The 115,343-nt window shown below is 61.8% G+C and carries 108 protein-coding genes and 1 pseudogene (1 of these 109 running past the window's edge); 57 read left to right on the top strand and 52 right to left on the bottom strand.

Annotated features, from left to right (window positions below; all coding sequences use genetic code 11):
- Positions 1–1,230, top strand: partial view of a TrpB-like pyridoxal phosphate-dependent enzyme gene (locus tag RG2_RS15735; RefSeq protein WP_033232418.1) — the 3' portion only. It extends 72 nt beyond the left edge of the window; 1,230 of the gene's 1,302 nt are visible here — the last part of the coding sequence; its start codon lies off the left edge, out of view; its stop codon occupies positions 1,228–1,230.
- Between the two features lie 68 nt (positions 1,231–1,298).
- Here the strand turns inward: RG2_RS15735 and RG2_RS15730 are convergent, their stop codons facing one another.
- From RG2_RS15730 to recC, 4 genes are all read right to left on the bottom strand, one after another.
- Complete coding sequence (locus RG2_RS15730; protein ID WP_051730360.1) at positions 1,299–2,603, bottom strand: hypothetical protein; 1,305 nt, start codon at positions 2,601–2,603, stop codon at positions 1,299–1,301.
- A 125-nt stretch (positions 2,604–2,728) separates the two neighbouring features.
- Positions 2,729–4,594: an exodeoxyribonuclease V subunit alpha gene (gene recD / locus RG2_RS15725; protein WP_033232420.1), complete on the bottom strand. Its 1,866-nt coding sequence runs from the start codon at positions 4,592–4,594 to the stop codon at positions 2,729–2,731.
- The gene (locus tag RG2_RS15720; RefSeq protein WP_033232422.1) at positions 4,591–7,899 is read right to left on the bottom strand and encodes a UvrD-helicase domain-containing protein; all 3,309 of its coding nucleotides are present in this window, start codon (positions 7,897–7,899) and stop codon (positions 4,591–4,593) included. The genes recD and RG2_RS15720 overlap by 4 nt, the downstream gene beginning before the upstream one ends.
- A gap of 2 nt (positions 7,900–7,901) precedes the next feature.
- Entirely contained in the window at positions 7,902–11,180 is a 3,279-nt protein-coding gene (gene recC / locus RG2_RS15715) for an exodeoxyribonuclease V subunit gamma (protein ID WP_033232424.1), read from the bottom strand.
- Between the two features lie 122 nt (positions 11,181–11,302).
- Here recC and RG2_RS15710 point away from each other — a divergent pair, with 122 nt between their 5' ends.
- From RG2_RS15710 to RG2_RS15695, 4 genes are all read left to right on the top strand, one after another.
- A complete protein-coding gene (locus RG2_RS15710) occupies positions 11,303–12,136 on the top strand; it encodes an ABC transporter ATP-binding protein (RefSeq protein ID WP_080711649.1) in 834 nt (277 codons plus the stop codon).
- A complete protein-coding gene (locus tag RG2_RS15705) occupies positions 12,133–12,963 on the top strand; it encodes an ABC transporter permease (protein WP_033232426.1) in 831 nt (276 codons plus the stop codon). The genes RG2_RS15710 and RG2_RS15705 overlap by 4 nt, the downstream gene beginning before the upstream one ends.
- Complete coding sequence (locus RG2_RS15700) at positions 12,960–13,757, top strand: ABC transporter permease (protein ID WP_033232428.1); 798 nt, start codon at positions 12,960–12,962, stop codon at positions 13,755–13,757. The genes RG2_RS15705 and RG2_RS15700 overlap by 4 nt, the downstream gene beginning before the upstream one ends.
- Positions 13,758–13,835: 78 nt before the next feature.
- Positions 13,836–14,918, top strand: a complete 1,083-nt coding sequence (locus tag RG2_RS15695; protein WP_033232660.1) for an ABC transporter substrate-binding protein — start codon at positions 13,836–13,838, stop codon at positions 14,916–14,918.
- A gap of 2 nt (positions 14,919–14,920) precedes the next feature.
- Here the strand turns inward: RG2_RS15695 and RG2_RS15690 are convergent, their stop codons facing one another.
- Both RG2_RS15690 and RG2_RS15685 read right to left on the bottom strand, forming a co-directional pair.
- Positions 14,921–15,277, bottom strand: a complete 357-nt coding sequence (locus RG2_RS15690) for an SRPBCC family protein (protein WP_033232429.1) — start codon at positions 15,275–15,277, stop codon at positions 14,921–14,923.
- 138 nt (positions 15,278–15,415) lie between these two features.
- Positions 15,416–16,312 (bottom strand): helix-turn-helix transcriptional regulator, encoded by an 897-nt coding sequence (locus tag RG2_RS15685; protein WP_033232431.1) that lies wholly within the window; start codon positions 16,310–16,312, stop codon positions 15,416–15,418.
- 163 nt (positions 16,313–16,475) lie between these two features.
- On the opposite strand from RG2_RS15685, the gene RG2_RS15680 reads away from it, so the two are divergent.
- From RG2_RS15680 to RG2_RS15665, 4 genes are all read left to right on the top strand, one after another.
- Positions 16,476–17,747, top strand: a complete 1,272-nt coding sequence (locus RG2_RS15680) for an MFS transporter (RefSeq protein WP_218020268.1) — start codon at positions 16,476–16,478, stop codon at positions 17,745–17,747.
- Between the two features lie 46 nt (positions 17,748–17,793).
- Complete coding sequence (locus RG2_RS15675) at positions 17,794–18,837, top strand: NAD(P)-dependent alcohol dehydrogenase (RefSeq protein WP_033232433.1); 1,044 nt, start codon at positions 17,794–17,796, stop codon at positions 18,835–18,837.
- Positions 18,838–18,946: 109 nt separating this feature from the next.
- The gene (locus RG2_RS15670; RefSeq protein ID WP_033232434.1) at positions 18,947–19,459 is read left to right on the top strand and encodes a cyclophilin-like fold protein; all 513 of its coding nucleotides are present in this window, start codon (positions 18,947–18,949) and stop codon (positions 19,457–19,459) included.
- 205 nt (positions 19,460–19,664) lie between these two features.
- Positions 19,665–20,765: a PQQ-dependent sugar dehydrogenase gene (locus RG2_RS15665; protein WP_033232436.1), complete on the top strand. Its 1,101-nt coding sequence runs from the start codon at positions 19,665–19,667 to the stop codon at positions 20,763–20,765.
- Between the two features lie 334 nt (positions 20,766–21,099).
- Here the strand turns inward: RG2_RS15665 and RG2_RS15660 are convergent, their stop codons facing one another.
- The 3 genes from RG2_RS15660 to RG2_RS15650 all read right to left on the bottom strand — a co-directional run bounded on the left by RG2_RS15660 (position 21,100) and on the right by RG2_RS15650 (position 22,674).
- A complete protein-coding gene (locus RG2_RS15660; protein WP_080711651.1) occupies positions 21,100–21,603 on the bottom strand; it encodes a TspO/MBR family protein in 504 nt (167 codons plus the stop codon).
- A gap of 45 nt (positions 21,604–21,648) precedes the next feature.
- Positions 21,649–21,918, bottom strand: a complete 270-nt coding sequence (locus RG2_RS15655; protein ID WP_033232437.1) for a DUF4235 domain-containing protein — start codon at positions 21,916–21,918, stop codon at positions 21,649–21,651.
- Between the two features lie 129 nt (positions 21,919–22,047).
- Positions 22,048–22,674: a hypothetical protein gene (locus RG2_RS15650; protein WP_051730361.1), complete on the bottom strand. Its 627-nt coding sequence runs from the start codon at positions 22,672–22,674 to the stop codon at positions 22,048–22,050.
- A 273-nt stretch (positions 22,675–22,947) separates the two neighbouring features.
- Here RG2_RS15650 and RG2_RS15645 point away from each other — a divergent pair, with 273 nt between their 5' ends.
- Positions 22,948–23,472 carry a hypothetical protein gene (locus RG2_RS15645; protein WP_033232439.1) on the top strand — a complete coding sequence of 175 codons (525 nt, stop codon included), beginning with the start codon at positions 22,948–22,950 and terminating at the stop codon, positions 23,470–23,472.
- A 186-nt stretch (positions 23,473–23,658) separates the two neighbouring features.
- Entirely contained in the window at positions 23,659–24,093 is a 435-nt protein-coding gene (locus tag RG2_RS15640; RefSeq protein ID WP_033232441.1) for a cupin domain-containing protein, read from the top strand.
- On the opposite strand, the gene RG2_RS15635 is transcribed toward RG2_RS15640, so the two are convergent.
- A complete protein-coding gene (locus RG2_RS15635; protein WP_033232444.1) occupies positions 24,082–25,287 on the bottom strand; it encodes a cytochrome P450 in 1,206 nt (401 codons plus the stop codon). The genes RG2_RS15640 and RG2_RS15635 overlap by 12 nt on opposite strands.
- Positions 25,288–25,422: 135 nt before the next feature.
- On the opposite strand from RG2_RS15635, the gene RG2_RS15630 reads away from it, so the two are divergent.
- Complete coding sequence (locus RG2_RS15630) at positions 25,423–26,262, top strand: SDR family oxidoreductase (protein WP_080711657.1); 840 nt, start codon at positions 25,423–25,425, stop codon at positions 26,260–26,262.
- Positions 26,259–26,987, top strand: coding sequence for an acetoacetate decarboxylase family protein (locus tag RG2_RS15625; RefSeq protein WP_033232447.1), 729 nt, complete (start codon positions 26,259–26,261; stop codon positions 26,985–26,987). Before RG2_RS15630 ends, RG2_RS15625 begins: the two co-directional genes overlap by 4 nt.
- 476 nt (positions 26,988–27,463) lie before the next feature.
- Here RG2_RS15625 and RG2_RS31825 read toward each other — a convergent pair whose 3' ends face one another.
- A complete protein-coding gene (locus RG2_RS31825; protein WP_155276679.1) occupies positions 27,464–27,604 on the bottom strand; it encodes a hypothetical protein in 141 nt (46 codons plus the stop codon).
- Positions 27,605–28,004: 400 nt separating this feature from the next.
- On the opposite strand from RG2_RS31825, the gene RG2_RS32615 reads away from it, so the two are divergent.
- The gene (locus RG2_RS32615) at positions 28,005–29,051 is read left to right on the top strand and encodes a transglycosylase family protein (RefSeq protein WP_072782585.1); all 1,047 of its coding nucleotides are present in this window, start codon (positions 28,005–28,007) and stop codon (positions 29,049–29,051) included.
- 123 nt (positions 29,052–29,174) lie between these two features.
- Here the strand turns inward: RG2_RS32615 and RG2_RS15610 are convergent, their stop codons facing one another.
- Complete coding sequence (locus RG2_RS15610; RefSeq protein WP_033232449.1) at positions 29,175–30,356, bottom strand: MFS transporter; 1,182 nt, start codon at positions 30,354–30,356, stop codon at positions 29,175–29,177.
- Positions 30,357–30,499: 143 nt separating this feature from the next.
- On the opposite strand from RG2_RS15610, the gene RG2_RS15605 reads away from it, so the two are divergent.
- Positions 30,500–30,946: a MarR family winged helix-turn-helix transcriptional regulator gene (locus RG2_RS15605; protein WP_003945852.1), complete on the top strand. Its 447-nt coding sequence runs from the start codon at positions 30,500–30,502 to the stop codon at positions 30,944–30,946.
- Here the strand turns inward: RG2_RS15605 and thrS are convergent.
- Positions 30,943–32,178 carry a threonine--tRNA ligase gene (gene thrS, locus RG2_RS15600; protein ID WP_033232451.1) on the bottom strand — a complete coding sequence of 412 codons (1,236 nt, stop codon included), beginning with the start codon at positions 32,176–32,178 and terminating at the stop codon, positions 30,943–30,945. The genes RG2_RS15605 and thrS overlap by 4 nt on opposite strands.
- A 331-nt stretch (positions 32,179–32,509) precedes the next feature.
- Between thrS and RG2_RS15595 the strand changes: the two genes are divergently transcribed.
- Both RG2_RS15595 and RG2_RS32310 read left to right on the top strand, forming a co-directional pair.
- Positions 32,510–33,784 (top strand): hypothetical protein, encoded by a 1,275-nt coding sequence (locus tag RG2_RS15595; RefSeq protein WP_033232453.1) that lies wholly within the window; start codon positions 32,510–32,512, stop codon positions 33,782–33,784.
- Between the two features lie 2 nt (positions 33,785–33,786).
- Positions 33,787–34,593, top strand: coding sequence for an Abi-alpha family protein (locus RG2_RS32310; RefSeq protein WP_033232455.1), 807 nt, complete (start codon positions 33,787–33,789; stop codon positions 34,591–34,593).
- A 69-nt stretch (positions 34,594–34,662) separates the two neighbouring features.
- On the opposite strand, the gene hsaB is transcribed toward RG2_RS32310, so the two are convergent.
- Genes hsaB through hsaA form a run of 4 tightly spaced genes read right to left on the bottom strand, consistent with a single transcriptional unit; the run spans position 34,663 to position 38,187 of the window.
- On the bottom strand, positions 34,663–35,223 hold the full coding sequence (hsaB, locus tag RG2_RS15585; RefSeq protein WP_033232457.1) for a 3-hydroxy-9,10-secoandrosta-1,3,5(10)-triene-9,17-dione monooxygenase reductase subunit: 561 nt from the start codon (positions 35,221–35,223) through the stop codon (positions 34,663–34,665).
- On the bottom strand, positions 35,220–36,122 hold the full coding sequence (hsaC, locus tag RG2_RS15580; protein ID WP_033232459.1) for an iron-dependent extradiol dioxygenase HsaC: 903 nt from the start codon (positions 36,120–36,122) through the stop codon (positions 35,220–35,222). Before hsaC ends, hsaB begins: the two co-directional genes overlap by 4 nt.
- Positions 36,122–37,000, bottom strand: coding sequence for a 4,5:9,10-diseco-3-hydroxy-5,9,17-trioxoandrosta-1(10),2-diene-4-oate hydrolase (hsaD, locus tag RG2_RS15575; RefSeq protein WP_033232461.1), 879 nt, complete (start codon positions 36,998–37,000; stop codon positions 36,122–36,124). Before hsaD ends, hsaC begins: the two co-directional genes overlap by 1 nt.
- A gap of 11 nt (positions 37,001–37,011) precedes the next feature.
- Positions 37,012–38,187 carry a 3-hydroxy-9,10-secoandrosta-1,3,5(10)-triene-9,17-dione monooxygenase oxygenase subunit gene (gene hsaA, locus RG2_RS15570; RefSeq protein WP_033232672.1) on the bottom strand — a complete coding sequence of 392 codons (1,176 nt, stop codon included), beginning with the start codon at positions 38,185–38,187 and terminating at the stop codon, positions 37,012–37,014.
- 195 nt (positions 38,188–38,382) lie between these two features.
- Between hsaA and RG2_RS15565 the strand changes: the two genes are divergently transcribed.
- Both RG2_RS15565 and RG2_RS15560 read left to right on the top strand, forming a co-directional pair.
- Entirely contained in the window at positions 38,383–39,534 is a 1,152-nt protein-coding gene (locus RG2_RS15565; protein ID WP_033232463.1) for a 3-ketosteroid-9-alpha-monooxygenase, oxygenase component, read from the top strand.
- Between the two features lie 2 nt (positions 39,535–39,536).
- Complete coding sequence (locus RG2_RS15560) at positions 39,537–39,896, top strand: hypothetical protein (protein WP_033232465.1); 360 nt, start codon at positions 39,537–39,539, stop codon at positions 39,894–39,896.
- Positions 39,897–39,979: 83 nt separating this feature from the next.
- Here the strand turns inward: RG2_RS15560 and RG2_RS15555 are convergent, their stop codons facing one another.
- A complete protein-coding gene (locus RG2_RS15555) occupies positions 39,980–41,185 on the bottom strand; it encodes a CaiB/BaiF CoA transferase family protein (protein ID WP_033232467.1) in 1,206 nt (401 codons plus the stop codon).
- Positions 41,182–42,672: an aldehyde dehydrogenase family protein gene (locus RG2_RS15550; protein WP_033232468.1), complete on the bottom strand. Its 1,491-nt coding sequence runs from the start codon at positions 42,670–42,672 to the stop codon at positions 41,182–41,184. Before RG2_RS15550 ends, RG2_RS15555 begins: the two co-directional genes overlap by 4 nt.
- 447 nt (positions 42,673–43,119) lie before the next feature.
- Between RG2_RS15550 and RG2_RS15545 the strand changes: the two are divergent.
- The 11 genes and pseudogenes from RG2_RS15545 to RG2_RS15495 form a co-directional block, all read left to right on the top strand.
- Positions 43,120–43,305: pseudogene (locus RG2_RS15545) on the top strand (ferredoxin); the annotation flags it as partial.
- A 59-nt stretch (positions 43,306–43,364) separates the two neighbouring features.
- Positions 43,365–44,711 (top strand): cytochrome P450, encoded by a 1,347-nt coding sequence (locus tag RG2_RS15540; RefSeq protein ID WP_033232470.1) that lies wholly within the window; start codon positions 43,365–43,367, stop codon positions 44,709–44,711.
- Positions 44,712–44,725: 14 nt separating this feature from the next.
- Complete coding sequence (locus RG2_RS15535) at positions 44,726–46,429, top strand: thiolase C-terminal domain-containing protein (protein WP_051730363.1); 1,704 nt, start codon at positions 44,726–44,728, stop codon at positions 46,427–46,429.
- 13 nt (positions 46,430–46,442) lie between these two features.
- On the top strand, positions 46,443–47,999 hold the full coding sequence (locus tag RG2_RS15530; RefSeq protein WP_080711652.1) for an acyl-CoA synthetase: 1,557 nt from the start codon (positions 46,443–46,445) through the stop codon (positions 47,997–47,999).
- Positions 48,000–48,019: 20 nt separating this feature from the next.
- Positions 48,020–48,781, top strand: coding sequence for an SDR family NAD(P)-dependent oxidoreductase (locus tag RG2_RS15525; protein WP_033232472.1), 762 nt, complete (start codon positions 48,020–48,022; stop codon positions 48,779–48,781).
- A gap of 125 nt (positions 48,782–48,906) precedes the next feature.
- Entirely contained in the window at positions 48,907–50,178 is a 1,272-nt protein-coding gene (locus RG2_RS15520) for an amidohydrolase family protein (RefSeq protein WP_033232474.1), read from the top strand.
- A 216-nt stretch (positions 50,179–50,394) separates the two neighbouring features.
- Positions 50,395–51,696, top strand: a complete 1,302-nt coding sequence (locus RG2_RS15515; RefSeq protein WP_033232476.1) for an acyl-CoA dehydrogenase family protein — start codon at positions 50,395–50,397, stop codon at positions 51,694–51,696.
- Positions 51,693–52,709 carry a phosphotransferase family protein gene (locus RG2_RS15510; protein WP_033232478.1) on the top strand — a complete coding sequence of 339 codons (1,017 nt, stop codon included), beginning with the start codon at positions 51,693–51,695 and terminating at the stop codon, positions 52,707–52,709. Before RG2_RS15515 ends, RG2_RS15510 begins: the two co-directional genes overlap by 4 nt.
- Positions 52,706–53,476 carry an enoyl-CoA hydratase-related protein gene (locus tag RG2_RS15505; RefSeq protein ID WP_033232480.1) on the top strand — a complete coding sequence of 257 codons (771 nt, stop codon included), beginning with the start codon at positions 52,706–52,708 and terminating at the stop codon, positions 53,474–53,476. Before RG2_RS15510 ends, RG2_RS15505 begins: the two co-directional genes overlap by 4 nt.
- A gap of 6 nt (positions 53,477–53,482) precedes the next feature.
- Positions 53,483–54,457, top strand: a complete 975-nt coding sequence (locus RG2_RS15500; protein WP_033232482.1) for an NADPH:quinone oxidoreductase family protein — start codon at positions 53,483–53,485, stop codon at positions 54,455–54,457.
- A 103-nt stretch (positions 54,458–54,560) separates the two neighbouring features.
- Entirely contained in the window at positions 54,561–55,343 is a 783-nt protein-coding gene (locus tag RG2_RS15495) for an enoyl-CoA hydratase/isomerase family protein (RefSeq protein WP_033232680.1), read from the top strand.
- Positions 55,344–55,414: 71 nt separating this feature from the next.
- Here RG2_RS15495 and RG2_RS15490 read toward each other — a convergent pair whose 3' ends face one another.
- From RG2_RS15490 to RG2_RS15480, 3 genes are read right to left on the bottom strand one after another with little or no spacing between them, the layout of a single operon-like run.
- Complete coding sequence (locus tag RG2_RS15490) at positions 55,415–55,738, bottom strand: hypothetical protein (protein ID WP_033232484.1); 324 nt, start codon at positions 55,736–55,738, stop codon at positions 55,415–55,417.
- Positions 55,739–55,779: 41 nt separating this feature from the next.
- Positions 55,780–56,541 (bottom strand): SDR family oxidoreductase, encoded by a 762-nt coding sequence (locus tag RG2_RS15485; protein ID WP_033232486.1) that lies wholly within the window; start codon positions 56,539–56,541, stop codon positions 55,780–55,782.
- 12 nt (positions 56,542–56,553) lie between these two features.
- The gene (locus tag RG2_RS15480; RefSeq protein ID WP_033232487.1) at positions 56,554–57,321 is read right to left on the bottom strand and encodes an SDR family NAD(P)-dependent oxidoreductase; all 768 of its coding nucleotides are present in this window, start codon (positions 57,319–57,321) and stop codon (positions 56,554–56,556) included.
- Positions 57,322–57,673: 352 nt separating this feature from the next.
- Between RG2_RS15480 and RG2_RS15475 the strand changes: the two genes are divergently transcribed.
- The 4 genes from RG2_RS15475 to RG2_RS15460 all read left to right on the top strand — a co-directional run bounded on the left by RG2_RS15475 (position 57,674) and on the right by RG2_RS15460 (position 61,490).
- Positions 57,674–58,105: a nuclear transport factor 2 family protein gene (locus RG2_RS15475; protein ID WP_033232488.1), complete on the top strand. Its 432-nt coding sequence runs from the start codon at positions 57,674–57,676 to the stop codon at positions 58,103–58,105.
- Positions 58,106–58,116: 11 nt separating this feature from the next.
- Positions 58,117–58,947, top strand: coding sequence for a mycofactocin-coupled SDR family oxidoreductase (locus tag RG2_RS15470; protein ID WP_033232489.1), 831 nt, complete (start codon positions 58,117–58,119; stop codon positions 58,945–58,947).
- Between the two features lie 27 nt (positions 58,948–58,974).
- The gene (locus tag RG2_RS15465; protein ID WP_033232490.1) at positions 58,975–59,769 is read left to right on the top strand and encodes an SDR family NAD(P)-dependent oxidoreductase; all 795 of its coding nucleotides are present in this window, start codon (positions 58,975–58,977) and stop codon (positions 59,767–59,769) included.
- A 119-nt stretch (positions 59,770–59,888) separates the two neighbouring features.
- Positions 59,889–61,490 carry an FAD-dependent monooxygenase gene (locus RG2_RS15460; RefSeq protein WP_033232491.1) on the top strand — a complete coding sequence of 534 codons (1,602 nt, stop codon included), beginning with the start codon at positions 59,889–59,891 and terminating at the stop codon, positions 61,488–61,490.
- On the opposite strand, the gene RG2_RS15455 is transcribed toward RG2_RS15460, so the two are convergent.
- Genes RG2_RS15455 through RG2_RS15435 form a run of 5 tightly spaced genes read right to left on the bottom strand, consistent with a single transcriptional unit; the run spans position 61,480 to position 66,303 of the window.
- Positions 61,480–61,968 carry a VOC family protein gene (locus RG2_RS15455; protein WP_033232493.1) on the bottom strand — a complete coding sequence of 163 codons (489 nt, stop codon included), beginning with the start codon at positions 61,966–61,968 and terminating at the stop codon, positions 61,480–61,482. The two genes, RG2_RS15460 and RG2_RS15455, sit on opposite strands and share 11 nt — an antisense overlap.
- Complete coding sequence (locus tag RG2_RS15450) at positions 61,965–62,717, bottom strand: SDR family NAD(P)-dependent oxidoreductase (protein WP_033232495.1); 753 nt, start codon at positions 62,715–62,717, stop codon at positions 61,965–61,967. The genes RG2_RS15455 and RG2_RS15450 overlap by 4 nt, the downstream gene beginning before the upstream one ends.
- A gap of 9 nt (positions 62,718–62,726) precedes the next feature.
- Complete coding sequence (gene dmpG / locus RG2_RS15445; RefSeq protein WP_033232497.1) at positions 62,727–63,770, bottom strand: 4-hydroxy-2-oxovalerate aldolase; 1,044 nt, start codon at positions 63,768–63,770, stop codon at positions 62,727–62,729.
- Complete coding sequence (locus RG2_RS15440; protein ID WP_033232499.1) at positions 63,767–64,669, bottom strand: acetaldehyde dehydrogenase (acetylating); 903 nt, start codon at positions 64,667–64,669, stop codon at positions 63,767–63,769. Before RG2_RS15440 ends, dmpG begins: the two co-directional genes overlap by 4 nt.
- A gap of 2 nt (positions 64,670–64,671) precedes the next feature.
- Entirely contained in the window at positions 64,672–66,303 is a 1,632-nt protein-coding gene (locus RG2_RS15435; RefSeq protein WP_051730364.1) for an FAD-binding protein, read from the bottom strand.
- A gap of 115 nt (positions 66,304–66,418) precedes the next feature.
- On the opposite strand from RG2_RS15435, the gene kstD reads away from it, so the two are divergent.
- The 5 genes from kstD to RG2_RS15410 all read left to right on the top strand — a co-directional run bounded on the left by kstD (position 66,419) and on the right by RG2_RS15410 (position 73,183).
- The gene (gene kstD, locus RG2_RS15430; RefSeq protein WP_174557369.1) at positions 66,419–68,179 is read left to right on the top strand and encodes a 3-oxosteroid 1-dehydrogenase; all 1,761 of its coding nucleotides are present in this window, start codon (positions 66,419–66,421) and stop codon (positions 68,177–68,179) included.
- Entirely contained in the window at positions 68,169–69,026 is an 858-nt protein-coding gene (gene chsH3 / locus RG2_RS15425) for an enoyl-CoA hydratase ChsH3 (RefSeq protein WP_033232501.1), read from the top strand. The genes kstD and chsH3 overlap by 11 nt, the downstream gene beginning before the upstream one ends.
- A 54-nt stretch (positions 69,027–69,080) precedes the next feature.
- On the top strand, positions 69,081–70,838 hold the full coding sequence (locus RG2_RS15420; RefSeq protein WP_033232503.1) for a cholesterol oxidase substrate-binding domain-containing protein: 1,758 nt from the start codon (positions 69,081–69,083) through the stop codon (positions 70,836–70,838).
- A gap of 170 nt (positions 70,839–71,008) precedes the next feature.
- A complete protein-coding gene (locus RG2_RS15415) occupies positions 71,009–72,184 on the top strand; it encodes a serine hydrolase domain-containing protein (RefSeq protein ID WP_033232505.1) in 1,176 nt (391 codons plus the stop codon).
- 174 nt (positions 72,185–72,358) lie between these two features.
- Positions 72,359–73,183 carry a PE-PPE domain-containing protein gene (locus RG2_RS15410; RefSeq protein WP_230590048.1) on the top strand — a complete coding sequence of 275 codons (825 nt, stop codon included), beginning with the start codon at positions 72,359–72,361 and terminating at the stop codon, positions 73,181–73,183.
- Here the strand turns inward: RG2_RS15410 and zapE are convergent.
- A complete protein-coding gene (gene zapE / locus RG2_RS15405; protein ID WP_033232507.1) occupies positions 73,161–74,108 on the bottom strand; it encodes a cell division protein ZapE in 948 nt (315 codons plus the stop codon). The genes RG2_RS15410 and zapE overlap by 23 nt on opposite strands.
- Positions 74,109–74,195: 87 nt before the next feature.
- Between zapE and RG2_RS15400 the strand changes: the two genes are divergently transcribed.
- Positions 74,196–74,765, top strand: coding sequence for a TetR/AcrR family transcriptional regulator (locus tag RG2_RS15400; protein ID WP_033232509.1), 570 nt, complete (start codon positions 74,196–74,198; stop codon positions 74,763–74,765).
- An 11-nt stretch (positions 74,766–74,776) separates the two neighbouring features.
- Here RG2_RS15400 and RG2_RS15395 read toward each other — a convergent pair whose 3' ends face one another.
- Complete coding sequence (locus tag RG2_RS15395; protein ID WP_033232688.1) at positions 74,777–75,361, bottom strand: TetR/AcrR family transcriptional regulator; 585 nt, start codon at positions 75,359–75,361, stop codon at positions 74,777–74,779.
- A gap of 152 nt (positions 75,362–75,513) precedes the next feature.
- On the opposite strand from RG2_RS15395, the gene RG2_RS15390 reads away from it, so the two are divergent.
- From RG2_RS15390 to RG2_RS15370, 5 genes are all read left to right on the top strand, one after another.
- Positions 75,514–76,578, top strand: coding sequence for a zinc-binding dehydrogenase (locus RG2_RS15390; protein ID WP_033232511.1), 1,065 nt, complete (start codon positions 75,514–75,516; stop codon positions 76,576–76,578).
- A 2-nt stretch (positions 76,579–76,580) separates the two neighbouring features.
- Positions 76,581–77,075: a nuclear transport factor 2 family protein gene (locus RG2_RS15385; RefSeq protein WP_033232513.1), complete on the top strand. Its 495-nt coding sequence runs from the start codon at positions 76,581–76,583 to the stop codon at positions 77,073–77,075.
- A gap of 74 nt (positions 77,076–77,149) precedes the next feature.
- Positions 77,150–77,962, top strand: a complete 813-nt coding sequence (locus RG2_RS15380; RefSeq protein ID WP_033232515.1) for an SDR family NAD(P)-dependent oxidoreductase — start codon at positions 77,150–77,152, stop codon at positions 77,960–77,962.
- 169 nt (positions 77,963–78,131) lie between these two features.
- Positions 78,132–79,583, top strand: a complete 1,452-nt coding sequence (gene iri, locus RG2_RS15375; RefSeq protein ID WP_033232517.1) for a rifampin monooxygenase Iri — start codon at positions 78,132–78,134, stop codon at positions 79,581–79,583.
- A 208-nt stretch (positions 79,584–79,791) separates the two neighbouring features.
- Positions 79,792–80,598, top strand: coding sequence for a putative protein N(5)-glutamine methyltransferase (locus RG2_RS15370; RefSeq protein ID WP_033232519.1), 807 nt, complete (start codon positions 79,792–79,794; stop codon positions 80,596–80,598).
- Here the strand turns inward: RG2_RS15370 and RG2_RS15365 are convergent.
- The 13 genes from RG2_RS15365 to RG2_RS15305 form a co-directional block, all read right to left on the bottom strand.
- Positions 80,588–81,388, bottom strand: a complete 801-nt coding sequence (locus RG2_RS15365; RefSeq protein ID WP_033232521.1) for an ABC transporter permease — start codon at positions 81,386–81,388, stop codon at positions 80,588–80,590. The genes RG2_RS15370 and RG2_RS15365 overlap by 11 nt on opposite strands.
- The gene (locus RG2_RS15360; protein ID WP_033232523.1) at positions 81,385–82,341 is read right to left on the bottom strand and encodes a daunorubicin resistance protein DrrA family ABC transporter ATP-binding protein; all 957 of its coding nucleotides are present in this window, start codon (positions 82,339–82,341) and stop codon (positions 81,385–81,387) included. The genes RG2_RS15365 and RG2_RS15360 overlap by 4 nt, the downstream gene beginning before the upstream one ends.
- Positions 82,342–82,415: 74 nt before the next feature.
- On the bottom strand, positions 82,416–83,864 hold the full coding sequence (locus RG2_RS15355) for an MFS transporter (RefSeq protein ID WP_230590049.1): 1,449 nt from the start codon (positions 83,862–83,864) through the stop codon (positions 82,416–82,418).
- Between the two features lie 5 nt (positions 83,865–83,869).
- Positions 83,870–84,718: a mycofactocin-coupled SDR family oxidoreductase gene (locus RG2_RS15350; protein WP_033232524.1), complete on the bottom strand. Its 849-nt coding sequence runs from the start codon at positions 84,716–84,718 to the stop codon at positions 83,870–83,872.
- A gap of 97 nt (positions 84,719–84,815) precedes the next feature.
- Positions 84,816–86,009 (bottom strand): methyl acetate hydrolase AcmB, encoded by a 1,194-nt coding sequence (gene acmB / locus RG2_RS15345; RefSeq protein ID WP_051730367.1) that lies wholly within the window; start codon positions 86,007–86,009, stop codon positions 84,816–84,818.
- A gap of 122 nt (positions 86,010–86,131) precedes the next feature.
- Positions 86,132–86,542, bottom strand: a complete 411-nt coding sequence (locus RG2_RS15340; protein ID WP_033232525.1) for a VOC family protein — start codon at positions 86,540–86,542, stop codon at positions 86,132–86,134.
- Positions 86,543–86,696: 154 nt separating this feature from the next.
- Positions 86,697–87,698 (bottom strand): AraC family transcriptional regulator, encoded by a 1,002-nt coding sequence (locus RG2_RS15335; RefSeq protein ID WP_033232526.1) that lies wholly within the window; start codon positions 87,696–87,698, stop codon positions 86,697–86,699.
- Between the two features lie 73 nt (positions 87,699–87,771).
- A complete protein-coding gene (locus RG2_RS15330; RefSeq protein WP_033232528.1) occupies positions 87,772–88,941 on the bottom strand; it encodes a lipid-transfer protein in 1,170 nt (389 codons plus the stop codon).
- The gene (locus tag RG2_RS15325) at positions 88,938–89,369 is read right to left on the bottom strand and encodes a MaoC family dehydratase (RefSeq protein WP_033232530.1); all 432 of its coding nucleotides are present in this window, start codon (positions 89,367–89,369) and stop codon (positions 88,938–88,940) included. The genes RG2_RS15330 and RG2_RS15325 overlap by 4 nt, the downstream gene beginning before the upstream one ends.
- Positions 89,366–90,346 carry a bifunctional MaoC family dehydratase N-terminal/OB-fold nucleic acid binding domain-containing protein gene (locus tag RG2_RS15320; protein WP_033232532.1) on the bottom strand — a complete coding sequence of 327 codons (981 nt, stop codon included), beginning with the start codon at positions 90,344–90,346 and terminating at the stop codon, positions 89,366–89,368. The genes RG2_RS15325 and RG2_RS15320 overlap by 4 nt, the downstream gene beginning before the upstream one ends.
- A 9-nt stretch (positions 90,347–90,355) precedes the next feature.
- Entirely contained in the window at positions 90,356–91,507 is a 1,152-nt protein-coding gene (locus RG2_RS15315; RefSeq protein ID WP_033232533.1) for an acyl-CoA dehydrogenase family protein, read from the bottom strand.
- Positions 91,492–92,544: an acyl-CoA dehydrogenase family protein gene (locus RG2_RS15310; protein WP_033232534.1), complete on the bottom strand. Its 1,053-nt coding sequence runs from the start codon at positions 92,542–92,544 to the stop codon at positions 91,492–91,494. Before RG2_RS15310 ends, RG2_RS15315 begins: the two co-directional genes overlap by 16 nt.
- A gap of 73 nt (positions 92,545–92,617) precedes the next feature.
- On the bottom strand, positions 92,618–94,765 hold the full coding sequence (locus RG2_RS15305) for an acyl-CoA dehydrogenase family protein (protein WP_033232535.1): 2,148 nt from the start codon (positions 94,763–94,765) through the stop codon (positions 92,618–92,620).
- A 94-nt stretch (positions 94,766–94,859) separates the two neighbouring features.
- Here RG2_RS15305 and kstR point away from each other — a divergent pair, with 94 nt between their 5' ends.
- Together kstR and otsB are read left to right on the top strand one after the other, a co-directional pair.
- Positions 94,860–95,498 (top strand): cholesterol catabolism transcriptional regulator KstR, encoded by a 639-nt coding sequence (gene kstR / locus RG2_RS15300; protein ID WP_033232537.1) that lies wholly within the window; start codon positions 94,860–94,862, stop codon positions 95,496–95,498.
- Between the two features lie 87 nt (positions 95,499–95,585).
- Positions 95,586–98,147: a trehalose-phosphatase gene (gene otsB, locus RG2_RS15295; RefSeq protein WP_033232539.1), complete on the top strand. Its 2,562-nt coding sequence runs from the start codon at positions 95,586–95,588 to the stop codon at positions 98,145–98,147.
- On the opposite strand, the gene RG2_RS15290 is transcribed toward otsB, so the two are convergent.
- Positions 98,132–99,220: a LacI family DNA-binding transcriptional regulator gene (locus tag RG2_RS15290; protein WP_033232541.1), complete on the bottom strand. Its 1,089-nt coding sequence runs from the start codon at positions 99,218–99,220 to the stop codon at positions 98,132–98,134. The genes otsB and RG2_RS15290 overlap by 16 nt on opposite strands.
- A 138-nt stretch (positions 99,221–99,358) precedes the next feature.
- Here RG2_RS15290 and RG2_RS15285 point away from each other — a divergent pair, with 138 nt between their 5' ends.
- The 6 genes from RG2_RS15285 (at position 99,359) to RG2_RS15260 (ending at position 104,511) form a co-directional block, all read left to right on the top strand.
- Positions 99,359–100,306 carry a metal ABC transporter solute-binding protein, Zn/Mn family gene (locus RG2_RS15285; protein ID WP_033232543.1) on the top strand — a complete coding sequence of 316 codons (948 nt, stop codon included), beginning with the start codon at positions 99,359–99,361 and terminating at the stop codon, positions 100,304–100,306.
- Between the two features lie 39 nt (positions 100,307–100,345).
- Complete coding sequence (locus tag RG2_RS15280; protein ID WP_045068409.1) at positions 100,346–101,230, top strand: metal ABC transporter ATP-binding protein; 885 nt, start codon at positions 100,346–100,348, stop codon at positions 101,228–101,230.
- On the top strand, positions 101,227–102,108 hold the full coding sequence (locus tag RG2_RS15275; RefSeq protein ID WP_033232545.1) for a metal ABC transporter permease: 882 nt from the start codon (positions 101,227–101,229) through the stop codon (positions 102,106–102,108). The genes RG2_RS15280 and RG2_RS15275 overlap by 4 nt, the downstream gene beginning before the upstream one ends.
- Positions 102,105–102,866 (top strand): LamB/YcsF family protein, encoded by a 762-nt coding sequence (locus RG2_RS15270; RefSeq protein WP_033232547.1) that lies wholly within the window; start codon positions 102,105–102,107, stop codon positions 102,864–102,866. The genes RG2_RS15275 and RG2_RS15270 overlap by 4 nt, the downstream gene beginning before the upstream one ends.
- 39 nt (positions 102,867–102,905) lie before the next feature.
- Positions 102,906–103,766 carry a 5-oxoprolinase subunit C family protein gene (locus tag RG2_RS15265; RefSeq protein WP_033232549.1) on the top strand — a complete coding sequence of 287 codons (861 nt, stop codon included), beginning with the start codon at positions 102,906–102,908 and terminating at the stop codon, positions 103,764–103,766.
- A 73-nt stretch (positions 103,767–103,839) separates the two neighbouring features.
- Complete coding sequence (locus tag RG2_RS15260; RefSeq protein ID WP_033232551.1) at positions 103,840–104,511, top strand: LpqN/LpqT family lipoprotein; 672 nt, start codon at positions 103,840–103,842, stop codon at positions 104,509–104,511.
- A 60-nt stretch (positions 104,512–104,571) separates the two neighbouring features.
- Here RG2_RS15260 and rlmB read toward each other — a convergent pair whose 3' ends face one another.
- From rlmB to RG2_RS15235, 5 genes are read right to left on the bottom strand one after another with little or no spacing between them, the layout of a single operon-like run.
- Positions 104,572–105,543: a 23S rRNA (guanosine(2251)-2'-O)-methyltransferase RlmB gene (rlmB, locus tag RG2_RS15255; protein ID WP_033232555.1), complete on the bottom strand. Its 972-nt coding sequence runs from the start codon at positions 105,541–105,543 to the stop codon at positions 104,572–104,574.
- A gap of 2 nt (positions 105,544–105,545) precedes the next feature.
- Positions 105,546–106,940, bottom strand: coding sequence for a cysteine--tRNA ligase (cysS, locus tag RG2_RS15250; RefSeq protein WP_033232556.1), 1,395 nt, complete (start codon positions 106,938–106,940; stop codon positions 105,546–105,548).
- Between the two features lie 11 nt (positions 106,941–106,951).
- A complete protein-coding gene (ispF, locus tag RG2_RS15245) occupies positions 106,952–107,428 on the bottom strand; it encodes a 2-C-methyl-D-erythritol 2,4-cyclodiphosphate synthase (RefSeq protein WP_033232559.1) in 477 nt (158 codons plus the stop codon).
- A 13-nt stretch (positions 107,429–107,441) separates the two neighbouring features.
- On the bottom strand, positions 107,442–108,110 hold the full coding sequence (ispD, locus tag RG2_RS15240) for a 2-C-methyl-D-erythritol 4-phosphate cytidylyltransferase (protein WP_033232560.1): 669 nt from the start codon (positions 108,108–108,110) through the stop codon (positions 107,442–107,444).
- A gap of 24 nt (positions 108,111–108,134) precedes the next feature.
- Entirely contained in the window at positions 108,135–108,623 is a 489-nt protein-coding gene (locus tag RG2_RS15235) for a CarD family transcriptional regulator (protein ID WP_033232561.1), read from the bottom strand.
- A 264-nt stretch (positions 108,624–108,887) separates the two neighbouring features.
- On the opposite strand from RG2_RS15235, the gene RG2_RS15230 reads away from it, so the two are divergent.
- Both RG2_RS15230 and radA read left to right on the top strand, forming a co-directional pair.
- Positions 108,888–109,520 (top strand): copper chaperone PCu(A)C domain-containing protein, encoded by a 633-nt coding sequence (locus tag RG2_RS15230; protein ID WP_033232562.1) that lies wholly within the window; start codon positions 108,888–108,890, stop codon positions 109,518–109,520.
- A 97-nt stretch (positions 109,521–109,617) separates the two neighbouring features.
- Entirely contained in the window at positions 109,618–111,051 is a 1,434-nt protein-coding gene (radA, locus tag RG2_RS15225; RefSeq protein ID WP_033232563.1) for a DNA repair protein RadA, read from the top strand.
- 23 nt (positions 111,052–111,074) lie between these two features.
- On the opposite strand, the gene RG2_RS15220 is transcribed toward radA, so the two are convergent.
- Complete coding sequence (locus RG2_RS15220; RefSeq protein ID WP_033232699.1) at positions 111,075–111,635, bottom strand: PaaI family thioesterase; 561 nt, start codon at positions 111,633–111,635, stop codon at positions 111,075–111,077.
- A gap of 97 nt (positions 111,636–111,732) precedes the next feature.
- Here RG2_RS15220 and disA point away from each other — a divergent pair, with 97 nt between their 5' ends.
- Positions 111,733–112,818, top strand: a complete 1,086-nt coding sequence (gene disA / locus RG2_RS15215) for a DNA integrity scanning diadenylate cyclase DisA (protein ID WP_033232701.1) — start codon at positions 111,733–111,735, stop codon at positions 112,816–112,818.
- A 27-nt stretch (positions 112,819–112,845) separates the two neighbouring features.
- Here disA and RG2_RS15210 read toward each other — a convergent pair whose 3' ends face one another.
- Together RG2_RS15210 and RG2_RS15205 are read right to left on the bottom strand one after the other, a co-directional pair.
- Positions 112,846–113,577: a DUF4232 domain-containing protein gene (locus tag RG2_RS15210; RefSeq protein WP_033232568.1), complete on the bottom strand. Its 732-nt coding sequence runs from the start codon at positions 113,575–113,577 to the stop codon at positions 112,846–112,848.
- A 93-nt stretch (positions 113,578–113,670) separates the two neighbouring features.
- A complete protein-coding gene (locus RG2_RS15205; protein WP_033232570.1) occupies positions 113,671–114,288 on the bottom strand; it encodes a carbonic anhydrase in 618 nt (205 codons plus the stop codon).
- Between the two features lie 158 nt (positions 114,289–114,446).
- Here RG2_RS15205 and RG2_RS15200 point away from each other — a divergent pair, with 158 nt between their 5' ends.
- Positions 114,447–115,094 carry a TetR/AcrR family transcriptional regulator gene (locus RG2_RS15200; protein WP_033232572.1) on the top strand — a complete coding sequence of 216 codons (648 nt, stop codon included), beginning with the start codon at positions 114,447–114,449 and terminating at the stop codon, positions 115,092–115,094.
- A 3-nt stretch (positions 115,095–115,097) separates the two neighbouring features.
- On the opposite strand, the gene RG2_RS15195 is transcribed toward RG2_RS15200, so the two are convergent.
- A partial coding sequence (locus RG2_RS15195) for an AMP-binding enzyme (protein WP_443096519.1) occupies positions 115,098–115,343 on the bottom strand: 246 nt, incomplete at its 5' end.

Genomic DNA, 115,343 nt, shown 5'->3' with positions numbered 1-115,343 from the left:
TGGTACAACCTGGCGGCCGACCTCCCCGAACCCGTTCCCCCGCACCTGCACCCGGGCACCCGCGAGCCACTCGGTCCTGAGGACCTGGCACCGCTGTTTCCGATGAATCTCATCGCGCAGGAAGTGTCGACAGAACGGTACATCGAGATCCCCGAGACCGTCCGCGAGATCTACGGCATGTGGAGGCCCTCCCCGCTCTTCCGCGCACACCGCCTCGAGCGAGCACTGGGAACGCCTGCCCGCATCTACTACAAGTACGAAGGCGTAAGCCCCGTCGGTTCACACAAGCCGAATACCGCTGTGGCTCAGGCGTACTACAACGCCATCGAGGGAACTACCAAGCTCACCACCGAAACCGGTGCCGGCCAGTGGGGCGCGTCGCTGTCCTTCGCCGGCGCGCTGCTCGGACTCGACGTCGAGGTGTGGCAGGTCCGTTCGTCCTTCGACTCCAAGCCGTACCGCCGCATCCAGATGGAGGCGTACGGCGGAATCTGCCACCCGTCGCCGTCGGATCTGACGGAAGCCGGTCGCGCACTGCTGAAATCGCACCCTGACACCACGGGCTCCCTGGGCATGGCGATCAGCGAAGCAGTCGAGGTTGCCGCGCAGGATCCGAACACGCACTACTCACTCGGTAGCGTCCTGAACCACGTCATGCTGCACCAGACCGTCATCGGCCAGGAAGCCATGGTTCAGCTCGAAGAAGCCGGCGACGCCATCCCTGACACCGTATTCGGTTGCGCCGGCGGCGGTTCCAACCTCGCCGGCCTGACCTTCCCGTTCCTGGGACGGAATCTGCGTGAGGGCACCAAGACTCGTCTGGTTGCCTGCGAGCCGTCGGCCTGCCCGTCCCTCACCGAGGGCGAGTACCGCTACGACTTCGGTGACGTTGCCGGCCTGACCCCACTGCTCAAGATGCACACCCTGGGCAAGGACTTCGTTCCCCCGGCCATCCACGCCGGCGGACTGCGCTACCACGGTATGTCGCCGATGGTCTCCCATGCTGTCAATCTGGGACTGATGGATGCCATCGCCATCGATCAGGACGATGCACTGAACGCCGGTCTGATCTTCGCCCGCGCCGAGGGCATCATCCCGGCTCCGGAATCCACCCACGCAGTTGCGGGTGCGATCGCTCACGCGCGTTCCGTCACCGAACCTGAGGTGATCGTGATCGGCCTGTCCGGCAACGGTCAGCTGGATCTGCCCGCGTACTCGCCGTACGTCTGAGGCCCTGCGGGCCCTGTGCGCCTTTCTGGTAGTTCCGACTACCAAAAAGGCGCACGGGGCCGAAGGCCCTAATGCACCCGAGCCGGCCGCGCAATCACCTCTAGCGCAACCAACGCGAGCACTGTCACAAGCACCGTCACCGCTACGACAACACCCGACGGGTAGCGCCAGAAGACAAGTACAGCCACGGCGATGACAACGACCAAAACGCGAAGCGCCACAATATATTTTGCGCATATCGTCTCGATGGCACGTGGTTCACGATCCGTACTCGGTGATCTGACAGAGTCGACTGCCTTGCTGAATCCGCGGCGCACGGCAAGCGCCGACGACGATCCACCCGTCAGATAGCCGACGATCGCAATCACAACGCCGAGAACGAAGACGGCCCGCAGGCTGGTCTTGAGCGGCAGGAGAAGGGTGTCGACGATAACCCCGGCTGACGCGGGCGACAACACGTCTGCAGGAATGTCGTCCAGGTACACCGCGCGCCCGATGCTGAGTGCGACCGCGAGGAGCGCCATCGCCACGGCAACGGTGATTCCGACCAGCGACAAAGTCCGCAGACGCGATCCCTTGGGCGCGCACCAGATTGCCCCGGCTGCGAGAATGATGATCACCCACGGAAGAACCGAGGACGCTTTGTCCAGCGCAGACACAAGACGCTGAGCCTTGACCAACTTCGGGGATTCGAAGATCACGAAGGACTTGTCGACATCGGGAATCTTGTCGGCAAAAGCAAACCCACGATCGACGAGTGCGCTGCGCGCCTTCTCGATCAGCGGGGCCAGCGAGATGCTGACCTCACCCTTGTCACTGATGTCGACCGCAGCTCGCGTGTCGCCGGTCAATACCGCCGTCAAGGATTGGTGGGCTTCACGATTCGCCTCGACCCACAGATTCTCGAATGCGTCCGAGGACACCACGGAGCCGACTGTCTGGTGGATGAACGATTTTGCCTGATCAGCAATGACCGGCGCGAGACCGACCACTACCTGCGGCACCCGCTCCGCATTCTCGGTCAGCGCTGCCAACGCGTCCGCTGTCACCTTCTCGATGTCCAACTGTGAATCGATCTCATCCGTGATCCGGTTGGTGATCTCACCCTGGATGACGGGATTCGACCCCAGCGGCGCCACCGTCTGCACGTAGCGTTCGGAATCGAGCAATTCGCTGCGTGCATAACGCGCGAGAACACCGGCGAACGACAGCACAAGAATCAAGATGAGCAAGATCCAGACGCCGATCCACCGAAGCCCCGAATGCTCAGCCCGTTGCCTCTCAGTCGGCTTGGTAGCCGCAAATTGGGCGCGTAACTTCTCGAGTTCGGCGCGTTCCGACTTACTGAGGGGTTCAGCATCAGCAGAGTCCATCTAGTGTCTCGTATCTCTCGATGAAGCATCGACAGCGGAGCATGCACAGAAGTACATACCCAGATACAAACGCACTCAATCTCACCTGAAGGTCGAGGGCTTCCAGAGGAACTTATGCAGCCATTTCAACCGTCGTAGGGACGGATGGCACGTCGCAAGCCACTGGCCCGGAGCACTTGGCGTTCGACGCCGGCGCGCACGGACTCCTCTGTTCCGATCACGCGAACATGAGTTCGCGCGCGAGTAATCGCGGTGTACAACAACTCCCGAGTGAGCAGCGACGACGCCTCGGCCGGCAACATGACGGAGACGGTGTCGTATTGACTGCCCTGGCTTCGGTGGATGGTCATCGCATAGACCGTCTGCACGGAGGACAATGAGCTCGGGTGTAACTGGAAATTGTTGTCGCCGCGCTGGAAGGCTGCCATGAGCACTCCGCCCTCGCCCTCGACAATGACTCCGGTATCTCCGTTGTAGATGCCGACCTCGTAGTCGTTGGCTGTGACCAACAGCGGCTGGCCGGGATACCACTGTTCAGGATTCAGGAACTCCCCTGCCTCAGCCCCCACCCAGTCCATGGCCTGTTTTGCCCACCGGCTGACGCCGTACGGGCCGTCGCGGTGTGCGCACAGAAGCCGATGCGATTCCATCGCTTTCAGCGCTCTCATCGCGTCACCCTGCTTCGCGAATCCAGTCGCGGACTCAGCGCTCGTGACGATATCGGAACGCAGCGCGTCGAGGTCTTCGGGCGCGTGAAACGACACGGCGGGATCACCGCTACGAAGAAGGCCGATAACCTCCTCTGCCTTGCCCTCCCGAACCGCGCTTGCCAACTGCGCAATGATTCCGCCGAATCGTCGGCCACGGGAAAGTTGAACTATGCCGCCGCGGAGACGTTCACGATCGTGCGCGGTGAGTGATTCGGCAGTACCTCCAGGTTCCAAGTCCGCACCGACAATGTCGGCCAGCGCCTTGTTTCCCTCCGCATTCGACGGTCGTGCAACAAGATCCGCGAGGACCGCGCCGGCATCCACCGACGTCAACTGATCCGGATCTCCGACCAACAGCAGTCGCGCGTCAGGACGCACGGCCTCGAGTAATCGAGCCATCAACGTCAACGACACCATCGACGTCTCGTCCACCACGATCACATCGAACGGCAGGCGGTTGGACGCGTTGTACTTGAACCTGCTGGCGCTGCCCCGTTGCCAGCCCAACAAACGGTGCAGCGTCATCGCCGTGAGGTCTGCCGGAAGTTTCAACTGCTCCGCCTGCTCGCGCACCGACTCCTGCAATCGCGCAGCCGCTTTGCCGGTGGGCGCAGCCAGACCGATTCGTAACTCGCTGCCGTGCTCTTCGAGAAGCAGCGCAAGAATACGTGCCACCGTGTGAGTTTTGCCGGTACCCGGGCCACCCGCGATAACCGTTGTCCAGTGTGTGAGCGACAGGGCTGCCGCAATGCGCTGACGGTCAGGGCCACTGGTATGGCCTGAATCCCCCTGAAAAGTTGTCTGCAATCGGGTGCGCGACTGTTCGGTGTCGACTGTCGGATGCGTCTCGGCTCGCTCGTCGAGCACCCGCCGAATTGTCTGCTCCTGCAAAAAGTACCGATCCAGGTACAGCAACTCTCCGTCGTCGCTATCCACCAGTCGCAGCGGTCGCAACGGCCCGGCAGTTCCGCCGATCACCAAGGGGCTCAACCGCAACGCGCTGATCACCGCTTCAGGTTCCGGCCAGGGTAACGCGGCAAGTTCGGCTTCGGTGGCCCCGTCGACGCTGACATCCTGCATGCGTCGTAGATCCAGGCAAACCGATCCCGAGCGCACCGCCCGAACCGCCAACGCGGCCACCAACATCACGCCTGGCGACGGTTCCCCGCCCAGCGTGCACAATCTGACAGCAACGTGGACGTCGGCGGCCAGAAGGACCCCGGCCTCATTGAACGTGCGCACGATCCCACGCGCTCGCTGGGCCAACTGCGCTTCGGTCATGAGAACTCCAGTACGTCAAGCGAAGATCGACCCGCGAGCAGATCCGACAACTCGACGATGAGCGCGGCCGGTGGTTTCCACTCGAATACACCGCATTCCGGCGGACTTTCCGGTCCGAGCATCCCCCGGACAAACTGATACTGCGCTCCGCCCAGATGCCGCCCCGGATCGTAATCCGCAAGTCGCCACCGCAGATAGCGATGCAATGCAACCGAGTACAACAGAGCCTGAAGCGGGTAATGCGAGCGAATCATCTCAGCTGCCATCAGGTCCCGGGTGTAATGCGCAGCCGTGAGATCACCGCGCCCCAACCTGTTGGTCTTGTAGTCGACGATCACAAACGAAGGCCCCGGAATGCGCAGTACTGCATCGATACTGCCGGTCAGGAATCCCCGCATCGGTATGGCGTCGACCCGCCCCAGGTGATCGGCATAACCCGCCAGAATGTCGTCGTGCGGCAGATGCTTTCGGAGAAGTTCGGCCACCTGACGCAGCGTGACCATCAATGACACCGGATCGTCACCACCGGCCAGCGGCAATTCGAAGTCCAACTCCGGCAGTCGATCCGAAGGATCGATTGTTGCCAGCGTTCCGAAGCCCAGTGGCGTGTGCATGACTGCAAAGAGCGCGTTCGCCAGCGCCACCGGGTCCAGGTCCGCAGCCCGCGCAGAAACCGCCTGTGCACATCGCATCTCGAGTTCGCTGCGTAAGTCCACAGCGGAGGTATCGACAACTTCGAGAATTTCGTGAACCAACGTGCCGAACGCGGCGCCCGCGGGAAGTCCGTTCATCGGCGACGGCAATGCCTCCAGCGGTGAGGCTTCCACGGGTCCGACGTCCACGAAGTCCGCCGGTTCGTCGTCCTTCCCCGGATCCTCGACCTCACTGCCGGTGGTGGGCGCATGATGAGCGCCCGCCGTCAACGCCGAATACGACGTCCGGCGCCACAGCGTATCCAGGTCACGATCGAAGCGAGCTGCCTCCAACTCGTAGGTCTCCGAGACGGATTCGGACCAACGATCGACCGACGGTGGGTGCGGCCCGACCGACTCGACGGAAATCACGTCCGAGCGGTCCGCCGGCCACGATTCCAATCGCGTGGCAATGGCGCCGTCATCAAGTACTTTCACCACTCGGGCGGGCTCCACGATTCCGGGTGTACGCCCGAGTAGCAACCTGTGCAACGCAGACCGCGACGTACCGTATGCCGGTGCCCACCAAAGAACCAACTGACACTGCGCCCGGGTGAGCGCCACGTACAGCAGACGCAACTCTTCGCCCGCTCCCTCCGTTTCAGCAGTCAGCTTCCGAGTGTTGTAACCCGGCCCTTCAGCCCCACCGACGTCGAGAATCCGGCGTCCGTCGCCGTCGTGGAGCATCTGGGTCGCCGCGGCGAATCCGCCGACGCTGTCCCAACCGAAGGGCACGTACACAATCGGGAACTCGAGGCCCTTGCTGGCGTGAACCGTGGCGATCTGCACTGCCGCTGCGTCGCTGTCCAGACGTCTGCTGCGATCACTCACGCTTCCCGACGCCGGGTCCTTGATCCGATCCCCCAACCACCGTACGAGGGCGCTCAGGCCGAACGATTCTTCGGCCGCGACTCGGCCGAGCAATTGCGCCACGTGACGCAGATCGGTGAAATCACGTTCGCCGGACGGCGACGACAGGATTCTTCGCTCCAAACCTGTTTCACCCGATATTTTTTCGAAAACCGCCGCAAACCCGATTCGCTGGAACAGCTCGGCAAACATTCGCAACTGCCCGGACACGGCAGCCACGACGGCGTCGCCATCGGAATCCATCGCCTCGGGCGTATGGCCCAGAATCGGCGACAGCGCAGCCAGCCGCACCCGGTCTGCACGGTGAGGCTGCTCGACGGCCTGCAACAGCCATAGCCAGTGTTTTGCGCTCGCCGTCGCGAAGACGCTGGAGCCGCCGGTCAATACAGACGGAACACCGACGAGTTCCAACGTGCCACGAATCATCTCGGCTTGCTTGTGATTACGCACCAGGACGGCAATGTCGCCGGGTACAACAGGCCGGCTCACACCACCGAGACTCAGCTCGGAACCACTCGAGAGCACGCGCACGACGTCGGCGGCCAAGTCGTCGGCGATTCGGCTCCGCAATCTGCCGACCGCGGGAAATTGCGACCGATTGAGCGGACCTGCGCCGGTGCGCGGCAGATAACGCAAACGCATCGACGGCTGCCCGGGAAGCCGGGAAACCTTGTGCGACGACGCAACCGGATGAGCGACGATGCTGTCGTTACCCAGCGCGGCACCGCCGTACAGATGCTCGAGCGCAGCCAGCAGACCGGGGTCACTGCGCCAATTGGTAGTGAGTTCCTGATGCGAATCGGCCTGCTGTACGGCGTCGAGGTAGCTCAGCACCTCCGCTCCACGGAACGCGTAGATAGCCTGCTTGGGGTCACCGACAAGAACCAACGTGGTGTGCCCGTGAAACGCGAGGCGCAAGATATCCCATTGCAGTGGGTCGGTGTCCTGGAATTCGTCGATCAGGACCACACGAAACTTCTCGCGCACGCGGCGACAGGCTTCCTGTCCGTAGTCGGGGTCGGCGAGCACCCCGTGCAGCAACGTCAGGAGGTCGTTGAAGTCGCGAATCCCCCTGGCACGTTTGCGTCGTTCGACCTCATCCCGCGCTGCCGCCGCGAACAACACCCGCTGCCCCGGGATGGTGTCCTCGTCGGCATCGGGTTCGAGTACAGCTTGCCCGTCTGCGACCGCACTCCGCGCGATCGCCAGCGCATCCTTCACAGAAAACGGTGGGGACGTATCCAGGGCGCTGTAGCGGACGAGGTAAAGATCGGACACAACCTCGTCGATCAGATCGTCAACCGATTCGACAAACGTCGCATCCGGTTCCCGCTCACCCGCGATACCCAGACCGTCGAGCATCCGCTGGCAGAAGCTGTGCGTTGTGGTCATGGTGCCGGAATCGAACTCCGCGAGTGCCTGCAGAAGTCGGCGGCGACGACGTGCCACCTCTTCGTCGTCGGCAGATGCCAGATGACGAATCAACACGTCGTCCGAGTGACGGGCACGGTCCGGGTCGGCCAGCGCAGCCGATACACCAGCGAATCGCTCACGCGTCCGCTCCCGAAGCTCCTGTGTTGCAGCCCTACTGAACGTCACCAGCAATACCTGCGAAATATCCGCCACGCCTTCGGCGACACACCGAGTTGCCAGACCCACAATGGCGTAGGTCTTACCCGTTCCCGCGCTTGCTTCCAATACCGTTGTGCCGGAAGGAAGGGGGCCAAGCAGGTCGAAGTCCATGACTACTCCGCACTTTCGTTGAGCAACACGGGCAACCACAACCGGTTGGCAAGGACGCCGAACCGGGTTGGCTCCTCGGCCCAGACACCTTCGTCCTCGAGTGGCGCCGTAGCGGCGAGGTCGGCAAAGGAACTGGATTCACCGAAGACGTAGACATTGCTGGGATCGTCACCGTCGCTGAATTGCCGCCCCCATGTGGCCTCGGCACTGCTCATGGCATTGTCGATCGACTGTCCGGCAAAGCGCCTTTTCGCGTATTCGGCGGTGGTATTGACCCACATCGGAATCGGACCGCGCAAGCCCCGATCGAGCAGATCGACCAACTGAAGAAGGATATCGAGCGGGTTCTCGGGAGCGGACAGAACGGAACGTGTTGCCGCGCGCTGATTTCCACCGCGCCCCACCGTGATCGCATTGACCTGCCCGTGATCGCCGGCAGCGGCAAGCGCCAGCAAACTGACCCACGCGCTCACCCGATGTTTGGGCGCCAACGACGAATACTGCGCCCGCACAACCGAATTTCCGTACACTCCCGTCACGGTTCCGCTCAGCCGTCTACCTCCACCAAGATCGACTGCAACATCGACGGAAGCGGCTTCTCCGACCATGTGTGGCAGTGCGAGTGACGCCAACTGATCCACTACCCACTCGATGTTGCCCAACACGGCGCTGCCCAGTTTGTACGGCGGCAACGTGCCTCGCCGCCATTCGGCAGCCCGGAAGTCCGCCGAACTGCGTCCGGTCAAGCGAGAGAGGAGCATTCGATCTCCCAACTCCCACGTCGCAAGCCCGTCGAGTTCCGCGTCGAGTGAATCGGCGATGTCGTCGTCGAGTTCCGGCACCCGCACACCGAGTCGCTGGCGCAGGAATCCCCGCGCCGGGTGAGTGAGGAACGATGACAGGTCCGCGAGGTTGACGTCGCGTGGCGGTAGCGACGGCAACGACGCCGAGCGGATCGACGGCAGTGGGACCGGCGCCTGGGTGATGGCACGGGCGCCTGCCAACGCTGCGGCGTCGAAGCTGAACGGTCTTTCCATCTCGAAATTCCGTTTGTCGAATGACTGCAACGGGTGCCGGGTCACAACCTGGTCCAGGCCGTTCGGCCTCACCGCCAACTTCAGGACATCGAGCAACCCGCTGAGCGGAATAGCCGGTGGGCGGGATGCGCCGGTCACGGGATCTGCACCGGTGTACAGCAGCAGCAGGTGTTCACCGGCCGACATCACCGCGTCGAGCAGCAGTTGTCTGTCTTCGCTACGCAGATCCCGCTCCCCGACAACAGGATCGCGAGCCAGGATGTCGTCTCCGTCGACGCCGCCGGAGCGCGGAAACACCTCGTCGTCAAGTCCGAGCAGTACAACAACCCGGTGCGGTACAGACCGCATCGGCACCATGGTGCACACGGTTAATTCACCAGTACGGAAATTGGCCCGAGTCGGCCGCCCCGCCAGACTCTTCGAAAGAAGTGCACGGATGTCGGAGAGTTGAAGTGTGGTGTCCGAACCGAACTCGACCGCACTCGCAAGAATGCGCTGGGCCGACGCGCTCTGCCAGGCGTCGTCCGGTGCCGCATCGGTGAGAAGGTCCAACGCTCTGAGCAACACCCGAAGCCACTCCGACGGCGAATGCGGGCCCGCCAGGTCACGCAACGAGACCGCCAGCCTGTCGATGTACTCGGCAAAGCGCCCGCTGAGGTCGATGTCTGTGCTTTCGACGTCGTCAAGGGGCAATGCAAGGTCCAGCCACGCGTTTTCGGACTCGTCTGCACTGGCACCCAACAAAATACGGTCGACGGCAGTGTTGAAAGTGTTCTGCTTGAAACCGGCCAGACCGAACGTTGCCCGCTGCCTGATGTCGATGCCCCATCGCGCCCCGGCCGCTCCGGTCCACTCGCGCAGACGCTCCAATTCATCGTCGGAGAACGCGAATCGGGTACGTACCGGCACACTGGTGGCAAGATCGAGAACCTGGCTGGCCGTGGCGCGGCCGTCTGCCAGTTCGAGCAGAGTGCCCAGCACAGCCAGCATCGGATTTGTCTGACGCAGACCACGATCCGCCAGGCGCACGCGAAGGCGGTGACCGGGGTGTCCCTGAACACCCTGCCCGAACGCGCCACGCACCAGGGGCGCATATGTTTCGACATCCGGGCACATCACCAGGACATCGCGGGGTTCGAGCGTCGGATCGTCTTCGAACAACCGCAACAGGCACTCTCGCAGGACCTCGACCTGACGAGCCGCACCGTGACACGCGTGAACCTGTACGCTCCCATCGGGTTTCACTCCACCCGAAGGGGCACGATCGGCCACGATGTCCGCCTGTATTGCCGCCAGAAGGGTCGGTGCACCTGATGTGGCAGGCAGATATTCCGAAGTGAGATCGGTGTTTGCCAGACTCGATTGCATTTCACGAACATCACGGGCAAGGCTGGACAACAGCGGGTTCGGCGACATCAACGCAGAGTTGTCGTCCGAACGGCGAGTGGTGACCGCCCCCGACGACAACTGGGAGCTCATCTCGTCCCACAGCGCGGGGCTTGGATGCGGCAGCCAGATGTGCACGTCACGATGGGTCGCCAAGGCCTCGAGAATCATTCGCTGATCAACTGGCAGTCGGGTGGGACCGAACACCGAAATACGTTCCGGTAGAGAAATAACAGTAGCGTCATCACTCAGCCTGCTGCACACCGACATGAGTCGCTCGGCCGGACCTGCCACGTCGATTCGATCCGCGACAACCGTCCACAACTTGGCTTGCCATTCGAAATCCGCGGCAAGCGGTAACCCGTGGCCGTCGGTGAACCGACCGGACGCCCACTCGATCAGCATCTGGGGACGCTGCGCCGCGTAGCTGGAGAACAGATCGGTGACATGCGACGCCGACGCAAAGCGTCGCCCCACCCCGTGTCCACGGAGATGCTTGGCAAGCACGCCGCACCACGGTTCGGAAATGGAATCATCGATGGCACCCAGAACTGTCCACACCAAGCGCGTCGGCGCCCACGGATCATTGTCCGCGCCGACACCACTCACCGTAGCGAGGACGTCGTCGACCAGTCGAACCGGAGAGGGAAAACTGATGTTCGCGGAGATGCCGTCCTGCGAGGATTCCGTCGCAGTGCCCAATCGTGAGGAAAGCTGCTGATTGAGCCAGCGTTCCACCCCTTTTGCCGGCACAGCGACTATCTCCCGGGCAAACGGATCCGACAACGGCGAGCGGAGAAGAGTGGACAGAGCGCAGACCAATGTGTCGGCGCGCTCGGCACGATACAACTTCAGCAACCCTCGCCCCTTTCGATCCCGCGATGTCCTGAACTCGGATGCGTCCATCTCACCACGCGAGTGCGACACGAACTCGCACCCGCGGCCGCAAGCCCCTCACACAGCAGTGACGAGCAGGCAACATGCCTGCAATCGAACCTTCGTACTGTGCGGAAATGACCAGTCCCATCACCACACCTCGTCCTCTCGGAACAGGTCTCGACATATCGGGCCTCGGTAAGACCTTCACGATGGGACGGCGGTCGGTGACCGCATTGACCGACGTCTCATTGCAGACGAGCGAGGGAACTTTCCTGTCCCTGCTCGGGCCGTCCGGCTGCGGTAAGTCCACTGTCCTGCGCATCCTCGCCGGACTCGACACTCCGAGCGCGGGAACTGCGCTGGTCAACGGGCAAACGCCCGCCGAACTGACAAAACGCCGGGAACTCGGAATCGCCTTTCAGGATTCTGCTCTCCTCCCGTGGCGGACCGTGACTTCCAACATCAAGCTGCCACTCCAGGTCGCCGGAATCGATCCGGACCCGGAGTTGATAGCCGATCTGATCGCTCTTGTCGGCCTCGAAGGATTCGAGAAGGCAAAACCCGCTCAACTCTCGGGCGGTATGCGTCAACGCGTCTCGATCGCTCGCTCGCTTGTCGTCAAGCCGAGTGTCCTCCTCCTCGACGAACCATTCGGTGCGCTCGACGACATGACCCGCCAACGTCTCAACATGGAACTACTTCGAATCTGGACCGAGAAACCGGCGACAACGTTGATGGTGACTCACGGCATCTCGGAGGCGGTGTTCCTCTCGGATGTTGTTGCCGTCATGAGTCCTCGGCCCGGACGTGTCCTCGAAGTTGTTCCCATCGATCTCCCTCGTCCGCGCACCCCCGAGATGATGCGTACGCCCGAATTCCACGCGATCCACGACTACCTGTCGGGTCTCCTGTTCGGAAAAGCAGGCGTTGCATGACAATTACCGATATCGAAAATGTTGCCACCGCAGCTGCAGAACCCATTCCGACGAGGCGGCGGGGCTTCACACGTCCCACCTGGCTCGGCGGCGCCATCGGAATCTGTGGGCTGATAGCAATCTGGTGGATTCTCGCGGCTGCCGGCGTTGCGGGCGGCACGATCCCCACACCGTGGGTTGTGATCTCGACGATGTTCGACGACGGTTGGGCGCTCTACGGCCCCAATTTCACTGTCACCGCTTACGGCGCCTTACAAGGCTTCCTGTGGGGAAACTTGCTGGCGATCATCCTGGCAGTCTTGGTTGTTCTCATCCCGCCGATCGAGAGTCTCGCCACTCAACTTGCGATCCTCAGCTACTGCACACCACTGCTCGCCCTCGGCCCGATCATCCTGGTGGTCTTCGGTGGACGGACCCCGACGATCTTCCTGGCGGCGATGTACTGCTTCTTCACAACCATGGTCGGAACTCTCGCCGGCCTACGATCCGCCGACAAAGCGAGCCTCGACCTGGTCGCCGCATACGGCGGTGGGCGCTGGCAGAAGTTCACCAAAGTACAACTGGTGAGCGCACTTCCGAGCACATTTGCCGCTCTCAAGATTGCCGCGCCGTCGGCTGTCCTCGGCGCCATCCTCGGTGAGTACCTCGGCGGTGTCGACAGCGGAATCGGAGTTGCCTTGACGGCCGCACAATCGTCGTACAACGTCCCTCGGACGTGGGGAATGGCTATCGCCGCAGCTCTGCTCGCCGGCCTGGGATACGCCCTCGTTGCCGCGGTCGCAAAGATCGTGACACCGTGGACGTCGGCTCCGGGAGCACAGAAATGACCGCGGTACGAGGAACATTCAGATTCCTCGCTCCGATCGCCATTGCGTCCGCACTGCTACTCGTCATCTGGGTCGTCTTTCTCAACGCCTTTCCCCAAGTCGGACCGCGCGTGGGAAAAACACCGGCCGATGTGTGGGAATACCTGTTCTCCGGACCGAAATCCGCTGACGCGAGGGCCGGAATCCTCGACAATCTGCTCATCACCCTGCGCGATGCGGGTGTCGGATTTGCCGTCGGAATGACGGCCGCGATTGTCGTAGCCTCGATCTTTGTCGTATCCCGCACCGTAGAACAGACATTCATGCCGGTAGCGATGCTGCTGCGGTCCGTGCCGCTCGTCGCGATGACCCCGATCATCGTGTTGATCTTCGGACGCGGAATCGTCGGCGTCACAGTAATGGTCGCCATCGTCGTATTCTTCCCCGCACTGGTCATGATCATGGTCGGATTGAGGGCAGCGCCAACGCAAGCTCAGGACCTCATTGCCGCATACGGCGGGAGTCGTTGGACTGCACTGCGAATGGTGTCGGTTCCCTCGGCACTTCCCGCAGTGTTCGCCGCCGCGCGCGTCTCTGTGCCCGGAGCACTGATCGGAGCGCTGATCGGCGAGTGGCTCGGTAGCGGTCAAGGCCTGGGATCGAGCATGATCAAGGCGATTCCGCGCTACCAGTACAACGAGTTGTGGGCGTCCATCGTGGTGATCACGGTCGTGTCGATCATCCTTTACGCCATTGTCGGAATCTTCGAGAACCTCGCCTTGTCCCATTTCGGTCCTTCGGCAGGCAAAGCGTGAGAACTGTTAACACAACCTCAACAAATAGTGTCCGCCAAGCAAACTCGACGAAATCGACTGCCCCTAGTGTTCCGGTTCATGACGCCTTTCAAGCCCGTTCGCCAGGTGGACCGCCGAGCTTTCTTCCGTTACTCCGCACTGACCGGCATCGCTGTGGCAGGCAGCGCGTCATTGCTCGCCTGCAGTAGTGATTCCACAGCCTCGAGCGGTGGCACTTCCGACGACGGATCCGAATTCGGAACTGTTGCAGTGCAATTGTCCTGGATCAAGAACATCGAATTTGCCGGTGAATACTTCGCCCTCGACAAGGGCTACTACAAGGACGCCGGATTCGGGAACGTCGAACTTGTTGCGGGCGGCGCCGCCGGCACCGGTGTCGAAGCCGGATTGGACACCGGCAAGGTGTGGATCGGCATGTCAGCTCCGCAGCTCACCGCTCCCGCTGTTCTCGACGGACTCGAGGCGAAGATCGTCGGCGCAACCTTCCAGAAGAATCCGTTTGCGATAGTCAGTTCCGCTGCAGCACCGATTAATTCGCCGCAGGATATGATCGGCAAGAAGATCGGTGTCCAGGATTCCAATCAGCTGGTCTTCGGCGCTCTCCTGGCCGCGAACGGGCTCACCGAAAGTCAGATGACCATAGTGCCCGCTCAATTCGACCCCAGCCCACTGGCAAACGGCGAAGTAGACGGTTGGGTCTCCTACGTCACCAACGAGCCGATCACCCTGGCGGCAAAAGGTTTTCCCAACGCCCACTTCCTGTTCGCGGACTACAATCTGCCACTCGTAGCCGAATCGTTCACCGTCCTACAATCGACCATCGACAACGAGCGAGACAAGCTCAAAGCCTTCCTGAAGGCCGAAATCCAGGGCTGGCGCGACGCTGTCGCCGATCCCGCAGAATCCGCCCGCCTCGCAGTCGAGGTGTACGGCAAGGACCAGAACCTCGAGCTCGAGGAACAGACCAAGGAAGCGACCGCACAGAACGATCTTGTGGTCTCGGCCGACACCAAGGCAAACGGATTATTCACGATGACTCCGGCATTGATCGAACAGAACATCGCGGCATTGGCCAAAGCCGGACTGGAGATCTCAGCAGATCAACTGTTCGACCTGTCGATCCTCGAGGAGGTATACGCCGAGAACCCGGATCTCATCTGACGCTACTGACCGAAGGTGAACCGCAGGTTCGCGTTGATCAGTGTGTTGATCCGTTTGCGCAAGCGGACAACCTCGGACTCTGTCGGGACCGGATCCTCCACTAACAACGTCCAACACAGTGTCGTACTGTTGCCGACCGCCTCGATGTCGAAACGGATTATCGCATCGGGGCGGTCGGGCCAGATCGAAGACCAGACCACCAACTCCGGTTCAACCGCCTCGATAATCCTCGGCTCAATCTCGTTGTCCCGCAAATCGAGCCAGTGCCGAACCGGCTCCCGATGCGGATCGATCAGAGCTTCGAACAAGAACCGCGCGGGCGGCGGCTGACTCCGGCGTCGACTCGCAACTTTGTGCATCTCGCAATCCTACTGACGCCCGGAGCCGACGTGAGGCGTGTCAATCAGGGATCAGCGCGAACCGAGGTCGCCGGCTCTGTCCCAGACTTGACCGACTATCGGTGTGCGATCCGGTATGTAGCAAAGTGCATCCCGGAGTCAGTGGCCGGTGGATTCCTTTGCCGGCGAAGCGGGAACCGGAGCCCCGTATTCGCTGGCAGCCCATGAGGCGAGCAGTCGCAGCGCTTGTTCGGATCCGGAGCCCGGCTCTGCGGAGTAGATGGTCAGTGTCAGGCCGGGTTCGGCCGCCATCTCGAGGCCCTCGTACGCCAGGGTGAGTTCACCGACAACTGGGTGGTGGAAGGTCTTTGACCCGGTGCCGTGGTGTCGGACATTGTGTGCACTCCACCGACGACGAAAGTCTTCACAACGGGTGCTGAGCTCGCCGATGAGGTCGTGAAGTTCCTTGTTGTGTGGGTCGCGGGCGGCTTCGGTGCGCAAGATGGCAACCGTCACCTCGGCAAAGAGGTCCCAGTCGGGGTAGAAGTCTCGTGCCCGCTCGTCGAGGAAGGTGTACCGGGCGATGTTCGGCGGCTGGCCCGGCATGTCGTAGACGTCCCCGTAGAACGCGCGGGCAAGCATGTTGCCGGCAAGGATGTCCATGCGTCCGTTGCGGACAAATGCCGGGCCGGCGGTGATCGCGTCGAGGGCCCACTGCAGACTCTGGTGCGGCAGCCACGTCTTCGAATTGCGGCGCCGCGGGGGCCTGGCCACGGGACTTGCTGCATGGGCGAGATCGAACAAATGCGCCCGCTCGGCATCATCAAGGCACAGTGCCTTGGCGAGACTGTCGAGCACCTCGGGTGAGGCGCCGCTGATTGCGCCGCGTTCTATCCGTGTGTAGTACTCGATGCTCACCCCGGCCAGGGTCGCGACCTCACTGCGGCGAAGCCCCTCGACCCGCCGGTTGGTTCCCGCTGGGAGTCCGACCTGTTCCGGAGTGACCAGGGCGCGACGTGAGGTCAGGAATTCCCGGACTTCCGCTCGATTGTCCATACGTCGACGCTAGTCGAGGTCCCGGTGTCGAGGGAGTCCCTTGTAGTACCCCCACCAACCGGGACTCCCACCTGTGCGCAATGAGTGGTGTGCTGGTGATCGAGAGACGAAGGTCTCGCCTGCGACTTTCAGCGGCCGTCCACAAGGAAGAAACGAACCCACCTTGAATTCAGACACCGAGTCGATCGAAACCGTAAGCGTACTAACGCAATCCACTTCCAACGACGGTATCGTCGAGCCAACCACATCGATGCCGGCCAGACTCGTGGACTCGTCGTATCCACACGGCCGCCTACCGTTGCATGCACTGCTCGTCATGGCGCTCATGGGGTTCATCCTCATCACCACCGAAACGATGCCCGCCGGGCTCCTGCCGCAAATCGCGGGCGGCCTCAACATCGCCGAAGGGACCGCGGGACAGCTGGTCAGCGCCTACGCTCTGGGTACCGTGGTCCTCACCATCCCGGCCATAGCATTCACCCGCGGCATGCGACGCAAACCTGTGTTCCTCGTCGGCATCCTGGGATTCCTGATCGCCAACACCATCGCCGTGTTCTCCCCGGATATCGCGGCGACGTTGACGGCGAGGTTCGCAGCCGGCGCTTTCTCCGGTCTGGTGTGGGGAATGCTCGCAGGATATGCACGCCGCATCACCGCCCCGGAACTTGCCGGGCGAGCCCTCACCATTGCCTCGATCGGCACACCCCTCGGCTTGGCCATAGGAACGCCTTTCGGATCGTGGCTGGGCACAACATTCGACTGGCGCTGGTCTTTCGGAGTCATCTCCGTATTGACTATTGTCACCGCCGTCCTCGCCCTGACGATCGTTCCCGACGCCCCAGGGCAACCTGCGGAATCACGCGTCCCCCTCGTGCGGGTGTTTGCCATTCCCGGCGTCACCGTCATACTCGTCGTCATTTTTGCATGGATGCTCGCGCACAACACGCTCTACACCTACATCGCGACCTATCTACGGACCGCGAATGTGCCGATCTCCGTAGACGTGGCTCTGATGGTGTTCGGGGTTTCCGCACTGATCGGCATCGCGATCACCGGCGCCCTCATCGACCGTGTCCCTCGGCCACTGATTTTAGGCAGCCTCTTCCTCTTCCTCACCGCAGGTGTAGTTTTCGTTGCCGGAAGCCACTCGCCCGCTGCGGTGCTCGTCGCCGTTGTTCTCTGGGGAGTCGCCTTCGGCGGCGCGGCGCCACAGCTGCAAACAGCCATCAGCGCAGCAAGCGGCGAGAACGCAGACATCGCCAACTCCATGCTCGGGGTCGCGTTCAATGTCGCCATCTTCGCGGCCGGAGTCCTGGGTGCCGTACTCGTGAGCACCTTCGACGGAATGGCCCTGCCTTTCCTCATGATCGGGCTCACCGCAATCGCCGTCTCCATCGCATTCACTGCCCGCCGCACAGCATTCCCCGCCCGATAGCCCACCGTCACACTCATCCGACTGACCACACACCAGGAGATAGAACATGCACACCGTCACCGCCTACGCCGCCCCGTCTGCAACCGAACCCTTACGCCGCACACACATCGAACGCCGCGACGTCGGCCCGAGTGACGTGCTCATCGAAATCAAGTACGCCGGAATCTGCCACTCGGACATCCACACCGTCCGCGGAGATTGGGGCCCCCAGAACTACCCCCTCGCCCCCGGCCACGAAATCGCCGGCATCGTCACCGAAGTGGGCTGCGCCGTCACCAAGCACGCCGTCGGTGATCGTGTGGGTGTCGGCTGCATGGTCAACTCGTGCCGCGAATGCGTCAACTGCCGTGGCGGCGATGAGCAGTACTGCCGCGAAGGCAACATCGCGACCTACGGCAGCGTGGACCGCGACGGCACGATCACCCAGGGCGGGTACTCCACCCACGTCGTCGTCGACGAAGACTTCGTCCTTCGCGTTCCGGTGAGCATCGACCTCGCAGCGGCCGCCCCACTGCTGTGCGCCGGCATCACCACCTACTCACCACTCGAACATTGGGGCGCCGGCCCCGGCAAGAAAGTTGCCATCGTGGGGATGGGTGGACTCGGCCACATGGCCGTCCAGATCGCACACGCGCTGGGGGCCGATGTCACCGTCCTGTCCCAGACGCTGAGCAAGAAGGACGACGGCTTGCGTCTAGGTGCAGATCACTACTACGCCACCAGTGACCCGGCAACGTTCCTCGATCTCGCAGACACCTTCGATCTGATCGTGAACACCGTCAGCGCACAAATCGATATCAGCTCCTACCTGAAGTTGCTGACGCTCGACGGTTCCCTTGTCAACGTCGGCGCACCGCCGGAACCGCTTCCGGTGAACGTATTTTCGCTGATCCTGGGGCGACGCTCCTTCGCCGGGTCTGCGATCGGCGGCATCCGCGAGACCCAGGAAATGCTCGACTTCTGCGCCGAGCACGGCATCGCTCCCGAAACCGAACTCATCGCCGCCGATCAGATCAACGATGCCTACGAACGCGTCCTTGCCTCCGATGTTCGGTACCGGTTCGTCATCGATACTGCGACCCTCGTCTAGACCCCACGTTTCCGGTGTGGCCGGAGGGCAGAACTTCGGCCACACCTAGGCGATGGTCCCGTTCACTGCGGGCCGAACCTGTGAACTGCAACCGAGAAGAAGGAAAACGATGCGACGAAAGCTCCTCATCACAGGATCAGCGGCAATCGTGTTCGCCGCCGCCGGATGCACGACCCCTGCGGGGCCCGCCTCCTCGACGTCGGCAATTTCCGCCACCTTCCCACCTGGCATCGCTTCTGCTAGCAGTTCTGCCGAAGGAACCGTAGTGCGCTTCACCTCGGGTGAAACTGCAGTCGACGTCACGATCGAATCGGACAATCCCACAACCCGTGATTTCCTCTCGATGCTTCCACTCACATTGTCAGTCGAAGAATTCGCGGGAAGGGAAAAGATCAGCCAACTGCCCCGAAAACTGGAGACAGACCGCTCGCCTGGATCCGACCCCGAGGACGGTGATCTCATCTATTACGCACCGTGGGGGAATATCGGCTTCTACTACGACACCGACGGCATCGGCTACTCGGATCAGACCATTCACCTGGGCACCTACGACGGACCCGTCGAGCAGCTGAGCCGCCTCGAGGGCGGAGACGTCACCGCCGAAGTGGTCCACCAGCAGTAGATACCGAGCCAACAAACTTCTGCCCACGGGCACAGGCTGCCAGATGTGCTGAACCCCGAGAGATACTTCGCCACTATTGATTTCGAAAACGAATCCGAACAACTCTGCCGCACACATCGACCCCCGCCTCGCGGCGACAACGTGACGGCGACACCCATCCTGACCATCCACACCGACCGCGAATCCGCGGCAAACATGGAGAGCTATGACCCGCACATCATCCCGGTACACATTTATCGCCGCAGGACTCACTGTGGGCGCTCTCCTGGCCTCGTGCACCGCGCAGCCCATACCCTCCGCGACGACCTCTACTTCCTCTCACTCAACGGCGCACCCGTCTCTCGGGACATCCGTGCCCTCCCACGTCACGACAAACCTGCAAGCCCCGTGGTCGGTGGTGTTCCTCGACGGCACACCCCTGGTCAGCGAACGCGACAGCGCGCGAATCCTCGAACTCGCAGAGGACGGCACCGCACGCGAAATCGGAACGGTCACAGGCGTCACCGGCAGCGGCGAAGGTGGTCTCCTGGGTATGGCGGTCGACGATCAGAGTCGGCTGTACGTGTATTCCACAGCATCGAGTGGAAACCGCATCCAGCGGTATTCCGTGACCGGAACAGCCGGATCACTCTCGCTCGGCGAACCACAGACCATCATCGATCAGATCCCGGCCGCCGGATGGCACGACGGCGGACGGATCGCGTTCGGCCCCGACGAAATGCTGTACGCCGCAACAGGTGATGCCGGACAGCGCGGCACCGCACAGGACCCAGCCTCCCTTGCCGGGAAGATTTTACGGATGACCCCCGACGGTGATGTCCCCGAAGACAACCCGTTCCCGGACTCACTCACCTACAGCTACGGGCACCGCAACCCTCAGGGTCTGGCCTGGTCTGACGACGGAACGATGTTCGCCACCGAATTCGGACAAGACACCTGGGACGAACTGAACATCATCACCCCCGGCAGCAACTACGGGTGGCCTACTGTCGAAGGCATCGCCGACACCGACGGTTTCACCGACCCCGTACAGCAGTGGGAGCCCAGCGAGGCCAGCCCCAGTGGCATGGTCAACATTGAAGGGACACTGTTCATCGCCAATCTCCGCGGTCAGGTCCTGCGAGCTGTCCCGAGCGCCCACCCTGCCACTTCGACCGACTATTTCAGCGGCGAGTACGGCCGCATCCGCGATGTCGCCGAGTCCCCGGACGGGGACCTGTGGCTCATCACCAACAACACCGATGGCCGCGGCGAACCGGGTCCCGAGGACGACCGCATCCTCCGTGTGCATCCAAGCATGCGGTAAGAGGCATCGTCAGCCGGCAACCTGACCCCACCCGCAACCGGTTCGAGAATGATTCCGTAGCAACGGATCTGGATTGAAATCTTGAGCATCAGCACTGTCGTACGGCGCAATCGCTTCGTGTTTCATACGACTTGTCGCCGCGAATCAGAAGCATCCCCAACCATCTGCGCCGTCACCGTCCCGATCAACGTAGAAAACGTGATCCTGGCGCTCTGGTGGCACCGAAGAAGGTGAGACGGGTTTCTGAGACACATTACGATTCCACAACTGTTGCAGTCGATTTCGCTCCACTCCGGCGTCGACTAGCAACTTTGTGCATCTCGCAATCCTACTTTTAGCGATTGTTTCTCCAGATTGCAGCAGAGAGGACTGTGGCGAACGAGCACCACAGCGGATACGGAACCAGTGCAAGGCCCGCAGAGCGGTCGACGCGCCCAACTCGCATCGCCAGATCAGAACTACTGACAGCTAGGGCTGCCGCGATGACGGGTGCAGCAGCGAGTCGATGTGAGCGAAAGAAGACCCAACTCCAGCCTGCATTGACGGCGAGGTTAGCCAGTAGTGCCAGTGCCAACCTTCGTTCATCGGCACGGTCTCCCTCCTCTTGGAGTCGATCAAGTGCAATGGCGGAACTGACAGCAATATCGGCATACAAGGCGGTCCATACGACCGGAAAAACAACGGCCGGCGGTTGAAATGCCGGCTTGCGCAAGTTCCTGAACCACGATGTTTTTTCGGGGCTACGGCCGGCCGCAGACCCGACGAGAGCCGTGAGGGTGGTAAACGCTCCGGTCCTCGCCAAATTCTTCGGAAGCCGGTTCAGTAGCTGTTCGCTCATCAATCTATCCCTACCGTCGTCGGTGTGGTCGCGGTGAAGCCGAAGTCAGACCGGATTCTCATGTGCGAGTGCGCGGTAGCCTTTTGCACCGATGCGATCCACTGCCGCTTTGACCACTGCAAAAATTGCTCCCTGCAGTGCTGCGGAAATGAGAACCTCCTTGCTTGACCTGGTCAGATCGTGCGGGTCAGGCGCTTCGCCCTCGTGCGCGACACGCTTCCAAACTTGTTGAAACACAGCACCGGCGGCGATTCCGCCGAGAACACTCGTTGCGAGCGAAAGTGGAGTGGCAGCAATTCGCTGAGCGTGCTCCATGGCGGGATGATCGATCCACTTCCACTGATGACTATGTTCGACAAGCAGATTCAGCTTCGCCTGGGACAGGCAAACGGCAAGAAATGGGTGGACGGCATCATGCCTTCATGATGCCGTCGAAGTTCGCCGTCATGGGGCTGGTGTATCTGCAACGTGCGTATCTGCGAGTCGCTGCGCGCGTCGCACGTCTCGATGACTTCGCAGGGAAAGACGCCCGACAGCGACCGCGCCGAAAAACAGGATCACCGCACCGAGGCCTTCGAAGAACGCCAACTGTTGCAATGCCTGAAATCCGGGCCGGGTTGCTGTCGGGCTTCCAGGGTCTCCGATGTGCAGCACGGGCGCCAGCACCGGTCCGACGATGAACCATGCGCCGCCGACAACACCGAGCCACGCGCCGAAGCCGGCGACGGCGCGGTTGGCGCTGAACAAGAGCAGGATCCCGCCAACCACGGTCACTGCACCCGGCAACACTTCGAGCCAACCCCGAGCGGAAGTCCAGGTCCACGCCTCATCCGGCGTGAAAGAAAACGAGAAGTACGGACCCACAAACGGTATCAACGCTCCCCAGAGTCCAAGCAGAATCAGGGCCAGGCCACTGACAGCACCACGGGTGCGAGGCACCCACATCCGACCAGGCGTTGTTTCTCGAACCGGCACCGCCGCGCGATCAGAGGCTGCGTAGTCATTTGCCGGGGCTGCATCGCCTGCAGACGATTCATGCCTCTCGTGCCGAGATGCATTCTGACGAAACATGATTCCACTCCTTGTCGTGCGCGAACCAGGGGCCGCTCGATCAAGTCCCGACAAGTCGCGCGCGACTGTAGTATCGACGGATACACACGGCTAGTTGCTCTACCGCGATCACCACTCTCGGAATACCCTGAAGCCACTGTCGGCAAACGAAGAATCAGCAAGCACAATCCCACATATGCCGTGCTCCACGCATAAATCGGCGCCACCGCGTTCAGCTGATCGCGAGCATCTCGCGAAGGAAAACACTGCACACAGCATCAAGGAAGGGCGAACATGTTCGGAAATCAATCTCGATCATCCGAGGAACACATCGCCACGGCCTACCTGGTCACACACCTCTGTGGTGCAATGTTGGGTCTACAGCTCGCGAGATCGCTCGTCGACTCCTACGGATCGTGGGCGGAGGGACGGCTGGATTCGCTGCCGAACGAATTGGAGTACGAAATCGGACAGTTATTGCAACTGATCGAAGACACTCAGGAAATTTCGCTACCTCGCTATCCGGTGATCGATGCGGGATTGAATCGGCTGAGAAAACTGGTTCACATCGATGCACTGTGGCAGCGTCGTCTCGTGAAACTAGCTGCCCTGGAAGTCATGCGAACCGCGCTCTGCGGAAAAAGTGCGATGTGGGAAGTTCTGCGCGATATCCCGGCCGGCGAGACCGAGGACCAGCATCGCGAACTCAATGCACTGGTATCAAAGCAGATTTCCACGGTGACGGATCTGCACCACCGTGCCGCAACTGATGCGTTCAATCGTCCCGACTCGGAAAAGTCCCACACCGAGCACGGGTAACACCACGGACATCACCTCGGAGGCAACGTTCCGGACGAGGAACGGGTTTGCCGAAACAGAACTTCACGTACCAACTGCGTTGTCCGCGTAATACTCCTGACTGTTTACAACCACAGTCCCTAATATCCGACAATTCAAGCATTGCCGGGGGACACTCATGAGCACACCCATTCGAGAGGCCTGCTCATGCGTATACGACATCGAGTTCTACTTGCTCTGACTGCAGCTTGCGGTCTTGCGGTGACTCCCACCGTCGCGTCGGCGACACCGAGCACCGGAGTGCACGGCGAAATCCTCGGGCAGGTGACGTTCGGCGACAAGGACTATGTGCTGCGCAAAATCACTGTCGACCCGGGTGGATCCACCGGCTGGCACTTCCACGACGGTGTTCTGTACGCCGCCGTTGCCGGCGGCACCTTGAGCCACTACCGATCCGATTGCTCGGTCGACGGCTTCTATCAGACCGGTAACACCCTCATCGAACCGAGCGGATCGGATCACGTTCACATCGGCAACAATTCGCAGACCACTCCCCTGGTTCTCCTTGTCGTTTACGTCAACCCCACGGGCAGTCCCTTGTCCGAGGACGCGGCAGCGCCCAACTGCCAACTACCCGGGTAGCAGATTGGCGAGCGGGAATCGTATCGGCATCGATTCGATGCCGGACACGAAGTTGGCGGCGCGACGCGGTAGTGGTGCGTCCGTCGCCAGTTCCATCCCCGGTAAACGCTGGAAAAGCTGCTCGAACATGATCGTTCCTTCCAGCCTCGCCAGCTGATTACCCAAGCAGAAATGCGTGCCGAACCCGAACGCGACGTGTGGGTTCGGTGTCCGACCGATATCGAACTGCGGCGCATCCACGAACACAGCGTCGTCGAAGTTCGCCGACTCGAAGAGCAGCAGCATCTTCTCTCCCGCTTTCAGACGCGCACCGAAAAAATCCGTGTCGCGGGTAAGTGTGCGGGCCATGTTCTTGATCGGCGACGACCATCGCAGCATCTCTTCCATCGCCAACGGAATCATCTCCGGGTCGGCGGCCAGCGTTCGGTACTGATTTGGGTGGCGCAATAGTTGTTCCATCCCTCCGCTGAGCACGTGGCGCGTTGTTTCGTCGCCGCCGATCAGAATCAACAACGACTCGTTGACAATTTCCTGGTCCGACAGCGCCTCTCCGTCGATCTCGCTGTGAATCAACGTGCTGATCAAGTCGTCTGCTGGGGCTGACCGACGCTCCCTGATCGTCCGGGTCATGTACTCGGTGAAATCGACGTACGCCGCCATCATCGCCTGAAGTTGCTCTGGGGAAGCGTTACTACCCAGCGCTTTCACCAAATCGTCCGACCACCGCAGGAACACCGCACGTTCTTGCGGACGCACACCGAGCATGTCGCCGATGACCGCCATCGGCAACGGCGCGGCAAGATCGGCCACGAAGTCCGCTTCCCCGCTCTCACAGACAGCATCGATCAACTGGTCACAGATCTGTCGAATCCGATCGCGTTTTGCTTCGACCTTCCTTTTGGTGAATCCGGCATTGACGAGGCGTCGACGCGTGAGGTGCTCTGGATCGTCCATGTCGATCATCTGCGGAAGCGGACCGGTTTCGGGTCTGATGCCGCCGGCATTGGAGAACAACGCAGGGTCTCGCTCGGCCGCGATGACGGCGGCGTAGCTTGCAGCGGCGGTGATGCCGTTCGCGCTGTCTCGGTACACGGGTTCGTGCTCACGCATCCACGCGTATGCGTCGCGCACATCGCCGAGATCACCGGAATAGAAGCGCCCGTCGATCAGGTCGAAGTTCGGCCGATTCGCCATCTCGCCGTCCTCTCTCGAGAAACCCTTGCCTCAACAAGTAGAACCTGTTCCTATAGAGCTCGGGGCGTTATTGCCGAAGTTCTTCGGCCCACCTCGATCCGTGTACACCGCGCAGACGACAACCGGGAGATGGACATGGGCGACAACACCGCCTTTGCAGGCAGATCGGTACTTGTGACCGGCGGCGGAAGCGGCATCGGATTCGGCATTGCCGGTGCGCTCGCCGGAGCCGGTGCCCACGTCACGATCTGCGGACGAAACAAGGACAAACTCGATGTTGCGGCCAACTCGATTCGTGCCCGCAACGGGTCCGCCTCCGTCACTGCTGTACCCACCGACATAACCGTCGAAGCCGAGGTCATCGCTGCAGTCGCATCCGCGGTCGAGGCAACGGGAACACTCGACGGCGTTGTTGCCTGCGCCGGTGGCAACGAAACCATCGCCCCGGTGACCCAACTCGACGTCGATGCGTGGCGCCGCACGGTAGACCTCAACGTGACCGGCACGATGCTGACGATCAAGCACGGCGCACGTGCCCTCGTCTCCGGAGGCGGTGGTTCCATCGTGGCGATCTCGTCGATCGCGAGCAGCAACACACATCGATGGTTCGGAGCGTACGGCGTGTCGAAATCCGGCGTCGACCATCTCGTACAGTTGGCGGCAGATGAACTGGGTGCCAGCAATATTCGAGTCAATGCGATTCGTCCCGGCCTCACCCGGACCGATCTGGTCGCGCTCATCACCGACGGTGGACCGATTCTCGACGACTACATGGCCAACACTCCCCTCGCACGTGTCGGCGAAGTGGAGGACATCGCAGCACTCGCGACATTCCTCCTCGGACCGGACTCCACGTGGATCACCGGACAGATCATCAACGTCGACGGCGGTCAAATGCTGCGTCGCGGACCGGATTTCCGCTCGATGCTCGAATCCGTGTACGGCGCCGACGGACTCCGCGGGGTGGTGGCATGAGCTATACCATCCTGGGCAAGACCGTCGAGATGCCCGTAGAAGTCCGTACCGCCTCCGCGTTCATGGCGATGTTCTCCGTTCCGAGTGTTACTGCCCAGTCGATCATCAACCACACCGGACTGACCGTTCTGCAATTCCGCCCGGGGCGCGCACTGTGCGGATTGGTATTTGTCGACTACGTGGACGGAGATCTGGGACCGTACAACGAATTCGGCGTGACATACATGGTGCGAAGCCATACCGCCCCACCGGAAATTTCGGTGCTGGGCGACCTTCGTGCGCTCACGTCCGGCACAGCGGGCGCCCTCATCCATGAACTGCCCGTCGACGGCGAGTTCACCAAGGCCGCCGGCCGTGAGATCTGGGGATTCCCGAAGGTGATGGCGGAGTTCGATACCGAGCATGTCGGATCCGTCAAACGCGGTTCGGTATCTCACGACGGCAAACTCATCGCGCAGTTGAGCGTGAAGCCCGGAGTGAGCGTTCCCGGTTCGGGAGCAAACATGTCACTTGCCGCATATTCACATCTCGACGGCATCACCCGCTGTACGTCGTGGGACATGGCTCCCACCGGCGTCAAATCTCGCCCGGGTGGTGCGGAGCTCCAGCTTGGCACCCACCCGATGGCCGCCGAACTACGACGCCTCGGCCTGCCGAAACGAGCTTTGATGACAACCACGATCACCAACCTCGCCATGACATTCGGTGAGGCGACAACCATCTGACGGCGTCTGCCTCATTGCGCGAACGCGTTTGAATGCCCTCCTGCGGTGCCACCTTTGTCGGGCTCCGCAGGAGGGCTCATCCCCGGGCGCAGACTGCGACCCTCAGGGTGCGACACAGATCCCTCACAAGGGTTGCGCCAATCGATCACTGGGAGCGCAAGGCGTGTCGCAAGTTTTCTATTGTGGAACAGCTTCGGGTGAATCCGTGTGCTCCACTCTGGCATCCGGCGTTTCTCCTCACACGGGTCGAATGACCCATTCGGGTACCTGTTTTCGGGTCGTCGCGCGTCACTACCTTCGCAATCAATGCCGAGGGTCCAACCTGTTTGACGTGTAGCTTTGCCGTAGACCTACCCCGCCAAGCGACGCCGCTCGCACTACGAAAATGATTTCTCACCCGCCCCTGAACTGGCCGAAGACAATAATCCCGCGTGAGAGATCAATAGTTTCTGCGCCATGAACCAGTGGCAACTCGGTCAGTCCGTTTCCTCAGCCCGATCGCGCCAGACCCGCTGCTGACTTTCCCAGGACATGATGGTCCACCCAGAATCCTTCTGGCACAGTTGAATACCCGGCAATACCAGCAAGGCCACCCAATCGGCCAACGTGGAGTTCATCGACCAGTTGCCCTGAAAAACGTGGTACCGGTCGGCTTGGTTCGACTTGTCAAAAATTGGCGTAATCCGCGAAATAGGTATGCCACCGGGTAATTGGGCCGTTGTACGCATGTGGGCGAGGCAACAACCTAGGCGTGACTCACAAATCGTGACCATGAAACCGGAAGGAACTATCAGCACGCTCTCTCTTCACTCGAGAGGCGCTCTGTAACAAAGAAATTGGCCTGACCAATTCGGTCAATGCAAATAATTGTCCTCGGATAGCGAGAACTGTTGGCGCACTTGTTGTCAACTCATCTTCAATCGCCTTCCAGCATGGGCGATCTCGTACACCACGCTGCTCAGCAGTTGATCACCGCTGCGTGCCGCGAGATTGCCGACACCGATCAAGGAAAAGATCATGGGAAAACACAGGAAACACCATCGTTCTCACGCCACACGATTCATCACACTCGCTGCCGGAGCAGGGGCTCTGACAGCCATCGGCACCTTCGCAAACACGGGCGTAGCCAGCGCACACGACTGGTCGCAAGTGGCCATGTGCGAGAGTTCCGGAAACTGGAGCATCAACACGGGCAACGGGTTCTACGGCGGACTGCAGTTCACGCAGTCGACGTGGGATGCCCACAAGCCAGCCGGTGCACCGGCCCGTGCTGACATGGCGTCGGTCGCGGATCAAGTCGCAGCAGCAGAGGCAACACTCGACGCTCAGGGCATCGGTGCGTGGCCGGTATGTGGCACACACCTCGGCTGGGGTGGAGTCACCCCTGGTTCAGCCAACGTGATCTCATCGACACTGCCTTCTGCCGAAGAAGCCATCCACGTAGCCCCTCTTCATGCTGGTAACAGCTGCAGCTGGGAATGGCCCGTCGATGGGGTGCTCTCGCAGGGGTTCCACGCCGGACACGATGGAGCGGACTTCGCGGTCAACGTCGGAACGGTCCTCCATGCCCCGACCTCGGGCACGATCTCGGTTGCCGGACCATATGACCCCGGCGGATACGGAACCTACATCCAGCTCGAAGCCGATACCGGCGAGCAGATCCAGATGGGCCACCTCTCCGAAACGTGGGTCGGTGAAGGCGCTCACGTCGAGGCCGGCGACCAAATCGGTGCCACGGGCAATACCGGCAGCTCGACCGGCCCGCATCTGCATCTGCGCATTCACAGCGGCGGCGCCGTCGATCCCGTCGCCTTCCTGAAGTCGACAGGCGCGTGCGATACCGGGGCTAGCGTCACTCCCGGACCGACGTTCGCACCCGCGTTGAATGCTCCGGCACCAGAGCCGGCCACGTCGGCAGTCGACGACACGGTGACCGTGTCCGAAGGCGATACGCTGTTCGACCTCGCTTCGGTAAGAGGGAAGAATTGGCAAGAGGTGTGGGCCATGAATGCGTGGATCACCGATCCCGACCAGATCTTCGTGGGCGATCTGATCAAGTTCTGATGCTGGAAGTCAGTTGCTGCGGGCTCATGCCCGACTGAGCGAACGTACCTTTCGCCGCCTTGGATGCGCCGAAAGGTACGTTCGCTCAGGTGAAGTGGGGGTACGGACCTGGACAACCCGGCACTACCCGACCAGTACGCCGTCCCGCTCGGGAGCCTTCTCCGACCTGTCCATCGACGACGCGAGGAGCAGCACCATCAAACCGACTACGGTGACGGCGGCTCCCATCCAGATCGGGGAGTTGAAGCCGAGCCCGGCGGCAATGGTGAGACCACCGAGCCACGCGCCCAATGCATTTCCGACATTGAAAGCGGCGATATTGGCGCCCGATGCCATAGTCGGCGCCTCCGACGCGTAATTCATGATCCGCATCTGCAACCCTGGTACCGTCGCAAAACCGAAGGCGCCCATGAAGAACAGTGAGATCACGGTCATGACCTTGCTCTCTGCAGTCGCCGCGAACACGATCAGAACGACGGTCAAGATCGCGAGAATCCAGACCAGCGCCTTCGTCAGCGAACGGTCGGCAGCCTTCCCACCGAGGACGTTGCCGACAAACAGACCGGAACCGAAAAGGATCAGCAACCACGGAACACTGGACGCTGCAAAGCCACTCACCTCGGTGAGAGTGAACGCGATGTACGTGAACGCGCCGAACATTCCGCCGTAGCCGAGAATCGTGATCGCGATCGAGAGCCACACCTGTTTGTTGCGGAAGGCTCCGAGTTCGCCGCGCAGGCCGCCGCCCGCCGTTGGTGCCGGCGTCGTAGGCACCAGAGCCGCGATCCCGATCAGCGCGACAATGCCGATGACGGTGATCGCCCAGAAGGTCGAGCGCCATCCGAACTGTTGGCCGAGCATCGTGCCGAACGGAACGCCGAGAACATTGGCAATGGTCAACCCGGAGAACATCATTGCGATGGCACCTGCACGCTTGTCCGGTGCGACCATTCCGGCGGCGACCACCGATCCGATGCCGAAGAACGCGCCGTGGCACAGGGCCGCAACGATGCGCCCACCCATCATCACCTCGTACGAGGGGGCCAGCGCAGACATCAGGTTGCCGATGATGAACAGCACCATCAGCGAGAGTAGGACCTTCTTGCGCTCGAACCGGATGACGGCCGCGGTCACCAGAATTGCACCGATCGCGACGGACAGTGCGTAGCCGGAGATCAGGTAGCCCGCTACGGCTTCGGTGACCTCGAAATCGGCGGAGACCTCGGGCAGCAGGCCCATGATGACAAATTCGGTGAGGCCGATCCCGAACCCGCCCATAGCGAGGGCAATGAGACCCAATGGCATCTCGATGTTCCTTTCACAGATTTACGCGTAAGCCGTTAGCGGGCGTGTGCAGTAGTTGCACGCGCGCTATAAATAGTTGCATGCGCGCGCTACATGCGCAAGCTGGTAACCTGGAGCGGCAGGAATCGGACAAGGAGAATCACATGGGGATCGCCGACGACGCCGTCGAAATCCGTTCGCAAGGGTGGCGCACGCTCGCAGCGCTGCACGGCGCCCTCGACACCGAATTGGAACGCGCTCTCCAGCGTGAGCACAAACTGTCCGTCGTCGAATACACAGTCCTCGACGCGTTGAGCCGCCAAGACGGCTGGCACATGCGCATGGCCCAGCTGGCTCGCGCTGCCGCGCTGAGCAGCAGTGCCACGACGCGATTGGTCAACCGTCTCGAAGATCGTGGACTACTGACCCGAATCCTGTGCGCCGACGACCGTCGAGGCATCTACACCGAGTTGACGCCGGCCGGCCGCGAGCTTCTCGAAAGCGCACGGCCGACGCACGACGCCACCCTCGAAGCCGCACTCGACGAGGCATGCAAGACACCCGAACTCGCGCCGTTGGTGCGGGCGCTCCACGAACTCCCCGTCGGCTAGAACCCTGCCGGAAGCAGGGCACGCTCGTTGATGTCCGCGACCACCTGATCGACAAACACTCCCGCGTCGACGACGGCCCGCTCATCCCGCGCCGGGATCAGAATGTCGACGGTGCCGCCCCGCACTTCGTTGTCCCCGATCACGGCGACGTACGAATCCCGGTGGTTACGAGCCTCGCGGATGCGGCGTCCCAACGACCCTTCGGACGCAACGGCCACGCGGACATCGCGAGCCTCGAGATCTGCCCGTAGACGCTCGGCCGCATCCTGATGCCGGTCGCCGACGGGCAGGATCGAGACCTGGTTGGGCGCCAGCCACGGCGGCATCCGACCTTCGAACCTTTCGATCAAGAGCGCGGTCATACGTTCCATCGAACCCAGCAAGCCTCGATGGATCATCACCGGACGATCCTTGGTTCCGTCCTCCGCTGTGTACTCGAGCCCGAACCGCTCCGGTTGGTTGAAGTCGAGTTGGACGGTCGAGAGTGTTTCTTCGCGGCCGTTCGCATCTCGCACTTGGACGTCGATCTTGGGCCCGTAGAACGCAGCCTCTCCCTTGGCTTCCACGTAGTCGATCGAGCGCGCATTCAGTGCGCTGCGAAGTTGATCCTCGGCGGTGGCCCACTGTTCGTCGGTGCCGAGGTACTGCCCCGCTGCCCCTCCGCTCACTGCCCCTCTGATCGAAAGCCGATATTCCCGTTCGGCAATCCCGAGAGTCGAGTAGCAGTGCTCGATCGCGTCGATCGCAACGATCACTTCGGCTCGAACTTGGTCACGAGTGCAGAAGACGTGTGCGTCGTCGAGATTGATCTGCCTGACGCGGCTCAGTCCGCTGAGAACACCGGAGAGTTCGCTACGGAACATCGAGCCGAGTTCGCGAAGGCGGAAAGGGAGTTCGCGATAACTACGGCCGCGCGCGGCGAATACCTGTGCGTGATGAGGACAGTTAGCAGGACGAAGAAGAAATGATTCCCCACCTATCTGCATTTCGGGGAACATGTCTTCCGAGAACTTGGACCAATGCCCAGATCTCTCGTACAACTCCTTCTTCGCCATCACCGGGGTGTAGACACCGCGGCATCCGGACCGAGCAGCTTGCTCGGCCGCGAACTTCTCGAGTTCGCTCCTGATGATCGCGCCGTCCGGCAACCAGAGCGGAAGGCCCGCTCCGACGATGGGGGTGGTGGTGAAAAGTTCCAGCTCGCGTCCGAGTTCGCGGTGGTCAACGCTCATGAGAGCTCTCCAAATCGTTCAAGGGGAGTCGCGCATCGGAGCGAAGAAACAGAACAACCCCGGGGCGATAACTCCCGGGGCGGAAAGGGTTCGGTCAGCAGGTGCTAAACGATGCGCCGGAAGGAAACCGGCGTCGTCGTGTTGTGCGCAAAGCTGACCATGTACGTCAGGTTACATTAACTTCCGACCCATCGACGGCCCGGATTACCGGGGATCTATGCTGACGCAACTGGGAAGGCGCAGTAGTAGCGAAGGAAACACCCACGAAGAGCGAAGTTTCGGCAATCATGTCCGAACGTGAGGTTCTCGGATATGAGGAGGATGGGCGACGGTGCCGGACCACTTGCTCGAACAGTTGATCACCATTCCTTTGTTCACAGGAATCATCGGGTACATCACCAATTGGTCCGGCGTTCTGATGCTCTTCGCCCCACTCGAATTCCACGGAGTCAGAATTCCGGGCCTCAAGATCCTGTTCCCACTGCTCCCGCGCCGGGTCCAGGTAATCCCGGCGATCACCAGCGACGGCCGCTTCGGTTGGCAAGGAATTGTGCCCTCCCGGGCCGAGAAAATGGCGTCGATCGCAGTGGACAAATCGTTGGCAAAAGTGGGCAGCATCGCCGACTTCTACCGTGAACTCGATCCGGACAGCATCGCCGAACATCTGGTCACCATCTCGCGAAGCGAAGTCCGCGGTGTGGTCACCAGAATCATGACCGCCGAGAATCCTCAGCTCTGGCACAACCTTCCGAACCCGGTGAAAGAAGCTGTTTTCCGGAAGGTCGAGGAAGATCTGCCGGCCAGCGTCCGCACCATCACGGACCGCATCGAAGAGAACATCGACGAATTCATCGACGCCAAACTCATGGTGATCCGGTACCTGTCGTCGCACCCGAAACTACTCAACGACATTTTCCGGACCATGGGAAACAAAGAACTGCGATTCATGCAGAACTTCGGTTTCTACTTCGGGTTTCCGATGGGGTTTGTCCTGGTGGCCGTACTGCACTTCCTGCCGTACTGGTGGATCCTGCCCATCGGCGGCGTCATCATCGGCTACATCGTCAACTACCTCGGAATCACAATGATCTTCGAGCCCATCGCGCCCAGCCGATGGGTGCCGTGGCGGCAAGGTCTTTTCCTCAAACGACGCACCGAGATCATCGAGGGGTACGCAAAAACGCTCGCCGATCACGTCATCACACTCGAGAACATCGGCACAGAACTTCTCGAAGGACCACGCTCGGACCGAACCCGCCGAATGCTCGATCAGGTACTTCGTGAATCCGTCGACGACGCCGTCGGATGGGCACGATCCGTCGTGAAAATGACGGTCGGCTCGCAAAGCTACAAGCGTCTGCCGAGCCTCGCGACAACCGAAGTGCTCGACCTCGTTCCACGAGTATTCGAGGACGCGGCTTTTGCCGAAAGTCAGTCCGAGAAAATCCGGATATTCGTCACGGCGCAAATGAACAAACTGTCACCGGAAGACTTCAGCGAACTGCTGAGATCTGCCGTCAAACAAGATGAATGGTTGTTGTTCGTCCACGGAGCGGTACTCGGCTCGTTGGCCGGTTTCCTGCACCTCGCGATATTCGGAGTATGAGAATGAGTGAGCAGCGCGAAGAACCCACGTATGACTGGGATATCGACACGGGCACCGAAGAATCCGTCGAAAAGCGGTTGATCCGTAGCCTGGTCGGCTTGACCGCCACCACCACACTCACCTCCCTGAAAATAACGGGGTGGGCGTTGGGCACAGCGCGCGAGGCGACGCGGCAGATCGTTGCAGCCGCCGCCGACGCGGCAGCAGAGGCCGCCGAAGCCGCCAACGTTCAACCTTCGACAAAGCGACCGGCAAGTGCCGGGCCCTCCCGATCCGAGAACCTGCGATCGGCCATGCGCGCTCGCCCCACCGGTAAACAGAGCACCGAGGCCATGCTCGCGGCCCTTCGCCAGCGCGGCGACAACCTGCTCGACCGTTCCGCCGACGTCACCGACCGCGACGATCTTCACCCCGCCTACGACCGAATCCTCGACGAGATTGCACCGGACGAAGCACGCATCCTGCGCCTGCTCGCATTGTCGGGCGCACAACCGAGCGTCGACGTCCGAACAGCCCGGCCCTTCGGCGTCGGGTCGGAAATGATCGACGAAGGCCTGTCGATGATCGGCGATCTCGCCGGGTGCCGGCACCTGGATCGCACGAATGCCTACCTCAACAACCTGCACCGACTCGGGCTGGTGTCATTCTCTCGAGAACCTGTCGAAGCGGATCGATATCAGGTCGTCGAAGTCCAGCCCGCGGTGATCGACGCCGTGCGCCGCGCGGGCCGGTCCAACAAGATAGTGCGTCGTAGCATCCTGCTCACGCCGTTCGGTGAGGACTTCTGCCAGACGTGTTTTTCCTTGTAGGGGCTCCGCCCCCTGTGCGCCTTTCCGGCAGTCCCCACTACCGAAAAGGCGCACAGGGGCCGCAGGCCCCTACAGCCAGGTATCTTCCGTCGTTGTTGTCAGGAACGCCTCGAGATCGTCCCGCCAATGCGCGGGGACGGTCTTGTCCGGTTCGATCCCGGTGTACTGCCCGCGATAGAACAGCAGTGGACGCTCGGTCTTGACCTCACTCATCGACGAGACCCGACCGAAGACCACGAAGTGATCGCCGCCGTCATGGACGGTTTCGACGGTGCAGTCGATGTGCGCGAGCGATTTGTCGATGATCGGTGAACCCAACGGCGACGGTGTCCAGTCGATACCGGCGAACTTGTCCGGCTCACGCGAACCGAAGCGCGCGCATACCGACTGTTGTTCCTCCGCCAACACGTTGACGGCAAACTTTCCGGTCTTCTCGATTGCCGCCCACGACCGAGAACCCTTGGTGGGGCAGAACAACACCAGGGGCGGGTCGAGGGAGAGCGCGGCAAACGACTGACACGCAAAACCCACCGGCACGCCGTCGTCGACGGTCGTGATGATGGTGACACCGGTACAGAACTGGCCCAGGACGGTACGGAACTGCCGCGGGTCGAGTGCAGGGGCACTCACGGCTTCAGTCCGACCGTGAAGTCGTGACCCCACAGACTCACTGCCGTACTTTCCCGCGCGATCCAACTCTCGTCTTCGACCTCGCGTCCCTCACAACCGAATTCGATGTCGAAGCCGCCGGGAGTCTTCATGTAGAACGAGAGCATTTCGTCGTTGACGTGGCGCCCGAGGGTCGCCGACATCTTGACCTTCTTGCGCAGCGCACGGTCAAGGCACAGTCCGACGTCGTCTGAGTTCTCCACCTCGAGCATCAGGTGCACGATGCCCGTCGGATTGGGGAACGGCAGGAACGCCAGGCTGTGGTGACGTGGGTTGCAGCCGAGGAACCTCAGCCACGCCGGATCGCCGTCAGCGGGTCGGCCGACCATTTGCGGTGGCAGACGCATCGAGTCCCGCAGTTTGAATCCGAGGACGTCGCGGTAGAAGCGCAACGACGCGTCGTCGTCATCGGTGGTGAGCACGACGTGTCCGAGCCCCTGCTCCCCCGTGACGAACTTGTGTCCATACGGGCTCACGACGCGTCGATGTTCGAGCGCTACACCGTGAAACACCTCGAGCAAGTTCCCCGAGGTGTCCTCGAACGCAATCAGCTCGACCACGCGACGGTCCTTCAACTGCTCCGACGTGCCCTCCTTGAAGGGAACTCCGGCTGCCGACAACCTGTCACGGATATCCTGCAGCTCAGCCGCATTCGCTGTCTCCCACCCGGAGACGAGCAGACGGTCCGTCTCGTTCGGAACGATGACCAGACGTGCCGGGAAATCGTCCATGCGAAGGTACAGCGAATCGGGGTCGACGCCCTTGCCCTCGCTCATGCCGAGAACCTTGAGCCCGTACTCGCGCCACGCGCCCATATCGGTGGCCCCGATACGCATGTATGCCAGAGATCGAATACCCATCACTTACCTCCGTCGAGCAAGAAGTCGGTTGCGAGCCGGTTGAATTCGTCGAACTTCTCGAGTTGCGCCCAGTGCCCACAACCACCGAAGACATGCAGTTGCGCGCGCGGAATCATCTTGAGCGCCACCAGTGCGCCGTCGAGCGGGTTGACGCGGTCTTCACGGCCCCAGATCAACAGCACCCGTTGGCGCAGTTTGTACGCCTCGCGCCAGAGCATGCCGAGCTCGAAGTCACCGCTGGAGAAGGACTTACCCATCGCCTTGGCCGCAGCCAGGGACTCGGGAGTACTGGCTGCGGCAAAACGTTCGTCGACGAGTTCCGGCGTGATCAGCTTCTGATCGAAGACCATGATCCGCAGGAATGCTTCGAGGTTCTCACGTGTGGGCTGGTAGCTGAACTTCCCGAGGTTCTTGACGCCTTCGGTGGGGTCGGGTGCAAAGAGATTGACACTCAGACCGCCTGGCCCCATGAGGACCAGCCGGCCGGCACGGTCCGGGTAGTCGAGCGCAAAGCGAACAGCAGCGCCACCACCGAGCGAATTGCCCAGAAGATCAACGCGACCGGTGATCTCGAGCGTGTCCAGGAGGTCGTTGAGCGCCGACGCACTGTGCACGAAGTACTGCGGATGCTCGGTCGGCTTGTCCGACTGTCCGTAGCCGGGCTGATCGACCGCGATGACGTGAAAGTTCTTCGCCAACACCGGAATGTTGCGGGCAAAGTTCGACCACGACGACGCTCCCGGACCGCCTCCGTGCAGCAGCACGATGGTGCGATCGTTCCCTACCCCGGCTTCGTGGAAATGCAGTTTCAGGTCGGGGCGCACCTGCGCAAAACGCGACGTGGATTCGTAGGTGAACACTTCTTCGGTGGTTGTCACGGACGTCTCCCCTAGACCATCGTGTCGGTGATCGGCAGACCGAACTCGCCTGTTCCGAACATGACGTATGCGCGTTCTGGATCGTTGGCCGCGTGGACGCGTCCGGCGTGAGCGTCGCGCCAGAATCGCTGAATCGGCGTGCCGTTCTGCAGTGCTGTTGCTCCGGAGTTCTCGAAGAGCTTGTCGATGGACGCGATCGCGCGACCGGTGGCCCGGACCTGATCGCGTCGCGCTCGCAGACGCAGTTCCATCGGAACCTCTTCGCCCGCAAGGATCAACGCGTACTCGTCGGCGACATTGCCGGACAGTTGACGCCAGGCTGCATCGATGTCGCTGGATGCCTCGGCGATACGTACCTTCGCAAACGGATCGTCCTTGGACTTCTCGCCGGCAAAGGCTGCGCGAACACGCTTGCCCTGATGCTCGACGTGCGCTTCGTAAGCGCCGTAAGCCATTCCGACGATCGGTGCGGAGATCGTGGTGGGATGAATGGTGCCCCACGGCATCCGGTAGACGGGAGCGGTGTTGTTCTCGAGTCCGGGCGCAGTCAGTTCGCTCATCGCCCGGAAGCTCAGCACGCGGTGCGACGGAACAAATACATCCTTGACCACAACGGTATTGGAGCCGGTTCCGCGCAGTCCGACCACATTCCAGACGTCGTCGATCTGGTAGTCCTCGCGGGGAATCAGGTAGCTGACAAAATCGACGGCGCGACCGTCCTTGAAGACCGGCCCGCCCAGAACTGCCCACGTTGCATGGTCGCAACCCGATGACCACGCCCACGCGCCGTTGACCTTGTATCCGCCCTCGACTACCTCACCCATACCCATGGGCGCGTAAGAGGACGAGATACGAACGTCAGAGTCCTTGCCCCACACGTCTTCCTGGGCCTGCTGCGAGAACAGAGCCAGGTGCCAGTTGTGAACGCCGATGATCGAGGAGACCCACCCCGTCGATCCGCAGGCGCTCGCGATCTTTTTGACCGCCGAGTAGAACAGGACCGGATCGGCTTCGTATCCGCCCCACTGCTTCGGCTGCAGTAGACGGAAGAAACCGGTCTCCTGCAATGCCTTGACGGACTCGTCAGGGATACGACGAAGATCCTCGGTCTCCTGCGCCCGCTCACGTAGTGCCGGCAACAATGCGTCGAGCTTCTGCATCACCTCGTGGCTGTCATGGTTACCCACTTCGACGCTCCCGTCTGTCTCGCTCGGATAGTTCACTTACCTTTGAGACTAGAACACGTTCTCTTTTCTGTCGAGATGTCGCAAATCGCGTCATTGAGGGCCGCAATGCTGTAACAAGTGCTTCCGAAATCTAGCGAAATCAGAGTTCATTCTATAACGTGTTCTATTAACAGCTAGAAGGGATGTGAGGTCACTATGGCGCAGATTCGCGAGATCGACGTGGGAACGGTGCAGACGCGGTTCGCGCGTGGATGGCATTGCCTGGGTCTTCTGAAGACCTTCAAGGACGGCAAACCGCACGCGATCGAGGCTTTCGGTACCAAGCTCGTGGTGTTCGCCGACAGCAAGGGCGATATCAAAGTCCTCGACGGGTACTGCCGACATATGGGCGGTGACCTCACCCAAGGCGAGGTCAAAGGCGATTCCATCGCGTGCCCGTTCCATGACTGGCGCTGGGGTGGAAACGGAAAGTGCACCGGCATTCCCTACGCCCGCCGCGTGCCCCCGCTCGCCCGCACCCGGGCGTGGCACACACTCGAACAGAACGCTCAGCTCTTCGTCTGGAACGACCCAGAGGGCAATCCTCCGCCCGAGGAAATCGTGATCCCTCGCATCGAGGGCGCGTACAGCGACGAGTGGACAGACTGGACCTGGAACTCCATGGTCATCGAGGGTTCCAACTGCCGCGAGATAATCGACAACGTCGTGGACATGGCGCACTTCTACTACATCCACTACGCCTTCCCGACGTACTTCAAGAACGTCTTCGAAGGTGAGATCGCCACTCAGTACCTCAACACCACGGGCCGTCCCGACATCGGAATGGCGTCCCAGTACGGCGGCGATACGCTACTTCGCTCAGAGGCTGCGTATTACGGACCGTCGTACATGGTCAATCCTCTGTGGAACAGCTACAGCGGATACGAGGTCGAAAGCGTCCTGATCAACTGCCACTACCCGATCAGCCCGGATTCATTCGTGCTGCAGTGGGGCGTGACGGTCAAGAAGCCGACGGGCGTCTCCGACGAAATGGCCGACAAGTTGGCCGGCAAGTTCACCGAGGGCATCAGCGAAGGATTCCTTCAGGACGTCGCGATCTGGAAGAACAAGACCAAGATCGAAAATCCACTCCTCTGCGAGGAGGACGGCCCCGTCTACCAGCTACGACGCTGGTACGAGCAGTTCTACGTCGACAAGGCCGACGTCACCGAGAAGATGACGCAGCGCTTCGAGTTCGAAGTGGACACCACCAAGGCCAACGAAGCCTGGCACGCTGAGGTCGAGGAAAACCTCGCCCGTCAGAAGGCCGAGAAGGAAGCCGCTGCAAAGAAGGAAGCAGAGGTTTAATCGTGAGCGCCTCGATCCGTGACCTCCGTTGGGCCAAGGCTCCGGACTTTGCCGGGCAACCGGAACGGCGGGGCGCAATCGAAGCCCAGACCGTCGAGGACAAGCAGGAATACCTCGACTCGGGGATGCAGGAAGTCGATTGCAAGACATGTGGCGCGTGCGTACTGGTTCGCAAGAACACGTACAAGCACACCAGCATTCAGTGGACCTCCGACCCGGCACGTCGGTGTCACACGTTCAAGGACGCCATCGCGTCGGGGCAGAAATCTGCACTCAAGGACGGCTGCCCGATGCTCCATGAGAGCATCGCCGACGCCGTCAGGGACGGCACAATTACGGTTCGCGACGCCGAAAACAGCTGAGCACCGCGAACAGTTGCACGAGAACTGAAATGAGGGCCGACCCCAACGGGTCGGCCCTCATTTGTCAGGTGTGGTCACAGTTCCTAGGTAACTGCTCCCGCGATCTTGAAAGCGATGACACGTTCCCAGTCGAATCCCAACTCTGTCAGAATTTCGTCTGTGTGAGCGGCGAATTCCGGTCCTGCACGCAGCTCGGGTGCAGTGACGTCGAACTGCACCGGGTTTGCGGCCAGTTCGAGTTCCCCTGCCTTGAGCAGATATTCGTTGGCCAGAACCTGCGCGTCGCTCGACACTTGCAACGAATCCTGCACAGGTGCCCACGGACCGGCAAGAGTGGCAAACTTCTCCGACCATTCCGCGAGTGTGCGGCTGCCCAGTACCTCACGCAGAATAGCCACTGCGGCTTCGGTATTGGCGGCAATCTGCTTGGAATCGGCAAAACGAGGGTCGTCGATGAGGTCGAGGCGATCGATGTGGCGACACACATCGGCCCAGTACTTGCCGGCCTGGAGCATCACGAACGAAAGGAAGCGCCCGTCCGATGTGCGGTACAACCCGGACAACGGATTGGTCAGTGCACCATGACCACCCGGCACCGGCGCCACCATGGCCTGGTCGAGATGCGCCGACAACGCAATCCCGTGTCCCATGGCCCACACGCCGCTGCCCAGGAGGGAGACGTCGACTACCGAGGTCTCGCCCGTACGTTCTCTCTTGAGCAGCGCTGCCGCAACACCGCCGGCAAGGTTCGTGCCGGAGATAGTGTCACCGAACGCCGGCCCCGGCGGGGTGATCATTCCGTCGACCCCGGGAGGAGTGAGGGTAGCGGCGATTCCGGCCCTGGCCCAGAAGGCCGTCATGTCGTACCCACCCTTGTCGGACTCGACACCGCGCGGCCCGAGTGCACTGCCGCGGGCGTAGACGATCTTCGGGTTCACGGCGCGGACGTCGTCCACGTCGATCCCGAACTTGGTCCGAGCCTGGGGCAGGAAGCTTGTGAGGAACACGTCCGCTGTGCGGATCAGTGCATCCAACACCTCTTTACCCTCGGCGGTTCCCATGTCGAGGCCGATACTGCGCTTGCCTCGGTTGGCGTGCTCGACGTTGGGGTTGGGATCCCCCTCGACCTTCAACGCACCGACCTGACGAAGGCCGCGCTGTGGGTCACCGGTGACGGCGTGTTCCACCTTGACGACCTCGGCGCCCCAGTCGGCGAGCACTGCGCCCGCCGACGGAACGAAGCCGTACATCGCGACCTCGAGAACGCGGATCCCCTCGAGTGGCTTCACTTGACCACCGTCGCAAAAGCCTTGGTCTGCAGGAACTCCTCCAGTCCGGCAGTACCCATCTCACGGCCGATGCCCGACTGCTTGTAGCCACCGAACGGAACATCGGGGGTGAAGTAGTTGCCACCGTTGACGCTGAAGGTTCCGGTGCGGATACGGCGGCCGATGGCGATCGCGCGATCGTCGTCGGCACCAAGCACGCCACCGGAGAGTCCGTACTTCGAGTTGTTGGCGATCTCCACGGCATGATCGTCGTCATCGAACGGGATGACTGCGAGCACGGGTCCGAAGACCTCTTCCTGCGCAATTTCGCTGTCCGGGTGGACATTTGCCAGCAGGGTCGGCGTGTAGAAGTAGCCGGGATCGATCCGCGTGCCACCGGTCACGAGCGTCGCGCCCGCCTCGACGGCCCGCTGAACCAAACCGTCGACCTTGTCTCGCTGCTTCTCGCTGATGAGCGGGCCCATGTAGATCTTCGGGTTGGTCGGGTCTCCGACCGGCACGTGCGCCATCATTCCGGCCACCTTCGCGACGATCTCGTCGTGATGTGCCCGTGGCACGAGCAACCGGGTGGTGAGCGCACAACCCTGACCTGTGTTGGAGCAGATGGAGAATGCCGCGAACTGTGCAACCGTGCCGAAGTCCGCGTCCTCGAGCACAATCAATGCCGACTTCCCGCCGAGCTCGAGGAAGACCTTCTTCAGGCTCGCGCTTGCCGCAGCCATGATCGACGCGCCGACGGGTGTGGATCCGGTAAAGGTGACCACGTCCACGTCGGGGTGGGTGGTCATGATCTTGCCGGTCTCCACGTCGGACGAGGACAGTACGTTGACCACGCCGGCCGGAATATCGGTGTGATTGGCGATCAGTTCACCCAGCGCCAACGTGATGAGCGGTGTGTCCGGAGCGCCCTTGAGGACGATCGTGCAACCGGCGGCGAGCGACGGAATCAGCTTGGCAAACGCCAGCTGATTCGGGTAGTTGTACGCAATGATCGCGGAGACAACTCCGGCGGCTTCCTTCTCGATCCAGCGATTGTGCTTCTGCCCCTTGATGTCTACCTCGCCGAGCTGCTCGGTCAGCGGGTAGGTGCGCAGGAGATCAGCGTAGTAGCGAATGATGCCGATGGGCGCCTCGAGCTGGTTGCCTTGCGTATTGAGGTAGGTAGCTCCGACCTCGGCGATCGTCAGCGCACGAAACTCTTCGAGGTTGTCGAGCATTGCCTGATGCAGCTGGTCGAGGCACTTGATGCGGAATTCCACATCGGTTGCCCAGCTGGTGGTGTCGAAGGCCTTGCGCGCAGCTGCGATAGCGGCTTCTGCCTCCGCGACACCCGCATTCGGTGCGTAACCGAGGATCTCACCGGTAGCGGGGTTGATCGACGCAAACGTCTGCTCTGTTGTCACGAGCTTTCCGTCGATGAGCAAGCGCCGATCGACATCCAGCACGGCGGTGCCCTCGTTGCCCGACACCGTTTCCTGAGATGACATCCGTTCTCCTCACTAAAGTATGAAAATAGAGTTCTCATATTCGAGAATATTGCATCCTGGTGGTGTGAATGTAGCAACTGTGAAGTCGTACGCATACCCCCCACCGAAAGGTTGCATTGCACCTGAGCAGTCTCTACTCGGGATCTTGCGGCCACGTCAGAGCGAGAGTAGGATTCTCCAAAATTGAATTGGAGATTCTTGTGAACCAGAATGCGACACTCGAACGCTCACCTGTAACGACGGCAGCCCCGTCGCCGGTGAGTCACGCACTCAGGCCCGAGCCATTTCCCAGCCCAGCCCATCTCGCGGCATGGACACGTTCTGTGCCCACCTTCCGTCCGTCTACGACGCAAGTTCGATCAACATCGTCATTGCCGGCCATCCCCGATCAGCTAGTCGAAACAGCCTGAATAACAAAAAGATTCACGTGCAAACAGGAGGAATATTGTGAAGGTGAAGGTCGACCCAGAACTGTGCCAAGGGCACACACTGTGCGCTATGGCTGCACCGGATGTGTTCGAACTGAGCGACATCGACGGCCACGCTACGGCCATCGAAGGCGATGTTCCTGCCGATCTCGAGGACAAGGTGCGGGAAGCTGCCCATTCCTGCCCGGAGCAGGCCATCACCATCTTTGCGAGCAACTCCGCCTCCGAGAACGCCGACGCCAAGACGCCAGAGAGGACAGCTCCATGAGCATCGACAATGCGCCAGCGCAAGACAACCACGAGAAGCCCGTATTCCAGTTCGACCGGCACGCAGCGGACTATCGCGACAACTTCCTGGACATCACCCAGGAGATGCACTCGAAGTGTCCGATGGCCTGGTCCGATACTCACGGCGGGCACTGGGTTGCGTCGGGCGGCGACGAGGTCTTCGCTCTCGCTCGGTCCGCTGACATCTCGAATGATCACGACCTCAAGGGAGTTCGTCGTGGCTACAAGGGAATCATGATCCCGACGGCCGAGCGCGCATCCGGCGTCCGTGGCGGCATCCTGGAAATGGACGACCCCGAGCATCGCGAGTTCCGTGCGGTTCTCAACCCCTACCTGTCTCCTGCTGCCATCAAGAAGTGGGTTCCGCTGATCGACGAGGTGATCCGCGCCAGCCTCGACGAGAAGATCGAGTCCGGCAAGATCGACTTCATCGACGATCTGGCAAACATCGTCCCGGCCGTCATCACGCTGGCAATGCTCGGTATCCCCGTCGTCAAATGGTCCGTCTACTGCGAGCCGGTACACGCGGCTATGTACACCCCGCCGGATTCACCTGACATCGCCCGGATCGGTGAACTCCACCGCGCCATGGGATTGGACCTCCTCACCAATCTCCACCAGATCCGCGAGAACCCCAGGCCCGGCATGGTCGACGCGATCGCCCGAGCCACTGTCAACGGCGAGAAGCCGGACGATCTCGAACTTCTCGGAGTCCTCAGCCTGCTCATCGGCGGCGGGTTCGACACGACAACGGCGCTCACGTCACACGCACTCGAGTGGCTGTCACAGAACCCGGATCAGCGCGAGATCCTCAGCCGGGAACGCGACACCATGCTGGACTCGGCAACGGAAGAATTTCTCCGCTTCTTCTGCCCGACCCCGGGCGACGGCCGCACCTTCTCCGCCGACGGCGAATTGGGCGGCGTGCAGTTCAAAGAGGGCGATCGACTCTGGCTCTCCTGGGCAATGGCCAACCGCGACCCCGAACTCTTCGAGGACCCGAATACCGTCGACCTCGAACGAACGGCCAACCGACACTTCAGTTTCGGTCTGGGAGTACACCGATGCATCGGCTCGAACCTGGCCCGAACGGTCTTCAAGCGCATGCTCGTCGCAGTGTTCGACCGGATGCCGGACTTCACGTGCGACCCCGAAGGCACCGTGCATTACGACTCCATCGGCGTCATCCAGGGCATGCGTCACCTCCCGGCGACCTTCACCCCCGGCCCGCGTCTCGGTGCCGGCCTCGACGAGACCCTCGAGAAAATCCAACTGATCGTCGACGAGCAGGGACTCGCCGCACCGATCACTGCGCAGAAGTAAGGAAACTGAAGTAAGTGACTGATTCCGCGGTAGTCGATCCGGTAAACGAGAACAAGGTAGCCGAGTCGGGGCGTCCTCTTCCCCTTGTGACCCGGCAAAACCGGTTCTACTGGACGTCCGGCGCGGATGGCCGGCTGCGCGTACAGGAGTGCGAGTCCTGTTCGGCTCTCATCCATCCGCCGCAGCCGGTCTGCAGGTACTGCCGTTCACATCAGATGGGCGTGCGCGTGGTTTCCGGCTACGCCACACTCATCGGATTCACGGTCAACGAACGCTTCAGCATGCCCGGGCTTCCGGCACCCTACGTGGTGGCTCAGGTCGCGATCGAAGACGATCCTCGGGTTCGGCTGACTACCAACGTCATCGAGTGCGATCCTGCGCAGCTGCACTTGGGCATGCGCATGGAAGTTGTCTTCCATCAGGACGGGGACGTGTGGCTCCCGTTGTTCCGGCCGACGGCCGAGCAACCAGAACCTGCGCCGCTGCCACAGGCCGAGGGTGATCCGGAAGAGATCCGGCGACGCGTGCGACCGATGTCCACCACCGTGAAGTTCGAGGACAAGGCGGCGCTCACCGGCATCGGCATGTCCGAGATCGGCCGACGCTTGATGCTCTCCCCCATGGAGTTGACGGTGCAGGCGTGCGAGCGTGCCGTCGCCGATGCCGGCCTCACGATGGACGACATCGACGGTCTCGCAAGCTATCCCGGCGCCGGACCGGTAGGGGGGTTCGGCGAGGGCGGCGGGGTGACCGGCGTCGAGGCGGCTCTCGGCATCCGGCCGACCTGGCATAACGGCGGCATTGAAACCTTCGGCCCCAGCGGTTCCGTGATCGCGGCGATGATCGCCGTCGCCAGCGGTCTTGCCCGCCACGTGCTGTGCTACCGAACCGTCTGGGAAGCCACCCACAACGAATTGATGCGTCTGGGCGAAATCAGCCCACCTGCGCCGAGTCGCACCCCGAGCTGGATGTTCCCGTTCGGGGCGACCTCCGCAGCACACACTCTCGCGCAGAATGCGCAGCGCCACTTCCACAAGTACGGCACAACTCGCGAAAGCTTGGGTTGGATTGCGCTGAACCAACGAGCCAATGCCGCACTCAATCCGAGCGCGATCTATCGCGACCCGATGACGATGGACGACTACCTCTCGGCCCGCACCATCACCACGCCATTCGGTCTCTACGACTGCGACGTACCGTGCGACGCTTCGGTCGCAGTAATCGTGTCCGCCATCGATGCAGCACACGATCTTGCCAAGCCGCCGGTACTCGTCGAAGCTGTCGGAACGCAGATTGTCGAACGTATCGAATGGGATCAGAGCACACTGACACACGAGCCTCAGGTTCTCGGCCCAGCTGCTCACCTGTGGACACGAACCACGATGCGCCCCAGTGATGTCGACGTCGCGCAACTCTACGACGGATTCTCGTTCAACTGCCTGTCCTGGATCGAAGCGCTGGGCTTCTGCGGCATCGGCGAAGCAAAGGACTTCCTCGACGGCGGCCACAACATTGCCCGCGACGGCGTGATCCCACTCAACACGCACGGTGGACAACTCTCACACGGCCGCACCCACGGCATGGGGCTGATTCACGAAGCGGTCACACAGTTGCGCGGCGAGGCCGGTGAACGTCAGGTCGTCGGCGCCAAGGTCTCCGTCGCGGCCACGGGTGGCCTGTCCCCCGGCGGCGCAATGCTCCTTCGAACGGATCGATAGTGGAGGCGCGTCAATGACGACCGCGACGATGACACCCAGCTACCACGCTCGCCGGAGCCCGGACACCCCGGCCATCGTGATGGCTTCGAGCGGTGAGGTTACGACATACGCCCAACTCGACGAACGCTCGACGCGATTTGCGCGGGCATTGCGGGCGCGCGGGTTGGGCGTCGGCGACCACATCGCGATCCTGATGGAGAACAACCGCCCCTTTCTCGAAATTGCCTGGGCAGCGCAGCGATCCGGCATTCACTACACCGCGATCAACCGCCACTTACGCCCGCTCGAGGTGCAGTACGTTCTCGACGATTGTGGTGCCCGCGCCTTGATCTCGAGCGAAGCACTTGCCGACGTCGTGGCCGGCCTCGACGTCTCGCGTATTTCCATCCGGATATCGGCGCTCGGTGACATCTCCGGATTCGATCGGTACGACGACGTGCTGGCCGGCGAGACGGCCACACCACTCGACGACGAGTGCGAGGGCCGCGAAATGCTGTATTCGTCCGGGACCACCGGACGTCCCAAAGGTGTGCGTAAACCGTTGCCAGGAACGGCGTTCGGAGATCCGAGTGCCGCACCCGTCTTGATCGCCAGGGGCCTGATGGCCGGCAACACCGTCACCGATGCGGTGTACCTGTCGCCCGCACCGCTGTATCACGCGTCGCCCCTGGTCTTTTCGATGTCATGGCACCGTCTCGGCGCCACGGTCGTGGTGATGGAGAACTTCGACCCACTCCAATGCCTTGAACTGATCGAGCGTCACCGAGTGACAAGCGCGCAGTTCGTGCCGACCATGTTCGTGCGCATGCTTCGGTTGTCACCGCAGGAGCGAGCGCGATACGACCTGTCGAGCCTGCGCAACGCAATACACGGAGCGGCGCCGTGCCCGATCCTCGTGAAGCAGCAGATGCTCGACTGGTGGGGGCCGATAATCCACGAATACTATTCGGGCACCGAGGATGTCGGCGCTTCGACCATCACACCCGAGGAGTGGCTGACGCACCCCGGATCCGTCGGGCGACCGATGCAGCAATGCCACATCGTCGGCGAGGACGGGGCGGAACTTCCTGTCGGACAGGTCGGCTCGGTGTATTTCTCCGGCGGCAGGCCGTTCGAATATCACAACGATCCCGAGAAGACCGCGTCCGTCACCAACGACCGCGGGTGGCGCACACTCGGCGACATCGGGCGTCTGGACGAGGACGGATACCTCTATCTGACCGACCGCGAGGCGCACACGATCATCTCGGGTGGAGTGAACATCTATCCGCAAGAAGCGGAGAACGAACTCGCCGGGCATCCTGCCGTCGCCGATGTCGCAGTCATCGGCGTACCCGACGACGAGATGGGCGAGTCGGTGAAGGCTGTTGTGCAACTGGTCGATCCAGCGGCAGCCCACGCTACCCTCGCCGCCGAGCTCATCGAGTACTGCCACAAAGCGCTCGCGTCGTACAAATGCCCCCGAAGTATCGATTTTGTCGACGCCCTCCCCCGAGATCCCAACGGCAAGTTGTACAAGCGCCTGTTGCGTGACCGTTATCGGGCGAGCAACGTCACCCCTATCGCTTGACGACAGAACAGGAGACCCTCGTGCAGGGTTTGACAGACAAGGTCATTCTGATTGCCGGCGGCGCCACCGGCCTCGGCGCCGCCTCCGCGCAGCGACTGGCAAACGAGGGCGCACAGATCGTGATCGGTGATCTCAACCTCGAAGGTGCCGAAAAGACCGCTGCGGCAATAAACGAAGCCGGTGGGCGTTCCGTTGCAGCACAATTCGACATTTCCGACGACACGTCAGTCAAGAAATTGGTGGCATTCAGCGTCCGGACCTACGGCGGCCTTGACGCCGTCCATATCAATGCCGGAGATATGGGTTCGGTGTCCAAGGACACCGATATCGTCGACATCGACCTCGAGGTCTGGGACCGCACCATCGCCGTCAACCTCCGCGGCCACATGCTCGTGACCCGGCACGCCATTCCCGAACTCCTCGCACGCGGTGGCGGCACGATCGTCTATACATCGTCGATCGCTTCGTTCACGGGTGATCCGCAGCGTCCTGCCTATTCGGCAACCAAAGCCGCTATCAACTCCCTGGCCCGGCACGTCGCGTCGCGCTGGGGCCGCGACGGCATCCGCGCCAACGCCATCACTCCCGGCCTGATCCTCACCAAAGAGATCGAGGAGGGCGCGTCGCCCGAACTGCTGCAGTCGTTGATCGCGCGTTCTCGCAGTACACGGGGAGGCAGACCCAGCGACATCTCGAGCATGGTCGCCTACCTGATGTCGGATGACGGCGAGTGGATCAACGGGCAGGTCGTCAACGTCGACGGCGGCACGGTGTTGCGGTGACCGGACACTACGAATATGTGATTCTCCACTCGTCCAGCTATTGATTCTCAATAGCGAAAACAATATTCTCATTGCAGTAGGCGCCGCTGCCGGGCATCTCTGCGCAGCGCAGGAGAGGATTCTCAATGAACATTGACGACATGGTGATGGTCAGCATCGACGACCACGTGGTCGAACCGGCTGACATCTTCGAAAAGCACTTCCCGAAAAGCCTCATGGACCAGGCCCCCAAGCTGACGGCCCACCCCCGCAACCCCAACGTGCAGGCCTGGCTTTTCCAGGACACGGTGGTCGGCAGTTCCGGCCTGAACGCCGTCGTCTCCTGGCCGAAGGAAGAGTGGGGCATGGATCCCACGGGCTACGCCGAGATGCGTCCCGGCGTCTACGACATGGACCTGCGTGTACGCGACATGGATGCCAACGGCACCTTGGCCGCAACACTTTTTGCCACCTTCCCCGGATTCGCCGGAACCCACCTTGCGAGCCTGCCGGACAAGAAGTTGTCCCTAGCGGCATCTCGGGCCTTCAACGACTGGGTCGTCGGTGAGGTACCGAATGCTCACCCCGGGCGCTTCATCCCCCTCGGCATCATCCCGTTCTTCGACGTGGAGGAATCCGTCAAGGAGATCCACCGTCTCGCCGCGATGGGTTGCCGATCCATCAGCATCCCTGAGACTCCGTACGGCGTGGGTGAGGGCTACCCCGACTTCAAGTCCGGCTACTGGGATCCGATCTTCAAGGCATGCGTCGAGACCAACATCGTCCTGAGCCTGCACATCGGTGGCGGCTTCAGCTTGGTCAAGCGCCCCGAGGGCTTCAACATCGACGACATGATGGTTCTGACACCGCTCATTTCGACTATCGCGGCAAACGACATGATGCTCAGCGGAGCCTTCCAGAAGTTCCCGGATCTCAAGGTCGCCATGAGCGAGGGTGGCGTCGGCTGGGTTGCACCGTGGCTCGACCGCGTCGAACGCCACGTCGTCAACCAGTCCTGGACCGGAACCAGCTTCCTCCCCAAGGGAATGACGGCAACCGACGTGTGGCGCAAGAACTTCCTGGCGTGCTACATCACCGAGCCGAGCGGACTGAACAACCGTGACCGCCTCGGCATCGACACCATCGCCTGGGAATGCGACTACCCCCATTCCGACTCCACTTGGCCGATTTCGCCGGAGATGTTGATGGAAGAACTCGTCGACGCCAAGCTCACCGACGAGGAGATCGACAAGATCACCTTCGGAAACGTTGCCCGGTTCTTCGACTGGGATCCCTTCAAGCACATCAAGCGCGAGGACGCCACCGTGGGCGCCCTGCGTGCACGGGCAACCGATGTCGACATCAGCGAGACATCCAAGGCCGAATACCGTCGACGCTACGAGCTCGCCAACTCGTAGCCTCCATGCTTGGACAAATGCCGCCGACACCCGTGTCGGCGGCATTTGTCGTACCCACACGCGGGCGGTGCGCCGGCTGGAGAACCTCACCAGCCCAACAGGTTTGACTGGATCACACACCGACCGTCGGGGCGATCAAGAATGAGAATTTTGCCCGAAAAGAATTGCATTTTTATCAATAAGAACGCTATTCTCCAAGTAACCAAGGAGGCGCACATGGCGTGGGATTTCGAGACCGACCCCGAGTACCAAGCGAAACTGGACTGGGCGGACAAGTTCGTACGTGAAGAGGTCGAGCCGCTCGACCTGGTCTGGCCGCACGAGCAGTTCGTGCCGTTGGACGGAGCCAGGCGTAAAGCGATCGACCCGCTCAAGGAGCAGGTTCGGAAGCAAGGACTGTGGGCCACGCATCTCGGACCCGACATGGGCGGCCAGGGATACGGCGCACTCAAGCTGGCTCTGCTGAACGAGATTCTAGGTCGATCATCCTGGGCACCAATCGTATTCGGATGCCAGGCACCGGATACCGGCAATGCCGAGATCATTGCCCACTACGGCACCGAAGAGCAGAAGCGGCGTTACCTGCAGCCACTACTCGACGGCGAGATGTTCTCGACCTACTCCATGACCGAACCACAGGCCGGTGCCGACCCCGCGCAGTTCACCACGCGCGCAGTCAAGGACGGCGACCACTGGGTCATCGACGGAATGAAGTACTTCTCCTCCAACGCGAGAACCGCGTCGTTCCTGATCGTCATGGCCGTCACGAACTCCGATGTCAGTGTGTACAAGGGCATGTCGATGTTCCTCGTACCGGCGGACACACCGGGAATCAACATCGTCCGCAACGTGGGTCTGTACGGTGAGCCCCTCAACGACGGCACCCACGCCCTCATCCACTACGAGGGTGTCCGGGTACACGAGGATGCACTCCTCGGCGGCGAAGGTCAGGCATTTGCCGTGGCACAGACGCGCCTCGGCGGCGGACGAATCCACCACGCCATGAGGACGATCGGCCTTGCACAGAAGGCAATCGACATGATGTGCGAGCGCGCACTGAGCCGCGAAACCGCGGGCAGCCGGCTCGCCGACAAGCAGTTCGTGCAGGGCTACATCGCGGACTCCTACGCCCAACTGGCTCAGTTCAGGCTCTTCGTATTGCACACGGCATGGAAGATCGACAAGTACAACGACTACAAGAAGGTCCGCAAGGACATCGCCGCCGCCAAGGTCATCATGCCGACTGTGCTGCACGACATCGCTTGGCGGGCAATGCAAATACACGGTGCGCTCGGTGTGACCAACGAGCTTCCGCTCTTCCAGATGATTCACGGTGCCGCAGTGATGGGCCTCGCCGACGGCCCGACCGAGGTACACAAGACCACCGTCGCCAAGCAGGTACTGCGGGATTACAGCCCCAGTGACGACCTCTGGCCTACGGAATGGATCCCGCGCAAGCAAGAAGCCGCTAAGGCAAAGTACGCCGACTACATCGAACTGGAAGTGGGGAACCTGTGATCGATTTTCAACGGCTTTCGGACTGGATGGACGGCGAGGGCCTCGGCAAGGGCGCGCCGCTCGAGCACCGATACCTCTCCGGCGGTACCCAGAACGAAATCTACGAACTCACCCGTGACGACTTTCGCTGCGTGATCCGGATACCACCGCCGGAGGCTCCCGCAAACCGCGACAAGGGAATCCTCCGCGAGTGGCAGATCATCTCGGCACTCGACGGCACCGATGTGCCCCACACCGAGGCAATCGCCGTGTGCGAGGACGCCTCCGTACTCGGCCGGCCGTTTTATCTCATGGGATTTGTCGACGGTTGGTCCCCCATGGACGACCGGAATTGGCCGGAGCCCTTCAAGAGCGACCTCGAAGCACGGAGCGGACTGGGCTACCAGCTGGCCGAAGGCATCGCACTTCTGTCGAAGGTCGATTGGAAAGCCAAGGGCCTCCAGGATCTTGGTCGACCCAACGGTTTCCACGAGCGTCAGGTCGATCGCTGGACCAGCTTGTTCGAGAAGATCAAGGGCCGCGAACTCGAAGGAATCGAAGTCGCCACCGAGTGGCTGCGGAACCACAAGCCGCTCGACTTCATCCCCGGAATCATGCACGGCGACTACCAGTTCGCGAACGTGATGTTCGAAAACGGCGCACCGGCCCGGCTTTCCGCCATCGTCGATTGGGAGATGGGAACGGTCGGCGACCCCAAACTGGACCTCGCCTGGATGCTAGAGGGCTGGCCCAAGGACACCAGCGCTCCAGAGGCAGCAACCAGCAGCTACGTCAACCTGCAGGGCATGCCGTCGATGGAACAGTTGGCCGGGCACTACTCCGAGATCTCGGGTCGCCAGGTCGACGACCTGGACTACTACCGAATCCTCGCCAAGTGGAAACTCGCGATCATCCTCGAACAGGGGTTCCAGCGCGCCGGCGACAACGAGAAACTCCTTGCCTTCGGTCCCATTGTCGCCCAATCGATGATCGCTGCTGCCGAACTCGCCGAGACAACGGAGTACAAGTCATGACCGACGCAACCCCCGAACTGATCCAGGAACGACGCGGACAGATCCTGATCCTGCGTCTCAACCGCCCGGACGCACGAAATGCGCTCACCGGCAGCCTGTATCGCGAACTCGGCGACACAGTACTGGCCGCTGACACCGATCCGGACGTCCGCGCAATCGTCATCACCGCCACCGGTGACCGCGCTTTCTGCTCAGGCATGGACCTGAAGGCCTTTGCCACGGAAGGCGAAGGAGCCTTCACCTCCGAAGGTTTCGCTCGACTCGCAGCAGGCAAACTCTCGACCCCGGTGATCGGTGCCGCCAACGGCACCGCCATCGGCGGCGGGCTTGAACTCCTCCTCGGTTCCGACATCATCATCGCGTCGTCGGCCGCGAAATTCGGCTTCCCCGAGGTGAAACGGGGATTGTTCCCCGGCGGCGGCGGCACCAACATCGGAACCCGAATCCCGATGCACGTCGCCCTGGAGTTAACCCTCACCGGCGATCTCATCACGGCTGACCGGGGCTACCAACTCGGACTGATCAACGCGGTCGTAGATCCGGACCAGGTCCTGGAGGCCGCAGTGGGATATGCCGAACGCGTCGCCGCAAACGCTCCACTCGGCTTGGCTGCATGCAAGGAACTCGTCCGCCTCGCGGTAACCGATTCAACCAGCGCTGCACAGAAACTCGGGCAATGGCAGTCAACGGTGTTCAGCAGTGGTGACGCCAAGGAGGGCGCTGCTGCTTTCATCGAGAAGCGCACCCCGATCTGGCAGGGTAGGTAACCTGCGATGCGTGCTGCTGTGTGCGGGGCGTACGGACCTCCCGAGGTCGTCACCGTCGAAACACTCCCCTCGGTTCCGCTCGAGGCCGGGCAGATTCGGATCCGTATCGAATCCGCAGCCGTCAACTTCTCCGATGTGTTGTTGATTGCCAACAAGTATCAGGTCAGTGTCCCACCGCCATTCACGCCCGGCAGTGAGTTCGCCGGAGTCGTGTCCGAGACTGCCGAAGGCGTCACAGCTGTCTCCGTGGGTGACCGCGTCACCGGAACCGGTTTTGTCGGTGCGTTTGCGGAAGAAATTGTCATAGCTTCCGACAAACTCACGCTGGGCCGCATCCCGGACGGTGTCGAGACACGCATTGCCGCCGCTTTCGGTGTGGCTCACCGCACGGCGTACCACACGCTCCGATCCGTGGCTCACATCAAACCCGGAGACGAGTTGATCGTTCTCGGCGCCGGTGGCGGCGTCGGCCTTGCCGCCGTTCAGCTCGGTGTTGCGCTCGGGGCGTCGGTCACTGCGGTCGCGTCGAGCACGAACAAGCTTGACGTCGCGGCGTCGTACGGCGCCGGGCACCTCGTCAACCATCGCACCGAGGACCTGCGCACGGCACTGAAAAAGGCTCTCCCGCATGGAGCAGACGTTGTTGCCGATCCAGTCGGCGGCGACCTCTCCGAACCTGCGCTTCGTGCTTTGCGTCCGGGCGGCCGCTTTGTCACCATCGGGTACGCGTCCGGTGTCATCCCCAAGATTCCGCTCAATCTGATCTTGGTAAAGGGTGTGCAGGTCAACGGATTCCAGTTCAAGGACATACCGCCGGAAGAATACCGTCGGAATGAAGCCGAACTCACCGATCTACTGGTCGCCGGCCGCACAGTTCCCCACATCGGTGCCGAGTTCCCGCTGGACAAGGCATCTGATGCTCTTCGGATGGTCGCCGACGGCCAGGCGGTCGGGAAGGTCCTCATCGACCTGACGTCCTGACAGGCAGAAGTCATCAGTGGGGTCCGGGAACAGCAGTGTTCCTGGGCCCTACTTTTTGACGAGATTGTGATTCTTACATCAGAGAATGACGTATGCTCTTCGTATGGGAGACGACTTGGGAGCAGACGGTTTACGGTTCGAGCGCGAAGGCGCGATCGGGTGGTGCACCATCGACCGACCAACGGCGAGAAACGCATTCACCCCCGCAATGTATTACGGACTGAAACGAGCAGTTCGCCTCGTGAACTCAGATCCTGATCTGGGAGCACTGATCATCACCGGCGTCGACGACGTATTTGCGCCCGGCGGCGATCTCGGTGGACGCTCCGATCCGGGAGACAATATGCCGGAGGGGCTTTCGGGCAACGACGTCGTCCCGTTCATGACCATCCGTGACAGCCGCGCGCCTGTGATTTCCGCGGTCAACGGAATCTGTCAGGCCGGCGGCCTCCTTGTTGCGATGATGTCCGACATCGCCGTGGCCAGCGATCGGGCCACATTCCGCGTTCCCGAACTTCTGCGAGGAATCCCTGACGCGACCTATGCCGCCGTACTGCCCGCTCACGTCGGCATTGCAGCTGCGCGCGATCTGATGCTCTCCGCACGTAAATTCGATGCCGCAGAGGCACTTCGGCTCGGAGTGATCTCCCGCGTCGTGCCGCACGCGGATCTCCGAACTGCCGCGCTCCAGGCCGCACGCGAGGTATTGCAGAGCGCGCCACTGGCCCGTGCCCAGGTCAAGCGAATGCTCAACGAGCGTTACGGACTGTTCGACTACGAAACCATGTTCGGCGCGCTCGAAACGTCACCGGAGCCCCGTGAGGGAATGCGCGCTTTCATGGAAAAGCGCGACCCCAACTGGATCCCGGCAAATCTGCCGAGCTGACCGCCCGCACCATCCGAGGCCGCCGTCGCAGTGCGACGGCGGCCTCGGATCCTTTTCCGTGCCTTGCACGATCAACGCGGCTTGGAATACTCCGATTGCACGGTCATGATCCGCATTTTCGGAATCGGGCCATAGCTCAGCGAGTCCGACATATTCAACTTCTTTGCCGCAGCGGCGATATGAACGTTTCGCTTTGCCTCATGGGGGTCACCCTCGAGCTCGTAGAGCGTCACGGAAGGACCGCCATCTGCGTCGGCAGCTGCCAGTCTGGTGCCGCCGACAAATCCGTCAAGAGCCACTACTTCAGGTATGTGGATCTCGTCGTACCACCGATTGAACTCGTCCAGCCGATCCGGATGAGAGGGATGCGATTCGACAACCAGATAATGCTTCAATGTGGATCCTCACTGTGAGAAGTACTGGTGGCAGTGCAGATTCAGACTCGAACAACCCAACCGCCATCGATGTTGAGCGTGTGGCCGGTCACCCAGTCACTACCCGACGAGACGAGGTACAACAGACCGGGAATCAGCTCTTCCGGCTCGCCGAACGGAAACGGAATGGCGTGCTTGACCATTTCCTTGAGTTCCGGCGGTGACGCGATCGAACCCGCTTCGGTATTGACCATTCCCGGAGCGATCGCATTGACACGAATACCGAACGGCGCCAACTCTCGCGCCAACGACACAGTCATGCTCACCAGGCCGAGTTTCGTGATGCCGTACGCCTGCGCAGCCATGAATGCACCGCTCGACGACTGATTCACGATCTTGCCGTATCCGCGTTCCTTCATATAGGGCACTACCGCACGGGCGCACAAGAGCGGACCGGTGAGATTGACTGCCAGCGTGCGGTTCCAGAGTTCGAGATCCATGGTGGTCAGGGATCCCTCGCCCACCACTTCGGCCATCAGTCCGGCGTTGTTCACGAGAATGTCGACGGACCCGAAGTGCCGGGCCGCGGTAGCCGCCATCTCGGTCGTACTCGATTCGTCCCGGACATCGACATGCACCGCAAGGGCACGGTGACCGGCCGCCGTCAGTTCGCCTGCTGCTGCAGTGGCGGCCTCGAGGTTGACGTCAGCGAGCACCACGGCGGCGCCGGCCTCGGCGAGTCCCTGAGAGTAGGTGCGGCCGATCCCGCCGCCGGCACCGGTAACGATGGCTACCTTGCCCTCGAGTAGAAGGTTGTCGGTCATGTTTCCCTTTCGTCAGACCTTGCGGGTAACTCCACCGTCGACGCGGATGATCGCCCCGGTGGTGTAACTGGAAGCCGCACTTGCGAGATGGAGTGCAAGTGGACCGATCTCCTCGGGACGGCCCATCCGACGGAGCGGCACGAATGGTGCATCTTCGCCCTCGGCCGGAGCCCAGGACTTGGAGATATCCGTCAGGAAGGGCCCGGGAAGAATTGCGTTGACGCGCACCGTCGGCGCAAAGGCCTCAGCCAGTCCGACGGTGAGGGCATTGAGGCCCGCCTTGGCGCACGCGTATGGCAACTCGCGAACGCTGGCGACGAGGGAGCCCGCGGTGCCGACGTTGATGATCGAACCGCCGTCGTTCTCGGCCATGTACGTTCCGGCGCGCACGGCAAGACGAAAGGGCCCCTTGAGATTAACGCCGAGAGTCTTGTCGTACAGGTCCTCGGTAATATCGTCGAGGTTCTTGTACGGGGGTGACATACCCGCGTTGTTCACCAGCACGTCGAGTCGGCCGAAGTGTTCGAGCGTCCGGTCGATCAACTGCTCACAATCGTCCCAACGTCCGACATGACACGCAACCGGCAGAACCTTTCGCCCGGTCGACGCCATGACCTCGTCGGCGGCGCGTTCACACGAGTCGAGTTTGCGGGACGCGATGACAACGTCAGCTCCCGCTTCGGCAAGAATCTGGACAATCGCTCGGCCGATCCCGCGGGATCCACCCGTGACTATCGCAACTTTGCCGGTCAGGTCGTGGAGATGTTCCAAGGTACTCATAGGTGAATCATGCCTGATTCGACCACACTTTGAAAAGGCAATTCTCTATCTCAAGAGTATCCTTCTGGTTGCAACACCGAACACATTCACCAAGTGCGGCTACGTCGAAACGAGCAGCGTAGAGTACTGGAACACAACGCTGTTCGACAGTCGAATCGGTACATCCAATCGCAATTCGCACGAGGTCACATAGGTCGACAGAAGCCGCAATCCGTCACCAGATCCGGCGGCGATGGATTTTTCACACTTCATGTTCTACTTTATGAGAATTGCGTTCTCATGAACGTGACGCCTCGCCGAGAGTTCATCGAGCAAACGAGGGCCAGGAACCCACCGTCAGCAAAGGAACTTCGTGGATCTGCAGACTGTTCAGGACAAGATCGAGATCGCCGAACTGATCTACCGATACGCCCGCGCCGTGGACACCAAGAATTGGGAATTGCTGACTACCGTGTTCACCGAGGATGCGCATCTCGACTACAGCGCCGTCGGCTACCCGGCCGGATCCCGGGACCAAGTGCTGACGCTGCTCACACAAGCACTCGGCCAGGTTCCGATGACTCAGCATTTTGTCACCAACGTCGAGGTCGAACTCGACGGTGACACCGCCAACGTACGGGCGATGTTCTACAACCCGATGCAACTCCCGGGCGCTGCGGAGATGACCTACTGCGGCGGCAACTACCACCATGAGGTCGTTCGCACCGCCGACGGCTGGAAGAGCGCTCGGGTGACCGAGGAGAACCTGTGGTTCTCGAACCACCCCGCCAAGTCGCCGGCCTGAAAGGTAAACCTATGACCGAGCGCGTAAACGGGCGTGTATCCGGCAAAGTCGCCCTGATCACCGGTGCCGCCCGCGGACAAGGACGAGCGCACGCCGTTCGCTTGGCGGCCGAGGGCGCAGACGTCATTGTCGTCGATCTGTGCGCACCCATCCGAGGTGTCCCGTATGCACCGGCCACCCCCGAGGATCTAGAGGAGACCGTTCGACTGGTGGAAAAGACTGGACAGCAGGCAATTTCAGCGATCGTCGACGTGCGGGACCTCGAGAAGCTTCGTGGGATCGTCGACGATGCCGTCATTCGTCTCGGCCGTCTGGATGTCGTCGTCGCGAACGCGGCGATCTGCTCTGCCGCTCCCTGGCATGAGGTAACCCCCGAATCCTTCGAGGACACAATAGGTACCAACGTGACCGGTGTCTGGAACACCGTCATGGTCTCGGCCCCACATCTCGTCGAGCGCGGTAGCGGATCGATCATCTTGATCAGTTCCGCAGCGGGATTGAAGGCTCAGCCGTTCACCATGCCGTACACCACGAGCAAGTGGGCAGTACGCGGAATGGCAAAAGCGTTCGCCGCGGAACTCGCTCAACACAGCATTCGGGTGAACAGCGTCCATCCCACCGGAGTGAACACGCCCATGGTCAACGACGGTGGCCTCGGCGGGCAGCTCGACAAGGCGATTGCCGGCAACAGTCGTATCGGCGCGATGATGATCAACATGCTGCCCGTCGACATCATCGCACCCGAAGATGTGTCAGACACGGTGTTGTTCTTGGCATCCGACGAATCGAAGTACATCACCGCACACGAATTAGCACCCGACGCGGGTGTCACCGAGTTCTGATCGAACAGTATTCACTGGAGGAAAAGCATGGAGTTGTCCTCGGCGCGGCACGCATTCATTACCGGCGGCGCGAGCGGTATCGGCCTCGGCATCGCCGACGCGCTGGCAGAGCGCGGGTTATCCGTCACGGTCGCCGATATCAATCGGCAGTCGCTGGATTCGGTGATCGCTTCCCGAGGTGTCGGGTTTAGTGCCGTCTCACTCGACGTCCGTGATCGCGAGGCCTGGGCAGTGGCCAAGGCAACGGCCGAAAGCACCTTCGGCCCGGTGGATATCCTCGTCAACAACGCGGGCATCGGTTTCAACGGGCGCGATGTGGCCGACATGGACCCGGAGACCTTCGACAATCTTGTCGCGATCGACCTGACCGGAGTCTTCAACGGCGTGTCCGCCTTCGGCGGGGATATGCGAGCACGTGGATACGGGCATATCGTCAACACCGCTTCCGTCATGGGATTGACCGCAGGCGCTCCCGGGCGGGGCGCATACAGTGCCGCAAAGAGCGCAGTCATTGCTCTGTCCGAAGCGCTGCGCACCGAGATGGCGCCACACGGTGTCGGCGTATCCGTGCTGTGCCCGGGATTGGTCATGTCGAATCTCGATCGGAACACCACCGAATTGGGTGGTCAGGTCGAGGATGTCAGCCACATCAAAGGAACGGGAAACATCGGCATGGAGCCCGCGACCGCAGGCGCATACGTTGTTCGAGGGATAGCGCAGAATCTCCCGTACATCGTCACGCACCCGCAGTATCTCGACTACGTCGAGAAGCGAATGGAGAGCATTCGAGCCAGTGTGGACGCGTCGACCCCGATTCCCTGAGTTCTGCCTCGACGCGTTTTCACTCGAATGGCATGATGCCGGATTTGCGAGATTTCCCACGCCTCAAAATTTCGCTCGCCATACTGGAATGGATGCTTCCCCCTACCCAGTAGGTGCACATGGATATCGATGTACTCGTCGCAGGCGCCGGCCCGATCGGGCTGACCGCCGCCATCGAACTGCGCCGTCGCGGGGTGAACGTTCGGATCGTCGACCCGCTCGGCGAACCTCCGCAGTACGCCAAAGCAGTTGGCATCCAACCCCGCACCCTCGAAGTATTCGAGAACATGGGCGTACTGCGACAGGTTCTCGATGCCGCCACCATCTTGCGCGGGCAGATCAGCTACACCAACGGTTCCGAAGTGGGGCGGATGGATCTCACACTCCCCGGCGACGTGCCGTACACCTTTTGCGGACTCCCCCAGTACGAGACCGAAAGAATCCTGACGGCCAGGCTGCGAGAACTCGGAACCTCGATCGAACGCGGGCTCTCACTCGACAGTTTCGAGGACAGCGACGACGGAGTCAGTTGCATACTCAACGATGGAAGTACCGTGCGGGCCAAGTATCTGGTGGGATGCGACGGTGCGCACAGTGTTGTCCGTAAGGGCTTGGGATTGACCTTCGAGGGTGGAGCTTTTGCCGAAAGCTACATGCTCGGCGACGTCGAAGTTGACTGGTCGATGCCCAGCGGATACGCGATTCGCGCCAGTCATGTCGACGACGCTGGAACTACCGACGATCTCCTGGTGTGCATCCCGCTCCCCGGTCACAAACGATATCGGATGTCGATGCTGGTTCCCGACGAGCTTCTCCCGGATCCTGCCGGACTTGACGGAATTGCACACGGCTTTTCGTCCGGAAAGGCGCCCGAACTCCACCACATTCAGGCTGTGCTCGACCGATTGTCGCCCGAACCTACGACAGCGTCGGCGATGCGGTGGTCGTCGGTCTTTCGGATCAGCCACCGCATTGTCGATGCCTACAGTCGCGGAAGGGTTTTCATCGCCGGTGACGCCGCGCATATTCATCCGCCCACCGGCGCACAAGGTATGAACACCGGAATCCAGGATGCGCACAACCTCGCGTGGAAACTGGCACTGGCAACCCAGAACTTCGCTTCCCCTGGCCTTCTCGACACCTACGACGCCGAAAGACGGCCGGTTGGTGAAGAAGTTGTCGGAATGACCGTCCGCAACGCCCGCGAAGGGATCGGCGCTGGAGAGTCCTCGATCGAGACCGCGATGCGTCGGCAGGCACAACTACTGGTTGCCTATCCCGACAGTCCGCTCAACGGCGGAGAAACCGGGAACGTCTCGAACGTTCACCCCGGCGAACGGGCACCGGACGCACGTGGGCTAACCCGCGACTGCGTGCAGTTCCCCATCCGGTTGTTCGAATTGCTGGCCGGTGTCAACCACACGCTTCTTCTCTGCTCGGACGGATCCGAAGACAGCATCGGTGACTGCGAAAAGCATTCTGCCGCTGCTGTTCACGCGGCACACGGACAGCTCGACGTGTACGTGATCGCACCACCGTCGTCTGATTCCGTCTATTCGACACTGCCGATCATTCGCGACACCGATTCCCAGCTGTGTGCCGCCTACGGCGTGGAAGAGAACTGTGCGTTGGTAATCCGACCGGACGGGTACCTCGGATACCGAGGTGACTGCGCCGGTATCTCCGGCTACTTATCGAAAGTCTTTGCGTTCAATACGTGATGAGCGAATCGAACATCAAGCGGATCTCGGGCGAGAGCTTCATGAGTTCCACGTAGCCGCCCGTCGGGCCTGCGTCGACGTAGGCAAATTCCATTCCCACGTCTTCGATGCGCCCCTGCTGCAACACCGACATTCCCCGACGCTCTACCTCCGCCAAGGTTTCGTCGTAATCGTCCGGAACAAATGCCACGTGATGAACGCCAACACCATGGGTGTCGAGGAACTCCGAATAAAGACTGCGCCCCGAAACCGGTTGGATCAGTTCAATTTGCTGAGTTCCCGCATAACCAAGGGAAATGTGGGCTGTGTAATCGGCGGGCTGGCCCCGATAAGTCGTGGTCTCCGGACCGAAGTGAAGGTCGGGCATCCGTAGCCATCGCTGAACGCCCCAATTCTCGGAGAACTCCTCTTCCGCTGCGATGATGTCGGCTACTACCCAACAGATCTGAAAGATCGGTCCCGAAACCAGCGGGGTCATGCCATTTTTCCGTTGTCCACCGAATACACCGCGCCGTGAATCGCAGAGGCATCATCGGAAGCAAGAAAGGCCACCATCTTCGCCACGTCCTCCGGTTCCATCAGTCCGCGCGGTGACGCGACCTTCATGATCAGATCGAAATCGACGCCGTCCGGGAAGGTGAATCCCGTGACCTGCGGAGTCATCATGCCGCCAGGGCAGATTGCGTTGACGCGCAGAGATTTCCCGGTGAACTCCATAGCCATCGCTCGGGTGAGCCCGATCAGCCCGTGCTTGGCAGCGCAGTACCCTGCCGAGTATGCCTGCCCTTCGAGTCCAGCGATCGAGGAAACGTTGACGATGTTGCCGCCCCGCGCGAGAAGATGGGGCAGCGCAGCTCGTGACAGGAAGAACGGCCCGTTCAGGTTGACCGCGAGGTCATGTGCCCAGTCGTCATCGGCAATGTCTGCGGTATGGCGGATGGTATGTGAACCAGCCACATTGACGAGGATGTCGATTCCGCCGAAGGCGTCGACGCAAGCCTGCACAGCGGCGTCGCACTGAGCGGAGTCGGAAACGTCGGAAGCCGAATAACGGCCCGCACCGTCACTTCCCGTCAGTTCGGTCATTGCCTGGTGCAATGTGTCCTTGCTCCGGGCAACTCCGAAAACCTTGGCGCCTCTGCCGTTCAGGATCTCGGCGACGGCGCGCCCCAACCCCGAGGACGCGCCGGTCACCAGTGCAATTTTTCCGTCCAGTACGTCAGCCACACACCGAGTCTACGACGCGGCGGCCTCCCGCTGAAGCTCCAACGCGATATCTATCAGCTGATCTTCCTGTCCGCCAACCAACTTGCGCTTCCCCGCGCGCACGAGTAGCTCGGCAGAGGACACGCCGTACCGCTCAGCTTGACGTTCAGCATGCTTGAGGAAGCTGGAGTACACGCCGGCGTAGCCCATCATCAGCGCCTGGCGGTCGAGTAGACATTCCTGCGGCATGGCCGGTCGCACAACATCTTCGGCGGCGTCGGCTATCGCGAAGAAGTCGATACCGGTCTTGACGCCGATCTTGTCGCAGACTCCGACAAACGCCTCCACCGGCGCGTTACCAGCACCGGCACCGAAACGGCGGGTGCTGCCGTCGATCTGCTTGGCCCCAGCGCGCACGGCGGCAATCGAATTCGCGACACCCAAACCGAGGTTCTCGTGTCCGTGGAAACCGACCTGAGCGTCGCTGCCGAGTTCCTGGACCAGCGCCTCGACCCGTTCGGACACCTGCTCGAGAACAAGAGCACCCGCAGAATCGACCACGTATACACACTGGCAACCGGCGTCGGCCATGATGCGAGCCTGTTTGGCGAGCGTTTCCGGCGGAATCGAATGAGCCATCATGAGAAATCCGACGGTCTCGAGTCCACGCTCACGAGCAAGGCCGAAGTGCTGAATGGAGACGTCCGCCTCGGTGCAGTGAGTGGCGATACGGCAGATGGACGCGCCGTTGTCCTGAGCAATGACGATGTCGTCCTTGATACCCAGCCCCGGCAGCATCAGGAAGGCGATCTTTGCGTTTTTTGCCGTCTCCACAGCAGCTTTGATGAGTTCTTGCTCGGGCGTTTTCGAGAAGCCGTAGTTGAAGGAGGACCCGCCGAGACCGTCACCGTGGGTGACCTCGATGACCGGCACACCGGCTCCGTCGAGGGCACCGACGATCGCCCGGACTTCCTCGAGGGTGAACTGATGACGCTTGTGATGGGAACCGTCGCGCAGCGAGGTGTCGGTGACGCGGATGTCCCAGCTCGAATCGAAGTGAATCATGTCGCTCATGCCTTCACGCTCAGAAGCTTCTGGGCGATCTCCTCGCCCACTTTGGTGGCTGCCGCCGTCATGATGTCGAGGTTTCCGGCGTACGGCGGCAGGAAGTCGCCTGCACCTTCGACCTCGACAAACGTTGTGACCGTTGCATATCCACCGGACACGACGCTCGGCTTGTCGAACTGCGGCTCGTTGAGCAAGCGGTAGCCCGGCACGTACTGCTGAATGTCCTTGACGACGCGATGAATGGAGTCGGTGATCGCGGCGTGGTCCGCATCTTCGGGGATGGCGCAGAAGATGGTGTCTCGCATGATCATCGGCGGGTCGGCAGGATTAAGGATGATGATCGCCTTGCCACGCTGGGCGCCGCCGATCGTCTCGATACCGCGACTGGTGGTCTTGGTGAACTCGTCGATGTTCGCGCGGGTTCCCGGTCCGGCTGACAGTGATGCAACGGAGGCGACGATCTCGGCGTAAGCCACTTCCACCACACGAGATACCGCGTACACGATCGGGATAGTTGCCTGCCCGCCGCAGGTGATCATGTTGACGTTTGGCGCGTCGAGGTGCTCGCGGAGGTTGGCCGGAGGAACTACTGCCGGGCCGACAGCAGCCGGGGTGAGGTCGACAGCGCGGATTCCCGCGGCCTCGTAGCGCGGAGCCGCGTCACGGTGAACGTAGGCCGACGTCGCCTCGAATACCAGGTCCGGTTTCTCCGCCTGATTCAACAGCCAGTCGACCCCCTCGGCGGAGGTCTCGAGCCCCATCGCGGCGGCGCGCGCCAATCCTTCGCTCTCCGGGTCGATTCCGATCATCCACCGCGGCTCCAGCCACGGCGAACGTTGCAGTTTGTACAGCAGATCGGTACTGATGTTTCCCGACCCGACAATCGCCACACTTGCCTTGGTCATGACTACTCCCTAGATGAGCTGAAGCTGGGGGGTGAACTGAAACGGGCCATCGCGGTGACCGTGGCCGCATGAAGTCCGGCGCGACGGCCGGAGAACACGCAGTCAGCGAGCGACAAGCCACTCACATACGAATTGGAACAAATACCGACGGCTGTGCGTCCGGCTGCATAGAGTCCCAGTATCGGTTCCCCGGCTTCATTTTTCACCAGGCCGGTCGATTCGTCGACCACCAATCCACCAAGTGTGAGCATGGGACACGGATTCATCATGTTGGGCTTGATCGAGACGTCGTACAGCGTGAACGGGGCGTTGAGTATCGGTCTGATGAAGTCGGACGGCTTGCCCATCGGATCGGATTGACCGTTCGCCGCAGCAGTATTGTGCGCATCGACCGTTTCATACAGGCCGGCTGCATCGATTCCCGCCTTGTGCGCCACTTCGGCAATCGTGTTGCCGTGTACTGCGGTACGCATCATGCCGGCGGTCTGCACCCGCTGAAACCACATGGACTGATCGGGGATTTGCGCTTTCGCTTCACGAACGAGGTCGGAATCCGCCAGCAGCCAACCGATTCCGTTGCTCTTCTCGACCATTGCTTGCCCCAGCGCCGCACCGTAACGCGATTCGTCGACGATTCGCGCTCCGGATTCGCCCACCAGTATCGAACCGAGAAAAGCGCTGGGCGGGACGATGAACCGCCACGCGGAAACGTTACCGAGTTTGTCGGTCGCACCGCCCGCCTCGATTCCGAGGTTGATTCCCTTGCCGTCGTCGCCCGACGTGCCGAGCGGGATTCCGCCCTTGTACGCGGGTGCGTGAGTGCGCATCATCTCGCGGTTGGATACAAATCCACCCGCGCTGAGGATCACGCCACCACGCGCCTTTATGCGGATCTTCTTGGCGTACTTCTTCTCGATCTTGCTGATTTGGGCGTCGACAATCGAACGCAGTTGGGGCGCATACACACCCGGTTTGGCGGAAATCGAACTGAGCGCAGCGTGACGCCGCCGGACCCCGGCGGGTGCATCCCGAAGCGTCAGCGCCTCGACGCCGATCACCCGGCCGTCCTCGATGATCAACCGATCTGCTCGGGTCTGACCGAGAAACCGCACACCTTTGGCCTGGGCCGACTTCGCAAGCGGGCCGTAGAGCATCTTCCCCGACGTTCCTCGGCCTTTGGCACGGTGCCCACGCGGAGCAGGTTTGGCGATGTCCCGGAACCCGCCGGCCGATTCGCTGCCCGAGAAGTACAGGTAGTGCTTGTTGCTCGGATACGAGGTCTTGTACGGGCACAGCGACGCCTCGAACGGCACACCGTGACCGCGCAGCCAGTCGATTGTCGCCGGACTCTCCTCCACGAACCGACGCAAGGTCTGGGGCGTCACCGCATCACCGACCTCGCGGTTCAGGTACGCGAGCATGGCTTCCGGAGTGTCCTCGATACCGGCTTCTTTCTGAATCGCGGTGCCGCCACCGGCATAGAAGATTCCACCGGAAATGGTGCTGGCGCCACCTCCCAATGCCCGGTCGATCGCCATCACCGATGAACCGGCCGCCACCGCTTCGAGTGCGGCGCTTGCCCCCGCCACGCCGAATCCGACAACGAGGACATCAACCGAAGTATCCCAGGTCACACTGCACCATCCTCAATTTTACTGCAACGCGTTTCGTTATCGAAGGCAACGTTCGTAAATACTTCCTGGCAGAAAGCATGGACTGACACCCCCATCATTCTATAACGTGTTCTACATGAGCAAGCAGGAATACGACATCGTCGTCGTCGGCAGTGGTGCCGCAGGTATGACAGCGGCCTTGACCGCAGCCCATCAGGGCTTGAGTGTGGTCATCGTGGAGAAAGCCGCCCACTACGGCGGATCGACCGCCCGTTCCGGTGGCGGAGTCTGGATCCCCAACAACGAGGCACTGCAGGCAGACGGTGTCACCGACACACCCGATGCCGCACGTTCCTACCTGCACAGCATCATCGGCGACGTCGTCGCTCCCGAGCGCATCGACACCTACCTCGAGCGTGGGCCCGAGATGCTCTCGTTCGTTCTGAAGAACACTCCGCTCCAACTGCAGTGGGTACCCGGCTACTCCGACTACTACCCGGAAGCTCCCGGTGGACGCCTCGGTGGACGCAGTGTCGAGCCCACCCCTTTCGACGGCAACAAGTTGGGTGCCGATCGCAAGAATCTCGAACCCGACTACGTCAAGGCACCCAAGAACTTTGTCATCACCCAGGCCGACTACAAGTGGCTCAACCTGCTGATGCGCAATCCTCGCGGACCTCTGCGCGCCATGAAGGTAGGCATGCGATTCCTCGCAGCCAAGGCCACCAAGAAGGATCTGCTGGTTCGCGGCCAGGCACTCGTCGCCGGCATTCGACTCGGCCTTCAGTCCGCCGGTGTTCCCATCTTGCTGAACACACCCCTGACGTCCCTCTACACCGAAGACGGCGTGGTTCGCGGCGTCAATGTTCTCGTCGACGGCGAAGCTCAGGTCATCCGTGCTCGCCACGGAGTCGTGTTGGGCTCCGGCGGATTCGAGCACAACAAGGAAATGCGTGAGAAGTACCAGCGCGGGCCCATCGGCACCGACTGGACCGTCGGCGCGAAGGCAAACACCGGCGACGGCATCCGAGCGGGCCAAGAGATCGGCGCCGCAGTCGATTTCATGGACGACGCCTGGTGGGGCCCGTCCATCCCACTCACCGGTGGACCGTGGTTCGCCCTGTCCGAGCGCACTCTTCCCGGCTGCATGATGGTGAACCTGTCGGGCAAGCGCTTCGGCAACGAGGCGGCGCCGTACGTCGAGGCAACGCATGCGATGTACGGCGGCGAGTACGGCCAGGGCAAAGGCCCCGGCGAGAACATCCCGACCTGGATGATCCTCGATCAGCGCTACCGCAACCGCTACACGTTTGCCGGCATTACTCCCCGGTCCCCCTTCCCCAGCCGCTGGCTCAAGGCCGGCATCGTGGTCAAGGCGGGAACGATCGCCGAATTGGCCGAGAAGACAGGACTTCCCGTCGCTTCCCTGACCGAAACGGTGGAGCGGTTCAACGGCTTCGCGCGCAACGGCAAGGACGAGGACTTCGGGCGCGGCGACAGCGGCTACGACGCGTACTACGGCGATCCGAGACTGAAGAACCCGAGCCTCGCCGAAATCAGCAAGGCCCCGTTCTACGCCATCAAGATGGTTCCGGGCGACCTCGGTACCAAGGGCGGAATCTGCACCGACGTCAACGGCCGAGCACTGCGTGAAGACGGCAGCGTCATCGAGGGTCTCTACGCCGCAGGCAATGCCAGCGCACCGGTCATGGGTCACACGTACGCCGGACCAGGCGCGACCATCGGTCCCGCAATGACTTTCGGCTACCTGGCAGTGCTGGACATCGCAGAGCGCGTGAAGACCGCCGAGGTCACAGAAACCGCAACGGCCGCCGAGACCCCTGAGACCCCTGAGGCCTCCGAGGCTGCAAACACGGCGGTCGATCATGCCAATTGATCCTTCTGTCGCACTTGGCGCAGAGCTTGCGCCACAGGAGTTCTCGTGGACGCCGTCGGACGTGCAGCACTACCACCTGGCGCTCGGCGCTGGGGCTCGTCCGCTCGATCCGAACGAACTGCGATACCTCGACGACGAGAAGCCACAGGTGCTGCCCACCTTCGCCACCGTCGCGGCCAACTTTCACGCCACCCAAGCACCGAAGGTCTCGTTCCCCGGTGTCGAGATCGATCTCGCGAAAGTTGTTCACGGAAGCCAGGAAGTCACGGTCCATCAGCCGATTCCGGCCAGCGGCACCGGGCGAACCACAACTCGGATCGCCGAGATCTGGGACAAGGGCAAAGCTGCAGTCATCGTGCAGGAATCAGTCACCGTCGACGTGGAGGGCAACCCGTTGTGGACTGCCCGTTCGTCGATCTTCGCGCGCGGCGAAGGTGGATTCGGCGGGCAGCGCGGGCCGTCGGAGTCGATTCCGTTGCCTGATCACGGGCCCGACGGCGAGGTCGTGATACCGGTACTTCCGCAGCAGGCCTTGCTGTATCGCATGTGCGGCGATCGCAATCCATTGCACTCGGATCCGCAATTCGCCTCCGCTGCAGGCTTTCCAGCGCCTATCCTGCATGGACTGTGTACTTACGGAATGGTCTGCAAGGCCGCAGTGGACACAATGCTCGACGGCGACAGCACGCAGGTGGCCGGGTTCCGTGCACGCTTTGCCGGGGTGGTATTCCCGGGTGAGAACCTGAGCATCCGAATCTGGAAAGGCGAAGGGCAACTCTTGATCTCCGCATCTGTCGCAGAGCGCGACGCCCCCGCCCTAGCTGACGTAGTTCTCACTCTTGCCTGAGATTCACCTGTCGAACTCATTGCAGTTCCCAACCCCCGATGGAGCAGCCCGAAGATGACGGCCCAAGACGAAACAACCCGACTGTCCCGACGAGGATTCCTCGCCGCCGGAGCCGGCGCAGTCGCCGCCACCGCCCTTGCCGGCAGCTGGACCCCCGCCTACGCAATTCCGTTCGGATCCAGTGGCGGACAAGTACCCACACTCGCTGCACCCTCGGCCTTCCCGGAAGGCATCGCGCTCTACCAGCAGGCATACCAGAACTGGTCCAAAGAGATCATGCTCGACACCATCTGGACCTGCGCTCCCAAGACACCCGAAGACGTAGTACGCCTGGCCAACTGGGGACATGCCAACGGTTACACCATCCGGCCCCGCGGAGCCATGCACGGCTGGACACCCCTGACCGTGGTGAACGGCGCTTCCATCGACAAGGTCATTCTCGCCGACACCATGGTTCATCTGAACTGGGTCAACGTCGACGCCGGCGGGTCACCGGCGACGGTCACCGCGGGACCCGGTGCCACCCTCGACGCCATCACTACAGCACTTCAGGCCCAGGGCCTTGGCTTCGCTAATCTCCCCGCGCCCGGCGTCCTGTCCATCGCAGGCTGCCTCGCCGTCGACGCCCACGGCGCAGCCCTTCCCGCGGAAGGCGAAGCACACGTTCCCGGACAAACTTTCGGTTCACTCTCCAACCTCGTCACCTCCCTGACCGCCGTGGTCTGGAACGGCAACGAATACGCACTGAAGACCTACTCGCGGGCCGATACCGCCATCAAGCCACTCCTGACTCACCTCGGCCGCACCTTCCTCACCTCAGTCACACTGCAGGCTGCGCCCAACTACCGCATGCGCTGCGTCAGCCACACGGACATCGGTTGGCAGGAACTCTTCGGCGCTCGCGGTGCTTCCGGACGTACCTTCGAGAAGTTCGTCCGCGAAAACGGTCGCGCAGAGGCAATTTGGTACCCCTTCACAGAACGCCCGTGGATGAAGGTGTGGTCCCTCGCTCCTGAAAAGCCTCGCTTCTCCCGCGAAGTCACCGGACCGTACAACTACATCTTCTCCGACAACCTCCCCGAACCGATCACCGACATGATCGGACAGATCAACTCCGGAAACCCGGGCATCGCACCCGCATTCGGGCAGATTATGTACGCCACCACCGTCGCCGGCCTTGCCGCGACCTTCGCCAACGACCTATGGGGATGGTCCAAGGACGTTCAGTTCTACATCCGGGCCACCACCTTGCGCCTGACCGAAGGCGGTGGCGCCGTCATCACGTCCCGCGCCAACATCGGCCAGGTCATCCACGACTTCACCCAGTGGTTCAACGGCCGCATGGAGTACTACCGCTCCATCGGGCAATTCCCTCTCAACGGACCCGTCGAAATCCGATGCTGCGGCCTCGACGAGTCATCCGACGTCGAAGTCGCATCCGCCGGCGCCCCCACGATCTCCGCTATGCGTCCGCGACCGGACCACCCCGAATGGGACACCGCGATCTGGCTCAACGTCCTCGGAGTCCCCGGAACACCCGGCATGTTCGCGTTCTACCGCGAAATGGAGCAATGGATGCGCGGCCACTACAACAACAACGACGCTACCTTCCGCCCCGAATGGTCCAAGGGCTGGGCATTCAGCGCCGACAAGCCGTACACCGACGCGCAGATCATCGAAGACGCCCTCCCCCAGACCTACCGCGACGGCGTCCCCACCAGCGACAACTGGGACACCGCCAACGCCGCCTTCAACGCACTGGACCCGCACAAGGTCTTCAGCAACACCTTCCTCGACCAACTACTTCCGTAATTTTCGGCCGACAAGCCCTCGATCAGCACTGCCCGGCACCTTCTACGAAGGTGCCGGGCTTTTCTGTTGACTCCACCCGTTTAATTCAGCGACGAGCACTGTTCGGTCGCGGTAGATTCAGTCAATTGCGACATTCCTTTTCCGCAGAGGACACGAAGGGATCGCCACGGATGAAGTCCACCTCGCGACAGCGACGAACTCGATTGGCCGTGATTGCACTCGCCGTGACAGCTCTTGTCTCCTGCGGATCCAACGAGGACACCACCACTGGCACGAGTAGTCCCGCCTCCAGTACCGTCAGCCCCGAATCACAGAAGATCGATGACATTGTCCGCACCCAGGTCACCGAACTCGGCCTCAGCGGCGCGGTGTACGGGGTGTGGCGCGGTGACACCAACGTGGTCACCGGCGCTGTCGGCGAATCCCCACTCGGCGTGCCCGCAACAACCGATATGCAACTACGCGTCGGACAGCCCATGGAACCGATGCTGTCGACCGTCCTCCTCCAACTCGACGAGTCCGGCACTCTCCCACTCGACGAACCGATTGCCAAGTGGGAACCGAGCTTTCCGCGTTCCGACCAGATCACACCGCGAATGCTCGCCAACAGCACCACCGGAATCTCCGACTACGTGACCAACCCCGAATTCGAGAAGCGTTTCTACGCCAACCCGATCCTGGGGTGGACCGCACAGGAAATCCTCGATCTCGCCAACACCCGTCCACCGCTGTTCGCGCCCGGAACGAGTTTTGCCTACTCACACAGCGACCTGACCCTGCTCGGTGAAGTTGTCCAGAAGGCGACCGGGCAATCTTTGAGTGACCTACTGCAACAGCGTATTTTCGACCCACTCGGCATGACCGACAGTCGGGTTGCGCTCAACCCGCAAATCCCGGATCCCGTCCTGCACGGCTACACCACTGAACGCGGTGTCTTCGAGGACTCGACGTTCTGGAATCCCGCGGCCTTCCTACACAGCGGCAATATGAATTCGACAGTCACCGACGTCGGGAAATGGGTTCGCGCCCTCGGAACCGGCGAGCTGCTCTCCGACACAGTCTTCGACGAACAGATGGCCCCGACAACCGCAGGTCTCGGACCTCTGACCGACGACAAGTTCTTCACGTTCGGAACGGCGCACCTCGACGGGTGGCTTGTCATGAACCCGTCGTACGGCGGATACAACGGTGTTGCGCTCTACGAACCGAAGTCCGAAACCACCATTGTCATCTATGCCACCCTCGGCCCCACAGCCAACGCCAACGGCAACAACGCTGTCCCCATCAGCAACGCCATCGGTGCTGTCATGGTTCCGGACAACCCGCCGCAGGTGCCAGGGCCGTAAGAGCAAGTTTTCTCTGTCACTGCCATTCTTGTGACTGGCAACGTCGTATTTACCTGAGGAATACCTCCAGGACTCATCACACCGTCACCATTGCGCTCAGTACCGAACAACCCGCGTCGGACCGCGAGCTTCCCAGTGGAGCTACGAGAGCAAAAGATGGATTGGGACGGCCCGATGAGGAAATACTCGCTGTCAGTGGTGTGCACATTCGCCCTGGGGACCGCGCTGCTGTCCGCCAATGCTGCGACGGCATCACCGAACTCATGCCCGACCGGCGCGGTATTCGCAGTTGGTGGAACCTGGGACCCGACCGGCCAGACCACACAACCCGTCACCGATCGCTATGCCGCCCAGGGATACGTCGCAAAACCCGTGAGCTACCCCGCTAGTTTCTGGCCTCTCGGCGACCAAACCTACGACGCCAGCGTGGCTGTGGGCGTCCAAGCACTTCATGCTGAAGTTGATACCTTTCACAGCCAGTGCCCCGGGAGCGACGTTGTCATCACCGGGTACTCCCAAGGTGCACGGATTGCTGGCGACGTTCTCGGTGACATCGCTCGCGACGGGTCAATTCCCCAATCCCAGGTGACCGGCGTCCTGTATTCAGATCCACGAAACTCTCACGGCGGCATCGAAACCGTGATCCCGAACGTTGTTCCGGGTGCAACGATGTCCGGGACGCGCGCCGGCTTCGGCGACATACCCGTCCAGGAGGTATGTATCGAAGGAGACGGCATCTGCAACATGCCCAAACCACGCGATGCACCGGAAGAGTTTGTGGACTCGGTTTTCGGCTACTTCACGAAACACGGTACGTATCAGCCGATGATGACCAACAGCACTCCGCCGCCGCAGCCTGGCCTTCCCGAATCACCGGCTGTTCCGCTACAGCCGGCGGAGGTAGCCACTGCGATCGCGTCGCGGCTCGTCGAGAACCTCACGCCATACGTGAAGGCAGCACTGTCGAGCGCGCTGACTACTGTTCTGACCGCACCATGACGCCCATCGACTGAAGCAGCGACAACCTACTGAACAGCCGGGCAAGCCCCGCGGCGCCACGAAGGTGGCCGGCTACGTCCTCGAGGCCTCCTTCGGCGAACAATGTCAACCGCACGTCGGCGTCATAGAGAACATCGACGACGTTCCCGAAACGCCGCACTGCGAATTCCGTTGCGGTGCTGAGGATCGGCACACCGTGGATCACCCATTCATCGAAGCGGGTGACAAGATCGAGGTAGTCGGCCGCCGACGTCGAACCACCGCACAGCACATCGAAATCGAACCAGACAGCTCCGTCGCGAAGCGCAGAGCACATCAATGTGCGTGACCCCACTGTTAATTCGACCGGTTCACCGTCAACGGTGCCTGCACTCGAGTGGAAAACTCCCGACGCGAACCGTCGATCCCGCTGACGCGGTTCCCCCAGCATTCGGTAGTCAACCGCTCCACCCAACTCGATCACCTCCCACGCCCTCTCGATCAACTCGATGGACGGCACGAACTGATCGTGAAAAAGTGGATTGGGAAGGAGATCGCACGGCGGAACATTGGACGTGACAACAACAGTCACATCTTTCGCGACAATGTTCTCCAGAACTCTTGCCATGAACTGTGCGTCAGCGATGTCGTCGATGTGGAACTCGTCGAAGCACAGCAGCCGAATCCCGGCGACCACCTGATCCAGCGCCTCGCCCATCGACCCGAGACTGTGCGCACGGGTGTGCAGATCGGCAAAGAACTGGTGAAAGTGAATGCGCCGCTTCGCCACTGGAACACTGTCGTAGAACTCGTCCATCAGCATGGTCTTTCCACGTCCGACACCACCCCAGAGGTAGATCCCACCCCCGATGCCGCCGATCGCAATCCGGGCCCGCAGGGCGTCGAGTGATGCACGTGCCGACAACTGCTCTTCGTCCAGTCGCATGACTCTCCTCTACATCTGTAGAGTTGAGGCTAGAGACTGGCTCGGAGCCAAGTCAACGTGATCCGCACTACGCAGAACGGGATAGGCATGAATGGAGATCGCAGACAACTCATCGGAGCGTGCGCTGTCACGATCATCGCTGAACACGGTCCGCGGACATTGACTCATCGCGCCGTCGATGCCGCCCTGGGTATCCCGCAAGGTTCAACCTCGTACTACTTTCGAACCCGAGAAGCGCTGCTGACAGCGGCAGTGCAACACATCGTCGAACGGTCACAATCGACATTCGACGAACTGCTGGAGACGAATTCCGATCCGGCAACTCTGATCGCCCGATATCTCGGCGATCTCCTGTCCCGTCGCCGCGACGAGTTGATCGCCCGGTACGCACTCCTCCTCGAGACGCGAAGCAATCGCGAATTGCATGACGCCCTGGAACAAAGCCTGTTCTCCACGGCCAGAGCGCAAGAGATCTTCGTACGCCACGGCGTGAAGAATCCGGAGAGCGCGGCAGCCGATCTTGTCAGCTTGCTGGAAGGACTGATATTCGATCGATGCATCGGAGCGAGATCAACCCATACCCATCACGCCGAATCGTCGGAATCCGTTCTTCAACTGAGGATCCCGATCGATGCGTATCTGCGCGGCGCCCGCTAGCGAAGGGACCTTCAGTCGACCGGGCGTAACAATCGCACCATCATCTCGACCGTGCGCTCAATGGGACGCTGCCTCGACGTCGGCGTGAATACCACTGTGCGAGTGAGAATTGCACCGAGAAGCATGTCGAAGGCGTCGTCGGGATCGACTGCGGGATCAATACTTCCGCGAGGTGCGGCGCGCAGAATATCCTCGAACAGGGGCCGCACCGACATCCTCGGGTATACCTCTGATTGCGCATCGCGATCCGGCTTCTGGTGATGAGCGAGAAGTCCCGCAGCGGCAGCTCGCGCCGCCGGCGCGCTGAAAGCCGCGACGTACGCACGGATGAACCTGCGAAGGTCGCGTCGAAGATCCCCACTCGGCGCGATGCCGGCAAACGTGAAGCGAGGGAACGCAGCCTCCTCGATCAACTCGATCCGCGACGACCATCGACGGTAGATCGCCGACGAATGCACACCCGACCGGCTGGCAACGGCTTGAATCGTCGTCGCGTCGAAGCCTCGTTCGATCAAGAGTGCACGCGTCGCCTCCAGGGCTCGCTCGTCGATGCTGGTGTCGCGGGGTCGCCCCAGACGGCGATGAGGTTCTGACATGCCAGTGAGTGTAGTGACCGCCAGCAAGTGCGCAGCACCTTTACAGGAGATATTGCTCTATAAGAATTACAGGAGAGAGTCTTCCGTAAGTGCCAATCCCTGGATACAGTTCACACCATAATGAGAACTTCATATTCACAGAGGAGAATCTAATGCGCGCTGCAGTGCTGCGAGAAGGCACCGTCGAAGCCAGGTTCGTCGATGATCCCGTTCCCGGCCCCGGCCAACTACTTGTTCGTTCGCTAGCCTGCGGAATCTGTGCGTCGGACCTGCACTTCATGGATAACCCGGACGCCGGCATCGACGACGACAGCGGGATGTCCACCTACGATCAGAACGTCGACATCGTCATGGGCCACGAATACTGCGCCGAAGTCGTCGACTACGGACCCGGAACCGACCGACGAATTCCCGTCGGCACCCGAGTAAGTTCCCTCCCGGTGCTCGCCACCCCCGGCGGCCGCAAGATCATCGGGCAGAATCCCGAATCGCCCGGCGGTTTCGGTGAGTTCTTACTCCTCGACGAATCGATTACACGCGTGGTGCGCTCGGACCTTCCGAGCGAGGTGATCTGCGTTGCCGACGCACTCTCGGTCGGATGGTCCGCAGCAGCACGTGCGCAGATGGGTACCCGCGAGGTTCCGCTGGTCATCGGCTGCGGTGCCATCGGCCTTTCTACGATTGCGAACCTCAAACGTCTCGGAATCGGCCCGATCATTGCCGTGGATTTCATTGCCTCTCGCCGCGAGACCGCGATGGCAATGGGGGCTGACGCTGTCATAGATCCCGCCGAAATCTCCCCGTACCAAGCCTGGCGAGATGTGGCACACGGATCGCCGGATACAACGAAGGACATGATGGCGATAGCCGCACTACCAGGCTGCGTCATCTTCGAATGTGTCGGAATACCAGGTGTTCTCGATTCGATCGTCAAAGGATGCGAGCGTGGAACCAGGATATTCTCCTCCGGTGGACCGCCGGAGGGCGATCACCTCCACACGCTCACCGCTAAGCGCAAGGGCCTCAACATCCAATTCGGCGGAGGCCCACTTCCTGCCCACTGGGACGAAGCATTCCACGCAGTGTGCTCCGGCGAGGTCGACATCAGCCCGATGCTCGGAAGGACGGTCGGACTCCACGAAGTCGCGGAGGCACTCGATGCGTCGCGCGACGCCAACGGTCCGGCACGCATAGTCGTCGTTCCTGGAAAGGTGTGAAAATGGTTGAGAACGAAGACCTTCGGACCGCGGTGACGAATCTGACGAACCGAGTTCGCACTCTTGAAGACCAGGTCGAGATCATGCAACTCGTCGCGCAGTACGGTCCGGCCGTCGACAGTGGTTCCGGTGCGGCTGCTGCGGCACTCTGGACCGAAGACGGCACCTTCGACGCCGTCCCCCAACGTCACATGAAGGGTCGAGAAGAAATCGCCGAGATGGTGCTCGGCGACGGTCACCAGAGTCTGATCCGCAACGGGTGCGGTCATGTATTGACCGCACCGCACATCGAGATCGACGGCGACAACGCGACGGGACGCAACTACGCACTCAACATCCGTTGGGACAGTGACGCGGACCGCTTCTGGGTGGCTCGCGTCTCGGCCAACACCTGGCGGTGGGTGCGCACCGCGGAGGGTTGGCGAACCGTCGAGCGAATCAATGCCAACCTGGACGGGACGCCCGAGCACCGCAACATGCTGGCGCCCTCGACGTGAGCGATGCACCAGCACGACAATTCGCGCTTTGACCACACACGTCGAACAGAGTCCACATTGAAAGGAATCACACAATGCCAACACATCTCGCACAGAAGTACGGACCGTGGGCGATCATTGCCGGCGGATCCGACGGGGTTGGTGCCGCATTCGCTCACGAACTGGCCACTCGCGGCGTGAACATCGTTCTTGTCGCCCGGCGAGCGCTCGTCTTGGAATCTTTCGCCGACGACATCCGCGCACAGCACGATGTCGAAGTACGCACGGTTGCACTAGATCTCAGCGCAGCGGCCGCAATGTCCGAACTGGAACGGATAACAGCCGATCTCGAGGTCGGACTCTTTGTGTACAACGCCGGTAGCGACGATTACAGCGCCGAATTCCTCGACAAGGATCTGAACAACCATCTGTCTCTCGTTCATCGGAACTGCACCAGCGTGCTCGAGGCCACCTACCGCTTCGGCGCGCCGATGGTCGCCCGAGGACGGGGCGCCGTGGTGTTACTGACCTCCGGAGCAGCCTGGGCCGGGGGCGCAACACACGCCACGTACGGCGCCACCAAGGCATTCGATCTCATTCTCGCCGAAAGTCTCTGGGCGGAATGGCATCCGAAGGGCGTCGACGTTCTGTCCCTCGTGCTTGGCGCAACAGACACCCCATCTCTCCATCGTGCACTCGGCGCGCGGGCCACATCGCGTGCCGACCTTGCCGATCCCGCCGACGTTGCCCGGGAAGCTCTCGACCATCTGGCCGACGGACCCACCTGGCTGTTCGGAAGTGAGAACCCGACCGGCGGGTCACCGTTCGGAAGCATCGACCGCCGTGACGCGGTTCTGGCCATGAGTCGAGGGACCGCGGGAACGGACACCGCAACCGCTCGGCACTGAGTCGTCGAACTTCCGGGCCGTCGAACTTCCGGGCCGTCGAACTTCCGGGCCTTCGAACCTCCGCCCCTTTCACCATATCGCGTACCCCGGGGCTTGCGGCAAGGCCCGGGTGATGGTGCAGACTCGCCGCTGCGAGCAAGCGCATGCCTTGCCCACAGGAGGGGTCTACATGAGTGACGTCATCGTTGTCGGTGCCGGACCAACCGGATTGATGCTGGCGGGTGAGCTCCGGCTTCAGGGTGTCGACGTCGTGGTGCTGGACAAGGCCGAGCAGCCGACTCCGTTTGTCCGCGCCCTCGGCATCCATGTGCGCAGTATCGAGATCATGGAGCAGCGCGGGCTGCTGGACCGATTCCTCGCACACGGCCGAAAGTATCCACTCGGCGGATTCTTCGCGGGTATCTCCAAACCCGCACCCACCTACTTGGATACCGAGCACGGTTACGTACTGGGCATACCCCAGCCCGAGATCGACAGGATTCTTGCCGAACACGCCACCGAAGTCGGCGCGGACATTCGGCGTGGGAAGCGCGTCGTCGCGGTCCGGCAAGACCACAACGGCGCAACTGCCGAATTAGACGACGGCACAACACTTCAGGCGCGCTACCTAGTCGGCTGTGACGGTGGGCGCAGCACCGTGCGCAAGCTGATCGACGTCGGGTTCCCCGGCGAGCCGTCGACGGCCGACACGTTGATCGGCGAAATGGACGTGACCATGCCGGCGGACGAACTGGCAGCCGTCGTCGCCAAGATCCGCGAAACTCACAAGCGATTCGGAATCGGCCCGGCCGGCAATGGTGCCCATCGCGTCGTGGTGCCCGCAGCCGATATTGCCGACGGTCGTGCCGTCCCGACAACCCTCGACGACATCAAACAACAGCTACGTGTCATCGCCGGCACCGACTTCGGCGTGCACTCGCCGCGTTGGCTCTCACGCTTCGGCGACGCCACCCGTTTGGCCGATCACTACCGTCGTGGCCGGGTATTTCTCGCAGGCGACGCCGCCCATATCCACCCGCCGATGGGAGGGCAAGGTCTGAACCTCGGCGTCCAGGACGCGTTCAACCTCGGCTGGAAGCTCGCCGCAGAGATCAACGGATGGGCACCGGAAAGCCTGCTCGACACCTACGAATCCGAACGGCGTCCGGTGGCCTCCGACGTACTGGACAACACGCGCGCACAGGCGGAGTTGATCTCCACCGCAGCGGGCCCACAAGCTGTGCGGCGCTTGATCTCCGAGCTGATGGATTTCGACGACGTCAACCGCTACCTGACCGAGAAGATCACGGCGATCTCGATTCGCTACGACTTCGGCGACGACCATGACCTACTCGGCCGGCGGCTGAAGAACATCGCGTTGACCCGCGGCAACCTCTACGACCTGATGCACTCCGGCCGCGGATTGCTGATCGACCAGGGTGGTCAACTGTCGGTCGATGGATGGAACGATCGCGTCGACCGCATCGTCGACACCAGTACCGAATTGGATGCTCCCGCCGTGTTGCTTCGTCCCGACGGCCATGTGGCCTGGGTTGGAGACGAACAGTCAGCGTTGAATACCCGTCTGAACAGATGGTTCGGCCGCTCGACAACCCGGAAATCCCCGCCGAGTTCACAGTGAATGCGCTTAATGGCGCGCGCAGACGACCATGATTCGATAGAGTATCGACGTTCAATACGCGCAGGTCGACATGCAGACACAGTCGATACGCAGACACTCAGGAGGTGAGTCCCATTACCGCTAGGTCAGTAGTGGCGCCGCCTCCTCCGTTCAGCTTCCGGTAGCGGTCGAGAGCGCCCATACGGTAATTCCCGAAAGGCACTCTCCTATGTCCGCACCGATGCACTCTCGTCCTCGGCAAAAATCCACCACCGACGTCCTGCGCCGCGCAGGATGTGTATTTGCCGAGGACGAAGCGCGAATTCTACTGAATGCCGCACAATCCCCCGCCGAGCTTGACGTCATGATCGCTCGGCGGGTGGCCGGCGAACCACTCGAGATCATTGTCGGCTGGGCAGGATTCTGCGGCTTGCGAATAGTGCTGGAACCCGGGGTATTCGTGCCACGCCGACGCACTGAGTTCTTGGCCAGGCAGGCATGTTCGTTGACTGCCCCTGGCGGTGTTGCCGTGGATCTCTGTTGCGGCTCGGGTGCAGTCGGGGCGGTCCTGCAGGCGAACGTCCCGGCGATCGAGTTGTACGCCATCGACATCGAACCCGCTGCGGTTCATTGCGCACGGCGCAACATCGCCGCGCCTGGCCAGGTTCTCGCTGGCGATCTCTACGATCCGCTGCCCACCCAACTCCGCGGACGGATCGACGTCATAGCGGCAAACGCCCCGTATGTCCCCACCGATTCGATCCGTCTCATGCCACCCGAAGCGCGACTCCACGAACCCCGTGTCTCCCTCGACGGCGGTGTCGACGGACTCGATATCCAACGAAGGATTGCCGACGAGGCAGCGACGTGGCTCAAACCCGGCGGGCACCTGCTTGTCGAAACAAGCAACGAACAGGTGGACCGCACCGTGGAATCATTCACTCACGGAGGACTTCTCGTGAAAATTTCCGCACACGATGCCACCTCGTCGACAGTGGTGACCGGCACCAAACCCGCAGCACGAGTCACCTACTGACGGCTTTCTGATATCGACGGATTGCAAACGGCACGAAGACAATCAGCAAGCCGGCCGTCCACAACAGCGACGCGAGAATCGGATTCTGCAGTGGCCATGCATCGGGAACCGTCATTGCGGGGTTGGTGTTGCCAAAAAGCTCGCGCACCGCCTGAGTCACGGCCGACACCGGATTCCACTCCGCGATCACCTTCAAAGGCCCTGGCAGGTTGGTGGTTTCGACAAATGTATTCGCGATGAAGGAGAGCGGGAAAATGACGACGAAGCTGGCGTTGTTGAACACTTCCGGCGTCCTGATCCACAGGCCGACCACTGCCATGACCCAGGACAACGCGTACGCGAACAACAAGAGAAGTAGGTATCCGGCCAGCGCTTCGAAGAAACTGGAGTGAATGCGCCACCCCACGAGCAGACCGGTGATCGACATGACCACCAGGCTGATCACGTTGATCAGGACATCGCTGGACGTGCGGCCGATCAGCACCGCTGAAGGAGCCATGGGCAGGGAACGGAAGCGGTCGATGATCCCCTTCTGCAGATCCTCGACCATACCCAGACCAGTCCAGGTGGAACCGAATATAACTGTCTGCGTGAAGATTCCGGCGATCAGAAACTCGCGGTACGACGTCCCCGGAACGGAGATCGCACTGCCGAACACGTACGCGAACAACAACACGAACATGATCGGCGAGAGTGTCGTGAACACCAGAAGGTCGGGAACCCGCTTGATCTTGATCAGGTTTCGTTTGGCAATGGTCAGGCCGTCTTCGAGTGCCATCTGCACCGTCATTTCTGGTCCTCCAATTCAGCCTGGTGCCCGGTCAGCGTGAGGAAAACGTCGTCGAGTGTCGGCCGACGCAACCCGACATCGAATACTTTGATTCCGCGAGCCGACAGCAGATTGAGGGCCGTGACCAATGCATCGGTTCCGTCGTCGACCGGCACGGTGATGCGTCGGACGTTCTCCTGAATCTGGATCTCCCCGACGGCCAGTGCCCTCAATTCCTCCCGGACGATGTCGAGATGTTCGTTCTCGTGCACGCTCAGTTCGATACGTTCGCCACCAACCCGTGCCTTGAGTTGATCGGACGTTCCACGCGCGATCACCACACCGCGGTCGATCACCGCAATCTGGTCGGCCAACCTTTCGGCTTCCTCCATGTATTGCGTCGTGAGCAGCAGTGTCGTGCCTTGTGCCACCAGTCCTTCGATGACATCCCAGAGGCCAAGCCTCGCTCGCGGATCGAGTCCTGTTGTCGGTTCGTCGAGAAAAAGAACCTGCGGCCGGGCCACCAAGGCACCGGCCAGGTCGAGGCGTCGGCGCATACCGCCCGAATAGCCCTTGACCGGGCGATCACCGGCTTCGACCAGGTCGAACTGGTCAAGTAGCTCGCGCGCCCTCGCCTTACTCTTCTTTGCTCCCAGGTGATACAGCCGTCCGACCATCTCGAGGTTCTCGTACCCGGTGAGGTATTCGTCGACTGCGGCGTACTGACCTGACGCCCCGATCTTGGATCGCAGTGCCCGCGCATCCTGGACGACGTCCAGCCCGGCGACTTCGGCGCGGCCGGCGTCAGGAGTGAGCAGCGTGGTGAATATGCGAACCGCTGTAGTCTTTCCCGCGCCATTGGGTCCAAGAAGTGCCATCACCGAGCCTTCGCGCACTTCCAGATCTACGCCGCCCAACGCCGTCAGCTCGCCGTACTTCTTGACCAGTCCCTCGGCCACAATCGCTCCGGTCATGCGTCCTCCCGCGTCAGCACGAATCCAACCCGAGACCCCAGTGTGACGCAGAGCCCCGACAGATTTCTACGGAATTACTCGCGGACAGCTTCTCCGGACTGAACGTTCTCTGCGGAGCGATCCCGCTGAACATCGCCTTTCCGTTCGACACGAACCGCGACTGTCACTACCGCAGCAAGGAGCGCAGCTCCCGCACCGATCGAGTAGAGAACCTCGAACGAATGCAGCGTCGGCACAACCGCAGTGCCGATCAACACGGTCGAGCTAGCCAACACCGCAGCAGCGACTGCACTTCCGGTCGAAGTACCCACGGAACGGAGCAGGCTGTTGACGCTGTTCGCGGAAGCAGTCTGGTCGAGCGGAGCCGACTCGGTGATCAACGTGGGCATCGCCGCCAAGGCAAATGCGACGCCTGCAGACACAATCGCTGTGCCGAGAATGATGGTGAACAGCGTCGGAGCGAGGAATACACGCAGGGCATAGCCGAAAGCGATGACGATGGCACCGGTCGCCAATGTTGTCTTGGCCCCCCAGCGGCGAGTGACCTTAGGTGAAACCGTCGCGAGGAGGACCATCAAGAGCCCACCCGGCGACATTGCCAGTCCCGCTGCTGACGCAGACAGCCCGAGTCCGAATCCGGATTCCGCGGGGAGCTGCAGTTCCTGCGTAGCAGCCAGGGAACTGATGAACATGGCAAATCCGAGCAGCAGCGCGCAGATATTCGATACCAGGATCGGGGCGCGGACCGATGTTCGTAGATCCACGAGCGGCGCCGACGCGCGCAGTTCCCACGGTACCCACGAACTCAGCAACACAATTCCCGCCGCAATGAGCACGAGAATGACCGGGCTTCCCCAACCCCATTCCGTGCCCTTGGAGATGGCAAGAAGCAGGCTGGTCATAGCCGCCGTGAAGACTATTGCGCCAAGGAAGTCGAAGCGTCCGCGGCTTTTCACCGCAGATTCCGGTACGACAAAAGGCAGTACAACTGCGACAGCAATTCCGACGGCACCGGTCACCCAGAAGAGCGAGGACAGGCCCCAATGCGCCGAGAGCACCCCTGCCATCGGCATGCCGACCATTCCGCCGATACCCACGGTCGCACTCATGAGAGCAACTGCACCACTGAGCTTTTCGGGCGGCAGTGCGTCGCGCATGATGCTGATTCCCACGGGCAACAACGCCGAGGCAAATCCTTGCATCGATCGACCGAGTACAAGAACGAGGAAGCTCTGACTGGTCGCGGCAATCAAGCAGCCCACGACCATGACGCCGAGACACAGCAACATCATGGCCCGCTTGCCGTACATATCGGCAAGCCGGCCGATAAGTGGAGTTGCGACGGCACCGGTCAACAAAGTTGATGTCACCAACCACGACGCAGTCGAGTTGGAGACTCCCAATGCCGTCGCGAACTCAGGGAGAAGCGGAACAACCAAAGTCTGTTGCAGTGCGACCACCACACCGCTCAGACTCAAGACTCCGACAACCCACGACGCCCGCACATGTCGGCGGGACGACACTGTGGTCAAGCGTTCGAACGAGCAGCGACTCCGGCGTCGACAGGAACAACGATGCCACTCATGTGGGCACTGGCATCAGCCGCGAGGAACAGAATGACGCGCGTAATCTCGAACGGATCAAGCCACCCCACGGGCTGCGCGTGCAATGTCGCGAATACCGGTTCGACGTCAGCCATGGTCGGTTCTTCGAGATCCGGACGCATCATGTGGTACATCATGTCGTTGTGGATCATCGGCGTCGAAATATTGCCCGGCGCAATCGCATTGACTGTGACGCCGGAATTCGCGAGCTCGAGGGACACGCTCTTGGTCAGTCCGATGACACCCCACTTGGAGGCGCCGTATGCGGCCATCTGAGTGCCACCGGATCGACCCATCATCGAGGAGATCGTGATGATACGGCCGTAACCACGCTTTGCCATTCCGCCGGACACGGCGGCGACGGTGTTGAAAACACCCGTGAGGTTCGAGGAAATGACTTCGTTCCACTGCGCCGACGTCATCGACGTAATGGGGGCTGGAACGGATACACCGGCATTGGCGACAGCGATATCGACCTTGCCGAACTCGGCTTCCGCGCGGGCCACCAGGGCGTCCATTGCCTCACGGTCGGCGGTATCTGCCTTGACCGCGATGCAACGACGCCCCGTGGCCTCGACGAGACGCACTGTTTCGGCGAGATCAGCTTCGGTCGCAAGAGGGTAGGCGACGGCGTCACTGTTCTCGCAGCGATCGCAGATCACGATGTCGGCGCCGCGCTCGGCAAACGCAACTGCGTGAGCTCGTCCCTGCCCGCGAGCGGCACCGGTGATCAGTGCAACCTTGCCTTCGAAACTACCCTCGAGGCTGTTCATGCCATCTCCTAGTTCGTTGTACACATTCGCTTACTGCATGAGTACTCCGAACTCCAAGCGTTCCCGTCTCCGATCCCGAACAGCGGGAGCTCTGCCGTCAGCGATACACGGCCGACTCGAAATCCAAGTACCCGCCAACCGAACCCGCATCTGCAAACGGCAGGATCTGCGTGGCCCAGAATCCACCAACGCCGCTCTGCCGATCAATCCAGTAGTAGAGGTTGGCCAGTCCCGCCCAGGCAAGTGAACCCGCTGGTCGCCCGGTGGGAGCCACTTCCTCGTTTGTCATGAACGAGTACGCCCATCCTTTGGGCACTCCGGGGAAGAACTCGGCGTCGTTGGACAATGTCGGGATGACGCCAGGCAGAAGACCGACATGTTGGCCTTCGAGGCCGTTCTTGGTTGCTGCTGCCACCGTTTCCTGCGACAACACCCGCCCCTGATTGCCGGCACCGTCGTTCAGCCACATCCGGATGAACTTCATGTAGTCACCGACGGTGCCGTGCAACCCGTGTCCACCCATGTGTACCTCGGGCTCTGCGGGCAGTTCGAATCCTACGAGCGGAGTGAGCGTTCCGTCGGATTCTCGCTGATGAATGGTTGCAAGGCGGTCCTTCATCGACGGAGTCATCGAAAATGCGGTGTCCGCCATCTCCAACGGTTCGAAGATCCGCTCTCGCATGACGTCGCCGAGTCGTTGTCCACGAATGGATTCCACGACCTGACCGGCCCAGTCCATGTTGGTTCCGTACTCCCACTTCTCGCCCGGATCAAACAGCAGCGGAGTGGTGAGCGCAGCTTTGGTGCAGGTGATCACGCTGGGCTGACCATGGTCCTGCGAGAGGCGGTTGTACGACTCGTTGAAGAAGTCGTAGCCGAATCCGGCTGTGTGAAGCATCAACATGCGAGTTGTGATCTCTCGCTTCGGTTCCCGCAAAATCGGCTCACCCTGATCGCCGAATCCGTCGAGAACCTTCAGCTCACCGATATCCGGAACGTACATGGCCGCCGGCGCGTCGAGATCGAGCAAACCTTCCTCGACGCACTGCAGTACCGCAGTTCCGGTGATGGCCTTGGTTGTCGAGAACAGGGCGAAGACCGAATCCGTGGACATCGGGTCTCCGAAGCCTGCAGCGCGCTCGCCTGCGGAACCCTCGTAGACGTTGCCGTCACGATCGGTGATCATGGCAACTACACCGGGGACGCCAGCGGGTCCGCGCACGGCATCTGCCAACAGACCGTCGAAACGCTCCTTCGAAAAAGCCTTTCCTGCAACATCTTCGATCGTCATCACACTTCTCCATCCGACTGAAAACTCTTCTGTCAGAGAGAATGTAACGACGATCACATGCCCGGCTCTGCCTCGAAACGGCAGAAGTTCCGTCTGATTTCGGCAGAACCGGACCGGATCGGTCAGCTCTGCGGGGTGCCGATATTGACGACCCAGTTAATTCCGAACTTGTCGACGCAGGCTCCGAACTCGTCGCCCCACATCTGCTTTTCGAGCGGCATCGACACGTTTCCGCTGGAAGACAGCTTCTCCCAGTAGCCGCGCAGTACATCACCGTTGTCGCCGCTGAGGCTGACCGTGATGTTGTCACCCGGGTTGTACGGCATGCCGGGAGGAGTATCCGAGCCCATCACGGTGTAACCCTCGTCGGTTTCGAGCATTGCGTGCATGATCTTGTCCGAGCCGGCGCCCTCTTGGCCGAATTCACCGAAGGTGTTCAGCGCGAGCGTGCCACCGAAAACGCTCTTGTAGAACTCCATCGCTTCACGGGCGTCGCCGTTGAAACTGATGTACGGATTGAGTCGAGATGCCATGACTGAGCTCCTAATGCGAGGTCTGATTGATGTTCCGGGCCCTGCTGTCACTCTCACCGTCAATCCTTGCAGAAGGTTCCGACAAGAAACAACGGATCGACCTGGATCCTCGAAGATGCAAACGGGGTGTCACGACTTCCCCAAGACCACACGTTCAGACTCGCGACCTGGTCTGCGACGGCAATTCCCCAAATCGTTTCCGATATCCGGCGGCAAAAATGCCCAGGTTGACGTACCCCCAGGCGTTGGCGATATCGGAAATTGTTCTTCCGTCCGAAAACAGGAGTTCACTTCGCACTCCGGTAAGCCGACGCTCCCGCAACAACTGGCCGGGTGTTGTGTCACGGTGTCGGCGAAAGCCCGCGGTGAGTGCCCGAACGCTGACTCCGACCGCAGCCGCGATCTCCGAGGCAGTCGGAACCGAACGAGCGAAAGTGTCGATGTACTCCTCCGCCGCTCGTACATACACGGGCTCCGCAGAATCGATACCCGCACCGAGTGCGATACCGGCCTGCGCCGCCCACTCCTCGAGCAGTTGCGCAGTGATCAGTTCCTGCACCCGCGCCCCCAACCGCTCGCGCGACAAGGCTTCGGGCGACTCTGCGACCGCCCGCACCACGTAATCCATCAGTGCCAGCCAGCTCGATCCGCGCCCACCGATCGAGCACTTGTGTTGCCACAGACGATCATCCGGCGCCCGGCCGTACCACTGTTGGGCGTGATCGGCGACAAGCTGATGCGGCACAGTCAGATTCAACTGCAGATGATCCTCGTCGAACTCCACGAAGTAGTCCGTCCGACTGCAGTCCGCCACAAACGTTTCTCCGACAGCGGTATTCACGGACGAACCCCCACCAAGGGCATGCCGCCCGTTCCCGCGAATCGTCGTCAGAACCAGAATGTTCCCAGCTTCGGGCGAACACTCACCCACCGTGACCGGAATGCCGTAGCAGAACCGGGTGACGTCGATCCGACCGACGGTAGCCGAATACATGTCTGACGCCGGACGCAATCGACTACCGATGGGCGTGACCGTATACGGCATGTAGACGTTGTCGGACCACTCCTTGATGCGGTCCCAGTCCTGAGAAAAGGCCTGGTGGTGCCGCTGGGTCTGCCGACCCGCCGCGTCGATCAGCAAGGCATTCTCGAACATGTTCCGAGTATCGCACCACAACCGGATCGGGTCACCTGTCCCGATGGACAACGACACAGCAGAGAGACTATGCCTACCGAGTGAGAACCAGTCCCGACGTCGGCACGCCGGTACCGGCAGTGACCAATACGTTCTGGGCAGCGTCGACCTGGTTCACGGAAGTCCCGCGGATCTGACGGACACCCTCGGCTATGCCGTTCATCCCGTGAATGTATGCCTCGCCCAGTTGACCGCCATGAGTGTTGATCGGAAGCTTTCCACCGAGTTCGATCGCGCCACCGGCGATGAAGTCCTTGGCTTCTCCCCTGCCGCAGAAGCCGAGTTCTTCGAGTTGCATCAGCACATAGGGCGTGAAGTGGTCGTACAGAACCGCGGTCTGCATATCCGCCGGCCGCAAACCGCTCTGCGCCCAGAGTTGATCACCCACAAGCCCCATTTCCGGCAGTCCGGTCAGACCGTCACGGTAATAGCTGGTCATGATGTACTGATCTGCCCCGCTGCCCTGAGCTGCGGCCGCGATGACGGCCGGGGTGTTCTTGAGATCTTTGGCCCGTTCGGCTGAGGTGACCACGATGGCAACACCGCCGTCGGATTCCTGACAGCAGTCCAGTAGATGTAGCGGTTCGGCAATGAACCGGGAATTCTGGTGATCCTCGAGTGTGATCGGCTTTCCGTAGAAGAAGGCCTTCGGGTTTGTGGCAGCATGCCTGCGATCAGCAACGGCAACGCGGCCGAAGTCCTCACTCGACGCACCGTAGACGTGCATGTACCGCTGCGCCACCATCGCGACAAACGAAGCGGGAGTTCCCAAGCCGTGCGGGTACGAGAAAGCGTTGTCCGATCCTGATGAATTGACCTGTGCCACAAGACCGGAGTTCACCTGGCCGAACCGGGCACCGGAGCGTTCGTTGAAAGCACGGTAGGCAACAACGACGTCAGCGACTCCTGTCGCGACAGCCATGGCAGCCTGCTGGATCGTAGCCGCAGCAGCCCCGCCGCCGTAGTGGATGCGACTGAAGAACTTCAGGTTCGGGATTCCCACCGAACGTGCCACGGCTACTTCGGTATTGGTATCCATCGTGAACGAGGTGAGCCCGTCCACGTCGGCAGGGGTCAGGCCCGCGTCGTCCAAAGCTGCTTGGACGGCCTCCGCCGCCAGGCGAAGTTCACTTCGGCCGGAGTCCTTCGAGAAATCCGTCGCGCCGATACCGACGATTGCGGCTTTCCCCGACAGTGCATTCATTCGATATCTCCGGCCGTCGTGGAAGTCAGCGGGGTAAATGTCAGCATGACCTGGGCGGTGATGTGATCACCCAGACTGTTCTTGCCCACCACGGCAACGGTCACCAGCGTCTCGTCGAACCTGGTGACGGTTCCGCTGAGCGACAAAGTGTCGTACGCGTACCACGGCACCCCGAGTCGGAGCTTGATCGAGGTGATGACGGCACGGGGACCCGCCCAATCGGTGACAAAGCGCTGCACCAACCCGGTGTCGGTGAGGATATTGACAAAGATGTCCTTCGAGCCGCGCTGTTGCGCCAGGTCGCGATCGTGATGCACGTCTTGAAAATCGCGCGTTGCCAAAGCCGTGGACACGACAAACGTCGGGTCGCCGTAGATCTCCAACGCCGGAAGCTGCTCTCCCACAGTGATGTCCGAAACCAAAGTCATCGAGCATCCTCCTGCTGCGAAACCGGTACCCACGCATACAGAGTCCACGGAGTTCCGCCAGTCTCTTCATCTCCCGGAAAATCGAGATACGTTGCTTCGACGGACATCCCGATCGACACATCGACAGGCGCGACACCTCGAAGTTCGCCGAGCATACGCACGCCTTCCGGTAGTTCGACGAGTGCAACCACAAACGGCAGAGAGCGACCGGGCACTGCGGGCGCATGATGGACGACAAAGCTGAATACGGTTCCCCGCCCGGAAGCCACGAGGTAGTCGGTCTGCGCCGACTTGTCCTTCCAGATCGCGGGCACCGGTGGATGCTGCACGCTACCGTCGGGACGCAGTTGAATCCGAAGCTCGTGCGCGGCAACTCCGTCCCAGAAGAACTGTGTGTCCAGAGACGGCGTGGGGCGCAGCATTCGAGAAGAATCCAGATCCTCGGGCACATCCGATGGAACCGTCTCACCGGCCGCCGGAGCAAACTTCAGGATCCGGAACATCATCTCGGACACCAATTCGTCACCGACATGCCACAGGCTTCGAGTTGTGAAGAACCAGCCCTCACCGAGGCCCGTCTTCTTGGGTCCCACAACGTCTTCCAAGACAGACGAGATCGTCACGTCCTCACCCGGTCGCAAGTAGCGGTGGTAGGTCTGATCGCAGTTGGTTGCAACGACCGACGTGTAGCCGGCTTCGTCGAGGATCTCCGTCATACGGCCGAGTGGATCATCGGATTCGCGTACAGCGCCCAGTCCTCGCATCGTCCACACCTGCGCCATGGCCGGCGGAGCGACCAGCCCGCCATGCCCGGCGGCGAGTGCTGCGGATTCATCGACATAGATCGGGTTCTTGTCGCCGATCGCCTCGACCCAGTTGCGGACCATCGGCACGTTTACGGGATCTCGGCCGGTGCGTGGCGCGCTCGGTCCGGCGGCGCGAACCTGCTCTGCAGCAGTAAGAATGGGATCTGACACAGTCAATTCCTATCTCGGAACTCTTGGCAGCTTCAAGCCGGCGGTCGCGATCAGTTCACGCATCACCTCGTTGACCCCGCCGCCGAAGGTAATCACCAGATTGCGCTTGATCTGCATGTCCAACCACTCCATGAGATCAGCGGTCTCCGGATCGAGAGAGTTGCCGTATCGACCGACAATTTCCTCGGCCAGTCGGCCGACTCGCTGAATACGCTCGGTGGCGAATACTTTGGTCGCGGAGGCGTCGGCAACATCAACCGAGTCCGAATCACTCGATGCCACCTGCCAATTGAGGAGTTCGTTCAGTCGATAGGTTGCGTGGATCTCCCCCAGCGTGCGTCGCACGTCGGTGTGATCGAGAAGATTCTCGCGGCGAGCCCAGTCGAAGACATGATCGTAGATGCCACCGACGCGGCCTGCTGGTCCGAGCATGACTCTCTCGTGATTGAGCTGGGTGGTAATGAGGCGCCAGCCCTGATTCTCCTCGCCCACAAGCATGTTCACCGGAACGCGAACGTCCTCGTAGTAGGTGGCATTGACGTGATGGGCGCCGTCGCAGGTGATGATGGGCGTCCAGGTGTACCCAGGATCCTTCGTGTCCATGATCAGGATCGAGATACCCCGGTGCCGCGAGTCTGCTGCTCCCGTTCGCACAGCCAGCCACACATAGTCCGCATCATGTCCACCGGTGGTGAAGATTTTCTGACCGTTGACTATGTACTCGTCACCCGCGCGGACGGCACCGGTACGCAAAGCCGCAAGGTCGGTTCCGGCCTCAGGTTCGGTGTATCCGATGGCAAAATGCACTTCGCCGGCCAGGATGGCGGGAAGAAACTTCTGCTTCTGCTCCTCGCTACCGTACTTCTGCAACGTCGGTCCGACCGTCTGCAACGTAACCGACGGCAGTGGAACATCTGCTCGCACAGCCTCGTTGACAAAGATCTGCTGCTCCACCTCGCCGAAGCCTCGCCCGCCGTATTCGACCGGCCAGCCGACACCGAGCCACCCGTCCTTGCCCATTCGGCGGATCACGTCGCGGTAGGTGGGTCCGTGCCGTTCGGTACGCATGATCTTCGCCTCGTCTGGCGAGATCAGAGTCGAGAAGTAACGACGAAGTTCAGCCTGCAACGCGCGCTGACTGTCGGTCAGATCGATGAACACCGGGCCCCCACGAGGTCGAGTCGATGCGAAGCGCCACCGAGCAGGCGCGCCAAGTCTTTTGCTGCCCCGTAATAGCGGTGAAGCGGATAGGTGACATCCACTCCCAAACCGCCGTGCAGATGATGGAGAACCTGCATGGTCGCAGGAACTTCCTGAGCTATCCAGTACGCCATCACATCCAGATCGGACTGCGCATCAAGCCCTTCCGACACGCGCCACGATGCCGACAGCGACACAACGTGCAGTGTCCGGGACGTGACGTAGGCGTCGGCGATCTGTTGCGCGACGGCCTGGAAGGTCGCGAGCGGCTTACCGAATTGCTCGCGGGATCCGATGTGGGCAGCAGTGAGATCCACGGCTCCGGAAACCAATCCGTCGACCACAGCTCCGATGCTCGCCAACGCGATGCGATAGAGCGTCTGCACGGCTTCCGTACCGGCGCCCAGCAGCTCACCTGTGGCGTCGTCGAGGACTATCGCAAACTCGGGGCTGCCGGACGAACTCGGCGTCGGCGTAAGCGTCACACCTGCCGAGTTCGGGTCGATCAACACAACACCGACGTCTGTCGGAACCAATACGCGGTGCGCACTCGCAGCGAAGGGGACCGCGAGCACAGTCCCGTTGACGCGGTACCGATCACCGGTCTTCTCACCGGTCTTCCTTGCCGTAACGGCTGGCTGCTCGGGAAACTGGCGGCCCGGCTCAGCCAAGGCAGCCGTGAACACCCGTCCCGCGGCAACACCGGCCAGAAGTTCGTCCTGCTGGGCGTCGCTGCCCAGCGCGACTATGGGCAGCACCCCGAATCCGAGTGTGGCCAGCGCTGGAATCGGCGCTGCAGCTCGGCCGACTTCGGTGAGCAAGGCGCCCACGTCGGTGACGGACAGACCCTCCCCTCCGAGTCGCTCCGGTAGCGCCAACGTGAGCAGATCCGCCTCGGCGAAGGCCGCCCACAAGGCATCCGGCTGTAGTTCGCGGGCCAGGAGTGCGGTAGCCACCTCGGCTACCGCATCCTGGGTTTCATCTCTGGTGAAGTCCACGCTGGCAAATTCCCGTCGTCGATATAGAACGTGTTCTAGTTGTATCACCAACGGGACCAAATTTGTAGACCTACTACTCCCGCGGTAGCCCCAGAATTCGCTCGGCCGCGACGGTCAGCAGGATCTGCGTCGTACCACCGGCGATGGACAGACAACGCGTATTGAGGAACTCCCGGGACAACGGCCCCTCGACCCAACCAGCCGGACCGCCCAACTCCATCGCGAATTCCGCGACGGTCTGACGCTGCCGAACACCGACCAGTTTGCGGACGCTCGATGCCGGTCCTGGATCCTGGCCATCCAACTGCCGCAATGTGGTTCGCAACTCCAAAAGCGATCCCACCATCGCGGTGCCGATCAAACCGCCCAACTTGTCCGCGACCACGGGATCCGGACTTCCTGCCAGAACAAGCAATTCCTCCATCGCACCACCAAGTGACGAGCCACCGCTCATCGCGACCCGCTCGTTGGCGAGTGTGGTTCTGGCCAGTTTCCAACCACCACCGAGCTCTCCGACGACACAATCGTCCGGGACGAAAACGTCGTCGAGGAACACCTCGTTGAACAGCGAATCGCCTGTGATCTCCCGCAGCGGCGAAATCCTGATCCCCGGTGTTCTCATATCGAGCAGGAAGTACGTGATGCCCTTGTGCTTGGGTACACCACGATCGGTACGCGCCAGACAGATCGCCCAATCAGCCTCACGCGCAAGCGAAGTCCACACCTTCTGCCCGTTGAGCTTCCATCCACCGTCTACGTTCTCGGCAGTGGTGCGCAGCGCGGCGAGGTCGGATCCAGCTCCCGGCTCGCTGAACAACTGACACCACGTGATGTCCCCCTTCAAGGTGGGGACAGCAAACCGTTCGATCTGTTCGACACTGCCGTGCTCGAGAATGGTTGGCACGGCCCACCATCCGATGACCAGGTCAGGTCGGCCGACGCCTGCCGCGGCCAACTCTTCCTCGATCAAAATCTGCTGAGCTGCCTTCGCCCCTTTGCCGTACGGCACCGGCCAATGCGGCGCGAGGTAACCCGATTCAGCCAAGGCAGTGCGCTGCTCGGACTCTTGCAGAGCGACCAGTTGTGCTACTTCACTACGAATTTCGGCGCGATCGGACTCCAACGCACTGAGATCGATCTGCAGGTGACGACGCGATCCCGCGAGCGTCAACTCCGCCACCCTGGCGCGCCAACGAGACGAGCCGCCCATCATCTGGCGCAGCGACACGGCGCGACGAAGGTAGAAATGCGCCTCGTGCTCCCAGGTGAACCCGATGCCGCCGAGCACTTGGATGCAGTCCTTCGCCGTGTCGACTGCCGCATCCAGGGAAACCGCGGCGGCTACTGCTGCGGCGATCGGAAGTTCGTCACCCGACTCTGCCGCCACGGCAGCGTCCCAGGCGACTGCACCGACATTTTCAACCCGGCACAGCATCTCGGCACACAGATGCTTGATCGCCTGAAAGGAACCGATCGGTTTGCCGAACTGCTCACGAATCTTTGCGTATTCCACCGCAGTCCGCAGGCTCCACGCGGCAATTCCGGCAGCCTCCGCCGACGCGAGCGTTGCAGCAAGATCAGCCACCGATCCCGTCGCTATGTCGCCGATGATCCGATCAGCATCCACGACCACTCGATCGAAGGAGACCTTCGCCAACGGACGGGACTTGTCGATCGTGTCGAGCGCGTCATACGTGACTCCACTCGATTCACCGTCGACGAGCACCCACACGACGCCATTGCCGTTGTCGGCGGAAACCAGTACTGACACGCCGGCATCTGCGCCCCACGCGAAACCTCCGTCACCGTGAAGTTCGAGCCCGCCGGATTCGGTAGCCGTTGCGGCAACTGGTCTTTCGTCCAATACGACGGCGCAGGGAATCGCACCGTCTGCAAGCGCCTCCGACCAGCGCTTTGCCGCGGGAGTTGCACTACGGCCGACCACCAACGCGGCCAGTGCCGTAGTGAGAACAGGACCCGGAACGAGTTCAATCGCAGCCTGCTCGAGCATTGCCGCCAGATCTACGATCTCAGCTCCGGAACCGCCAACCGACTCGGGCACAGCAACGGAAAAGAGCCCCAACGAGGCAAAATCCGGCCAACCCTGGCGCCACGAATTCGCTGGTCCACGGCGTACCATGTCCATCGGCGCTGCTGATCGCGCCCACGCCTCGATCGACTCCTGGACTGCCCGTTGTTCATCGGTCGTGGCGATAGTCACAACTGGTTCCCACCTCTCCATTAGTGACACAATTGTTTAGAACGTGTTCTAATATGACACCTGGCCATGAGTCAAGGCGCGAAGGAATTTGTCGATGACCGCAACATCTCGATCCCGCTCCACTGCCGTCGCATCCGCGACGCTCGGAGAGGACGATCTCAGCTCCAACGCGCAACGCGAACGTCGCAAGCGGATTCTCGATGCCACATTGACATTGGCATCCAAGGGCGGATACGAAGCCGTTCAGATGCGCGCGGTGGCCGAGCGTGCGGATGTTGCCGTCGGAACGCTCTACCGATATTTTCCGTCGAAGGTGCACCTCCTGGTTTCCGCTCTGGCGCGTGAGTTCGAGAAGATCGACTCCAGAGGCAAGATTCCGCCCGGAACAAGCCCGCTCGAGCGCATGCAGCTGATCCTGAGTTTGATCACCCGAGCCATGCAACGCGATCCACTGCTCACCGAAGCAATGACCCGCGCATTCATGTTCGCCGACGCATCTGCTGCTGCCGAGGTCGATCACGTGGGCCAACTGATGGACCGATTGTTTGCACGCGCGATGACCGAAGAGGAACCGAACGACGAACAGTTGGCTATCGCCCGCGTCATCTCCGATGTGTGGCTGTCCAACCTCGTGGCTTGGCTCACACGCCGATCATCGGCCACCGACGTCGCCAATCGACTCGAATTGACCGTTGAACTGTTGCTCGGCGACGGATCCCGCAGACCTGCATAGGGATAATCCGGATCGATAATCGGTTCTGGGCACCTGTCGAGCCGACGTACCGAGCCAGGACGCTCGCAATCACCTAGATTTGAAGAGGTGAGCGCACAGGATCTCCCCATCGAACTCCGTCGAGCCCTCTCAGCCGTGGCGCAGACGCCACGGTTGCTGGTTGCCTCCGATTACGACGGGACCATGGCGCCCATCGTCGCGGATCCGGAGAAGGCGTATCCACGCGCGGAATCGGTCCGCGCCCTTCGCTCGCTCGCCAGCCTGGCTTCCACGACAGCGGCCGTCATCTCGGGACGTGCCCTCAAAGACCTCGCCGCGCTCTCCCGACTCCCCGCCGAAGTACAGCTGGTCGGTAGTCACGGCTCCGAATTCGACATCGGATTTGTTCACGCCATCGACGCCGACGCCAAGAAACTGCTCGGCGAGATCAGCACCGAACTGACCCGGATCGCGTCCCGCACTCCCGGTGCGACCGTCGAGAAGAAACCTGCCAGCATCGCTCTACACGTTCGAAACTCCCCCGAAGACGACGCCGAAAAAGCCCTGATCGCGGTGCGAACGGAATCCGCGCTCTGGCCGGGAGTGCAGGTCACGGAAGGCAAGTCCGTCGTAGAACTGGCTGTCATCGCCACCGACAAAGGCCAAGCGCTTGATCTCATCCGGCACCAGGACGGCGCAACCGCTGCCGTGTTCATCGGCGACGACGTCACCGACGAAAAGGCGTTCGCCAGGCTGTCCGGCCCGGACATCGGCGTCAAGGTCGGCCCGGGCGACACCATGGCCGCCTTCCGCGTCGACAGCACCGAGGACGTCGCGGCCGCGTTGGCGTTTCTGCTCGAAGAGCGTCGTACGTGGCTTTCAGGTGCAGACGCGCCGCCCATCGAGCGCCTGTCCATGCTTGCCAGCCCCCGCACGGTTGCCCTCGTGACGCCTGACGCCACCCTGACGTGGTTGTGTCACCCCGAACCCGACTCCGCAGCGGTATTCGCCCACCTGCTCGGCGGGACCGCCGCCGGGCACTTCAGCGTCGGTCCCCGGCGGACTGCGCTGCCGCTGAGCCAGAAGTACCTCGACGGCACCATGACCGTTCAAACTCGGTGGGCCAGCCTGTCTGTCACCGACTACCTCCCCCACGACGTACAACAGGGCCGAACCGACTTCACCCGCATCATCTCCGGTAGAGCCGACGCCGTGGTCTCGTTTGCACCGCGCCCGGAGTTCGGCCAAGCTCAAGTCACCCTCGAGATCGTGGAGGACGGCATCCGCGTCCTGGGCACCAACGAACCGTACGTGCTGCGATCCCCCGGTGTGCAGTGGAATATCGCCACCGACGGCAACCAGCAGACTGCCCATGCAATCGTCACGCCGTCAGCCGGCGATATCGTTCTCGAACTGCGCTGCGGCACAACAGATATGGACCCGTCACCGGCGCCCGAAGCGGATCGCCGCGCCAGGTCGGAAAGTTACTGGTCCGATTGGGCTAAAACCCTTGATCTGCCGAAACTCAAGCCGGACTTGATGAAACGCTCCGCGCTCACACTGCGCGGACTCGTCCACGCCGACTCAGGCTCCATCATGGCAGCGGCAACCACGTCACTTCCCGAAGAGATCGGCGGCGTCCGAAACTGGGACTACCGCTACTGCTGGTTGCGCGACGCCGCGCTCACCGCAACAGCTCTCGTGAGTGTCGGGTCGACGCACGAAGCCGAGGAGTACCTCGACTGGGTCCACCGCGTCCTCGAAACACTGCCGGGCCCCGAGCGTCTACACCCGCTGTACACGCTGAACGGCACGTCACTGCCGCCTGAGGCCGTCATCGACTCCCTGCCCGGATACGCCGGCTCCCGCCCGGTGCGGGTTGGCAACGCTGCCAATCAGCAAGTCCAACTCGACGTCTTCGGCCCCATCGTAGAACTGATCGTCCACCTTGCCGATGCCCGCGAAAAGGCCGGGGCTGCCGAGCCTTTGAGCGATCGCGACTGGGAACTGGTAGGCGCAATGGTCGAAGCCGTGCAACGACGATGGTTCGAACCCGATCACGGCATCTGGGAGATCCGCGACAACCCGCGCCATCACGTCTACTCCAAGGTGATGGGGTGGGTGACCGTCGACCGCGCAGTGAAACTGGCCGACCGCTTCGGCCGAACGGCACTGCCCGAGTGGGCCGAATTGCGCGATCAGATTGCCGACGAGGTGCGCCACAAGGGATGGAAGGACGACGTCCAGTCGTACACCGCCGCATACGACGGTGTAGATCTCGACGCCGCAACCCTGCACATCGGACTGTCCGGGCTGATCGATCCGGAGGACCCGCGATTTGCCGCGACGGTAGTTGCCACCGAAGCCGAATTGCGTAGCGGTTCAACGGTGTACCGCTATCACCACGACGACGGCCTGCCCGGCATCGAGGGTGGATTCCACCTCTGCGCGGCCTGGTTGGTCGAGGCGTACCTGCTGATCGGACAACGCCTGCAAGCAGAGGCGCTGTTCGACCAACTGGTCGCAGCAGCAGGTCCTACCGGCCTGCTCGCGGAAGAGTACGACCCGGTCGCAGAACGGTCACTTGGCAACCATCCCCAGGCTTACAGCCATCTCGGCCTACTACGCTGCGCTCAGCTCTTGGACTTACCCGCTCAGATCTTGGCCTGACCCGACGTACGGCCGACCAGTAGTTCCGTCTCGAGCATCTCGATGATCGGCACACCGGAACCGGACGGTGACATCAGCAGTGCACCCGCGCGCCGGCCCTTCTCCTCCTGAGGCTGGCGCACGGTGGTCAGCGATTCACGAAGCGCCTCGCCCACGCCGTCGAATCCGGTGATCGACAATTGACCAGGCACGTCGATGCCCTGCCAGCGTGCCCAGTCCAAAGCGCCGAGGGCAAGTACGTCGGTGGTGCAGATCAGTGCCGTGATCTTCGGATTGGTCGCGAGCGCCTCCGCTGCCGCGGAGTGCCCGGACTGCGTGGTGTGGACGTACCGCTCGATCACAGTCAGAGAAAACGGATCAATCTGCGCCGTCGACATCGCGTCGCGCACTCCCTCGATCCGCTCACGCTGAACGTGGAAATGCGGCGACTTCAGGCGCTCCTGACTGACGACACCATCCATCCGGTCTCGCCCCAGCCGCATGCAAAGCACACCGATCTCGGTGTGGCCCAGACCGATGAGGTAATCGGCAACCTTGCGCATGGCAGCGCGGTCATCGATGCCCACGAGAGACGCTCCGGGAATCTCGCGCGGCTGATCGCACACCACGATCGGGATGTGACGTTCGAGGACGGCGGCAAGATACGGGTCGTCGTCGGCAACCGAATAGACGACAAAACCGTCGACGCCGGCTTGCTGCACGACCGCGGCGGCATCCACGTCGTCTCGCCCTGGTCCGGCAGGAATCAGGAGCAACCCCTGCCCAGCTTCCTCGCAGGATTCCGAGAGGCCTGCCAGGAAGCTCATGGCAGCCGGGTCACGGAAGCTGTAACTTAGCGCTTCGGTGAGGAGAAGTCCCACGGCACCGGCTTTACGGGTACGTAGGGAACGGGCGACCGGATCGGGTCCGGGATATCCGCGTCGCTTGGCCGCTTGGAGCACTCGATCCCGAAGCTCGACGGAGAGCTGATCGGGTCGGTTGTACGCGTTCGAGACTGTTGTTCTCGACACATTGAGCTCGGCGGCGAGCGACGCCAAAGTGGCTTGACGGCGTGGCTGACGGGACCGGGGCATAGACGGACGTTATCGGTACCCGTCAAAGTCGGCACGACGGGGCTGAACCGAACATGACCTACCAGCGACTATGCGCTAATGTGTAACGGTAACGGTTTCCAATAGCATTTAGCCCACCCTTCGTTCAGGAGAAAATTCGTGCGCTCGTCGTCCAAAATCCGCATCGCCGCCCTCGCCACCATCTCGGTCGCAGCGGCCATGGCACTGACGGCCTGCGGCTCCGAAAAGACCGGGGACGATGGCATCTCCGTCGTCGCCTCCACAAACGTGTGGGGCAACGTTGCGCAGGCCGTCGCAGGTGACGTTCTCACCGTCACCTCCATCATCGACGAGCCGTCCGCGGATCCGCATTCCTTCGAAGCCACCCCGGCTCAGGCTGCCAAGATCACCGACGCCTCCCTTGTCGTCTACAACGGTGGTGGCTACGACCAATTTGTCACCGACATCCTCGACGCAGGCAAGGGCGACCAGAAGACCGTCAACGCGTACGACCTGCTCGACGGTGGAATCCACGCAGGCGAGACCTCGGGAGAATCGCACGACGGTCACACGCACGGCGCCGTCAACGAGCACGTCTGGTTCGACATCCCCACCGTCGACGCAGTGGCCCACTCCGTCGCCGACCAACTCAGTGCACTCGACCCCGACAATGCGTCGACGTACGAGGCAAACGCACAGGCATACAGCCAGAAACTGGCCGGCATCACCGCCGTCACCGATTCGATTGCCGCGGCCCACGGCGGCGAGTCGGTCGCGCAGACCGAACCCATCGCGCACTACCTGTTGGTTGCCGCCGAGCTGAAGGACGCAACCCCCGAGGAATTCACCAGCGCGATCGAAGACGGCAACGATCCGTCACCGGCCGCGATCGCCGCAACGCGCCAATTGCTGTCGGACAAGGCTGCCCGGGCCCTCGTCTACAACACTCAGACGCAGGACAAAGTGACGCAGGACATGCGCTCCACCGCCGAGAAAGCAGGCGTGCCCGTCGTCGAGGTTACGGAGACTCTCCCCGAAGGCCTGGACTACATTCAGTGGCAGACGCAGACCGCGGAGTCGCTAGCCAACGCCCTCTCTGCCCAGTAATTTCTTGCCCACTCAATTCCGAGAAGAACCGATCGGCTTGTGACAGAAACCTCCGCGAATACAACGGCGCCGGCAACAAATGCCGTGCCAGCAGTCGCCCTGAAGGACGCCCGATTGTCCTTCGGCGCCCGCACCCTCTGGGACGGCCTCGACCTCGAGGTTCAGCCCGGCGAGTTCATCGCTGTGCTCGGCCCTAACGGCTCCGGCAAGACCTCACTTCTGAAGATTCTGCTGGGGCAACTACAACTCAGCGGCGGCAGCGCAGAAATCGCCGGAACCCCGGCCCGCGCCGGAAACTCGCACGTCGGGTACATCCCGCAGCAGAAATCCATCGACGACGGACTTCCGCTGCGCGGGCGCGACCTTGTCGGTCTCGGGGTCGACGGACATCAGTGGGGCACCGGCCTGCTTCGGCGGGGGCGGCGACGCGCGATCGTCGACAACGCCATCGCGCAGGTCAGCGCCGAAGCCTTCGCGGACGCCCCCATCGGATCCATGTCCGGCGGTGAGCAACAGCGATTGCGTATTGCGCAGGCACTGGTCGGCGATCCGAAGATTCTGCTGTGCGACGAACCGCTGCTCAGCCTCGACCTCGCCAACCAGCATCTGGTGTCCACGTTGATCGACAAGCGTCGACGCACCCACAACACGGCCGTACTGTTCGTGACCCACGAGATCAATCCGATCCTTCCGCTGGTCGATCGGGTGCTGTATCTCGTCGACGGCAAGTTCCGCATCGGAACGCCGGCCGAGGTGATGACGTCCGAGGTTCTCTCCGATCTGTACAACACCGACGTCGAGGTACTGCAGGTTCGTGGCCGCCTGGTTGTCGTCGGCACCGGCGACGCCATCGACGCTCTCGGCAGCGCGGGCGGCCTGCGTCCGGGCGAAGGCGTCCACCACAGCGATGAGGATCACGCGTGAGCAACAAATTCACCGATGCGATGTCGCGGATGTTCGACGTGTCCGCCACTGTCGACCTTCTGCAGTACGACTTCGTCCAGCAGGCATTGATTGCCGGCGCGATCCTCGGATTGTTGGCCGGCATCATCGGCCCGCTGATCGTGAGCCGGCAGATGTCGTTCTCCGTTCACGGAACCAGTGAACTGTCGCTGACCGGCGCGTCGGCCGCCCTGCTGGTCGGAGTGAGTGTCGGCGCCGGAGCAATTGTGGGTTCGGTGGTCGCGGCAGTTCTCTTCGGACTACTGGGAGCCAAAGCGCGAGACCGCGATTCGGTGATCGGCGTGATCATGGCCTTCGGGCTCGGACTGTCGGTGCTGTTCCTCTGGGCGTACGACGGCCGAACCGGAACCAGCTTCTCGTTGTTGGTCGGTCAGATCGTGGCACCTGGCAACAGCGGACTCGAACTGCTTCTTCTGTGCGCAGTCATCGTGATCGGCACGCTGGGATTCATCTACCGCCCCTTGCTGTTCGCCAGCACCGATCCCGAAGTGGCTGCGGCCCGCGGTGTTCCGGTACGCGCGCTGTCCATCGTCTTTGCGGTTCTTGTCGGCATCACGGCCGCTCTGGGTGTGCAGATCGTGGGCGCGCTGCTGGTGATGTCGTTGCTCATCACGCCCGCCGCGGCGGCCGCGTACGTCACCGCAAGCCCGCTCAAGGCCACCATCTTGTCCGTGGTCTTCGCGGAACTCGCCGCTGTCGGCGGCATCCTGCTCTCCCTCGCACCCGGAGTTCCGGTGTCCAGCTTTGTCACCACGGTGTCGTTTGTCATCTACCTGGTGTGCCGCCTCACCGGTTCTGCGCGACGCAAGAATGCCGGACGGATTCCGGCGCACGCATGACGATCCGCGTCGACCTCAACAGCGACCTCGGCGAGGGATACGGCGCCTGGACGCTCGGTGACGACAACGCCATGCTGACCGTGGTCACCAGCGCCAATATCGCGTGCGGGTTTCACGCCGGTGACCCGACCACACTGTTGGCGACCTGCCGCTCCGCTGTGGCGCAGAACGTACGGATCGGCGCGCAGGTCGGATACAACGATCTTTCGGGATTCGGCCGACGCTTCATCGACGTCTCACCCACCGATCTCGCGGCCGATGTCATTTATCAACTAGGGGCACTCGACGGACTGGCCCGTGTCGCCGGCTCCCGCGTCACGTACGTCAAACCTCACGGCGCGCTCTACAACGCGATAGTGCATCACCGTGAACAAGCGCGCGCCGTTGTCGACGCCGTACGCACCTACGACGCGTCCCTCCCCGTTCTCGGGCTCCCGGGTTCGGTGTTCCTGGCCGAAGCGGAAGCGGCCGGTCTGACAGTTGTGACCGAGGCCTTTGCCGACCGCGCGTACACGCCGGAGGGGACGTTGGTGCCCCGAAACCAGCCAGGGGCAGTACTTCACAACCCTGTTGCCATTGCCGAACGCGTGCGCCGGATAGTGCTCGAGGGCGTCGTAGACGCCATTGACGGCAGCCGCGTGACGGTCCGCGCCGACTCGGTGTGCGTCCACGGTGATACCCCGGCCGCCGTCGACATGGCCACCGAAATCCGGAGACTGCTCACCGCGTCCGACGTAACGATCACGCCCTTCACCTGATTCCTGCGCCCGCACTCCTCGCTGAGGGACAATGGCTTCATGGCATGGCTCGATGTCGTTCGCCCCGGCCCGTTGACCACCGTCCAGGACCATGGACGGGTAGGTTGCGCGGCCAGCGGCGTCGGCCGCTCCGGCGCGGTTGATCTGATCTCCCACGACGCGGCAAACAGGCTGGTAGGAAACGCACCTCATGCCGCCACGCTCGAAATCACGACAGGTGGATTCGCCGCACAGGCCGTCGGGCCGCTGACCGTTGCAGTCACCGGCGCGAGGGCACCGGTGACAGTCAACGCACGTCCCGTTGCCGACTACTCGACCCTCCGACTCGATGGCGACGACCTCCTCGAAATCGGCTACAGCACAACCGGACTGCGCACCTATCTCGCTGTCCGCGGCGGCATCGACGTCCCGGAAACTCTCGGCTCTCGCTCCACCGACACACTCGCCGAACTCGGCCCAGCGCCCGTCCGCGCGGGCGATCACCTGCTCGTCGGAGTTGGCGAAGCCGAGTGGCCGATCGAGGATTTCATCCCACCGCCGGCGCCCACCCCATGCCCCGTTCCGCTCGGCATCACCCTCGGACCGCGCGACGACTGGTTCACACCCGCCTCCGTCCACGCATTGCTGCACCACGCCTGGACCGTCACCGAAGACACCGATCGAGTCGGCGTTCGGCTACGCGGCCCCGGACCGCTGCATCGCTCACGTACGTGCGAATTGCCCAGCGAAGGCGTCGTCTCCGGCTCGGTTCAAGTGCCCCCGAACGGTCACCCCGTGATATTCCTGGCTGATCATCCCGTAACCGGCGGGTATCCGGTGATCGCAGTGGTCACCGACCCCGGAATCGCCACGCTGGCGCAAATGAGACCGGGAAGTTCGGTTACCTTCCGGGCGGCGTAGGCGGCGCTGATAGTCTCAGCCACTGCTGGCGTCGGCGCACGGCCGTCGTGAATAAGCCGAAGGAAACTGACATATGAGTATGAAGAGCAGCACAATCGCTCTGAGCGCAGCCAGTTTGATCACCGCAGCACTTGTTCTCTCGGGATGCAGCAGCTCCGACGACGGCGAGGCTGTCTCGGAGGCCACCTCGGTAGCGACCTCCGCAACTACCTCGGCCGCCGCGGCAACAACGTCGGATGACAGCATCAGCTTCAGCGGCGAACGTGTCACCCTCAACTCCGGCACCGACGCCGACGCACCGGCCATCAGCGTCAGCCTTCCGGACGGATGGTCGCAGACCCAGAAAGTCACCACCGGAAGCGTCACGGACATCCTGTCCAGCAACCAGGCCGATGCAAACGGCTTCATGCCGAACACGACATTGACGGTGGAAAGCCAGGGCACCGCAAGCCCCGACGACGTTCTTGCCGGCGCCCAGGCGTCGCTCGGCATGCTCAACGGATGGACCGAGGTGAACAAGGTCGACCTCGACATCGACGGACAGAAGGCGATCCGCATCGCCGGAACCTGGTCGCCGCCGAACGTTGACGTTCCCCTGTTGGCGGTCATGACCGTCATCGCCTACCAGGCTGACGAATCGTCTCCCGTGTACCTGGTGAGCTTCGCGAATCAGTTCACCGATAAGGAAGACATGGCGCTCTCCGACCAGGTCGAGGAAATCAACACGTCAATCGAATTCGGCTAAGCCCCCCGTGCGCGTTTCTGGTCGTTCCCACTACCGGAAACGCGCACCGGGCCGAAGGCCCTAGCTGCTACGGCGACGACGCGCGATGTCGGCCAACACAACTCCGGCAGCAACCGAAGCGTTGAGCGACTCGACCGGTCCAGCCATGGGGATGGACAGAATCGCGTCACAGTTCTCGCGGACGAGACGTGAGAGTCCCTTGCCCTCCGAACCGACCACGATCACCACTGGACCGCTGCCGTCGAAATCGTCGAGAGTGGTGTCGCCACCGGCGTCGAGGCCCACAACCTGTACACCCTTGGACGCCCAGTCCTTGAGCGTGCGAGTGAGGTTGGTGGCGCGAGCAATCGGCAGACGAGCAGCAGCACCGGCACTGGTACGCCAAGCGACGGCACTGACACTGGCGCTACGACGCTCGGGAATCACGACGCCGTGTCCACCGAAAGCCGCGACCGAGCGCACGACGGCGCCCAGGTTGCGGGGGTCGGTGATGTTGTCCAGCGCGACGAGCAACGGCGGCTCGGCGTGCTTACGCGCCTCGGACAGGAGATCGTCCGGATGTGCGTAACGGTACGGCGGAACCTGCAGCGCGATGCCCTGGTGAAGACCGTTGGCACTCAGGCGATCCAGATCGGTACGCGGTACTTCGAGAATGGAGATTCCGGCATCAGCGGCAAGCTGAACGGATTCCTTCAGGCGGTCGTCGCTCTCGGTGCCGACGGCAACCCACAGCGCCGTCGCCGGAACGCCAGCGCGCAGGCACTCGACCACCGGGTTGCGTCCGAGCACTGTCTCGGGACCGTCGAGAACCTTGCGGCCCGGACCCGGACGGCCACCACGACCCTGCTTCTCGTCGGCCCGTGCGGCGCGCGCTGCACGCTTCGCCGCGGGATGCTTGGTGCGTGCCTCGGCGGGTGGCGTAGCGCCACGCCCTTCGAGACCGCGACGGTGCTTACCGCCGGAACCGGCAACCTGGCCCTTCTTGGTGCCGCCCTTACGGACTGCGCCGCGCCTGCTCGAGTTTCCAGCCATTGTTACTGCCCTGCCTTCAGGGACCATTCGGGTCCGTCGGGAGTATCGGTTACTTCGATACCCGCCTTGATGAGGCGATCACGGACTTCATCCGCCACCGCCCAGTTCTTTTCCGTCCGTGCCTGCTGCCGCCGATCGAGATCGGCGCGCACCAACACGTCCAAAGCTTCCATTGCCGCCTCGGTGTCGCCACCGGACTGCGACCAATGCGCGTCGAGGGGGTCGACGCCCAGGATGGCGAGCATCGCTCGCACCTGACCTGCCGCCACGCGCGCCGCGCCCAGGTCTCCCGCTGCGAGCGCGGTATTGCCCGCACTCGCCTTGCCGTGAATCTCGGCCAACGCGATCGGGACCGACAAGTCGTTGTCGAGCGCTTCCGCGAAACCTTCTGTCCACGTTCCGAGTTCGACGCCACCTGCGCGCTTGTGCGTACGCAGGACAAACGCCTCGAGTCCTTGGTACGACTTGGCGCTCTCTTCGAGGGCTTCGTCCGAGTACTCGAGATTCGAACGGTAGTGAGCACTACCGAGGTAGTACCTAAGTTCTTGCGGGCGAACCTTTTTCAAGACATTCGGCACCGACAGCACATTGCCGAGCGACTTGGACATCTTCTCGCCACTCATCGTGACCCAGCCGTTGTGCAGCCAGTACTGAGCAAAATCGTCGCCGACGCATTTTGCCTGGGCAATCTCGTTCTCGTGATGAGGGAAGACCAAATCCCTTCCACCGCAGTGAATATCGAATGCGGCGCCGAGATAGAACTCCGCCATGGCCGAGCATTCGAGATGCCAACCGGGACGGCCGGGTCCCCACGGAGTCGGCCACGAGGGTTCGCCAGGCTTGGCCGTCTTCCACAGCGTGAAGTCACGCGGGTCACGCTTGCCCTCGGCAGCACTCTCACCCTGATGGACGTCGTCGAGCTTGTGCCCGGAGAGTGCGCCGTATTCGGGGTAGCTCTGCACGTCGAAGTAGACGTCACCGCCCGCGGCGTACGCATGACCGTTCGCGATGAGACGCTCCATCATCGTGACCATCTGCGTGACGTGACCGGTGGCCCGCGGTTCGATCGACGGCGGCAATACACCCAACTGGTCGTACGCCCACGTGAAGGAACGCTCGAACGTCGTGGCCCACTCCCACCAGGGACGGCCGGCGTCGGCAGCCTTGTTCAATATCTTGTCGTCGATATCCGTCACATTGCGCACGAATGCAACGTCGTTGTCGTGCGCCAGCAACCACCGGCGCAGCACGTCGAATGCGACGCCGCTACGCACGTGTCCGATGTGAGGATCACCCTGGACTGTCGCCCCACACAGGTACACCGATGCATGTCCGGGGACCAACGGAACAAAATCCCGCAGGGCCCGCGTACCGGTGTCGTATAGGCGCAGGGTCACGACCAGCGATCTTACCTGTCGTTGCCGGTTGTCATGACCAACGCGGTGGCCATGGCGGCGATCCCCTCGCCGCGCCCGGTCAAACCGAGTCCATCGGTGGTGGTGGCGGAGACCGAAACCGGGGCACCGAGAACCTCGGAGAGGACCCGCTGCGCCTCGTCGCGACGCGGACCGATCTTGGGGCGATTCCCGATGACCTGAACTGCGGCATTGCCCACCGTGAACTGGTTTTCCTCGAGCAACCGCCGAACCTCGGCGAGCATCCGGACGCCACTCACTCCGTCCCATTCCGGCCTCCCGGTACCGAAGACGGATCCGAGGTCGCCCAATCCCGCCGCGGAGAGAAGAGCGTCACACAACGCGTGAACGGCAACATCGCCGTCGGAATGCCCGGAGCAGCCGTCAGCATCCTCGAATAACAAACCGGCCATCCAACACGGCCGTCCTACCTCGATGGGATGAACATCCGTCCCCAGACCGACTCGCATCTAATTTCCGTCCTTACGAATCCGCATCCAGAAGTGCTCGGGCAAGTACCAGGTCGAGTGGCGTCGTGATCTTGAAGGCATGAGCTTCACCGGCAATGGTTTGTACGGAAACGCCGAGTCGCTCGACCAACGACGCGTCGTCCGTTGCCGCCAGATCACCGGCATCGTAGGCCTGGCGCAGTACCTGCGTGGAAAAGCCCTGGGGAGTTTGTACCGCACGAAGTTCGCTGCGAAGCGGAGTACCGGTAACCATGCCGAGAACATCGACGGACTTGATGGTGTCCGTGACCGGCAGCACGGGAATGACCGCAGCGCTGCCCGCCTTCAGTTCTGCGACAACCCGCGCAATCATCGCCGGCGGAGTCAAAGCTCGCGCAGCATCGTGCACGAGTACGAACTCTGCGTCTCCGGCCGCCTCGAGCCCGGCCCGCACGGAATCCGTGCGCTCTGCTCCACCGGCAACCACGTCGACGTCGTCACTACGCCCGAGATCAGCCTTGACTGATCCGAGAAGTTCAGGCGGAACAATCACAACAACGCGGTCGACCGCTCCGGATTTCCGGAGCCCGTCAACCGCGCGTGCAAGCATGGTGCGCCCACCGAGTTCGACGAATGCCTTGGGTATTTGCTCACCCAAGCGCAATCCCCGACCTGCGGCAGGAACCAGTGCGACTACCGACACTGTCAGCTTTGTTGTGGTGTTGGTTCAGGACGCGGTCGCGAGGACCTCGTCGAGAATGATCTCAGCCTTTTCGTTGTCAGTGCCCTCGGCGAGCGCGAGCTCCCCGACGAGAATCTGACGAGCCTTGGCAAGCATGCGCTTCTCACCAGCAGAAAGCCCACGATCCTGCTCACGACGCCACAAGTCACGAACAACCTCGGCGACCTTGTTCACGTCACCTGAAGCAAGCTTCTCGAGGTTCGCCTTGTATCGACGAGACCAGTTGGTGGGCTCTTCGGTGTGCGGTGCACGCAGAACCTGGAAAACCTTGTCGAGGCCTTCCTGGCCGACGACGTCGCGAACTCCGACGTATTCTGCGTTGTCTGCGGGAACTCGAACTGTCAGATCGCCTTGAGCAACCTTCAGAACGAGATATTCCCTCTGCTCACCCTTGATGGTGCGGGTTTCGATAGCTTCGATCAGCGCCGCACCGTGATGGGGGTATACGACGGTGTCTCCGACCTTGAAAATCATGTGTCCCGTGCCCCTTTCGATTCCACTAGTTTAACACGTCGAAGAACCAGCCATGCATCAACGGCGCAGGTCAGGGGCATCCTTGCTCGAGCGTAGGGGTTGACAGTGCCTGTTGGACGTGCATTCAACCAGCGTCGACGGCCTGTTCACGGTGGCGTGAAAGCCCACGCGGACAACCGTTGTGGCTACCCAGCGACCGGCCCGCGAGAGCTGACTACTACTCTGCCTAGTGGAGTGCGAACCTGACGCCCTGGAGGACAAACCGTGACTGCTATCCGCAAGCCGACTCGCCGAGTCGCTACCGCCATTGCACTGGCTGCAGGCGCAGCCATCGCGCTGTCCGCATGCGGCTCGGGACAGGTGAGCCAGACTGCCGTCCAGCAGGCCGCCGTGAACGGCAACAGTGCCACCGTTGGTGACATCGCCCTGCGCAACGTGCATATTGCTTACCCCTCGTCCGAGGAATACAGCATCGAACCCGGCGGAAAGGCCGTGCTGGCCTTCACGATCGTGAACGAGAGCACGGAGACGACCGACAAGCTGGTGAGCATCACCACTGACTACGCTGCAAGCGTTGTCGCCGGTGAAGAGGTCGCCGGATTGGTGCTCAAGCCGCAGACATCCCTGCAGGCCGGAGAGCTTCCCGCGGGCGAGTCCGCCGAGGCCGAAGCCGAGAAGCAGATCGAGAACAAGGACCAGAACACAGACGCTCCCGCAGCGCTCGTGCTCGTGGTCCTCGAAGACATCAAGGCCGGCGTTCGCCCGGGCCTGACCATCCCGATCACCTTCACCTTCGAGAAGGCCGGCCCCGTCACGGTTCAGGTTCCTGTCGATGCGGGCCCACAACTCGAGCGTGACGTATCCGAGAAGTCACCGGTCGAGGGCTCAGGACACTGAGCTTGTAAACCTCAGGCGGACACTGCGTTTCGCCAAGGTCACGAATTGCCACACTAGAGGCGGGGTCCATGTCGGACCTCGCCTCTAGTCTGTTCCGGTGGCCAAAGCGAAATCGAACTACCGGTGCTCCGAATGCAAATCCGTCGTGCCCAAATGGGTCGGCCGCTGCCCCGAGTGCGACACGTGGGGCTCCATGTCCGAAGTGTCCGTCGTCGCTCCGGTCGCCAGTCGCGCGGGGGCATCGCTCGCCAAGGCCGGATCGGCCGCTGTCCTGCCCACCACACCCGCCACTCCGCTCACCCAGATCGACAGCCAGAGCACCAAGGCCAAGCCCACCGGGATCGGTGAACTCGATCGAGTTCTCGGCGGTGGTGTTGTTCCCGGGTCGGTCGTCCTGCTCGCCGGGGAACCTGGCGTCGGCAAATCCACGCTGCTGCTCGAGGTCGTCTACCGGTGGGCGATGCGGAGTCCGCAAGACCGCGCGCTGTACGTCACCGGAGAGGAGTCGGCCGGGCAGGTCAGGCTCCGGGCCGATCGCACCAATTCCGTCCACGAACGGATGTATCTGGCCGCGGAAAATGATCTCGCGACCATCCTCGGCCACGTCGAGCAGGTCAAACCCACCCTGGTGATCGTCGACTCCGTGCAGACCATGCTCGCGGCCGACGTCGACGGCGTTGTCGGTGGCGTCACACAGGTCAAAGCGGTCACCAGCGCGCTCACGTCGTTGGCGAAGTCCAGCGGAATCCCCGTACTCCTTATCGGCCACGTCACCAAGGACGGAGCCGTAGCCGGCCCACGGTCGCTCGAGCATCTCGTCGACGTTGTCCTACATTTCGAAGGAGACAAACACTCCACGCTTCGCATGGTCCGCGGCGTGAAGAACCGATTCGGAGCAGCCGACGAGGTGGGTTGTTTCGAACTCACCGAACAAGGCATCAACGAAATCAGCGATCCGTCCGGATTGTTCCTCCACCATCGGGAAGAGATGGTGGAGGGCACTGCTGTCACCGTGATGATGGACGGCAAACGCCCGCTGCTCGGCGAAGTACAGGCATTAGTGGCGCCTACCCCACTCCCCACTCCCCGCCGCGCTGTGAGCGGCCTGGACACCGCGCGCGTCGCCATGGTTCTGGCGGTACTCGAGCGACGCGCCGGAGTGTCGATCGCCAAAGCCGACGTCTACGCGGCAACGGTGGGCGGCATGCGAATGACGGAACCGGGTGCCGATTTGGCCCTCGCCATCGCCGTGACGTCCGCGGTGAAGGGAAAGCCAGTTCCCAAGGGAATGGTGATCCTCGGCGAGGTCGGACTCGCCGGTGAGGTTCGCCGAGTTGCCGGCGTCAACCGACGACTGATCGAAGCTGCCCGATTGGGATTCACGAGCGCAATAGTGCCGGTCGACTCGGGGCCGAACATTCCCGGCATGCGAGTCAACGAAGTGACGAACATCGCCGAAGCATTGACCTACGCCGGTTTGCTCGGTGGCAAGCAGGGCGCGCCTCGACCCAAGCTCACCCCCGTCAAATGACGGAGGTGCTCAGCACAGGGCAATCAGACGGACGAGGTCCCGAACGGCGACGTCGGAACGCCGTCGACAAATTCCTGGGTTTGTGCAAAATGCTCGGGTGTGATGGTCAGGAACAGTCCGCGCGACGTTCCGACAATGACGTCCGGATCAGCGGCTGGGCCTTCGACGATGACAGCTTCTGCGCTGGTGTAGACCTTGCGGCGAACGGTGCCCTCGACGCGAGCCCGAAACTCGAGAACCGAACCAAGCGGAATCGGCCGAGCAAAGTCGATCTCGAGGTGGCCGGTCACCACCGGAGTGCCGAGGACCATGCATGCCACGCCCTGCACCTCGTCGAAAGCGGTGGACAGAATTCCGCCGTGAATGACTCCGGGTCCACCCTGGTACTTCTTCGCGACTTCGAGGCGTCCGGTCACTTCGAGGCCCTCGCCCGCCTTGAAACTCATCGCCATCCCGGCCGGCTGATCGTCGCCGCAACCGAAGCACTTCGACCAGTGCTGAGGCAACTTCTCACCCGCCGCCGGGAAGAATTCGACGGGCACAGGCACGGTCAGGTCGTCAGGCAAAGTCCAGGTGCTACTCACGGATAGGTAATCTAATCGAAGGATCTGCCAGTACCAGCTATCGGACCCGGACTTAGTGACATCGACCTCAGCAGGGAGTTTCTCAATGATCAGTGCGATGGCGGATCCCCAGTCGTCGCCGGCGTTGAGAGAAACCATCGCCAGATTGGCCCCCGGAACCGCGCTGCGCGACGGCCTCGAACGCATTCTTCGAGGTCGCACCGGCGCCCTGATCGTCCTCGGTTACGACGACGAGATCGAAGCGCTCTGCGACGGTGGTTTCAACCTCGACGTCGAGTTCGCGCCCACCCGCCTTCGGGAACTCTCGAAGATGGACGGTGCCGTGGTGCTGTCCACGGACGGCTCGCACATCGTCCGCGCAAATGTTCAACTCGTTCCGGACCACAAAATCCCGACCGTCGAATCCGGCACTCGGCACCGGGCAGCGGAACGCACGGCAATCCAGACCGGATACCCGGTCGTGTCGGTAAGCCAGTCGATGTCGATCGTGAGCGTCTACGTCGGCGGCATCAGACACGTCATCGAAGGTTCCGCCACGATCCTTTCCCGGGCAAATCAAGCCGTTGCGACACTCGAGCGATACAAGGCACGCCTCGACGAGGTCACCAGATCGCTGTCCGTCGTCGAGATCGAGGACTTCGTAACTCTGCGCGACGCATTGACGGTGGTGCAGAGACTCGAGATGGTTCGACGCGTATCGCTCGAAATCGAACAGGACGTCCTCGAACTCGGCACCGACGGTCGCCAGCTCGCCCTTCAGCTCGAAGAACTGGTCGGCGACAACGACATTGCGCGTCAGCTCATCGTTCGCGACTACCTTGCCGGCCCCGAGCCGGTCGGAACCGCCGCGATGGACAATGTGCTCGCTGCCCTGGACCGTGTCACCGATGCCGATCTCCTCGACCTGACAACACTCGCCCGAGTGCTCGGCTACCCGGGCACGATCGAAGCCCTCGATACCCCGATGACACCCCGCGGATACCGGGTTCTCATGCGGGTACCGCGGCTTCAGTTCCATCAGATCCACCGATTGGTCGGATCATTCGGCACCTTGCAAGCTCTGTTGGCTGCTACTGCGGCCGACCTTCAATCAGTCGAAGGTATCGGTGGGCTGTGGGCCCGTCACATCCGCGAAGGTCTGTCACGGCTCGCCGAATCTTCGATCACCGGTTCGTTCAACTAGGCGATATTGAACGGCTCCGCGCCGCTACTAGGCGATATTGAACGGCTCCGCGCCACTACGTAGTGCACCGAGCTGGCCGACCACGGTGTACGCGCCGGGACCCACGGGATTGCGCTGCGGATTCTGCGAAGTGGCGCAGTCCGGAGTCGACGTCGTGGCGGACCAGGCAACCTTGAAGGCGGCCTGCTCACCCGGTTCGAGGTTGCGCACATCCGGAGCAGGCTGCGGGTAGCAGTCGACGTTGGACCACAGTCGGTTCTTACCGTCGATGCTGTAGACAAGCACCTGCTGGAGTCCACCGGCCAGGTCGCGATCACACGCGGCGGAACCGATGTTCGTGATGACAATCGTGAAGGTCGGTTCCTCACCACCGGCGAAGGTCGGCTTGTCTGCGGTTGCCTTGACTGCGAGGGACGAGTCGGCGCACTGCCCGGCAGGCACCGGAACCGCACTGGTCGCCGAGGTTGTCGAACTCGCAGCAGCGGACGTCGCAGAACCATTCGAACCGGAATCACCACTGCCGCCGCCACCGTTGCCGCCGGAGCTGTTGCTTCCTGACGGGTTCGGCGTGAACGACACCTCCGACGTCAGTGAGGAAGTCACGGCCGCGGCATCTGCCTCGGCAGGATCGTCTCCCCCACCGACCAGTGCCGAAATCGCCCAGATCAGCAACACCAGGGCGATAACGGCAGCACCGATGGCCAGAGCCCGGCGACGCCAGTAGATCTGAGGGGGCAGTGGTCCATTCGGTTCCAACACGGTCTCAACGGTAGTTGGCGAAAGGCTCACAAACGGTCAGCTGAGACGGCGTGTCGGCACCGTGTGACGAAGGACTGCGGGGATTATCCCGGCCTACTCGCCGATTTCACCTACTACGCCCTGCAGGCGCATGTGTCCGTCGGACAGCGTGTAGGTGACACCTGCGATCGCGCACTCTCCCTTGGCCACCTTGTCGGCAATGATTCGTGACCGCTGCATGATGAGCGAGCCCGTCTCGACAACGTGCCGGCCCTCGAGTTCGTCGACAGTCTTCAGGCCTTCGTTGCGTCCCATGAGAATGGACGGCGCAACGCGTTCGATCACACTGCGAATGAAACCGTCTGGCACTGCGCCCTTGTCGAGAGCGTCGAGCGTGGCTTTGACGGCGCCACAGCCGTCGTGCCCGAGCACAACGATGAGAGGCACGTTGAGAACATGGACGGCGTACTCGATGGAACCGAGAACGGAATCGTCGAGCACGTGACCTGCAGTGCGGACGACGAACATGTCACCCAACCCCTGATCGAAGATGATCTCGGCGGCAACACGTGAATCACCACAACCGAACAGCACGGCGGTGGGGTGCTGTTCGTTGACCAGCTTCGCGCGATCCGCGATTCCCTGGCTGGGATGGATGGACTCGCCGCCCACAAATCGCTCGTTTCCCTCACGGAGGGACTTCCAGGCGGACTTAGGACTTGAATTCGGCATTTCAATATTGTGCACCCGCCGCGATATTCCGACACATCGGGAAGGGCCTGGTCGCGGAAACCAACCGCCTTGTCCGTAGTCCGGCGCACGAAGGAGCATGGACCTCCGCAGCGTACGATCCCCCCAGGCCTTATCGAACGATAGCTAATGGAGAAGTCATGGTCACGAAGAATTCGGCGAAAACCGCCACCACCGAGGCCAGTTGGCGACTGATCGAGCCACTCGAACTGAGCCCCATCCTCCAAGCTGCCCTCGAAGGATTCTACGACAACGGCTTCCACGGCACCTCAGTGCGAGACATCGCGCGTCGCGTCGGTGTCACGATTCCTGCGCTGTACTACCACCATCAGAGCAAGGAAGGGATTCTCCTCGCGCTCTTGGAGATCTCGACCGGCGACGTGCTCGCGCGTGCACACACCGCATCGGCCGACGGCGGTGACGACCCGTGCGAACAGCTCACGAATGTCGTCGAAGCAATCGTGCTGCGCATGACAACCCGATCGCGCCTGGCGGCCCTCGAAGGTGAGGTGCGGTACCTCAGCCCCGAGAACCGCCAGCGATACCGCGTTGTCCGCAAGGGTATCGAGAAACTCGCCCTCGGCATCGTCAGCGATGGCGTCGAACGAGGAGTGTTCTCTGTCGCCGATACAGCCGAGACCACTCGCGCACTACTCGCCATGTGTCAGTCCATTCCGCGGTGGTACCACGCGGAAGGCGAACTCAGCCCGGAGGAAGTCGCCAAGAAATACGCAGAGATCGCCCTGAACACGGTGGGATACAAGCCTCGCCGCAAGCGGACTCGCTAGTTCTCACAGTGCTGCGTACTGCGCTCGAAGTTCGCGCTTGAGTATCTTTCCGGTAGCGCCAAGTGGAAGTTCAGCAACGACGTCGATCGATTTCGGGCACTTGTATCCGGCGAGACGTGCTCGCGTGAATGCGAGTATCGCGGTGGCATCGAGTTCGTGATCTGCAGCAGCGACCACCACCGCCTTGACTGCCTCACCCCAGACCGGATCCTCCACTCCGACAACGGCAACCTGGGCATATTCAACCGG

It is taken from the genome of Rhodococcus globerulus NBRC 14531, from assembly GCF_001894805.1.
GTDB lineage: Bacteria > Actinomycetota > Actinomycetes > Mycobacteriales > Mycobacteriaceae > Rhodococcus_F > Rhodococcus_F globerula.
This window is presented reverse-complemented; position numbering and strand designations above follow the sequence as displayed.

What these genes read in the sequence shown, in the direction of transcription:
- RG2_RS15730 (WP_051730360.1), bottom strand. Translation starts at nt 2,603, where the DNA reads ATGGACTCTGCTGATGCTGAACCCCTCAGTAAGTCGGAACGCGCCGAA.
- recD (WP_033232420.1), bottom strand. Translation starts at nt 4,594, where the DNA reads ATGACCGAAGCGCAGTTGGCCCAGCGAGCGCGTGGGATCGTGCGCACG.
- RG2_RS15720 (WP_033232422.1), bottom strand. Translation starts at nt 7,899, where the DNA reads ATGGACTTCGACCTGCTTGGCCCCCTTCCTTCCGGCACAACGGTATTG.
- RG2_RS15710 (WP_080711649.1), top strand. Translation starts at nt 11,303, where the DNA reads ATGCCTGCAATCGAACCTTCGTACTGTGCGGAAATGACCAGTCCCATC.
- RG2_RS15705 (WP_033232426.1), top strand. Translation starts at nt 12,133, where the DNA reads ATGACAATTACCGATATCGAAAATGTTGCCACCGCAGCTGCAGAACCC.
- RG2_RS15700 (WP_033232428.1), top strand. Translation starts at nt 12,960, where the DNA reads ATGACCGCGGTACGAGGAACATTCAGATTCCTCGCTCCGATCGCCATT.
- RG2_RS15695 (WP_033232660.1), top strand. Translation starts at nt 13,836, where the DNA reads ATGACGCCTTTCAAGCCCGTTCGCCAGGTGGACCGCCGAGCTTTCTTC.
- RG2_RS15690 (WP_033232429.1), bottom strand. Translation starts at nt 15,277, where the DNA reads ATGCACAAAGTTGCGAGTCGACGCCGGAGTCAGCCGCCGCCCGCGCGG.
- RG2_RS15685 (WP_033232431.1), bottom strand. Translation starts at nt 16,312, where the DNA reads ATGGACAATCGAGCGGAAGTCCGGGAATTCCTGACCTCACGTCGCGCC.
- RG2_RS15675 (WP_033232433.1), top strand. Translation starts at nt 17,794, where the DNA reads ATGCACACCGTCACCGCCTACGCCGCCCCGTCTGCAACCGAACCCTTA.
- RG2_RS15670 (WP_033232434.1), top strand. Translation starts at nt 18,947, where the DNA reads ATGCGACGAAAGCTCCTCATCACAGGATCAGCGGCAATCGTGTTCGCC.
- RG2_RS15665 (WP_033232436.1), top strand. Translation starts at nt 19,665, where the DNA reads ATGACCCGCACATCATCCCGGTACACATTTATCGCCGCAGGACTCACT.
- RG2_RS15660 (WP_080711651.1), bottom strand. Translation starts at nt 21,603, where the DNA reads ATGAGCGAACAGCTACTGAACCGGCTTCCGAAGAATTTGGCGAGGACC.
- RG2_RS15655 (WP_033232437.1), bottom strand. Translation starts at nt 21,918, where the DNA reads ATGGAGCACGCTCAGCGAATTGCTGCCACTCCACTTTCGCTCGCAACG.
- RG2_RS15650 (WP_051730361.1), bottom strand. Translation starts at nt 22,674, where the DNA reads ATGTTTCGTCAGAATGCATCTCGGCACGAGAGGCATGAATCGTCTGCA.
- RG2_RS15645 (WP_033232439.1), top strand. Translation starts at nt 22,948, where the DNA reads ATGTTCGGAAATCAATCTCGATCATCCGAGGAACACATCGCCACGGCC.
- RG2_RS15640 (WP_033232441.1), top strand. Translation starts at nt 23,659, where the DNA reads ATGCGTATACGACATCGAGTTCTACTTGCTCTGACTGCAGCTTGCGGT.
- RG2_RS15635 (WP_033232444.1), bottom strand. Translation starts at nt 25,287, where the DNA reads ATGGCGAATCGGCCGAACTTCGACCTGATCGACGGGCGCTTCTATTCC.
- RG2_RS15630 (WP_080711657.1), top strand. Translation starts at nt 25,423, where the DNA reads ATGGGCGACAACACCGCCTTTGCAGGCAGATCGGTACTTGTGACCGGC.
- RG2_RS15625 (WP_033232447.1), top strand. Translation starts at nt 26,259, where the DNA reads ATGAGCTATACCATCCTGGGCAAGACCGTCGAGATGCCCGTAGAAGTC.
- RG2_RS31825 (WP_155276679.1), bottom strand. Translation starts at nt 27,604, where the DNA reads ATGAACTCCACGTTGGCCGATTGGGTGGCCTTGCTGGTATTGCCGGGT.
- RG2_RS32615 (WP_072782585.1), top strand. Translation starts at nt 28,005, where the DNA reads ATGGGAAAACACAGGAAACACCATCGTTCTCACGCCACACGATTCATC.
- RG2_RS15610 (WP_033232449.1), bottom strand. Translation starts at nt 30,356, where the DNA reads ATGCCATTGGGTCTCATTGCCCTCGCTATGGGCGGGTTCGGGATCGGC.
- RG2_RS15605 (WP_003945852.1), top strand. Translation starts at nt 30,500, where the DNA reads ATGGGGATCGCCGACGACGCCGTCGAAATCCGTTCGCAAGGGTGGCGC.
- thrS (WP_033232451.1), bottom strand. Translation starts at nt 32,178, where the DNA reads ATGAGCGTTGACCACCGCGAACTCGGACGCGAGCTGGAACTTTTCACC.
- RG2_RS32310 (WP_033232455.1), top strand. Translation starts at nt 33,787, where the DNA reads ATGAGTGAGCAGCGCGAAGAACCCACGTATGACTGGGATATCGACACG.
- hsaC (WP_033232459.1), bottom strand. Translation starts at nt 36,122, where the DNA reads ATGGGTATTCGATCTCTGGCATACATGCGTATCGGGGCCACCGATATG.
- RG2_RS15565 (WP_033232463.1), top strand. Translation starts at nt 38,383, where the DNA reads ATGGCGCAGATTCGCGAGATCGACGTGGGAACGGTGCAGACGCGGTTC.
- RG2_RS15550 (WP_033232468.1), bottom strand. Translation starts at nt 42,672, where the DNA reads ATGTCATCTCAGGAAACGGTGTCGGGCAACGAGGGCACCGCCGTGCTG.
- RG2_RS15540 (WP_033232470.1), top strand. Translation starts at nt 43,365, where the DNA reads ATGAGCATCGACAATGCGCCAGCGCAAGACAACCACGAGAAGCCCGTA.
- RG2_RS15530 (WP_080711652.1), top strand. Translation starts at nt 46,443, where the DNA reads ATGACGACCGCGACGATGACACCCAGCTACCACGCTCGCCGGAGCCCG.
- RG2_RS15520 (WP_033232474.1), top strand. Translation starts at nt 48,907, where the DNA reads ATGAACATTGACGACATGGTGATGGTCAGCATCGACGACCACGTGGTC.
- RG2_RS15515 (WP_033232476.1), top strand. Translation starts at nt 50,395, where the DNA reads ATGGCGTGGGATTTCGAGACCGACCCCGAGTACCAAGCGAAACTGGAC.
- RG2_RS15505 (WP_033232480.1), top strand. Translation starts at nt 52,706, where the DNA reads ATGACCGACGCAACCCCCGAACTGATCCAGGAACGACGCGGACAGATC.
- RG2_RS15500 (WP_033232482.1), top strand. Translation starts at nt 53,483, where the DNA reads ATGCGTGCTGCTGTGTGCGGGGCGTACGGACCTCCCGAGGTCGTCACC.
- RG2_RS15495 (WP_033232680.1), top strand. Translation starts at nt 54,561, where the DNA reads ATGGGAGACGACTTGGGAGCAGACGGTTTACGGTTCGAGCGCGAAGGC.
- RG2_RS15485 (WP_033232486.1), bottom strand. Translation starts at nt 56,541, where the DNA reads ATGACCGACAACCTTCTACTCGAGGGCAAGGTAGCCATCGTTACCGGT.
- RG2_RS15480 (WP_033232487.1), bottom strand. Translation starts at nt 57,321, where the DNA reads ATGAGTACCTTGGAACATCTCCACGACCTGACCGGCAAAGTTGCGATA.
- RG2_RS15470 (WP_033232489.1), top strand. Translation starts at nt 58,117, where the DNA reads ATGACCGAGCGCGTAAACGGGCGTGTATCCGGCAAAGTCGCCCTGATC.
- RG2_RS15465 (WP_033232490.1), top strand. Translation starts at nt 58,975, where the DNA reads ATGGAGTTGTCCTCGGCGCGGCACGCATTCATTACCGGCGGCGCGAGC.
- RG2_RS15460 (WP_033232491.1), top strand. Translation starts at nt 59,889, where the DNA reads ATGGATATCGATGTACTCGTCGCAGGCGCCGGCCCGATCGGGCTGACC.
- RG2_RS15455 (WP_033232493.1), bottom strand. Translation starts at nt 61,968, where the DNA reads ATGACCCCGCTGGTTTCGGGACCGATCTTTCAGATCTGTTGGGTAGTA.
- dmpG (WP_033232497.1), bottom strand. Translation starts at nt 63,770, where the DNA reads ATGAGCGACATGATTCACTTCGATTCGAGCTGGGACATCCGCGTCACC.
- RG2_RS15440 (WP_033232499.1), bottom strand. Translation starts at nt 64,669, where the DNA reads ATGACCAAGGCAAGTGTGGCGATTGTCGGGTCGGGAAACATCAGTACC.
- kstD (WP_174557369.1), top strand. Translation starts at nt 66,419, where the DNA reads ATGAGCAAGCAGGAATACGACATCGTCGTCGTCGGCAGTGGTGCCGCA.
- chsH3 (WP_033232501.1), top strand. Translation starts at nt 68,169, where the DNA reads ATGCCAATTGATCCTTCTGTCGCACTTGGCGCAGAGCTTGCGCCACAG.
- RG2_RS15420 (WP_033232503.1), top strand. Translation starts at nt 69,081, where the DNA reads ATGACGGCCCAAGACGAAACAACCCGACTGTCCCGACGAGGATTCCTC.
- RG2_RS15415 (WP_033232505.1), top strand. Translation starts at nt 71,009, where the DNA reads ATGAAGTCCACCTCGCGACAGCGACGAACTCGATTGGCCGTGATTGCA.
- RG2_RS15410 (WP_230590048.1), top strand. Translation starts at nt 72,359, where the DNA reads ATGAGGAAATACTCGCTGTCAGTGGTGTGCACATTCGCCCTGGGGACC.
- zapE (WP_033232507.1), bottom strand. Translation starts at nt 74,108, where the DNA reads ATGCGACTGGACGAAGAGCAGTTGTCGGCACGTGCATCACTCGACGCC.
- RG2_RS15400 (WP_033232509.1), top strand. Translation starts at nt 74,196, where the DNA reads ATGAATGGAGATCGCAGACAACTCATCGGAGCGTGCGCTGTCACGATC.
- RG2_RS15395 (WP_033232688.1), bottom strand. Translation starts at nt 75,361, where the DNA reads ATGTCAGAACCTCATCGCCGTCTGGGGCGACCCCGCGACACCAGCATC.
- RG2_RS15390 (WP_033232511.1), top strand. Translation starts at nt 75,514, where the DNA reads ATGCGCGCTGCAGTGCTGCGAGAAGGCACCGTCGAAGCCAGGTTCGTC.
- RG2_RS15385 (WP_033232513.1), top strand. Translation starts at nt 76,581, where the DNA reads ATGGTTGAGAACGAAGACCTTCGGACCGCGGTGACGAATCTGACGAAC.
- RG2_RS15380 (WP_033232515.1), top strand. Translation starts at nt 77,150, where the DNA reads ATGCCAACACATCTCGCACAGAAGTACGGACCGTGGGCGATCATTGCC.
- iri (WP_033232517.1), top strand. Translation starts at nt 78,132, where the DNA reads ATGAGTGACGTCATCGTTGTCGGTGCCGGACCAACCGGATTGATGCTG.
- RG2_RS15370 (WP_033232519.1), top strand. Translation starts at nt 79,792, where the DNA reads ATGTCCGCACCGATGCACTCTCGTCCTCGGCAAAAATCCACCACCGAC.
- RG2_RS15365 (WP_033232521.1), bottom strand. Translation starts at nt 81,388, where the DNA reads ATGACGGTGCAGATGGCACTCGAAGACGGCCTGACCATTGCCAAACGA.
- RG2_RS15360 (WP_033232523.1), bottom strand. Translation starts at nt 82,341, where the DNA reads ATGACCGGAGCGATTGTGGCCGAGGGACTGGTCAAGAAGTACGGCGAG.
- RG2_RS15350 (WP_033232524.1), bottom strand. Translation starts at nt 84,718, where the DNA reads ATGAACAGCCTCGAGGGTAGTTTCGAAGGCAAGGTTGCACTGATCACC.
- acmB (WP_051730367.1), bottom strand. Translation starts at nt 86,009, where the DNA reads ATGACGATCGAAGATGTTGCAGGAAAGGCTTTTTCGAAGGAGCGTTTC.
- RG2_RS15340 (WP_033232525.1), bottom strand. Translation starts at nt 86,542, where the DNA reads ATGGCATCTCGACTCAATCCGTACATCAGTTTCAACGGCGACGCCCGT.
- RG2_RS15335 (WP_033232526.1), bottom strand. Translation starts at nt 87,698, where the DNA reads ATGTTCGAGAATGCCTTGCTGATCGACGCGGCGGGTCGGCAGACCCAG.
- RG2_RS15330 (WP_033232528.1), bottom strand. Translation starts at nt 88,941, where the DNA reads ATGAATGCACTGTCGGGGAAAGCCGCAATCGTCGGTATCGGCGCGACG.
- RG2_RS15325 (WP_033232530.1), bottom strand. Translation starts at nt 89,369, where the DNA reads ATGACTTTGGTTTCGGACATCACTGTGGGAGAGCAGCTTCCGGCGTTG.
- kstR (WP_033232537.1), top strand. Translation starts at nt 94,860, where the DNA reads ATGACCGCAACATCTCGATCCCGCTCCACTGCCGTCGCATCCGCGACG.
- RG2_RS15290 (WP_033232541.1), bottom strand. Translation starts at nt 99,220, where the DNA reads ATGCCCCGGTCCCGTCAGCCACGCCGTCAAGCCACTTTGGCGTCGCTC.
- RG2_RS15270 (WP_033232547.1), top strand. Translation starts at nt 102,105, where the DNA reads ATGACGATCCGCGTCGACCTCAACAGCGACCTCGGCGAGGGATACGGC.
- RG2_RS15265 (WP_033232549.1), top strand. Translation starts at nt 102,906, where the DNA reads ATGGCATGGCTCGATGTCGTTCGCCCCGGCCCGTTGACCACCGTCCAG.
- RG2_RS15260 (WP_033232551.1), top strand. Translation starts at nt 103,840, where the DNA reads ATGAGTATGAAGAGCAGCACAATCGCTCTGAGCGCAGCCAGTTTGATC.
- rlmB (WP_033232555.1), bottom strand. Translation starts at nt 105,543, where the DNA reads ATGGCTGGAAACTCGAGCAGGCGCGGCGCAGTCCGTAAGGGCGGCACC.
- ispF (WP_033232559.1), bottom strand. Translation starts at nt 107,428, where the DNA reads ATGCGAGTCGGTCTGGGGACGGATGTTCATCCCATCGAGGTAGGACGG.
- RG2_RS15235 (WP_033232561.1), bottom strand. Translation starts at nt 108,623, where the DNA reads ATGATTTTCAAGGTCGGAGACACCGTCGTATACCCCCATCACGGTGCG.
- disA (WP_033232701.1), top strand. Translation starts at nt 111,733, where the DNA reads ATGGCGGATCCCCAGTCGTCGCCGGCGTTGAGAGAAACCATCGCCAGA.
- RG2_RS15205 (WP_033232570.1), bottom strand. Translation starts at nt 114,288, where the DNA reads ATGCCGAATTCAAGTCCTAAGTCCGCCTGGAAGTCCCTCCGTGAGGGA.
- RG2_RS15200 (WP_033232572.1), top strand. Translation starts at nt 114,447, where the DNA reads ATGGTCACGAAGAATTCGGCGAAAACCGCCACCACCGAGGCCAGTTGG.